The 105,885-nt window shown below is 53.2% G+C and carries 108 protein-coding genes, 2 tRNA genes and 1 pseudogene; 21 read left to right on the forward strand and 90 right to left on the reverse strand.

Translation table 11 applies throughout. The features are described 5' to 3' along the window. The first annotated feature begins 218 nt into the window (after positions 1-218). The 9 genes from WMO24_RS08135 (at position 219) to WMO24_RS08175 (ending at position 7,453) form a co-directional block, all read left to right on the forward strand. Positions 219-1,565 carry an MATE family efflux transporter gene (locus WMO24_RS08135; RefSeq protein WP_349215930.1) on the forward strand — a complete coding sequence of 449 codons (1,347 nt, stop codon included), beginning with the start codon at positions 219-221 and terminating at the stop codon, positions 1,563-1,565. A gap of 147 nt (positions 1,566-1,712) precedes the next feature. Further along, positions 1,713-2,078 (forward strand): GntR family transcriptional regulator, encoded by a 366-nt coding sequence (locus WMO24_RS08140; protein ID WP_349215931.1) that lies wholly within the window; start codon positions 1,713-1,715, stop codon positions 2,076-2,078. A gap of 13 nt (positions 2,079-2,091) precedes the next feature. Next, positions 2,092-2,988 (forward strand): ABC transporter ATP-binding protein, encoded by an 897-nt coding sequence (locus WMO24_RS08145; protein ID WP_349215932.1) that lies wholly within the window; start codon positions 2,092-2,094, stop codon positions 2,986-2,988. Next, positions 2,975-3,661, forward strand: a complete 687-nt coding sequence (locus tag WMO24_RS08150; RefSeq protein WP_349215934.1) for a hypothetical protein — start codon at positions 2,975-2,977, stop codon at positions 3,659-3,661. The genes WMO24_RS08145 and WMO24_RS08150 overlap by 14 nt, the downstream gene beginning before the upstream one ends. Before the next feature lie 76 nt (positions 3,662-3,737). Beyond that, the gene (locus WMO24_RS08155) at positions 3,738-4,424 is read left to right on the forward strand and encodes a hypothetical protein (RefSeq protein WP_349215936.1); all 687 of its coding nucleotides are present in this window, start codon (positions 3,738-3,740) and stop codon (positions 4,422-4,424) included. Between the two features lie 16 nt (positions 4,425-4,440). Further along, on the forward strand, positions 4,441-5,337 hold the full coding sequence (locus WMO24_RS08160; RefSeq protein ID WP_349215937.1) for a CPBP family intramembrane glutamic endopeptidase: 897 nt from the start codon (positions 4,441-4,443) through the stop codon (positions 5,335-5,337). Between the two features lie 158 nt (positions 5,338-5,495). Beyond that, complete coding sequence (locus WMO24_RS08165; protein WP_349215939.1) at positions 5,496-6,257, forward strand: exodeoxyribonuclease III; 762 nt, start codon at positions 5,496-5,498, stop codon at positions 6,255-6,257. Between the two features lie 19 nt (positions 6,258-6,276). Next, a complete protein-coding gene (locus WMO24_RS08170; RefSeq protein WP_349215940.1) occupies positions 6,277-6,570 on the forward strand; it encodes a DUF6506 family protein in 294 nt (97 codons plus the stop codon). A gap of 19 nt (positions 6,571-6,589) precedes the next feature. Next, positions 6,590-7,453 carry an undecaprenyl-diphosphate phosphatase gene (locus WMO24_RS08175; protein WP_349215941.1) on the forward strand — a complete coding sequence of 288 codons (864 nt, stop codon included), beginning with the start codon at positions 6,590-6,592 and terminating at the stop codon, positions 7,451-7,453. A 58-nt stretch (positions 7,454-7,511) separates the two neighbouring features. On the opposite strand, the gene WMO24_RS08180 is transcribed toward WMO24_RS08175, so the two are convergent. Continuing rightward, on the reverse strand, positions 7,512-9,800 hold the full coding sequence (locus tag WMO24_RS08180; protein ID WP_349215943.1) for a SpoIIE family protein phosphatase: 2,289 nt from the start codon (positions 9,798-9,800) through the stop codon (positions 7,512-7,514). Between the two features lie 183 nt (positions 9,801-9,983). On the opposite strand from WMO24_RS08180, the gene trpS reads away from it, so the two are divergent. Further along, positions 9,984-10,982 (forward strand): tryptophan--tRNA ligase, encoded by a 999-nt coding sequence (gene trpS / locus WMO24_RS08185; RefSeq protein WP_349215945.1) that lies wholly within the window; start codon positions 9,984-9,986, stop codon positions 10,980-10,982. Positions 10,983-11,194: 212 nt separating this feature from the next. After that, positions 11,195-11,458: an AbrB/MazE/SpoVT family DNA-binding domain-containing protein gene (locus WMO24_RS08190; RefSeq protein ID WP_349215946.1), complete on the forward strand. Its 264-nt coding sequence runs from the start codon at positions 11,195-11,197 to the stop codon at positions 11,456-11,458. A gap of 45 nt (positions 11,459-11,503) precedes the next feature. On the opposite strand, the gene WMO24_RS08195 is transcribed toward WMO24_RS08190, so the two are convergent. Genes WMO24_RS08195 through WMO24_RS08205 form a run of 3 tightly spaced genes read right to left on the reverse strand, consistent with a single transcriptional unit; the run spans position 11,504 to position 15,588 of the window. Further along, the gene (locus WMO24_RS08195) at positions 11,504-13,390 is read right to left on the reverse strand and encodes an ABC transporter ATP-binding protein (RefSeq protein WP_349215947.1); all 1,887 of its coding nucleotides are present in this window, start codon (positions 13,388-13,390) and stop codon (positions 11,504-11,506) included. Positions 13,391-13,394: 4 nt separating this feature from the next. Then, the gene (locus WMO24_RS08200; protein ID WP_349215949.1) at positions 13,395-15,143 is read right to left on the reverse strand and encodes an ABC transporter ATP-binding protein; all 1,749 of its coding nucleotides are present in this window, start codon (positions 15,141-15,143) and stop codon (positions 13,395-13,397) included. Then, complete coding sequence (locus WMO24_RS08205; RefSeq protein WP_349215951.1) at positions 15,109-15,588, reverse strand: MarR family winged helix-turn-helix transcriptional regulator; 480 nt, start codon at positions 15,586-15,588, stop codon at positions 15,109-15,111. The genes WMO24_RS08200 and WMO24_RS08205 overlap by 35 nt, the downstream gene beginning before the upstream one ends. A 143-nt stretch (positions 15,589-15,731) precedes the next feature. On the opposite strand from WMO24_RS08205, the gene WMO24_RS08210 reads away from it, so the two are divergent. The 3 genes from WMO24_RS08210 (at position 15,732) to WMO24_RS08220 (ending at position 17,806) form a co-directional block, all read left to right on the forward strand. Next, complete coding sequence (locus WMO24_RS08210) at positions 15,732-16,619, forward strand: LysR family transcriptional regulator (protein ID WP_349215999.1); 888 nt, start codon at positions 15,732-15,734, stop codon at positions 16,617-16,619. Then, entirely contained in the window at positions 16,616-17,092 is a 477-nt protein-coding gene (locus WMO24_RS08215) for a hypothetical protein (protein WP_349215952.1), read from the forward strand. Before WMO24_RS08210 ends, WMO24_RS08215 begins: the two co-directional genes overlap by 4 nt. Positions 17,093-17,182: 90 nt before the next feature. Beyond that, positions 17,183-17,806 (forward strand): class I SAM-dependent methyltransferase, encoded by a 624-nt coding sequence (locus WMO24_RS08220; RefSeq protein ID WP_349215953.1) that lies wholly within the window; start codon positions 17,183-17,185, stop codon positions 17,804-17,806. Positions 17,807-17,917: 111 nt separating this feature from the next. Here the strand turns inward: WMO24_RS08220 and WMO24_RS08225 are convergent, their stop codons facing one another. From WMO24_RS08225 to WMO24_RS08250, 6 genes are all read right to left on the reverse strand, one after another. Next, positions 17,918-19,510, reverse strand: coding sequence for a HAMP domain-containing sensor histidine kinase (locus tag WMO24_RS08225; protein ID WP_349215954.1), 1,593 nt, complete (start codon positions 19,508-19,510; stop codon positions 17,918-17,920). Beyond that, positions 19,494-20,186: a response regulator transcription factor gene (locus WMO24_RS08230; protein WP_349215955.1), complete on the reverse strand. Its 693-nt coding sequence runs from the start codon at positions 20,184-20,186 to the stop codon at positions 19,494-19,496. The genes WMO24_RS08225 and WMO24_RS08230 overlap by 17 nt, the downstream gene beginning before the upstream one ends. Before the next feature lie 75 nt (positions 20,187-20,261). Next, the gene (locus WMO24_RS08235; protein ID WP_349215957.1) at positions 20,262-21,560 is read right to left on the reverse strand and encodes an ABC transporter permease; all 1,299 of its coding nucleotides are present in this window, start codon (positions 21,558-21,560) and stop codon (positions 20,262-20,264) included. Next, entirely contained in the window at positions 21,547-22,257 is a 711-nt protein-coding gene (locus tag WMO24_RS08240) for an ABC transporter ATP-binding protein (protein WP_349215958.1), read from the reverse strand. The genes WMO24_RS08235 and WMO24_RS08240 overlap by 14 nt, the downstream gene beginning before the upstream one ends. Beyond that, a complete protein-coding gene (locus WMO24_RS08245; protein WP_349215960.1) occupies positions 22,254-23,819 on the reverse strand; it encodes an HlyD family efflux transporter periplasmic adaptor subunit in 1,566 nt (521 codons plus the stop codon). Before WMO24_RS08245 ends, WMO24_RS08240 begins: the two co-directional genes overlap by 4 nt. Positions 23,820-23,975: 156 nt before the next feature. Further along, positions 23,976-24,962 (reverse strand): bile acid:sodium symporter family protein, encoded by a 987-nt coding sequence (locus tag WMO24_RS08250; protein ID WP_349215961.1) that lies wholly within the window; start codon positions 24,960-24,962, stop codon positions 23,976-23,978. A gap of 544 nt (positions 24,963-25,506) precedes the next feature. Here WMO24_RS08250 and WMO24_RS08255 point away from each other — a divergent pair. Both WMO24_RS08255 and WMO24_RS08260 read left to right on the forward strand, forming a co-directional pair. After that, complete coding sequence (locus WMO24_RS08255; RefSeq protein WP_349216001.1) at positions 25,507-26,028, forward strand: TetR/AcrR family transcriptional regulator C-terminal domain-containing protein; 522 nt, start codon at positions 25,507-25,509, stop codon at positions 26,026-26,028. Between the two features lie 145 nt (positions 26,029-26,173). Further along, positions 26,174-27,838 (forward strand): annotated as a pseudogene (locus tag WMO24_RS08260) (ATP-dependent metallopeptidase FtsH/Yme1/Tma family protein). Between the two features lie 69 nt (positions 27,839-27,907). Here WMO24_RS08260 and WMO24_RS08265 read toward each other — a convergent pair. The 56 genes from WMO24_RS08265 to WMO24_RS08535 form a co-directional block, all read right to left on the reverse strand. Beyond that, positions 27,908-28,366, reverse strand: a complete 459-nt coding sequence (locus tag WMO24_RS08265) for a spore coat protein (RefSeq protein WP_349215962.1) — start codon at positions 28,364-28,366, stop codon at positions 27,908-27,910. 204 nt (positions 28,367-28,570) lie between these two features. Continuing rightward, complete coding sequence (locus WMO24_RS08270) at positions 28,571-30,634, reverse strand: hypothetical protein (RefSeq protein ID WP_349215964.1); 2,064 nt, start codon at positions 30,632-30,634, stop codon at positions 28,571-28,573. Beyond that, a complete protein-coding gene (locus tag WMO24_RS08275) occupies positions 30,621-31,103 on the reverse strand; it encodes a hypothetical protein (RefSeq protein ID WP_342681782.1) in 483 nt (160 codons plus the stop codon). Before WMO24_RS08275 ends, WMO24_RS08270 begins: the two co-directional genes overlap by 14 nt. 3 nt (positions 31,104-31,106) lie before the next feature. Then, a complete protein-coding gene (locus WMO24_RS08280) occupies positions 31,107-32,063 on the reverse strand; it encodes a hypothetical protein (protein ID WP_087234616.1) in 957 nt (318 codons plus the stop codon). Between the two features lie 402 nt (positions 32,064-32,465). Then, positions 32,466-34,109 (reverse strand): recombinase family protein, encoded by a 1,644-nt coding sequence (locus WMO24_RS08285; RefSeq protein ID WP_342681779.1) that lies wholly within the window; start codon positions 34,107-34,109, stop codon positions 32,466-32,468. 98 nt (positions 34,110-34,207) lie between these two features. Next, positions 34,208-34,570: a helicase C-terminal domain-containing protein gene (locus tag WMO24_RS08290; RefSeq protein ID WP_349215966.1), complete on the reverse strand. Its 363-nt coding sequence runs from the start codon at positions 34,568-34,570 to the stop codon at positions 34,208-34,210. Further along, positions 34,570-34,749 carry a hypothetical protein gene (locus WMO24_RS08295; RefSeq protein ID WP_349215967.1) on the reverse strand — a complete coding sequence of 60 codons (180 nt, stop codon included), beginning with the start codon at positions 34,747-34,749 and terminating at the stop codon, positions 34,570-34,572. The genes WMO24_RS08290 and WMO24_RS08295 overlap by 1 nt, the downstream gene beginning before the upstream one ends. 257 nt (positions 34,750-35,006) lie before the next feature. Next, entirely contained in the window at positions 35,007-35,396 is a 390-nt protein-coding gene (locus WMO24_RS08300) for a YbaN family protein (RefSeq protein WP_055141775.1), read from the reverse strand. Beyond that, positions 35,393-35,734 (reverse strand): nitrous oxide-stimulated promoter family protein, encoded by a 342-nt coding sequence (locus WMO24_RS08305; RefSeq protein ID WP_055141776.1) that lies wholly within the window; start codon positions 35,732-35,734, stop codon positions 35,393-35,395. Before WMO24_RS08305 ends, WMO24_RS08300 begins: the two co-directional genes overlap by 4 nt. Continuing rightward, on the reverse strand, positions 35,734-37,392 hold the full coding sequence (gene cydC / locus WMO24_RS08310; RefSeq protein WP_022264000.1) for a thiol reductant ABC exporter subunit CydC: 1,659 nt from the start codon (positions 37,390-37,392) through the stop codon (positions 35,734-35,736). The genes WMO24_RS08305 and cydC overlap by 1 nt, the downstream gene beginning before the upstream one ends. Continuing rightward, the gene (locus tag WMO24_RS08315) at positions 37,389-39,128 is read right to left on the reverse strand and encodes an ATP-binding cassette domain-containing protein (RefSeq protein ID WP_082409008.1); all 1,740 of its coding nucleotides are present in this window, start codon (positions 39,126-39,128) and stop codon (positions 37,389-37,391) included. The genes cydC and WMO24_RS08315 overlap by 4 nt, the downstream gene beginning before the upstream one ends. After that, positions 39,118-39,255 (reverse strand): hypothetical protein, encoded by a 138-nt coding sequence (locus WMO24_RS08320; protein ID WP_156344215.1) that lies wholly within the window; start codon positions 39,253-39,255, stop codon positions 39,118-39,120. The genes WMO24_RS08315 and WMO24_RS08320 overlap by 11 nt, the downstream gene beginning before the upstream one ends. Continuing rightward, positions 39,248-39,613, reverse strand: coding sequence for a metal-dependent transcriptional regulator (locus tag WMO24_RS08325; protein ID WP_349215968.1), 366 nt, complete (start codon positions 39,611-39,613; stop codon positions 39,248-39,250). Before WMO24_RS08325 ends, WMO24_RS08320 begins: the two co-directional genes overlap by 8 nt. Before the next feature lie 57 nt (positions 39,614-39,670). Continuing rightward, a complete protein-coding gene (locus tag WMO24_RS08330; protein WP_349215969.1) occupies positions 39,671-40,390 on the reverse strand; it encodes an ABC transporter ATP-binding protein in 720 nt (239 codons plus the stop codon). Between the two features lie 704 nt (positions 40,391-41,094). Then, complete coding sequence (locus tag WMO24_RS08335; protein ID WP_022264004.1) at positions 41,095-41,940, reverse strand: hypothetical protein; 846 nt, start codon at positions 41,938-41,940, stop codon at positions 41,095-41,097. A gap of 41 nt (positions 41,941-41,981) precedes the next feature. Then, positions 41,982-42,770: a class I SAM-dependent methyltransferase gene (locus WMO24_RS08340; RefSeq protein WP_349215970.1), complete on the reverse strand. Its 789-nt coding sequence runs from the start codon at positions 42,768-42,770 to the stop codon at positions 41,982-41,984. Positions 42,771-42,819: 49 nt separating this feature from the next. After that, complete coding sequence (locus WMO24_RS08345; RefSeq protein WP_022264006.1) at positions 42,820-43,602, reverse strand: ZIP family metal transporter; 783 nt, start codon at positions 43,600-43,602, stop codon at positions 42,820-42,822. Positions 43,603-43,618: 16 nt separating this feature from the next. After that, positions 43,619-43,876 (reverse strand): heavy-metal-associated domain-containing protein, encoded by a 258-nt coding sequence (locus tag WMO24_RS08350; RefSeq protein ID WP_055141778.1) that lies wholly within the window; start codon positions 43,874-43,876, stop codon positions 43,619-43,621. A 215-nt stretch (positions 43,877-44,091) separates the two neighbouring features. Next, complete coding sequence (locus WMO24_RS08355) at positions 44,092-45,825, reverse strand: ABC transporter ATP-binding protein (RefSeq protein WP_022264007.1); 1,734 nt, start codon at positions 45,823-45,825, stop codon at positions 44,092-44,094. Position 45,826: 1 nt separating this feature from the next. Then, positions 45,827-47,599 (reverse strand): ABC transporter ATP-binding protein, encoded by a 1,773-nt coding sequence (locus tag WMO24_RS08360; RefSeq protein WP_022264008.1) that lies wholly within the window; start codon positions 47,597-47,599, stop codon positions 45,827-45,829. 108 nt (positions 47,600-47,707) lie between these two features. Further along, positions 47,708-48,310, reverse strand: a complete 603-nt coding sequence (locus WMO24_RS08365) for a TetR/AcrR family transcriptional regulator (protein ID WP_207753203.1) — start codon at positions 48,308-48,310, stop codon at positions 47,708-47,710. Between the two features lie 162 nt (positions 48,311-48,472). Beyond that, positions 48,473-50,575 (reverse strand): heavy metal translocating P-type ATPase, encoded by a 2,103-nt coding sequence (locus tag WMO24_RS08370; RefSeq protein ID WP_022264010.1) that lies wholly within the window; start codon positions 50,573-50,575, stop codon positions 48,473-48,475. 50 nt (positions 50,576-50,625) lie between these two features. Further along, a complete protein-coding gene (locus WMO24_RS08375) occupies positions 50,626-50,901 on the reverse strand; it encodes a DUF6110 family protein (protein WP_022264011.1) in 276 nt (91 codons plus the stop codon). Positions 50,902-50,919: 18 nt separating this feature from the next. Continuing rightward, complete coding sequence (locus WMO24_RS15865) at positions 50,920-51,000, reverse strand: DUF6219 family protein (RefSeq protein ID WP_490363530.1); 81 nt, start codon at positions 50,998-51,000, stop codon at positions 50,920-50,922. Positions 51,001-51,053: 53 nt separating this feature from the next. Further along, positions 51,054-51,983: a helix-turn-helix domain-containing protein gene (locus WMO24_RS08380; RefSeq protein WP_022264012.1), complete on the reverse strand. Its 930-nt coding sequence runs from the start codon at positions 51,981-51,983 to the stop codon at positions 51,054-51,056. A 134-nt stretch (positions 51,984-52,117) separates the two neighbouring features. Beyond that, on the reverse strand, positions 52,118-53,866 hold the full coding sequence (locus WMO24_RS08385) for a peptidoglycan DD-metalloendopeptidase family protein (protein WP_349215971.1): 1,749 nt from the start codon (positions 53,864-53,866) through the stop codon (positions 52,118-52,120). A gap of 72 nt (positions 53,867-53,938) precedes the next feature. Next, a complete protein-coding gene (locus tag WMO24_RS08390; RefSeq protein ID WP_055141779.1) occupies positions 53,939-56,287 on the reverse strand; it encodes a VirB4-like conjugal transfer ATPase, CD1110 family in 2,349 nt (782 codons plus the stop codon). A gap of 30 nt (positions 56,288-56,317) precedes the next feature. After that, positions 56,318-56,716: a PrgI family protein gene (locus WMO24_RS08395; RefSeq protein ID WP_055141780.1), complete on the reverse strand. Its 399-nt coding sequence runs from the start codon at positions 56,714-56,716 to the stop codon at positions 56,318-56,320. Between the two features lie 23 nt (positions 56,717-56,739). Then, positions 56,740-57,561: a VirB6/TrbL-like conjugal transfer protein, CD1112 family gene (locus WMO24_RS08400; protein ID WP_349216002.1), complete on the reverse strand. Its 822-nt coding sequence runs from the start codon at positions 57,559-57,561 to the stop codon at positions 56,740-56,742. 82 nt (positions 57,562-57,643) lie between these two features. Then, positions 57,644-57,991, reverse strand: a complete 348-nt coding sequence (locus WMO24_RS08405; protein ID WP_082409003.1) for a glutamyl-tRNA amidotransferase — start codon at positions 57,989-57,991, stop codon at positions 57,644-57,646. A gap of 58 nt (positions 57,992-58,049) precedes the next feature. Continuing rightward, entirely contained in the window at positions 58,050-59,714 is a 1,665-nt protein-coding gene (locus WMO24_RS08410; protein ID WP_256192326.1) for a VirD4-like conjugal transfer protein, CD1115 family, read from the reverse strand. 204 nt (positions 59,715-59,918) lie between these two features. Continuing rightward, positions 59,919-60,197: a hypothetical protein gene (locus tag WMO24_RS08415; RefSeq protein WP_055141783.1), complete on the reverse strand. Its 279-nt coding sequence runs from the start codon at positions 60,195-60,197 to the stop codon at positions 59,919-59,921. 1 nt (position 60,198) lies between these two features. Then, positions 60,199-60,336, reverse strand: a complete 138-nt coding sequence (locus WMO24_RS08420; protein WP_178529120.1) for a hypothetical protein — start codon at positions 60,334-60,336, stop codon at positions 60,199-60,201. After that, a complete protein-coding gene (locus WMO24_RS08425) occupies positions 60,333-61,265 on the reverse strand; it encodes an ArdC family protein (protein WP_256192327.1) in 933 nt (310 codons plus the stop codon). The genes WMO24_RS08420 and WMO24_RS08425 overlap by 4 nt, the downstream gene beginning before the upstream one ends. A gap of 21 nt (positions 61,266-61,286) precedes the next feature. Then, positions 61,287-62,099 carry a PcfB family protein gene (locus tag WMO24_RS08430; protein WP_070100429.1) on the reverse strand — a complete coding sequence of 271 codons (813 nt, stop codon included), beginning with the start codon at positions 62,097-62,099 and terminating at the stop codon, positions 61,287-61,289. A gap of 14 nt (positions 62,100-62,113) precedes the next feature. Then, positions 62,114-62,356: a DUF4314 domain-containing protein gene (locus WMO24_RS08435; protein WP_308211535.1), complete on the reverse strand. Its 243-nt coding sequence runs from the start codon at positions 62,354-62,356 to the stop codon at positions 62,114-62,116. Between the two features lie 31 nt (positions 62,357-62,387). Next, positions 62,388-63,629: a relaxase/mobilization nuclease domain-containing protein gene (locus WMO24_RS08440; protein ID WP_372496204.1), complete on the reverse strand. Its 1,242-nt coding sequence runs from the start codon at positions 63,627-63,629 to the stop codon at positions 62,388-62,390. A 192-nt stretch (positions 63,630-63,821) separates the two neighbouring features. After that, entirely contained in the window at positions 63,822-64,130 is a 309-nt protein-coding gene (locus WMO24_RS08445) for a plasmid mobilization protein (RefSeq protein ID WP_022265448.1), read from the reverse strand. A gap of 12 nt (positions 64,131-64,142) precedes the next feature. Continuing rightward, the gene (locus WMO24_RS08450) at positions 64,143-64,952 is read right to left on the reverse strand and encodes a DUF6329 domain-containing protein (RefSeq protein WP_256191669.1); all 810 of its coding nucleotides are present in this window, start codon (positions 64,950-64,952) and stop codon (positions 64,143-64,145) included. A 123-nt stretch (positions 64,953-65,075) separates the two neighbouring features. Then, positions 65,076-65,414 (reverse strand): DUF7768 domain-containing protein, encoded by a 339-nt coding sequence (locus WMO24_RS08455; RefSeq protein ID WP_055141789.1) that lies wholly within the window; start codon positions 65,412-65,414, stop codon positions 65,076-65,078. A gap of 66 nt (positions 65,415-65,480) precedes the next feature. Further along, entirely contained in the window at positions 65,481-66,236 is a 756-nt protein-coding gene (locus tag WMO24_RS08460) for a DNA-methyltransferase (RefSeq protein ID WP_349216004.1), read from the reverse strand. 88 nt (positions 66,237-66,324) lie between these two features. Further along, complete coding sequence (locus WMO24_RS08465; protein ID WP_022265452.1) at positions 66,325-66,954, reverse strand: transferase; 630 nt, start codon at positions 66,952-66,954, stop codon at positions 66,325-66,327. Continuing rightward, positions 66,951-67,661, reverse strand: coding sequence for a hypothetical protein (locus WMO24_RS08470; protein WP_022265453.1), 711 nt, complete (start codon positions 67,659-67,661; stop codon positions 66,951-66,953). The genes WMO24_RS08465 and WMO24_RS08470 overlap by 4 nt, the downstream gene beginning before the upstream one ends. Before the next feature lie 53 nt (positions 67,662-67,714). Next, on the reverse strand, positions 67,715-68,680 hold the full coding sequence (locus WMO24_RS08475) for a DUF3991 domain-containing protein (RefSeq protein WP_055141791.1): 966 nt from the start codon (positions 68,678-68,680) through the stop codon (positions 67,715-67,717). Positions 68,681-68,699: 19 nt separating this feature from the next. Continuing rightward, positions 68,700-69,863, reverse strand: coding sequence for a methionine adenosyltransferase (gene metK, locus WMO24_RS08480; RefSeq protein WP_055141792.1), 1,164 nt, complete (start codon positions 69,861-69,863; stop codon positions 68,700-68,702). An 11-nt stretch (positions 69,864-69,874) separates the two neighbouring features. Further along, positions 69,875-70,264: a DUF3846 domain-containing protein gene (locus tag WMO24_RS08485; protein WP_256191668.1), complete on the reverse strand. Its 390-nt coding sequence runs from the start codon at positions 70,262-70,264 to the stop codon at positions 69,875-69,877. Between the two features lie 18 nt (positions 70,265-70,282). After that, entirely contained in the window at positions 70,283-70,528 is a 246-nt protein-coding gene (locus tag WMO24_RS08490; protein ID WP_055141793.1) for a hypothetical protein, read from the reverse strand. A 172-nt stretch (positions 70,529-70,700) separates the two neighbouring features. After that, positions 70,701-71,453, reverse strand: coding sequence for a class B sortase (locus tag WMO24_RS08495; RefSeq protein WP_055141794.1), 753 nt, complete (start codon positions 71,451-71,453; stop codon positions 70,701-70,703). Next, positions 71,450-75,355 carry a SpaA isopeptide-forming pilin-related protein gene (locus tag WMO24_RS08500; protein WP_349215974.1) on the reverse strand — a complete coding sequence of 1,302 codons (3,906 nt, stop codon included), beginning with the start codon at positions 75,353-75,355 and terminating at the stop codon, positions 71,450-71,452. The genes WMO24_RS08495 and WMO24_RS08500 overlap by 4 nt, the downstream gene beginning before the upstream one ends. A gap of 78 nt (positions 75,356-75,433) precedes the next feature. Then, positions 75,434-75,955 (reverse strand): gamma-glutamylcyclotransferase family protein, encoded by a 522-nt coding sequence (locus WMO24_RS08505; RefSeq protein ID WP_070100432.1) that lies wholly within the window; start codon positions 75,953-75,955, stop codon positions 75,434-75,436. Between the two features lie 3 nt (positions 75,956-75,958). Continuing rightward, entirely contained in the window at positions 75,959-76,921 is a 963-nt protein-coding gene (locus tag WMO24_RS08510; RefSeq protein ID WP_055141796.1) for an amidoligase family protein, read from the reverse strand. Beyond that, on the reverse strand, positions 76,908-78,050 hold the full coding sequence (gene dcm, locus WMO24_RS08515) for a DNA (cytosine-5-)-methyltransferase (protein ID WP_055141797.1): 1,143 nt from the start codon (positions 78,048-78,050) through the stop codon (positions 76,908-76,910). The genes WMO24_RS08510 and dcm overlap by 14 nt, the downstream gene beginning before the upstream one ends. A gap of 138 nt (positions 78,051-78,188) precedes the next feature. Beyond that, the gene (locus tag WMO24_RS08520) at positions 78,189-78,848 is read right to left on the reverse strand and encodes a hypothetical protein (protein ID WP_148485950.1); all 660 of its coding nucleotides are present in this window, start codon (positions 78,846-78,848) and stop codon (positions 78,189-78,191) included. Positions 78,849-78,992: 144 nt separating this feature from the next. After that, positions 78,993-79,250, reverse strand: a complete 258-nt coding sequence (locus WMO24_RS08525) for a plasmid segregation centromere-binding protein ParR (protein ID WP_316687181.1) — start codon at positions 79,248-79,250, stop codon at positions 78,993-78,995. Between the two features lie 14 nt (positions 79,251-79,264). After that, positions 79,265-80,197 (reverse strand): ParM/StbA family protein, encoded by a 933-nt coding sequence (locus tag WMO24_RS08530; RefSeq protein WP_349215975.1) that lies wholly within the window; start codon positions 80,195-80,197, stop codon positions 79,265-79,267. Positions 80,198-80,660: 463 nt separating this feature from the next. After that, positions 80,661-80,746 (reverse strand) — tRNA-Tyr (locus WMO24_RS08535). A 188-nt stretch (positions 80,747-80,934) separates the two neighbouring features. Between WMO24_RS08535 and WMO24_RS08540 the strand changes: the two genes are divergently transcribed. Next, the gene (locus WMO24_RS08540; RefSeq protein ID WP_349215976.1) at positions 80,935-81,768 is read left to right on the forward strand and encodes a GNAT family N-acetyltransferase; all 834 of its coding nucleotides are present in this window, start codon (positions 80,935-80,937) and stop codon (positions 81,766-81,768) included. A 29-nt stretch (positions 81,769-81,797) separates the two neighbouring features. Here the strand turns inward: WMO24_RS08540 and WMO24_RS08545 are convergent. Next, positions 81,798-81,873: transfer RNA gene (locus tag WMO24_RS08545), tRNA-Thr, on the reverse strand. Positions 81,874-82,005: 132 nt separating this feature from the next. Here WMO24_RS08545 and WMO24_RS08550 point away from each other — a divergent pair. The 3 genes from WMO24_RS08550 to WMO24_RS08560 all read left to right on the forward strand — a co-directional run bounded on the left by WMO24_RS08550 (position 82,006) and on the right by WMO24_RS08560 (position 84,778). Beyond that, positions 82,006-83,133 (forward strand): DUF362 domain-containing protein, encoded by a 1,128-nt coding sequence (locus WMO24_RS08550; RefSeq protein WP_349215977.1) that lies wholly within the window; start codon positions 82,006-82,008, stop codon positions 83,131-83,133. A gap of 128 nt (positions 83,134-83,261) precedes the next feature. Beyond that, positions 83,262-84,245, forward strand: coding sequence for a biotin--[acetyl-CoA-carboxylase] ligase (locus tag WMO24_RS08555; protein ID WP_349215978.1), 984 nt, complete (start codon positions 83,262-83,264; stop codon positions 84,243-84,245). Next, entirely contained in the window at positions 84,242-84,778 is a 537-nt protein-coding gene (locus WMO24_RS08560) for a biotin transporter BioY (RefSeq protein ID WP_349215979.1), read from the forward strand. The genes WMO24_RS08555 and WMO24_RS08560 overlap by 4 nt, the downstream gene beginning before the upstream one ends. Before the next feature lie 61 nt (positions 84,779-84,839). Here the strand turns inward: WMO24_RS08560 and WMO24_RS08565 are convergent, their stop codons facing one another. Beyond that, positions 84,840-85,688, reverse strand: a complete 849-nt coding sequence (locus WMO24_RS08565; protein WP_349215980.1) for a hypothetical protein — start codon at positions 85,686-85,688, stop codon at positions 84,840-84,842. 109 nt (positions 85,689-85,797) lie between these two features. Between WMO24_RS08565 and WMO24_RS08570 the strand changes: the two genes are divergently transcribed. Then, positions 85,798-86,229: a hypothetical protein gene (locus WMO24_RS08570; RefSeq protein ID WP_349215982.1), complete on the forward strand. Its 432-nt coding sequence runs from the start codon at positions 85,798-85,800 to the stop codon at positions 86,227-86,229. 85 nt (positions 86,230-86,314) lie between these two features. Here the strand turns inward: WMO24_RS08570 and WMO24_RS08575 are convergent, their stop codons facing one another. From WMO24_RS08575 to WMO24_RS08680, 22 genes are all read right to left on the reverse strand, one after another. Continuing rightward, complete coding sequence (locus tag WMO24_RS08575) at positions 86,315-86,806, reverse strand: HDIG domain-containing metalloprotein (RefSeq protein ID WP_349215983.1); 492 nt, start codon at positions 86,804-86,806, stop codon at positions 86,315-86,317. A gap of 112 nt (positions 86,807-86,918) precedes the next feature. After that, positions 86,919-87,605 (reverse strand): 5'-methylthioadenosine/adenosylhomocysteine nucleosidase, encoded by a 687-nt coding sequence (locus WMO24_RS08580; protein ID WP_349215984.1) that lies wholly within the window; start codon positions 87,603-87,605, stop codon positions 86,919-86,921. Positions 87,606-87,619: 14 nt separating this feature from the next. Then, positions 87,620-88,732: a redox-regulated ATPase YchF gene (ychF, locus tag WMO24_RS08585; protein ID WP_349215985.1), complete on the reverse strand. Its 1,113-nt coding sequence runs from the start codon at positions 88,730-88,732 to the stop codon at positions 87,620-87,622. A 96-nt stretch (positions 88,733-88,828) separates the two neighbouring features. Beyond that, complete coding sequence (locus WMO24_RS08590) at positions 88,829-90,070, reverse strand: tyrosine-type recombinase/integrase (protein ID WP_287399315.1); 1,242 nt, start codon at positions 90,068-90,070, stop codon at positions 88,829-88,831. 107 nt (positions 90,071-90,177) lie between these two features. Then, positions 90,178-90,384, reverse strand: a complete 207-nt coding sequence (locus tag WMO24_RS08595; protein ID WP_087289948.1) for an excisionase — start codon at positions 90,382-90,384, stop codon at positions 90,178-90,180. Positions 90,385-90,791: 407 nt separating this feature from the next. Further along, positions 90,792-90,983: a helix-turn-helix domain-containing protein gene (locus tag WMO24_RS08600; RefSeq protein ID WP_349215986.1), complete on the reverse strand. Its 192-nt coding sequence runs from the start codon at positions 90,981-90,983 to the stop codon at positions 90,792-90,794. Further along, on the reverse strand, positions 90,980-91,387 hold the full coding sequence (locus WMO24_RS08605) for an RNA polymerase sigma factor (RefSeq protein ID WP_349215987.1): 408 nt from the start codon (positions 91,385-91,387) through the stop codon (positions 90,980-90,982). Before WMO24_RS08605 ends, WMO24_RS08600 begins: the two co-directional genes overlap by 4 nt. Positions 91,388-91,670: 283 nt before the next feature. Then, positions 91,671-92,066 (reverse strand): helix-turn-helix domain-containing protein, encoded by a 396-nt coding sequence (locus WMO24_RS08610; protein ID WP_349215988.1) that lies wholly within the window; start codon positions 92,064-92,066, stop codon positions 91,671-91,673. A gap of 149 nt (positions 92,067-92,215) precedes the next feature. Continuing rightward, complete coding sequence (locus WMO24_RS08615) at positions 92,216-92,572, reverse strand: hypothetical protein (protein ID WP_349215989.1); 357 nt, start codon at positions 92,570-92,572, stop codon at positions 92,216-92,218. Between the two features lie 19 nt (positions 92,573-92,591). After that, the gene (locus tag WMO24_RS08620; RefSeq protein WP_349215990.1) at positions 92,592-93,503 is read right to left on the reverse strand and encodes a ParM/StbA family protein; all 912 of its coding nucleotides are present in this window, start codon (positions 93,501-93,503) and stop codon (positions 92,592-92,594) included. 113 nt (positions 93,504-93,616) lie between these two features. Continuing rightward, positions 93,617-94,549, reverse strand: coding sequence for a DUF3854 domain-containing protein (locus WMO24_RS08625; protein ID WP_349215991.1), 933 nt, complete (start codon positions 94,547-94,549; stop codon positions 93,617-93,619). A gap of 181 nt (positions 94,550-94,730) precedes the next feature. After that, entirely contained in the window at positions 94,731-95,459 is a 729-nt protein-coding gene (locus WMO24_RS08630) for a hypothetical protein (protein WP_349215992.1), read from the reverse strand. A 14-nt stretch (positions 95,460-95,473) separates the two neighbouring features. Next, positions 95,474-95,959, reverse strand: coding sequence for a hypothetical protein (locus WMO24_RS08635; RefSeq protein WP_087289962.1), 486 nt, complete (start codon positions 95,957-95,959; stop codon positions 95,474-95,476). Then, positions 95,943-96,275, reverse strand: a complete 333-nt coding sequence (locus WMO24_RS08640; RefSeq protein ID WP_087289964.1) for a hypothetical protein — start codon at positions 96,273-96,275, stop codon at positions 95,943-95,945. Before WMO24_RS08640 ends, WMO24_RS08635 begins: the two co-directional genes overlap by 17 nt. Beyond that, positions 96,272-98,488, reverse strand: coding sequence for an SF1B family DNA helicase RecD2 (gene recD2 / locus WMO24_RS08645; RefSeq protein WP_349215993.1), 2,217 nt, complete (start codon positions 98,486-98,488; stop codon positions 96,272-96,274). Before recD2 ends, WMO24_RS08640 begins: the two co-directional genes overlap by 4 nt. Beyond that, the gene (locus WMO24_RS08650) at positions 98,481-99,056 is read right to left on the reverse strand and encodes a hypothetical protein (protein ID WP_349215994.1); all 576 of its coding nucleotides are present in this window, start codon (positions 99,054-99,056) and stop codon (positions 98,481-98,483) included. The genes recD2 and WMO24_RS08650 overlap by 8 nt, the downstream gene beginning before the upstream one ends. A 118-nt stretch (positions 99,057-99,174) precedes the next feature. Further along, the gene (locus tag WMO24_RS08655) at positions 99,175-100,215 is read right to left on the reverse strand and encodes a YqaJ viral recombinase family nuclease (protein WP_317322179.1); all 1,041 of its coding nucleotides are present in this window, start codon (positions 100,213-100,215) and stop codon (positions 99,175-99,177) included. Further along, positions 100,215-101,357: a hypothetical protein gene (locus WMO24_RS08660; protein WP_317322181.1), complete on the reverse strand. Its 1,143-nt coding sequence runs from the start codon at positions 101,355-101,357 to the stop codon at positions 100,215-100,217. Before WMO24_RS08660 ends, WMO24_RS08655 begins: the two co-directional genes overlap by 1 nt. A gap of 258 nt (positions 101,358-101,615) precedes the next feature. Continuing rightward, positions 101,616-102,266, reverse strand: a complete 651-nt coding sequence (locus tag WMO24_RS08665; RefSeq protein WP_349215996.1) for a hypothetical protein — start codon at positions 102,264-102,266, stop codon at positions 101,616-101,618. Further along, on the reverse strand, positions 102,238-102,870 hold the full coding sequence (locus WMO24_RS08670; protein WP_349215997.1) for a DUF1281 family ferredoxin-like fold protein: 633 nt from the start codon (positions 102,868-102,870) through the stop codon (positions 102,238-102,240). The genes WMO24_RS08665 and WMO24_RS08670 overlap by 29 nt, the downstream gene beginning before the upstream one ends. A 14-nt stretch (positions 102,871-102,884) precedes the next feature. Next, positions 102,885-103,436: a hypothetical protein gene (locus WMO24_RS08675; protein ID WP_349215998.1), complete on the reverse strand. Its 552-nt coding sequence runs from the start codon at positions 103,434-103,436 to the stop codon at positions 102,885-102,887. 55 nt (positions 103,437-103,491) lie between these two features. Next, positions 103,492-105,792, reverse strand: coding sequence for a vWA domain-containing protein (locus WMO24_RS08680; RefSeq protein WP_317322196.1), 2,301 nt, complete (start codon positions 105,790-105,792; stop codon positions 103,492-103,494). Positions 105,793-105,885 lie beyond the last annotated feature (93 nt).

A 105,885-nucleotide genomic window follows, 5' to 3' on the forward strand; every position in this document is an offset into this window, starting at 1 on the left:
CCCCCCCCCCCCCCCCCCCCCCCCCCCCCCCCCCCCCGCTTCCTGCGTTTCATGCGTCAAAAATTCGGGGCACAACCGCCGTTTTCTTATGTCACCCCGGCCTTGCGCGCCGGGGGTTTTTGTACAAAAATGGTCCGCTGTAAGGCATAAGGTTCGGCGTTCTGTCCTCTGTGCAGACCGCCCCGGCCGCTGTATAATGGCATGCGGAGGGGATGGACGTGAACACGACCAAACTGGATTACTCGGTGCCGGCTCTGGCCCGCATGAGCTGGCCCGTTTTCATCGAACTGCTGCTGCAGCTGCTGGTGGGCAACATGGACCAGGTGCAGCTCAGCCATTTCAACGACACTGCCGTGGCCGCCGTGGGCAACGCCAACACGGTCATCACCGTGGTGCAGCTGACCTTTACGGTGGTCAGCATGGCGGCCACCATTCTCATCACCCAGTACCGGGGCGCGGGCCAGACCGGGCAGGTGAACCGCATCTGCACCCTGTCCGTGTGCGTCAACGGGCTGCTGGCCGCGGTGCTGGCCGCGGGCATCACCCTGTTTGCAGGCCCGCTGCTGGGCCTGATGCAGGTGCCCGCCGAGCTGATGGACGAGGCCGCGGCCTATCTGCGCATCACCGCGCTGGCGCTGCCCTTTCAGGCGCTGATGCTCACCTTTTCCGCCTTTTTGCGGGCGGGTGCTCACATGAAGGTCATCATGTGCATCACCGGGCTGGTCAACGTGTGCAACATCGCGGGCAACGCGGTGCTCATCAACGGGCTGGGGCCTTTTCCCCGGCTGGGCGCGGCCGGCGCGGCGCTGTCGTCCAGCATTTTCCGGGCCGTGGGCCTGCTTTTGATGGCCTGGGCCTTCTTTCGGGCCGAGCCGGGCGTTCGGCTGTCCCGGCGGGACGTGTGGCCCGTGCCCGGCCATCTGCTGCGCCGGCTTCTGGCCATCGGCCTGCCCGCCGGCGGGGAAAGCCTGTCCTACAATCTGTCCCAGGCCAGCTGCCTGGTGTTCGTGAACCTGATGGGCACCTATGTGGTCACCACCCGCATGTACGCGGCCATGTTCGCCAACTGCATTTATATGCTGGTCATGGCCATCAGCCAGGCCGGTCAGGTGCTGGTGGGCTACCTGGTGGGCGCCCGGGACCTGGACGGCGCACACCGGTGCACCCTGCAGGTTCTGAAACTGTCCTGCCCCATCACCGTGGGGCTGGCGGTGGTCATGGCCCTGCTGGGCGGGCCGCTGTTCAGCCTGTTCACCTCGGACCCGCGCATTCTGGCGCTGGGCCGTCAGATCCTTTGGGTCGAGGTGCTGCTGGAGGTGGGCCGCTCGGTAAACATCGTCATGGTGCGGCACCTGCAGGCCGCGGGGGACGTGCGCTTCCCCGTGGTGCTGGGCATCGTGTGCCAGTGGGCCGTGGCGGTGGGCCTGGGCTGGCTGCTGGGCGTGCACCTGGGCATGGGGCTGGTGGGCCTGTGGCTGGCCTTCGCCGCGGACGAGAACATCCGGGCCGTGCTGCTGCTGGCCCGCTGGATGCGCGGCAAATGGCGCACCATGAAAACCATCTGAAACAAGCGGTCTTTCGGGAAAACCGGAAGACCGCTTTTTTTTGCCCGCAAAAAATTTTTTCGCAAACCCCTTGACAAAGAACGGAATTAGCTCTATAGTTAATTACACAAGTAATGGACCGCTTAACCAAGGAAAGGAGACGAGGGCTTGACCGGGAACTTCAACGACGCAACGTCCATTTACCTGCAAATTGCGGCGATGTTGGAGGACGACATCCTGCGGGGCGTGCTGCTGGAGCAGGAGCGGGTGCCCAGTACCAACGAACTGGCCCGGGCATACAGCATCAACCCCGCCACCGCGGCAAAAGGCATCAACCTTCTGGTCGAGGAAGGAATTTTGTACAAAAAACGGGGGATCGGCATGTTTGTGGCCCAGGGCGCTCATGACAAGATCATCGCAAAGCGGAAAGACGCATTTTATGAGACGTATGTCACCAGCCTGGTGCGGGAAGCACGGGCGCTGGGACTGACCAAAGAAGAGCTGAAGGCCATGATCGAACGGGCCCAGCAGTGAGGAGGAACAAAACATGGAACAGACATTACAGGCCAGCCATCTGGTCAAGCGATACGGCAAAAAAGAGGTGCTGCACGATGTGTCCCTGACCATCGAGCCGGGGGTCATCTACGGGCTCATCGGCCGCAACGGCGCGGGCAAGACCACGCTGCTCAGCATCCTCACGGCGCAGAACACCCACGACGCGGGCACCGTCACCTACGGGGGCCAGCCCGTGTGGGAAAACGAAAAGGCCCTGGCGGACCTGTGCTTTTCCCGCGAGCTCAGCGGCCAGATCTTGTTCGGGCAGAATACATACAAAGTAAAGGACTACCTGCTGGCGGCGTCCATGTACTATCCCCGGTGGGACAAAGCCTATGCCGACCAGCTGGTCCAGCGCTTCGGCCTGGACGTAAAAAAGAAGATCTGCAAGCTGTCCAAGGGCATGATGAGCATGGTCACCATTGTGCTGGCGCTGGCGTCCCGGGCGCCCATCACCATTCTGGACGAACCGGTGGCCGGGCTGGACGTGGTGGCCCGGGAAGACTTCTACAAAATTCTGCTGGACGACTACACCGAGACCGGCCGCACCTTTGTCATCTCCACCCACATCATTGAAGAGGCGGCCAACGTGTTTGAAAAGGTCATCATTCTCAACAACGGGCAGATCGCCGCTGTGGAAAACACCGAGGACTTTGTGGCGTCCTTCTCCTTTGTGTCCGGCCGGGAAGAGGACGTGGACGCGGTGACCGCGGGCCACGAGGTGCTGCACACCGAGCGCATGGGCCGCCAGAAGGGCGTGGCCGTGCGCGCGGCACGGGCCGTGATGGAGCGGGCCGCCGCGGGGCGGGACGTGGACATCAGCCCCGTCAGTCTGCAGAAAGCATTTGTCTATCTCACGGGCGAGGAGGCGCACCATGAAACTGCTTAAATTCAACCGCAACGCGCTGGCGCAGCTGTTCCTGCTTCTGGTGGGCTTTCAGGTCTTTTTCAGCGTGCTGAACATGCTGGGCGACCGTTCGCAGGAATACAAAGCCAGTTACATGACCGGCGTAGGCAGCCTGTATCTGCTGCTGTTCCCCCTCATCATGATGACCAGCTTCGCGAGCATCTCCGTGCACATCAGCCTCACCATGGGCGGGCTGCGCCGCGCCCTGGGCTGGCAGCTGGCGGCGCTGAACGTCATCTGCTGCGCGGTGGTGTGCGCTTCCCAGTGGGGCAGTATGTGGGTGCTGAGCCGGATGTTCGGCTCTGATTCTCCCGTGTTCTTGGCGGGCTTCCCCCGTCTGGCCATGCTGGCCAGCGCCGGCACGCTGGTGCTGGGCGGGCTGGGCCTGTGGATGGGCCTGTGCGCCCAGCGCTGGGGCGGCAAGGCACTGGCGCTGTGCGCCCTGGCCGAGCTGGTGGTCGCAGGCGGAGTCATCACCTGGTTCGTGATCAGCTTCCTGAAGGGCGGCGCGGCCGGTGACATTCTGGCGTGGCTGCTGGCGCCCCGGGCGTCGGCTGCGTCTCTGGCGGCGGTGGCCGCCGGGTGCGCTGCGGTGGCGGCGCTGCTGCATCTTGCTTCCAATTGTTTGCTGAAAAAGGCGGTGGTTCGGGTATGAAACTGCGTTACATTCGGGGCGAACTTCGCTATGTGTTCAACGACTGGCCCATCATCCTGGGCCTGCTGGCGGGGCTGTGGCTGCTGACCGAAGCGGCACCAACATCGGCATGCTGGTGTTTGGCACCGAAAAAACGGAATGGCAGTCCGCCTCCGGCGTGGTGGCTTTGTTCGGCGTGGCGCTGGCGGTGCTCCTGGTGGCCATCGTCCAGTATTCCAGCAACTTTGAACTGGCCGTCTCCATGGGCCGCACCCGCAAGGGCTATCTGGTGTCCGCCTTTGTGGCCAACCTGGCCTTTGCGCTGGTGTTTGCCCTGGCGGCCTATCCCCTGAGCTGGGTCAGCGAGCTGATGCGCCGGGTGCTGTTCCCGGCCATGCCCCTGGCCGGCTCCTCGGCGCTGGCCTCCAACTATGGGCTGACGGTGTTCCATCACATGGCCTGGGTCATCCCCATGGGTGCGCTGACCGCCGCCGTTCTGGGCATGGTCATGGGCGCGCTGTGCCAGCGCTGGGGCCAGTACGGTTTTCTGGTCATCTGGCTGGGCGGCATTGCGCTGAGCACGCTGCTGGGCAAGGTGGCAGAGTTGTACGCCGCCGGCAGAACCGGCGTGTTCACCCCCCTGCTGGACGCTGTGGCCGCTTTCTTTTCCGCGGTGCTGGCCTGGGGCACGGGCGGGGTCGTGGCGCTGTGGCTGGCCGTGCTGGCGCTGCTGTACCTCATCGGCTACATGGCGCTGCGCAAAGCGCCGGTCAAAGGCATTTGAGAGAGGAGTTTTTGGCATGACTTATAAACAAACGGTCTCCCGGTTGGGTGTGTGCTTTCTGTTTTTGATGCTGGTCACCCAGATCCTGCAGACCGCGGCCGCGCTGGCGGCCAACCTGCTGGCCCCCGGCCTGTACGAGACCGACTGGTTCATCTGGGTGCTCAGCTACGTGCCCCTGTACGGCATCGCCGTGCCCCTGTTTCTGCTGGTGGGCCGGGCGCTGCTGCCGGACAATGTCCCGGCCCCGGCGGCCGGGCCCAAAATGACGCCCGGCCGCTGGATTTCCACCGTGGTGCTGTGCCTGGGCGTCACCTATGCGTTCAACATTCTCTCCAGCATGCTGCTCACGGGCATCGGCATGCTCAAGGGCACCCCTGCCCAGAACCCGCTGGACACCCTGGTCTCCGCCTCGGGCCTTGTGTGGAACCTGCTGTTCGGCTGCGTGGTGGCCCCGGTGGGCGAGGAGCTGATCTTCCGCAAATGGATGTACGCCAAGCTGGGCCGCTTCGGCGACAAAGCCTATGTGCTGCTGGGCGGCGCGGTGTTCGGCCTGTTCCACGGCAATTTGTCCCAGATGTTCTACGCGGCGGTGCTGGGCAGCATTTTCTGCTGGATGTACCTGCGCACCGGCTCCCTTCTGGTGACCATCTCCCTGCACATGACCGTGAACGTCATCGGCATGGCCGTCATGCCCGCGCTGGCCATGAGCGAGGCCGGCACCATGGCGGCGGGCGTTCTGGTGATCGTGTTCCTCATCGCGGGCGGCGTGCTGGCGGTGCGCGGCTGGAACCGGCTGTACTGGACAGGCGTCGAAAACGCACCTGCCCGTCCGCTGGCGGCGCTGGCCACCCCGGGTATGCTGGGCTATCTGGTCATCTGTCTGGGAATGGTGTTCATCAGCCTGCTTTCCTGAATCGTGCAAAAAAGGGACCGCCCGCAGGCGGTCCCTTTTTTCATACCGGGGGCGGGTCCTGTACGGCAAACCGTTTTTGTGGTATAATGGCCGCAAAACAGCCATTCCGCTTCATGGTATCATAAAAAGGTTGAAAAAATAAAGGAGGATTCCTCGTTTTGAAATTTGTATCCTGGAATGTCAACGGGTTCCGCGCCGTGCTGGGCAAGGGCTTTGCGGAGACCTTCGCCGCGCTGGACGCGGACGTGTTCTGCCTGCAGGAGACCAAGATGCAGCCCGGTCAGGCCACGTTTTCTCCCGAGGGGTATCATCAGTACTGGTACTCCGCCGAGCGCAAGGGCTATTCCGGCACCGCCGTGTTCACAAAGCGCGAGCCGCTGAGCGTGCAGTACGGCATCGGCGTGGAAGCCCACAGCCACGAGGGCCGGGCCATCACCCTGGAGTTTGAGGACCTGTACCTGGTCAACGTGTACACCCCCAACAGCCAGGAGGGGCTGGCCCGCATCGATTACCGCATGCAGTGGGAGGACGATCTGCGCGCCTGGCTGCTGGCGCTGGACGCCAAAAAGCCCGTGGTCTACTGCGGCGATTTGAACGTGGCCCACAACGAGATCGACTTGAAAAACCCCGGCCCCAACCGGGGCAGCGCGGGCTTTTCCGACCAGGAGCGCGCCAAGATGACCCAGCTGCTGGACGCGGGCTTTGTGGACACTTTCCGCTTTCAGCACCCGGACGCCACGGGCGCCTACTCCTGGTGGAGCTACCGGTTCAACGCCCGCAAGAACAACGCGGGGTGGCGCATCGACTACTTCATCATCAGCAGCCGGCTGGCCGCCCGCCTGCAGGACGCGCGGATCTATCCCGACATTTTCGGTTCGGACCACTGCCCGGTGGGTCTGATTCTGGATGACAACGCATAAAGTAGGGGAGGATGTGCCAATGAAAAAATACGCGTTTGTGCTCATGGGCAATTACGACCCGGCCCGGGACAAAGCCGAGTTCACCCACGGCGAAAGCCTGACCCGCATCTGCACGGTGCGCAGCTTTGCCCAGGCCGAGCAGACCGTGGAAGCACTGTGGAAAGAGGGCTTCGGCGCGGTGGAAGTGTGCGGCGCCTTCGGGCCGGACCGTGCCCGCCGCCTGGCAGAGCTGACGCAGCATCAGGTGGCCATCGGCTACGTGACCCACGACCCGGCGCTGGACGGGCTGTTCAGCGCCTTTTTCGGAGATTGAGCAAGGGGTGTGAACAAATTTGTTTGTGGACATTTTGAAAACCATTTTTCTGGGCATTGTGGAGGGCATCACCGAATGGCTGCCGGTCTCCAGCACCGGCCACCTGATTTTGGCCGATGAGTTCATCCAGCTGGGCGTGACCGACGCCTTTAAAGAGATGTTTGACGTGGTCATCCAGCTGGGCGCCATTCTGGCGGTGGTGGTCATGTTCTGGCACAAGCTCTGGCCGTTTCAAAACGACCGCAGCGCCCAGGGCCTGGCCCGCTGGTGCCGGGAAGACGTGTGGCAGATGTGGTTCCACGTGCTGGTGGCCGTGCTTCCCAGCGTGGTCATCGGCCTGCCGCTGGACGACTGGCTCACCCAGCATTTCCACAACCCGCCGGTCATTGCTCTGATGTTGATTTTATACGGTGTGTTGTTTATTTGGATGGAAAATACAATCGGTAAACAACGTCCCCGGGTGCGGCGCATCGACCAGATCAACTACCGCATCGCGCTGTTCATCGGTGCGTTTCAGGTGCTCAGCCTGATCCCGGGCACCAGCCGTTCGGGCGCCACCATTCTGGGCGCCATGATCATCGGCTGTTCCCGCACCATCGCGGCCGAGTTCACGTTCTTCCTGGCGGTGCCCACCATGTTCGGCGCCAGCCTTTTGAAGATCGTCAAATTCCTGCTGGAGAGCGAAACGGGCTTTTCCGGGCAGGAGATCGTCATTCTGCTGGTGGGCATGGTCACGGCCTTTGTGGTGTCGCTGGCGTGCATCCGGTTCCTGATGAACTTTGTGAAAAAGCACGACTACAAGGTGTTCGGCTGGTACCGCATCGTACTGGGCGTGCTGGTGCTGGGCTACTTCTTCGGGCTGAAACCGCTGCTGGCGGGCTGATGAAAACAGAAAAAACCGCGCGCTTTCAAAAGCGCGCGGTTTTTTGTGCCGCGGGTTCTCACGCCTCGTACAGGCGGATGGCCATGACCGTGATGTCGTCGGGCCGGTCGCAGCAGTTGCGGGCGGCCCGGGCCACCGCGTCCGCCAGCGCCTGGGGCGTGTCGGCGCTGTGCATCACCAGCTGGCTGTTCATCCAGGCCATGCCCCCGGCCAGGGCGCCGTCGCTCACCAGCACCAGGCAGTCCCCGGCGTTCAGCACCAGCTCGCTTTCGGAACTGAGCACCTTTTTCAAAATGCCGATGGGCACGCTGGTCTGCCCGTGGACCGAGGTCTGGTTGCCGTGAATGAGGAAGCTGGGCACCGCCCCGGCCTTGAACAGCCGCGCCGCACCGGTGTACAGGTCAATGGTCACCGCGTCCAGAGTGGTGGCGGCCTCGTCGTCGCTTTTCAGCGCCAGCGCCACGTTCACCAGCCGGGCGGCCTCGGCCTGGCCGAACCCGGCCCCCAGCAGCTGCCCGGCCAGCCGCGCCGCCAGCACGCCGTCCACCGCCGCGGCCTTGCCCGTGCCCATGCCGTCGCACAGCACCGCGTGGGCCCGGCCCGGCACCCGTTCCAGCACCTGGGTGGCGTCCGCGGATACCTGGCCGTCCGCCGGCAGGCTGCACACGCCGAACCGGGCCGCAAAGCGGGGCCGTTCCTGAAACAGCAGCAGCGTGCTGCCCGGGTTCTGGGTGCACACCGCCCGGGCGAACCGCCGCCGGCACAGCTGCGAGACCTCCCGGGTCAGGGTGCACAGCTCGTTCTGGTCAAATTCAATGCGGGACAGCGTCACCGCCGCGTGCAGCCGGCCCTCGCTGTCGGCGGCCACACTCACGTCCAGCGGGGCCAGGCCCAGGTCCTCGAACAGCTGCTCCAGCCGCCGGGCTTTGCGCCGGTCGGGCAGCTCTTCCATCACCACCTGCCCGGCCAGATCTCCCAGCGCGCAGGCCATGGCGCCGTACTGCTCGCACAGCGCTGCCCGGGTGGCGGTGCTGCGGCTGTACTGCCCCCGTCGGGTGGCCAGGGCGATGGCCTCCCGGTTCAGCGCCGCCGCCAGCCGGGCGGGCGCCAGGCAGTAGGTGGACAGGGGCGAGGGGATGTCCGCCGCCGTCACGCCCTGTTCCGAGTTCACCAGCGGCTCCAGCTTGTTGAAGCAGTCGTAGGTGTCGGCGCTGCGGGTCACCCAGCAGTCGGTGTTCCGCTCGCAGTCGTGGCAGCACCGGTCCGCCACCCGGGCGCACAGGTCCGCATAGTGCTCCTGCCGGGGCGGCAGCTTTTCGCACACCTGCTGCACCGTGCGGCCCACCGCCTGCAGCGCCCCTGCAAAGGCCGTCAGCCGTCCCGCCAGCGTGGCGCAGGCCGCCCGGCTGGCCGTGCCCTCCACGCCCTGGGCAAAGGGCTCCAGCCAGGCCGCGGGCACCAGCGTGAACGCCAGCGCACCGGCGCACAGCTCCGCCATCAGCCGAAATCCCGCCTGGGCGTCCGGTGCGCACCACACCCCCAGAAAGCCCGCGGTGCAGAACGTCAGCGCCGTCAGACCCCGGCCCCGGGGTGCCAAAAGCCCCGCCGCCAGCCCGGCCGCCGCCAGCGCCAGCCCCGCGTGCAAAGCGCCGTCCGTGACGCACAGGGCCACCGCGGCCGTGGTGGCCGTCACCGCCGCGGCTCCCGGCCCGGCTTTCCAGGCCGCCGCCAGCGTCAGAAAGGCCCCCGCCGCGTGGGCCGGCGAAAACCCGAAGGGCTGCAGCGGCGCCAGACACACCAGCCCGCCCATCAGCGCAAAGTACACCGCGCACCGGGCCTCCGGGTCGCTTTGCTGCAGGATCCGCACCGGGTGGGCAAAAAACACCGTCAGAAAATAGCCCAGCCCCAAGATCAGCAGCGCTTCGGCCGCGCCCGCCAGAATGGCCGTCAGTCCGCCGCCCGCCGCCACGCCCAGCCCGGCGTGCAGCAGGCAGTAGCACACGCCCCCGGCACACAGGGGCGCCATGGGCAGGTCCCGGTACCGGGCCGCACCGCCCAGAAGCCGCAGCAGTACCACCGCCAGCACTGCCCCCAGATAGGCCGCCGCACCCGGCGCCGAAAGCCCCAGAATGTACCCCAGCGCCGCGCCCGTGCCCGCACATACCACATAGGACGGCGGCATGGCTGCCGCCACACACAGCCCCAGCGGCAAAAGCTGCCCGAACACCGGCGCACGCGCCGCACAGAAGGCCGTCAGCGCCGCCGCGCCCTGCCACACCACCGGCCAAATCCGCATCTCGCGCAGCACAGGCCGCAGTTTGGGCGCCTGTCGCGTTTTTACAGACATTTGTCTCACCTGTCTTTCCCGTTTTCCGGGGCGTTTTGCATGCCGCCCCCCGCATGGAATGTTTTTATTATATGGTAATAATTGGAAATTTTTTGTCTGTTTGTGGGACAAGCCTTCCCGCGTTGAATTTGGCGTGCGTGTGTGCTATACTGGCAATAAACATGCAGAAACCGAGGAGACAATATGGAACAGACAAAAAAACGCATTCTGTCGGGCATTCAGCCCACGGGCACCTTCACGCTGGGCAATTACGTGGGGGCCGTGCGCAACTGGGACGCGCTGCAGGATGATTACGAATGTGTGTATATGGTGGCCAACATGCACGCCATCACCGTGCGGCAAACCCCGGCGGATCTGCGGCGGCAGACCCGTGAGGCGGCGGCGCTGCTGCTGGCCTGCGGCATCGACCCGGCCAAAAGCGTGCTGTTTGTGCAAAGCCACGTGCCCGCCCATGCGGAGCTCAGCTGGGTGCTGGGGTGCAACTGCCCCTTCGGCGATCTGACCCGCATGCACCAGTTCAAGGAGAAAAGCGCCAAACACCCCGAGGACATCAACGCCGGCCTGTTCACCTATCCGGTGCTCATGGCCGCGGACATTCTGCTTTACAACGCGGACCTGGTGCCTGTGGGCGTGGACCAGAAGCAGCATCTGGAGCTGGCCCGCAACATCGCCCAGCGGTTCAACTTCGTGTACGGCGACACCTTTGTGGTGCCCGACGGCTACATCAACAAAACCGGCGCCAAGATCATGAGCCTGCAGGAGCCGGACAAAAAAATGAGCAAAAGCGACACCAACGTCAACAGCTTTGTGCTGATGCTGGATGACCCCGATACCATCGTGCGCAAGTTCAAGCGCGCGGTCACCGACTCGGACGGCTGCGTGCGCGCGGCCCAGGAAAAACCGGGCGTCACCAACCTGATGAGCATTTACAGCGTGTTCACCGGCAAGGACTTCGCCGCCATCGAGCACGAGTTTGAGGGCCGGGGCTACGGCGAATTCAAAATGGCCGTCGCCCAAAGCGTCATCGATGTGTTCGCGCCCATTCAGGCCGAGTACAAGCGCATCCTGGCCGACAAAACCTACCTGGACGGCGTGCTCACCCAGGGCGCGCAGCAGGCCACGGCCATGGCCGAGCGCACCCTGCGCAAGGTGTACAAGAAAGTGGGCTTTTTGCAGCTGTGAACAAAAGAGGAAAGGCTTGGCCTTTCCTTTTTTTTGCGTAAAATGTGAAATTTTTCGCCACTTTTTGCACATCTCCCAAAAAAATGCCCGCAGGGTCATGCATTTTCGTAAAATACCAAAAAATCTCTTTTATTCCATATATTGACAATTAATGGAATTTTTTGTATACTAAGACACAAGATATGACATTGCTGGCAACGGAGGATCAAGCTATGAAATCGACAGGAATCGTGCGTCCGGTGGACAATCTGGGACGTGTTGTGCTGCCCATCGAGCTGCGGCACAATCTGCACATCGACAAAAACGCGTCGCTGGAAATTTATGTGGACGGAGACAGCATCGTGCTGAAAAAGTATCAGCCGGCCTGCATCTTCTGCGGAAGCGCCGAAGATGTGGTCAACTATCAGGGCCGGAACATCTGCGGGGCCTGCCGTAAAATCATCGGCCAGCTGCCCTCGGCACAGGACGGCGAATAACAACAAAAAAACCGGCATGGCTTCGGCCATGCCGGTTTTGTTTTTTTATGCCGTCTGCTCGGCGAAATTGCCGGTGTACAGCTGGTAGTAGCGGCCCTTCTGGGCAATCAGCTCGTCGTGGGTGCCCCGCTCGATGATGCGGCCGTGCTCCAGCACCATGATGCAGTCGGCGTTGCGCACGGTGCTCAGCCGGTGGGCGATCACGAAGGTGGTGCGCCCGTACATCAGCGCGTCCATGCCGGCCTGTACCAGCGCCTCGGTGCGGGTGTCGATGGAAGAGGTGGCCTCGTCCAAAATCAGCACGGGCGGGTCGGCCACCGCGGCCCGGGCAATGGCCAGCAGCTGCCGCTGGCCCTGGGAAAGGTTGGCGCCGTCGCCGGTCAAAAGGGTGTTGTAGCCGTCGGGCAGGCGCTCAATGAAGTCGTGGGCGTTGGCCAGCTTGGCCGCGGCGATGCACTCTTCGTCCGTTGCGTCCAGGTTGCCGTAGCGGATGTTGTCCATCACCGTGCCGGTGAACAGGTGCGTGTCCTGCAGCACAATGCCCAGGGTGCGGCGCAGCGCCGGCTTTTTGATTTTGGTGATGTTGATGCCGTCGTAGCGGATCTTGCCGTCCTGAATGTCGTAAAACCGGTTGATCAGGTTGGTGATGGTGGTTTTGCCCGCGCCCGTGGAGCCCACGAAGGCGATTTTCTGGCCGGGCTTTGCATACAGTTTGATGTCGTGCAGCACGATCTTTTCGTCGGTGTAGCCGAAGTCCACGCCGTCAAATACAATGCCGCCTTCCAGCTTGGTGTAGGTGACGGTGCCGTCGGCCTTGTGGGGGTGTTTCCAGGCCCACACGCCGGTGCGCTCGTCGGTGGGCACCAGGCTGCCGTCGGCCTGCTCTTTGGCGTTGACCATCTCCACATAGCCTTCGTCCTGCTCGGGGGTCTGGTCCATCGTTTCAAACACGCGCTGGGCGCCCGCGGCAGCCATCACGATGGAGTTCATCTGCTGGCTGATCTGGGTGATGGGCTGGGTGAAGCTCTTGTTCAGGCTGACGAAGGCCACAATGGTGCCCACGGTCACGCCGCCCACGCCGTTCAGTGCCAGCAGCGCGCCGATCACCGCGCACAGCACATAGCTCAGGTTGCCGATGTTGGCGTTGATGGGCATGGTGATGTTGGCGTAGGCGTTGGCCTTGTCGGCGCTGTCCCGCAGCTTGTCGTTCAGCACCCGGAACCCGTCCCGGGCCTGCTGCTCGTGGCAGAACACCTTGACCACCTTCTGGCCGTCCAGCATCTCTTCAATGTAGCCGTCCACCGCGCCCAGGTCCCGCTGCTGCAAGCCGAAATACTTGCCCGAAAGGGCCGACAGCTTGCGCGTTACAAACAGCATCACACAGGCCATGGCCAGGGTGATCAGCGACAGAGGCACGTTCAGGATCAGCATGCTCACCAGGGTCACCACCAGGGTGGCGGCCGCATGAATGGTCTGGGGCACGCTCTGGCTCAGGAACTGGCGCAGGGCGTCCACGTCGTTGGTGTACACGGACATGATGTCGCCGTGGGCATGGGTGTCAAAATAGGAAATGGGCAGGGCCTCCATGCGGGTGAACAGCTGAATGCGCAGCCGCTTCATGGTTCCCTGGCTGACGCTGACCATGATGCGGTTGTAGGCGTAGGCCGCCACAATGCCCACCGCGTACAGGGCCGCCAGCTTGGTCAGCGCTGCGGCCAGAGGCGCGAAGTCCGGGTTTTCCACGCTCAGCATGGGCAGAATGTAATCGTCCACCAGAGACTGAATGAACACCGTGCCCCGCAGCGTGGCGATGGCCGCCAGCAGAATGCACGCCACCACCACGGCAAAGGCCGCCGCGTAGTTGTGCAGCATGTACCGGACCAGCCGGCCCAGGCTTTTCATGGACGCTGCTTCCAATCGTTTTTGTTTCATGGCATCACACCTCCTTGCCGGGCTGGTCGAAATCGCCGCCGCCCTTGCTCTGGGACTCGTAGATGTCCCGGTAAATTTCGTTGGTCTTCAAAAGTTCCTCGTGGGTGCCGAAGCCGTTTACCCGGCCGCCGTCCAGCACCAGAATGCGGTCCGCATGCTGCACGCTGGAAATGCGCTGGGCAATGATCAGCTTGGTGGTACCCGGAATGTACGTCTGGAACGCCTGCCGGATGGAGGCGTCCGTGGCGGTGTCCACGGCGCTGGTGGAATCGTCCAGAATCAGCACCTTGGGCTTTTTCAAAAGGGCGCGGGCAATGCACAGCCGCTGCTTCTGCCCGCCGGACACGTTGGTGCCGCCCCGCTCGATGAAGGTGTCGTAGCCGTCGGGCATCTGGCGGATGAACTCGTCCGCACAGGCGGCGCGGCACACCTCTTCGCATTGTTCACGGGTGGCGTTTTCATCGCCCCAGCGCAGGTTTTCCAAAATGGTACCCGAGAACAGCACGTTCTTCTGCAGCACCACGGCCACCTGGTTGCGCAACGCTTCCATGTCGTATTCCCGCACGTCGCGGCCGCCCACGCGCACGCTGCCCTCGCTGGCGTCGTACAGACGGCTGATCAGGTTCACAAGGCTGGTTTTGCCGCAGCCCGTGCCGCCGATGATGCCCACCGTCTCACCCGACCGGATGTGCACGTCGATGTCCGTCAGCACGTTTTTGCCGGTGCCGTGGCGGTAAGCGAAGGACACATGGTCAAAGTCGATGCTGCCGTCGGCCAGTTCCTTCACCGGCTCGGCAGGGTTGTGCAGTTCGGGTTTTTCGCTCAGCACCTGCTCAATGCGGCGCACACTGGCGGCACTCATGGTAATCATTACAAAAATCATGCTCAGCATCATCAGGCTCATCATGATGGACATGATGTAGCTCAGCATGGAGGTCAGCTGGCCGGTGGTCATGGTGCCGCCCACAATGAACTGGGCGCCCAGCCAGGCCACTGCCAGAATGCAGCTGTAGATCACCAGCATCATGGCCGGGTTGTTGAAGGCCAGCAGCCCTTCTGCCTTGACGAACAGCCGGTACAGGTTGTCGGCCGCGCGGGTGAATTTTTCGTTTTCGTAGCCTTCGCGCACATAGGCTTTCACCACGCGGATGGCGGATACGTTTTCCTGCACGCTGGCGTTCAGATCGTCGTATTTGGCGAACACAACGTCAAACAGCTTCAGCGTGGCCCGCACGATCAGCGCCAGCACCGCCGCCAGAAACACCATGCCCGCCACAAAGGCCCAGCTCAGCCGCGGGTTGATGAGGAAGGCCATCACCATGCTGCACACCAGCATCAGCGGCGCGCGCACGGCAATGCGCAAAATCATTTGAAAAGCGTTCTGCACGTTGGTCACGTCCGTGGTCATACGGGTCACCAGGCTGGCCGTGCCGAAGTGGTCAATGTTGGAAAAAGAAAATTCCTGCACATGGTCGTACAGGCTCTGGCGCAAATTGCACGCCAGCCCCGCCGAGGCCCGGGCCGCAAACCGGCCGGCCAGTGCGCCGAACAAAAGGCTCAGCGCCGCCATCACGATCATCAGTACGCCGTAGCGCAGCACGTTGTTGATGTTGCTTTTCTGCAGGCCCTCGTCGATGATCAGGGCGGTCACAAAGGGCAAAAGCACCTCCATGACCACCTCCAGCGCGGCGAAAAGCGGCGTGAGCAGCGTCTCTTTTTTATATTGTCGTATTTGACTGAGAACGGTTCCCATCCAAGTGTTCCTCCTTGTTCAAATTCTGAAGAATGCGCATCTGAAAGCAAAGCAGCGCTTCGATTTCCTGCGGTGAAAACCCGTCGAAAATCTGCGTTTCCGTTCGGGCGGCCAGCCGGTCCAGCGTCTGCTTCAGCTCCAGGGCCCGGTCTGTGGGTTCAATCAGTTTCTGGCGCTCATCCTCGGGTGCGGTGCGCAGGGTGAGAAAGCCCTTTTCCCGCAGCTTCTTCAAAAGTTCGCTCACCGCCGCCCGCGACAGCCCCAGGCCACGGTGCAGCTCGGTGGAGCACAGCCGCTGGTGAGGCCGCGTCAGAATGTACAGCAGCAGATGCCCCTGGGCCGCAGTCAGGTCCGTGCGCAGAAAAAAACGGCTGATGGAATGTTCCATCCCCGCGTGAATGCGCCGGAAATTGTTCACCGCCGTGCGCCGGTCATCCTGTTTCACAGCATGCCCTCCTTTCCGATGATTCGGTCCGAAATCATTCGGACCCTTATCATTTTATACCGCAAATTCACTTGAAAGTGAAATACAAATCTCTTATAATCTATAAAAAAGATGAATTGATATTCATAGAATGGGTGAGCGAAATGAACACCACGCAGCTGGAATGTTTTCTCGCTGTGGCGGAATATTTAAACTTCTCCAAAGCGGCCGAGGCCGTGCGCATCAGCCAGCCGGCGGTCAGCCACCAGATCTCCGCGCTGGAGGCGGAGCTGGGCGCGCAGCTGTTTGTGCGCACCAGCCGCAATGTGGAGCTGACGGCGGCGGGCGCCCAGTTCCTGCCCTCGGCGGACCGCATTCTGCACCTGGCCGGCGCGGCCCGGGCCCGGTTGCACCAGGCGGAACAGCAGATCAGCCTGCCGCTGCGCATCGGCTGTCACAATCAGATGGAGATGGACTTTCTGCCCCAGGCCCTGCGCCGCCTGCGGGCCGAATACCCGGATTTGCAGCCGGAGGTGCGGCTGATTCCCTTTGAATCGCTTTCCAACCTGCTGGAGGACGGAAACATTCATGTGATGCTGGGCTTTCGCTCACCGTCCCGCAAAAAAAGCGGCACGCTTTTTCAGGAGCTGGTGCGCTGCCCCATTGTGTGCGTGTGCGGGCATGACCACGCCCTGGCACAGCACACCAGCCTCACCCAGGACCAGCTGCAGGGGGAGATGGTGGTCTGCGCGCCCCACAAAGGCCCCGAGGCGGTGTTCCACGCCCAGGGCGATGTGCTGCACCGTCATTCCATGACCCGGGTGCTGTTCACCGACGGGTACGAAGGCACCGTCACGCTGCTGCGGGCGGGGTTCGGCTTTGCCCTCATGCCGGACATTCCCCGGGTGCGCCTGCCGGATCTGCGCTACATCCCCGTGGAGGGCATGGAGAGCCTTTCCTTCGGCGCCCATTACAAAACCTTGCGGGGCAACGCGCCCCTGAAGCGTTTTTTGTCCATTTTACAAACCTGTGTGAAGGAGGATGCAACATGACCGAACAGGACAGGCAGCTGCGGGCGCTGCGCCATACGCCCCAATACGACCCGGAGTGCAGCTTTTTGTGGAAAACCTGCGTGCCGGACGCAGGCCAGTCGACGGTTCTGCAGGCGGAGCTTCTGCGCCGCATTGAAAAGCTGCGCTGGGAGGCGCAGGAAAACGGGAACCGGAACTGGGACGAGCAGTTTGACTTCTTCTGCGACTTTGTACAGGTGTGCCTGTGCCGCCTGCCCTATTACAGCGAAGAGGAAAAGCAGCTGTACACCCGCATCCTGGCGCACTTTCAGGACTGCGGGCGCTATGCCGCCACCTGGTACGACAACGACTGCCCGCTGGACGGGTGGGACGTGGAGCGCGTGGCCTGTGTGGAGGACGATTTGTACGACGTGCTCACCGACGCGGTGGGCCGCTTTCAAAAGCTGCACCCCGAGCCCGTTCCCTTCGAGCCGGATCCGGACCTGTACCGGTGAGGGGGCGTATGCCCCCTTGACCCGGGGTGGAAAAGCGGGTATACTGAGCCCATAGGTTAGTTACAACTAACCAAAGAAGGAGGTTCGACCATGAAAGACTACGAGGCGCTGAGCCGGGCGCATTTCAACCGGCAGGCGGCGCAGTACGACCGCAACACATCGGTGTATTATTCCGGCCCGGCCAAGCTCAGCTGCCAGGACGCGGCGGCCTTCCTGCGGGACAAACCCTACCGGCGGCTGCTGGACGTGGGGTGCGGCACCGGGCATCTGCTGCAGCTGCTGGCCCGGCAGCGCCCGGCGGAGTACGCAGGGCTGGACCTGGCCGAAAACATGGTGGCCGTGGCCCGGGCCAAGAACATTCCGGGTGCGTCGTTTGTGCAGGGCACGGCGGACCGGCTGCCTTGGGAGGACGGCTTTTTTGACGTGGTGTGCTGCATCCAGAGTTTTCATCACTATCCCTATCCGGACAAAGCCATGGCCGAGGCGCTGCGGGTACTGCGGCCGGGCGGGCTGTATCTTCTGTCGGACACGGGGGTGGGCGGCCCGGCCGCCTGGCTGGACAACCACCTGTTGTTCCGGCTGATGAACAGCGGCGACTGCCACACCGAAAGCCGCCGTGCCGTGGCCCGGCGCATGGAGAAAAACGGGTTCCGGGTGGAGGGTCACTGGAAGATCAAGGGCTTTGTGTACACCGTGGCGGGCCGCAAACCGTAACAAAAGAGGACCTCCGAAGGGAGGTCCTCTTTTTGTGTTTCAAAGAAAAAAGCAGCGCCGGGGGCAGTCGGCGCTGCTTTTAAGAAGGGGGCGGGGGGCAACCGCCCTCTGTCAGGAGGAAAGCAAAGGAAGCAGTACTTCAAATTCCGCGCCCCAGCCCGGGTGGGGCGGCTGCACCAGGCAGATGGAACCGCCGTGGGCCTCTACGATCTTGCGGCTGATGGCCAGCCCCAGCCCGGAGCCCTGCCGGGTGGTGCGGGCCTCATCCCCCACTACAAAGGGGTCGAAGATCCGCTCGGTCAGGTCCAGGGGAATGCCGGTGCCGCTGTCCGCGATCAGCAGCCGGGCCTGGCCCTCCCGCAGGGACAGGGAAAACAGCATCCGGGTGCCGGCGGGGTTGTGCTTCAGCGCGTTGCCCACCAGATTTTCCAGCACCCGCACAAAGGCGGTCTTGTCCAGCGCGCAGCGCAGCGGCTCCTCGGGAATGTCGATCTGGGGCACAAAGCCGGCCAGTTCCAGTTCGCTGTACTTGTCGGCCAGATATTCCCGCAGCACTTCGCACAGGTCCATGGGCTCTGTGTGCAGGGTGAACTGAGGGTGCTCCAGCTTGCTGTATTCGTGAAACGATTCGATCAGGTCCGTCAGGCGGTTGGCCTTCTGCTGGATGATGTCCAGATAGTCGGGCACCTTTTCCGGCGGCACCAGCCCGTCCCGCACGGCCTTTGCGTAACCCTGGATCACGGTGATGGGCGTTTTCAGATCGTGGGAGATGTCCGCCAGCAGCTTCTGGCGGTTCTGCTCCAGCGCAATGCGCTGCAATTCGCTCTCCTGCAGGCGGCTGGCCAGACGGTTGAATGCCTGGCAGATCTCCTCAAATTCCCGCGGCCCCCGGTACTGGATGGGGTGGTACGACCGCTGGTGCGCCAGCGCCGAAAGCCCGTGGCTCAGCTTGTTCAGGGGGCGGCTCACCCGGCGGCTCAGCCATTGAGTCATGCCCACCAGCACCACTGCGTACACCAGCAGAAACAGCACCAGTGTGCGCAGCCAGATGTTGCCCAGCGTCCCGCCCAAAGGCAGGGACTCCGCTTCATACAGGATCAGCCAGCGGCTTTCTCCGTCCTCGCCGGTAAAGGGGTGCTTCCAGATCAGATAGTCTTCCGGCAGGGTCTGGGTCAGGTAGCCGTAGGCCCGTCCGTCCAGCGCACCGCCCGAATACCCCGGGATGGAGCCGTAGGCGATGGTCCCGTCCGGCCGCAGGATCAGCGGCTCCTGGGACAGCAGGTAGTCGTTGGCGGACATGGCGTCGCTGGCCACCAGGGTCATCTCGCCCTGGGCGCTCTCCCAGCGGCTCACCGAGCGGTACACCCCCTGCTGGTGAAGGGGCACACAGGCCAGCTCGTCGGGGGTGAAATCGCCGCCGCCCTCCCGCTGGGTGTACAGCACCCGGCCATTTGAATCGGTCACCTGAATGTATCCGCCCTCGCCCAGCACCTTGTCCACCGGGAACCGGTCGTACCGGCCCTGGCGCAGCAGGGTGTCGTACTCAGCCAGGTCCCGCTGGGACACAAGGGTGATGGCGCTGGCGCTGTCGTGCATGGCCCAGCCAAGCAGCAGGGCTCCCGCGGCCAGAAGCAGCAGGCTGAACGCGGCGAAATAGCGCAGCAGTGTATGAAAATATCCGGAACGTTTACTCCACAGCTTCAATTTTGTATCCCAACCCTCTCACGGTAATAATGAAGCGCGGGCGGCGCGGATCGTCCTCGATCTTGTCCCGCAGCTTGGAGATGTGCACCATCATGGTGTTTTCGTCGCTTTCAAAGCAGGCACCGCTGACGGCCTCGTACAGTTGTACCTTGGTGAAAATACGCCCGGGGGCGCTCATCAGACAGGCCAGGATCTTGTACTCGGTGGGCGTCAGGGCAATGGACACACCGTTTTTGGTCACGCACAAAGCGCCCGGGTCCAGCCGCAGCGGGCCCACCACTGCGGGGGCCGGCGCCGGGCTTTGGTTCAGTTCGTAAAACCGGCGCAGGTTGGCCTTCACCCGCGCAATGATCTCCAGCGGGTTGAAGGGTTTGGTCAGGTAATCGTCCGCGCCCAGCTCCAGCCCCAGGATCTTGTCGCTGTCCGCGTTTTTTGCCGACAGGATCAAAATGGGCATGCTGCTGATGGCCCGCAGGCTGCGGGTCAGCTCGTACCCGTTCATGCGGGGCATCATGATGTCCAGCACCGCCAGGTCCACAGGGTGGGTGCGGGCCAGCTCCAGAGCGGCGGCGCCGTCGGGCGCGCACAGCACCTTGTAACCGCTGCTCTCCAGATACAGCCGCATCAGATTGGTGATGTCCTGATCGTCCTCGGCAACCAGAATGGTGTATGCCATGAAAAACCACCTCGCAGAAAAAATAGGGGGGAACGCACCTTCATTGTACACGATGCGCCCGCCCCATGAAAAGGCCTATTCGTAGCGCAGCGCCTCAATGGGGTCCAAAAGAGCCGCCCGCCGGGCCGGATAATACCCGAAGAACACGCCGATGGCCATGGAAAAGGCCACCGCCACCACCGCCGCCGGCACCGAAGGCCGCACCGGATAGTTCATCACCACGGCTCCGGCGCTGCCCACGGCCACGCCCAGCACCACGCCGATCAGCCCGCCGATGAGACAGATGATGACCGCCTCCACAATGAACTGCAGCAGGATCACCCGGCTTTTGGCGCCCAGCGCCATGCGCACGCCGATCTCCCGGGTGCGCTCGGTGACGGATACCATCATAATGTTCATCACGCCGATGCCGCCCACCAGCAGACTGATGGCCGCAATGGCGCTGATGCCCAGCTTCATGTTCTGCATCACCTTGTCCATGGACTTGACCGCCTCTTCCAGGCTGGACACCGACACGGTGAAATAGGGGTTGCGGGCGTAATAGCTGCCAAAGTAGGCCCGGGTGCGCTCCATGAAGGGCTTGCTTTCCACGCCGTCTTTGGTCTGCAGGGTCAGGGTCTGGTAGCCGGGGGTGCGCTGCAGCAGGCGCACGCCGCTGTCCACGGGCATATATACCTCGGTGGAGGTGGGTTTGCTTCGTCCCTCCTGCTTGTGCTGGTAGACGCCCACAATGTACAGCCGCAGGGGAATGCCGTTCACATCCGTGCGGAAGCTTTTTCCCAGTGCGTCGGCGGGCTTGGCCCGGCTGCCGAAATACTGGGTCACGAAGCGGTCGCTGACCACGGCCACGGCCCGGCCGTCCGCGCCGTCCCGGTCGGTGAGGAACCGCCCGGCCAGCAGCTGCAGCTTGGCCTGTACCGCCTGGTCGGGCGATACGCCCAGCAGCTGCCCTTCGGCCTTGAAGCGGCCGTTGGTGGCGGTGATGCTGCCCAGCTCTTCCCGAACCACCAGCGCCTTCAGCTGGTCGGCGAATTTTTCCCGGTAATCCTCCAGCATTTCCCCCGTCAGAAGGTCCGAGGGTTCCGGGCTGCGGTATTCAAAGTTCTCAAACAAAGCGTCCTGTTCGCCGGCGTCCAGTTCGTCAAAATTTACATTGGCAAAGGGGTCGTCTTTCTGGGTCACGCTCACGGTCACGTCCCGGGCGCCCAGACTGGCCATCTCCTGTTCCACAGACCCGGACAGGGAGTCGCCCACCGTGATGATGGCGATCACCGCCCCGATGCCGATGATGATGCCCAGCATGGTCAGCAGGGCCCGCAGTTTGTTGGCCCGCAGGCTGCCCAGCGCCAGGCGCACGTTTTCAGAAAGCGGCATGGCTGGTTCCCTCCTTGCGCTGATCTGCCAGAATGCGCCCGTCCCGCAGGGTGATCACCCGGGGGCATTCGTCGGCCAGTTCCCGGCTGTGGGTGATGAGCACAATGGTCTTTCCCTGCCGGTGCAGATCGTGAAAAATGTCCATCACGTGGCGGCTGGTCTGGGAGTCCAGCGCGCCGGTGGGCTCGTCCGCCAGCAGAATGGCCGGGTCGTTCACCAGGCTGCGGGCGATGGCCACCCGCTGCTTCTGCCCGCCGGACAGTTCGCTGGGCTGGTGAAAGCGGCGCTGCTCCATGCCCACCCGGCGCAGCAGCTGGGTGGCCCGTGCCTCCCGGTCGCGGGCGGGCACCCCGGCATACAGCATGGGCAGCTCCACATTGCGCTGGGCCGTGGTGCGGGCGATCAGGTTGAAATTCTGAAACACGAACCCGATCTTCCGATTGCGCACCTCGCTCATCTGGTCCCGCCCGGCGGTGCGCACGTCCGTGCCGTCCAGCACATAGGTGCCTTGGGTGGGCTTGTCCAGCACGCCGATGATGTTCATCAGCGTGGATTTGCCGCTGCCGCTTTCGCCCACAATGGCCACGAACTCCCCGGGCCACACCGTCAGGTCAATGCCGTGCAAAATCTCCAGTTCGTTCTCCTTGCCCACGTTGTAGGTTTTGACGATGCCCCGCATCTCGATCAGCGGCTTCATGGCGTGCCACCGCCTTCTGCGTCGGGCAGGGTGCTGGCGTCCGCCAGCACTTCCATGCCGTCGGTCAGCTGCGCGCCGCTGATCTCCACCGCGTAGTCGTTTTTCATGCCCGTCTGCACCCGCACCGGGGCAAAGCGGCCGTCCGGCTGGCGCACCTGGATCACGTCCATGCCGTCGCCGTCGGGCTGCACCGCGTCCAGCGGCACCGTGTACACGTCTTTTTTCTGGTTCAGAATGATCTCCGCCTTGGCCTTGGCCCCGATGAAAATGTTCTCCGGGTCCTGAATGGCAATGTCCGCCGAAAAGCCCGCCGAAGCATTGCCGCCCTCGCCGGAAGACCCGGCAGTGGGGGAGATGCGGGATACCTTGCCCCGCAGCGCCGTGGGCGAGGCGTCGCTGGTGATGGAGGCGGCCAGCCCCACCTGCACTTTCTGAATGGCGTATTCCGGGATGGTCACCGACACGATCAGATCGTCCGTGGCCTGGATCACCGCCACATCGCCTTTGCAGATGCTGCCCACGTTCACCTTCAGCTCCGTCACCTTGCCGTCGGTCTCCGCCCGCAGCACGGTGCTCTCCAGGCTTTTCTTCAAATCGGCCAGAGCCGCGTCGGCCACGCCGCGCTTTTCCTGCTTTTCAGCCTGCTGCAGGTCTGCGATGGCGCTGTTCACCGTCTGGTCGCAGGCGTTCAGGGCCTGGGTGCGGGCGGCAGCCGCCTGCTCCAAAGCGCTCTGGGCCTCCACCTGCCGGGCCGACGCCTCGTCGTAGGTCTGCCGGGCGCGCTCCAGCTCGCCGGCGTAGCGCTCAAACTCGTACAAAGCGCGGGCGTCGGCCAAAGCGGTGTCCGCCTGCCGCGCCTGCTCTTCCGCGGCCTGGTAGGCGGCATAGGCGTCGCCCTCGGCTGCACCGCCCGCGGCGATCCAGCTGTCATAGGCGGTCTGCCGGGCGGCGTTGGCCGCAGCGGCCGCGCTCTCGGCCGGGGCCACGGCCTTCATCATGGTGTCGTAATGGGTGCGTGCGTCGTTGTAGGCGGGCAGGGCGGCCTGGGTGGCTGCCGCGGCCTTGTCCCGCTGGGCGGTGGCCTCGTTCACGCGCACGTCCTGGGTCTGGCGCTCGGTGTCCCGGGCGCGTTTGGCGGCGGACAGCGCGTCGGCGGCCTTGGTCACCGCGTCCTTCAGCTGCTGCTTTTCGCCGCTCAGTTCCTTTTCCTTGTCCTGAATGGCCCGGCGGATGTCCGTGTCGTCCAGCGTGCAGATCACGTCGCCTTTTTTCACCACGTCGCCCACCTTCACGTTCACGGCCACCACCTTGCTGGTCAGGGATGTGGTCACCGAGGAAACCCGGGCGCTCTGCACCAGACCCGACACGTTCACCGACTCGGTCAGTTCGCCCTTGGTCAGGGTCACGGTGCGGGCATAATTCAAATCGTCGCCTGCATCGCCGCCTTTGCGGTGCAGCAGGGCAAAGGCGCCGCCGCCCGCCGCCAGCACCACGGCCAGCGCCAGTACGGCTGCGGTCAGGCGCTTGTGCCGCGCCAGAACAGGCAAAATCGTTTTTTTCATCACAGCTCTTCCTTTCTTTCGGCTCTGGGTTCAGCATAACACGCCTACCTTTACGCCGCCTTTACGTCCGCCTTAAGATTTGTAAAGGTTTGAAAAAAGAGCAAAAAAACCGGCACCCCGCGCGCAGCGCCGGGGTGCCGGTCCTTTTTCAGAGCGTTATTTCACCGCATTGGCGGCGCTTTTTTTCTCCGCGGCAGCGGCCATCAGGTTGGCCACAATGGAGCCGGAGATGTTGTGCCATACACTGAACAGCGCGCCCGGCACCGTGGCCAGCGCCAGGTCCGGGAACACCGTGCCCGCCAGGCTGGTGGCCAGACCGCTGTTCTGCATGCCCACCTCAATGGATACCGCGTTGCACTTGGCGTCGCTCATGTGCAGCAGCTTGCCCACACAGTAGCCCAGGGCGTACCCCAGCAGGTTGTGCAGCATCACCACGGTCAGAATCAGAATGCCGTTGGCGAACAGTTTTTCGGCGTTGGGCGCCACCACCGCGCCCACAATGGTCACAATGGCCACCACCGAGATCAGCGGCAGGATCTCCACCACTGCCTGGGTGAATTTGCCGAACAGCTTGTTGATGATGAAGCCCAGCGCAATGGGGATGATGACGATCTTCACAATGCTCATGAACATATCCACCATGTTCACGGTCACGGTCTCATGGGCATACAGATAGGTCAGCGCCGGGGTCAGGAAGGGCGCCAGCACCGTGGAGCAGGCGGTCATGCCCACGCTCAGGGCCACGTCGCCTTTGGCCAGGAAGGTCATCACGTTGGAGGACGTGCCGCCCGGGCAGGTGCCCACCAGGATCACGCCCACCGCCAGCTCCGGGCTGAGGGGGAACACTTTGGTCAGCAGAAAGGCCAGCAGAGGCATAATGACGAACTGCGCCGCGCAGCCCACCAGAACGTCCTTCGGGCGGGAGAACACCACTTTAAAGTCCTCCAGCTTCAGCGTCAGGCCCATGCCGAACATGACCACCATCAAAAGGTTGTTTACCGTGACAATGCGGGTAAAGGCGTTGTAATCCTTTCCCACCCAGAGAAAGCTCTCCGGCACAAAAAAGGCCAACACCGCAATGGCAAGCACAATGATCGCCATGTACCTGCCGGCGAATTTGCTTACTTTTTTCAGTACTTCCATGATTCGTTCCTCCCAAGGTATCTATTCTGAACCCGGCCCGCCGCGGGGCCGGTGCCAGCCAAAACAAAAAGGCCTTTGTCTCCTGAACCAAGAGACAAAGGCCTGAAAAGACGCTCTGCGGTACCACTCTTTTTGCCCGGTGCACACCGGACCACTCGCTCCCGCAGGGACAAACCCGACGGGGCGGCAGGATAACGGCTGCCGGCCGGCACAGCTTACTTGGCCCCGAAGGGCGGTTGAGCCTGCTGCTCGGAGGGGATGTTTCCGGCGGGCCCCGCCGCTGCCTTGCACCACCCGGCAGCTCTCTGGCGCGGAGTTTCCGACGTACTGGACCTCGTCAACGCTTTACTGTGATAAACATTACACACATTATACAGCGCAGGCGGCAAAAGTCAACGGGCAGAATTGCTTTTTTCACTTTTTGCACAGTTTTTGCGTTTCATTTTTGTAAGGTTCCACAGAACGCCCGGGCGCGGGCTTGAAGCGCCGCCCCGCGTTCTGTTACAATGAAGCACAGAGAGGAGGAGAATCCGTGCCCGTGGATATGAAGGAAAAAATCGCCGACCAGCTGAATGCGCTTTTGCGCCGCAAAAGTTTGGACAAGATCACGGTGAAAGAGCTGGTGGACGGCTGCGGCATCAGCCGGCAGACCTTTTACTATCATTTTCAGGACATTATGGACGTGGTGGAATGGCAGCAGAAAAGGGTGCTGGCCCAGGGCATTGCCCGCAGCCTGGCCGCGCCGGACCCGCAGAGCGCCATTCGTTCTCTGGTGCGGGAGGGGCTGGAAAACCAGGATTGGGTGGACCGTCTGATGGCCTCCCGGCGCCGGGCGGAGATCGAGCGCCTTCTGGTGCGCACCATGAGCGACTATCTGGCGCAGATGATGCTGCGCCGCGCGCCGGACCGCATGCTTTCTGCTGCCGATGCCGACGCAGTGCTGTGTTTTTACGCCAGCGGCGTTGTGGGCCTGATGCTGGACGGCCTGCACCGCAGGGATACGGACCCCGATGCATTGGCGGACCGCATCTATCGCCTTCTGTCTGCACAGCTCACTCTTGGATAAACAAAATTCCCGAAGTGTCACACTTTTTGACACTTCGGGTTTTCTGTTTATACACGCGGGCCAATCCGCCAGTGGAAAACACCGGGTCGTTCTGCTATAAACACAGGTAGATGCGGCATGCGGCCGCAGGTAAGGAGGACCCCGGATCAATGAAGTAAAACGACCCAAAAAACCGCTGATGTTCTATTATGGGATCATGCTGCTGATCCTGTTTTTGTTCAACCTGCTGGCGCTGCCCATGCTGACGCAGCGGCAGATCGTGGAGGTGGATTACGGCACCTTTCTCACCATGACCGAAGAAGGGCAGATCGGCCGTTTGGAGATCCAGCAGCAGAACAACCGCATTCTGTTCACCGACAAGGACGAGACCCGGGTGTATAAAACGGCCATGGTCAGCGCCCCGGACCTGACCAATCGCCTGCATGAAGCGGGCGTGCCCTTCTCCGGAGAAGAGATCCAGCAAACTTCGCCCATTCTCTCGTTCCTGCTCAGCTGGGTGCTGCCGCTGGTGGTGTTCATCGCCGTGGGGCAGCTGCTCTCCAAAAAGATGATGGACCGGGCGGGGGGCAGCAACGCCATGTCCTTCGGCCTGGGCAAGTCCAACGCGAAAATCTATGTCAAATCGTCCGAAGGCATCAAGTTTTCCGACGTGGCCGGCGAGGCCAACGTCCCGTTCTTTTCCATTTCCGGTTCAGAATTTGTGGAAATGTTCGTGGGCATGGGTGCCTCCAAAGTTCGGGACTTGTTCAAGCAGGCAAAAGAAAAAGCGCCCTGCATCGTCTTTATTGACGAAATTGACGCCATCGGCAAAAAGCGTGACGGCCAGCTGGGCGGCAACGATGAGCGCGAGCAGACCCTGAATCAGCTGCTCACGGATATGGACGGGTTCGAAGGCAACACCGGCGTCATCATTCTGGCGGCCACCAACCGTCCCGAATCGCTGGACCCGGCCCTGACCCGGCCGGGCCGGTTTGACCGCCGTGTGCCGGTGGAGCTGCCCGATTAGCAGGGGCGCGAGGCCATTCTGCGGGTCCACGCCCAAAAGGTGCGGGTGGACGCAGACGTGGACTTCAACAAAATCGCCCGCATGGCTTCGGGCGCATCCGGCGCAGAGCTGGCCAACATCGTCAACGAGGCGGCGCTGCGGGCGGTCCGCTGCGGGCGCCGCAGCGCCAGCCAGGCCGATCTGGAGGAGAGCATCGAGGTGGTCATCGCAGGCTACCAGAAGAAAAACGCCATCCTCACGGACAAGGAAAAGTGGACCGTGGCCTATCACGAAATCGGCCATGCCCTGGTGGCGGCCCGGCAGAATCATTCCGCTCCGGTGCAGAAAATCACCATCATTCCCCGCACTTCCGGCGCGCTGGGCTACACCATGCAGGTGGACGAGGGCAATCATTATCTGCTGACCAAAGAGGAGATCGAAAATAAGATCGCCACCTATACCGGCGGCCGCGCGGCCGAGGAGATCGTGTTCGGCACCGTGTCCACCGGCGCGTCCAACGACATCGAGCAGGCCACCAAGCTGGCCCGCGCCATGGTCACCCGCTACGGCATGAGCCGGGACTTTGACATGGTCGCCATGGAGACGGTGAACAACCAGTATCTGGGCGGTGATTCCTCGCTGACCTGCTCGGCGGAGACGCAGACCGAGATCGACCGGCAGGTGGTGGCGCTGGTGAAGGCACAGCACGAAAAGGCCGCCGCCATCCTCACCGAAAACCGGGAAAAACTGGACGAGCTGGCGCGCTATCTGTACGAAAAAGAGACCATCACCGGCGAGGAGTTCATGCAGATCCTGGACCGGTGAGCCCCGCAAAACAAAGAACCCCCGCCGCTTCCGGACGGAAGCGGCGGGGGTTTCCTGTTCAAAAGCCGGTCAGCAGCTCATGCCGTTGGCCTGCATATAGGCTGCCAGTTCTTTTCCGTGGCATTGCTCCTGTTGCTGAAGCGCGCTCAGCACCTGGCGTGCGGCTGGGTCGTTAAACTCGAACACGGCGGTGTTGTACACGCCGGAAACATATTTTTCCGTGGCCAGCAAATCGCTCAGCAAATAGGCGTCGCTCTGTTTTTGGGCACGGGTGGTGTTGGCTTTCAGCTGCTTTTCCGAGGGCAGGCGGCTGTTCTGCGCCTTGGCCGCCTGGGCAGGCACCTTGCCGTCCATCATCTGGGCAACGGTGTCGCAGTGGTTCTGCTCGGCCTGTTCCAGTTTGTGCAGCATCTGGCGCAGGGTGGGGTCACAGGCAGCCTCAGCGGCTTTGTGATATTTCTGTACACACAGTTTTTCCTCGTTTTGCAGATCTTTCAAAAAGTTCTTTTCCTTTTGGGTCCAGTTCATGACGGTTTCTCCTTTCAGGGTTTGCGTTTACTGTGCCCTGTCCGGAGAAAAATATGTGCGTCTGGAAAAGTTTTTCAGCCGCCAGCGGGCGGGCCGTGCTGTTCTCATCGCATCCTCTCGAAGCCACAAACAAAAACGACCGTCGGGATACGACGGTCGTTCTTGTTGGAAGGGGTGGTCACTTTAGATGCCCCTTTCAGTTACTTAATCTGACACTTCCCTTGAGCCCATTTTTTCAAATCGTTTAAATGCTTTATCTGCAATCTCCAGCTTATGATATTTATCGGTATCCAACTCATCAATAATATGAATAAGTTCATGACTATTAAGTGTTATGGCCATAATTATCTGGCTTTGGGAACTAACTTCAGATACTGACTGAATAAAGCTGTTCATATCTTCTGAAACTATACTTTGTTGAGCGGGTTCATCAAAAATAATAATTCCGGGATGATTTCCGTCTTTTTCAATCGAAACCTGTAAAAGAGCCAGTGTAAAAGCCCAAATTGTTCTGATTCCATCACTTGCAGATGAATCAAATTTCATATCAAATCCATCAATGGTTGGTAGCAAAGATTCTTCTGAGATTTCTATACCGTCAAAACTTGATAAGCTACTATAGTGGTATCTTCGCAGATTGTCAATAAAGTGAGATTTCAATAGAGCTATTTTGCTCATATCCATTTCAGAAATCCCCTTCTTCGGCAAACGACTTTTCTGCTCTAAATAATCATTCCACTTTTCCGATAAGTCATTTAGATTATCAAGAAAAGAATAAAATGCATCTTGCAAATCTGATAACTGCTCAATTTGTTTCGATATTTCTATCTTTTTTAAAATTATTGCTTCAGATGCTTCGGTATCTGTTGTGGTAAAAAGGTCTGACCGAAGGGTTTGCGCTAAACGGCGTAAAGTTAATAGTCTACTTTCATAGCTATCTTTTTCTTTTTGTAGCGCGTCACGAGTATTCTTACGGCTATTGAGAGAAAATTCCAGCATACTTTTTTGCGCCTTAAGATGCCGTATGTTTTCTTCAATACTCATAAAGCCACTACACGGATTAGCTTCTAAAAGATTATCTTGAATTTGCTGTTTGCAAGTTGGACAAATATTTGCACTTATCTGCCCATTACTAACTTCCGAACCAAATTTTTGTAATCTGGCTGCATCCTCATTATTTCTAATATCAGTACAAATAAGTTGAAGATCAGAAGTCAGCCGATGAATTGTTTCACTAATTCCAGATAATTTCTGCATTAGATGACGTACAATCTCTTCAAATTTGAGAATGGCTGCTTCTGTTTCTGAAAGCTCTGTATTTAAAGCCTCAAAATTATCAGTCACTCGTGGCTTCAATTGACGCAATGAGTCATATTCCGTTTTTAATTGATTGTTTTTTTCATCTATAGTAGTTTTCTCAACTGTTAGAATAGCAATACGCGAAAACTGTTTGTCTGAAAGCACACAGGGATGCACGGGGATATTAACAATATCGCAAGATTCGGAATAAGCACGTCGCTGTATTTCTTTGATAAGCTGTTCCCACTTATTTTCAAGGTCTGTTTTTATACCATTTAGTCGATCTCGCTCTTTTTCGTTTTTAAAGGTATCGAGACCAAGTATATATTCAACCACTCGCTTTTTCGACTCTCGAATGCCAAATACGGGCATTCCCGACAGGATATCAGACCAGCCATGTTTTTGTTCAATAAACATAGCTGAAAAAATGATTTGTAAATAAAGTTTTCGTTCACTACCATCAGATGTGCGAACTAAAGGAAGATTTAAATGTAAAAAGTCCTCTAAAAATGCATGAAATCCTCGTTGACTTGTAGCAGCATGCTGAATGTTTACATAAAAATCTTCCGACTGGTTTTTGGGATTACTAATCAAATCATATTCACTAAAATATACAGTAATAAGTCTATTGTCTTTATTTTCTGCTTTAATGCTTCTATAAACTGTTATTTCTTCGGAGCCATTACTGATTTCAAGATAGGCTCCAGATTCTGTAACATTCCATGATTTTCCATTGTCATCAATTGTATTTTTAAAAGCAGATGTTAATACCTTCCCACCAATACCTGCGACACCACCCAGTATCTGCTCAAAACCAAGGCAATAATATATAGCTGCAAGTATAGAACTTTTTCCGCAAGTGTTTTCCTTACTTGCCACAAAATTTAACCCTTTTTTAAAAGATTCATCTATTCCATACATGCCGTTTGCAGTATTAATTTCAACACGTAATCTATTAATCCTCAGCATGTCTATCCCTCCAAATTTCAGTGAGTTCCTTAATCCTTGATTCAGTAAGTCTTTTTGACAAATCTGTAAGTTCTCTAATTTCAGTCACCATTAGATCGCCAGCCAATTTAATTCGCTCTGCGAAATTTTTCCCTTGGTCTGTTAGTTTATAATTCCCGTTTTGCTGTTGTACGACAAAGCCATAAGCCACTGCGTATGTAAGTGCTCTATTTACTGCTGGATCAAACCTAACTACCACTGATTCATTTGTTTTATCAGAAAACTCTAATAGATTGTCCATGTTCTTTCGTGATAACAATGCAAAGGATATCATATGAAGTTTAATTAGCGAGCAAGACGTTCCCCATCCACATATGTACATAATAAGACACAACTGAGAAACCTTATAACTTATTCGATAGTTATAAGGTACCGCATCTGGTTTTGCATCAAAAATTATATCACCTTGTAGAGGAAACTGATTTACCATTAGTTATACACTCCTGAATTCCATAGAACAATCAGCCAACCAACTTGCGACTAAATCTTGTTTTAGTTCTACAACGGAAGCTTGTGTCAGCATTTTGGAAAAATCTTTTTCGAGTTTTTCTTGAAACTCGTTAAGGATATTATTAAATAAACTTTGATTTAATTGCCGGTCAGTATTCATCCGAGTTTTCAATGAAACTTCTCTTTTATAGCTCTGTTCTAATTTGTAGAGATCTTCATATATTTCTGGGAAATGAAGTTGTAAGTTATTCATGATTTCCAGTCCAGCTATATAATAATCAATATAAACATTAATCACATAGTTTAAATCAGGATCATCTTCGTCAACATGCATTACTGCTCCTACTTTACGACGTATATTAGCGACTTTTTGGGAATCACATTTTGACCAATCAGGCTTCTCTTGATGTTGAACAGCTAAATTAAGCTTCATATCAGTAAGGTTTGTACGAATAATTCTGCTAATTTCCGGTGAAAAATCTTCTGCAACTTTAACAAGTATTTTAAAATCATCAGAAATATAGGCAAACAAAGTAGGATTCTTCTTTTTGGCAGTTAACACTTCTTGCTGCTTCGATTGCGCATGACTAAGAATCCTCGGATCTTTATATTCAGGAATATTAAAATGCCATTCAGCAATAGGCGGAACTCCTAATTTTTTAAGGCGCTCTCCATTATTCATTAATTTTTCGATATCTGCAGTTAGCTTGTCCCTTTGATGAGTATAAAGTTCATTATCTGAATATATACGTTCTGGACAATAGCACTGATGAACTATTCCGCTATGAGTAAATCCTTCAATACCAGCATCTCCACCTTGCACTGCAGGGATAGCTGTATAATGCTCTCTTTGATATCTTAGACGATAACATTTTACACAGAGTTCTTCCCATGCGTTTCCAGTCATATATCCTTCAATAAATGTCATAATACTGCTCATTATATCCGTCCTCTTAGCTTGTTTATTCCAATTGAATTTGTGTAGTCAGGCTGGGAAGATAAAGCATGATAGTCTATACAAAATTCAGCAATGTCATTTATATAGCGAATTTTGACAAGGTGAAATGTTAAATAGGTCTTGGTAATGATTACCTCTCGATGGAATAAGAATAATCTATCTCCTACTTGTGGGGGGGGCTGAACTTTCATGCTTTCCCCCCTTTCTTCACAAATCTTTTATTTCAAAGAACAATCTACAACGTACACTTACTCATTTTCATTATAACAGAAACGCTGCAATTTTGAAAGTGATTTTTCTCTCTATATACTAAAGTTACCCACAAAAAAATAGTACCGATGCCCCCCGGATTGAGGACATCGGTGCTATTTTTTTGCAGGCAACCTATTTTTTCAATGGCAGGTTTGCGTCCTGCTCATATCCACCAACAAATCGTATTCTGATTTGGGTAGCGGATAGAACGGTCACCTGTTCAATAATTCTTCGAATAAAGTCATCGTTAAATTCAGTTAGATTCAGGTTTTCCTCGTTGTTGATATAAAGCAGGGCTTGTTGGTACTGATATTCCTGTGCCTGATCTGCCATTTTCTTTTTCTGGATTTCCTGCAGTTGGTTGGTGAGGTCCATTTTCTGTTCGGAAAGCTGCCGCAGCTTGGCGGCATAGAAGTCACTGTCACCGCCTTGAGCAATGATTTTAACTAAGGCAGACATTTCCTGCTGCAGTTTGTCTATTTGCTTTTCCAGCGATTGCGGTGTGATTTGATTCCCGGAAAACAGGATAATGTTTTCTTGAACATCACGCAGATTTTTTAGGATATCTTCTTTGTCCCCGACCACTTTTTGAATACATTGGAGGATTGCCTGATGTAAGGCTTCTTCCGATATGGTTGGTGAATGTTGGCAGTATTTTGTTCCGAATTCCAATCGGCTGATGCAGCGCCAGACTACTTTCTTCTTGCCTTTTTTTACCCAAGTGGTCCGGCGATACATGGAACCGCATTCCCCGCAAACCAGCCTTTCGGAAAGTGCATACTTGCTGCAGTATTTGCCCAGCGCACTCTTGGTTTTCTTTTGGGAAACCTTCTTTTTGCTGTTTCTTCTGGTCAGTTCAAGCTGGACATTTAGGAAATCTTCACGGGGGATGATAGCTGGGTGGTTGTCAGTGATGTAATATTGGGTGAGCTCTCCGTTGTTTTTCTTCTTTTTCTTAGTAAGAAAATCTACTGTATAGCTTTTTTGTAACAACACATCTCCCATGTATTTCTCATTCCGCAAGATATGTTCAATACTGGATAATCCCCATTCTGTATTCCCCCGTGGCGTCAGTATGTTTCGCCGTTCCAAGGCTTCCTTGATCTGGCGCAGGCTGCGGCCCAGCAGGAACAGGTTAAAAATCATTTTGATATGTTCTGCTTCTTCCGGCACAATCTCCGGCTCTCCGTCCTCTCCTTTTTTATAGCCCAGCATATTCTTATAGGGAAAGGCGAATTTTCCTTGGCTGTACCCTTTTCGTTTGCCCCATTTGACATTGTTGCTCAGAGATTCGCTTTCGCCTTGGGCGAAGGCACTGGTCCATGTGAAGAATATTTCGCTTGTTACACGGGAGGTGTCCAGCCCTTCTTTTTCAAACCGGATGATAATGCCCCGATCCTTGAGCATTCGTATGTACGAAATGCATTGGAGGGTATTTCGGGAAAATCTGGATAGCGACTTTGCCAGTATCATGTCGATTTTCCCTTTTTTGCACTGCTTTATCATTTCCATAAAACCGGGGCGGTTCTCATCTCTGGTTCCGCTGATGCCATCGTCTGAGAAAACGCCAGCATATTCCCACTCAGGATTTGAACGAATCAAATCGTCATAATAGGTGATTTGGTTTTCGATACTGGTCTGCTGTTCTTCCTGCTCTGTACTGACTCGGCAGTAAGCCGCTACCCTTAGCCTGTGATTGCGGGTTCTGGCCTGCAGCACTGGGGAGGGTTTAATCTCCCTGATGATTTTCTGCCTGATGGGGGCTTGTGGCTCCATATAAATGCTCCTTTCCGGTAGGCTATATCACTTTTCCGTTTCGCAGTTGAAGGTGAACGGAAGTATTTGGCTGAATAAGGATTTTCTCTGCTATGCTGCTAAACAGGTCGTAGTCGAAGTCGGAAATCAGGGGTTGATCGGCCAGCCGTTCCTGTATAGTCCTGCAAGGTGGGATACTGCTCCCGTTCCGCTTCACTCAATGGATCGGGAACAGGAAAGGGCAGCCGCACAATAATAAGCGATGATACCATATCGCCGGGAAAGTCCACACCTTCCCAACAGGAGCCCGCTGCGAACAGCACCGCATTCTGCGCCTGCTTGAACTGATGGATGACTTCCTGCGAATGCCGCCATACTTCCATAAGCGGAAAGGACAGTCGATCTTTCACCTGATTGTACACAGCGCCCATGAGGGAATAGGAAGTAAAAAGCACCAGAGTGTGCCCGTGCGTGGCTTCCACTAGGGAGACCAATCCACCTGTCGCTGCAGATACTGGCGTTCCTTATTAAACTGAGCCCAATCGTATGTATGCAGGCGTTGGATGGTTTCCTCATCCACACCGAGTTCTCTGAGTTTCTTTTCTTCTACTTCTTTCCAGCGGAGCCATTCTTTTTCCGCTTTGGCTTTGTTGTAAGCCATCGTTATTTCCTCCGATCAATCTGAAATTTTTTAAATTCAGATTGTCGGGGGCGGCGCTCTGCCGCTGTGAATTCTCAGCCAGAACCTACTCAATGGAAAATAAAAAAAGCGCAATTGTCCGTAGACAAAAGCGCTTACTGCACATAAATTATATATACCCGATATCTCTAAATGAAACACGGTACAACTCCCCTAATTGGAGGAGTTGTATTTTGCTTTCCTTTCTTAACCTCCTTCAGGATAAGTCATTTCATATGTTAGCGATTACCATTGGTTTGTTTAATGGTCTTTACCCGGAAAACAAAGTAAAGGATATGGAATACCCAAACACAAGCCAGAACGATCCTTCCCACCGGAACAGCATGCATCATAATAAAGCCGATCGACATTAGAACCGTCACGGTAATCATAATCCGGATTTTGGTCTTCCACGTCATGCCCTGTCCTTTTACATAGCTTTCCAGATTGTTTTTATACAGCTTTGTTCCCGTAAACCAACGGTGCAGTTTTTCAGAGCTTTTGGCAAAGCAAAACGCCGCCAAAAGCAAAAACGGAAACGCCGGAAGAAGCGGCAATACAGCCCCCACGGCTCCGAGAGCCAAACCGATACAGCCTAAAATCACATATAAAAGCTTCTTTATTTTCACCTTGATTCCTCCAGTCGTTTTTTCTCTTTTTTCGATTCGATCACATGGGAAACCGCCATCACAGGATGGGAAAACAGCATTCTGGGCCCGGAAAAACGCATGACTTCCCGGATTTTCTCCCGCATGACCGGTTTGTAGCAATGTACCTTACAGTTGGAACAGAAGGTTTTCGTCTCCATAAACGGACACTTGTCGCTTCTCATCCTGGCATAGGCTTCCAGATCTGCACATTCGGGACAAAGTCCGCCTTTGGTGTGGTGTTTTTTGCGGCAGTACAGGGCAATCATTTCCGATACCATCCGCTTTTCCCGTTCCCGCTTATCGGCTGTACTTTTCATCAGCTCATCCTCCCGTGTTCCACCGAATAGACGGTATCAGCGATGCGCATGGTAGACTGCCGGTGGGAAACCAGCACCACGGTTTTGCCCGCCCGTTCTTCCCGCAGGGATTTTAAGATCACCGCTTCGTTTAAGCTGTCCAGATTGCTGGTTGGTTCATCCAACAGCAGGAAGGGTGCGTCGTGTAAAAATGCTCTTGCGAGCCCCAGACGTTGCCGTTCGCCGCCGGAAAGAGTATCGCCGAGTTCGCCCACCGGCGTGTCGTAGCCTTTGGGAAGGGTCATAATAAAATCGTGAACGGAGGCCTTTTTGCAGGCGGTTTCAATCTCTTCGTCGGTGGCGGTCAGCTTGGCGATCCGCAGGTTGTTTTTGATGCTGTCGTGGAAGAGCTGGGTCTCCTGCGTCACAAAGCTCTCCAGATCGCGCAGATTTTTGGTGTTGATCTCTTCCACCGATCGGCCAGAAAGCTCCACGCTGCCTTCCTGCACCTTCCAGAACCGCATCAGAAGCTTTAACAGGGTGGATTTTCCGCTTCCGCTTCTGCCCACAATTCCTACTACCGCATTTTCCGGAATTGTCACCGATACATCCGAAAGAATGGTTTCATTCCCGTAAGAGAAGGAAACCTGCTCCGCTTTTGCGCCGGAGAATGTGATTTCCGGTTTCCCGGTGATTTCCTCTACTACCGGCGTTTCGTCCAGAATATCCAGTACTCGATTGCCTGCCGCAAAGGTGTTCTGCAGGGTGCTGCCCAACGCCGCCAGAGCAATCACGGGACCAAAGGAAGAAAACAGCGCCAGCGTAGGGATCAAAACGCCGTCAAAATCCACTGCGCCGCTTTGGTACAGCAAGGCCGAAGCAAATAGCATGATAAGATCAAATGTTAACACCACCGTATTGGTAACCGCTGTATTTCGCCCGGCAGTGCGTTTCATCTTTTCTTCGTCTCGGGAGAGTTCATCCGTCTTTTCATTCATTTTGGAAAGGCGCTTTTTTCCCTGTCCATACTGGAGGATTTCGGAAAGCCCCCGCAGGCTGTCCAGCACAAAGCCCGAAAGCTCACCGGATCTGGTGCGGAAACGCAGTCCGTCATCCCCGCTGCATCTGGATATCACAATTGGAATCACGATTCCCACGATCAGATAGGCCGCCAGCGCAATCACGCCCAGGATCCAGTGAAACGAGCCGATGAACAGGCACATGACAATGGTAAACAACAGCGCGATGGCAGCCGGTGAGATGGTGTGAGCATAAAACACCTCCAGCAGTTCAATATCGGAGGTGATCACCGAGATCAGATCCCCCTTGTCCCGGCCTTCCAGCTTTGCCGGGCAGAGCTTTCTCAGTGCGCGGAACACCCGGTCGCGCAAAAGTGCCAGTAATTTAAATGCGATAAAGTGGTTGCACGCCTGCTCCGCATACCGCAAAAATCCCCGGAGAAGGGCGAAGACAAGAACGGAAATAAAAACCGTTGTCAGAGTAAAAGGTACTTCAAACCGAAGGGCTGCCAGCACACCGTATCCGCCGAAAATGGTGATAAAGGCGGCGCACAAATGCCCGACGAGCCCCATCAAAACAGCCAGTGACATATAGCCGCTCAGAGGTTTTACCAGCCCGATCAGCCGTGCCATCACAGCAAATCCGCTTCGCTTTTTCATACGCTTGCACGCTCCTTTCCAAATTGCTCTAATGTCTGCTGGGCACTCCACAGCCGTTCATACAGGCCGTGGTGGGCAAGTAATTCCTCATGTGAACCGCTTTCCGCAACGATTCCGTGATCCAGCACATAAATATGGTCGGCGCCCACTACATTGGCAAGCCGGTGGGAAACGAGGATTACCGTTTTGCTTTTTGCCAGTTCATGAATTTCACGCATAATATCGTTTTCGCTCTCCACATCGATGTTGGAGGTGGCTTCATCAAAAATATAGACAGGGCTGTCATGCAAAAGCGCCCTTGCAAGCGCCAGCCGCTGGCACTGCCCGCCCGAAAGATTGGACGCTTTTTCCAAAAGCCGGGTATCCAGCCCCTGTTCCGCTTTTAAAAATTCTGCGAGGTTTACCCGGGAAAGCACTGCCCACAGTTCTTCATCGGAAGCGCCGGGTTTTCCCATAAGCAGGTTCTCCCGCACCGTGCCCTTGAACAGGTAGCTTTGGTGGCTGATATAGGTGATGTTTCGCAGAAGGCTTTCTTCCTGAATGGAGGAAAGGGGCACGCCGCCCACCGAAACGCTTCCGGTATATCCTTTGTTTCTTCCCATCAGGATCGAAGCCAGTGTGGATTTACCGCAGCCGCTTTCTCCCACCAGCGCCGTAAAGCTGCCCTGCGGGAAGGTAAGATCAACGCTATGGAGGATCTCCCGGTCCGGCTCATAGGAGAAGGAGAGACCGGAACAGCGGATGGTGTGTCCCGAAGGAAAGCTTTCGGTGATTTCCGGCTTGGTTTCTTCTAAATCCAGCAGTCGGAAAATCTTGTCGCTGGCCGCCATGCCGTTCATGGCAATATGGAAAAAGGAACCCAGCTGCCGCATGGGAATAAAGAAATCCGCCGCCAGCAGGATAATCAGCAGACATCCCTCAAGAGAAACTCCTCCGCTCTGGTACTGGGTCACCGCCATGATGACGCCCAGTGCCGCACCGCCGTACGCGATCAGGTCCATAATGGTGATGGAGTTTAACTGCATGGTCAGCACCTTCATGGTGATCTTTCGGAATTTTTCCGCCTGCTCGTTCATTTCCTGCTGTTTAAACGCATCCGCCTGATAGATTTTGAGAGTGGTGAGCCCCTGCAAATTTTCAAGGAAAGTGTCGCCCAATTCCGTATACTGTCCCCAGTATTTAGAGAGCAGTTTTTTGGCCCAGGTCTGCACCGCCGCAATGGCTACAGGGATCAGCGGCACGCAGATAAGCAGCACTACCGCCGCCGCGACATTCACAAAACACAGTACGATAAACAGTGTGAGCGGCGCCAGCATGGCATAGAAAAACTGCGGCAGATACGCGCCGAAATAGGTTTCCAGCTGATCGACGCCTTCCACCGCCACCTGCACCACTTCCGAAGTTTTCACCTGTTCGTTGTAGGAGCTTCCCAACCGCAAAAGCTTTTGATAGATCTTCTCACGCAAAGACTTTTTGACTGCTTTGGAGGAGAAGTACCCCATTTTGGCGGCCCCGATGGAGCAGAAAAACCGGACTGCCAACGCCAAAATTACAACGATTCCCGTCACTGTGAAAAGCTGCACCGAGGCCGAACCCCTGAAAAGCTCTGCAAGCATTCGGGAAATACTGAGCATCAGGGCAATGTTCGCCGTAAGGGAGCACCACTGTAGAATTACATTTCCCGCTATGTATTTTTTGCTCTCGGCAACGGTACCGATGAGCCGTTTATTGATCATCATATTTTCGTCCGCCTTTTGTTATTTTTTTCATCACTTTCTTAACGCCTGTACACAGAGCGGCAACCGCTATCACAAGCAGCACTGATGTAAAACCGTAAAAAAGGGATTGCATTGCATTATTCACAGCCGCTTGCCTTCTTTCTGTTTGTCCACCTTCTCAGCGCCTCATAACTTTTCGGACTTACGGCATGTTCCATTTGGCAGGCATCCTCCGCCGCAGTTTTCCCATCCACGCCCAGGTCTTCTAAAAGGGACTGGAAGGTCTGGTGGCGCTCATAAGTTTCTCTGGCAACGGTTTGCCCCTTATCTGTCAGATGCACTTCCCGCGCACCGTCTAAGAAAAGATAGCCTTCTTTTTCCAACTCTTTCAGCGAAACGGAAACTGTGGGACGCGACACATGAAGCTCTGCTGCAATATCCGCACCACGTACGGAGCCGTTTTGCTTTTGCAGCAAATACACGGCTTTCAGATAATCCTCCACCGTTTTTCTTTGTTTCATACGGCTTATGCCTCCTTTCCATGTATTCAGGGTTATCCCTTATACCGGGATAACAAAAGGTTTTCCATCTACCGACTGAATGGTCAGATCAACGCCGTATACCTCTTGGACAAGTTCCTTTGTAATGATTTCCTCCGGTAAACCGTGAGCAATCATCCTGCCATCTTTCATGGCGACAATTTCGTCACTGTAATACAGCGACTGGTTGATATCATGGAGAACCATAACGATGGTAATACCGTACTCCCGGTTCAGCTTCTGAATGAGTTTTAAAATCTGCAGTTGATAACGGACATCCAGATAGGTGGTCGGTTCATCGAGAAACAGTACCTTGGTGTCCTGTGCCAGCGCCATGGCAATCCACACCCGCTGTTTCTGTCCGCCGGAAAGCTCTGTTACCGGTTTATCCTTGTGCTTGCTTGTATGGGTGATCTCCAGCGCCCACTGTATTTTTTCTTCATCTTTTTGCGGATCCGATGAAAGCCCCATGGTATGATAGGGAGTTCGCCCGTAGCTCACAAGCTTTTCGACCGTAAGATCCGGCGGCGCCGTATTGTATTGATGGACAATCGCCGCTTCTCTGGCAAAATCTTTTAAACGCAAATTTGCGATATTTTCCTCTCTCAGAAACACTTCCCCCTGATCGGGCTTTAAGTTTTTCGTCATCAGGTTAAACAATGTGGATTTTCCGCATCCGTTTGCACCGATCAATGTGGTAATTCTCCCCTCGTGAAGAGAAAAGTCCAATCCGTTCAGCACCTGCTGCTTTCCGTAGGAAAAGGAAAGATTTTTTACGGTAAAAATATTACTGGCCATAGTTTAGTCACGCCCAAACTCATGACCATCATGATTGCCAGCAGCACAGCCAAACTTCGCTTAAACCATGACTGTTTTGTTGTTGTCATTGTGTCTACCTCCATTCATTTATAAAAACAATGTTTCGGTTAGCATAATCTAACCGCTTGGTGAAAAATAATGCCGTTTCTACGGCATAATAAAAAATATCGCGCACCAATCCTCCTTTTGCGATGTTCTGGTCAGGAGAACAAGTTAACACGCTTGTTTCCCTGATATAAACGGGCAGAGGCAAAAGGTTATCCGTCTGAGTTAGGTTATGCTAACTAATCCCCTAAAAAATTGCTCCTTTCGGAGTTTTTAAGAGGGGGATCGTTGTTGTCATATTGCTTTTGACTCTGCTCTCCTGTTACTCTTCTGTCCGGTCTCAAAGACCAAACAGGGCTGCGAATGATAAAATATACTGCTTTTATAATCCGCATTTTCCTTAAAGCAAATTCAGTATAGCCAGTTACCATTTTGTTGTCAATGGATTTTCTGTTGCAAAACTGCTCCAAACAGCCTGTTGAAGGGTTAAAAAAGCGTCTAAACCCCGATCATGACTGATAAACCAGCATTGTTGCAAAACTGCTCCAAAAAATTTTTCATTTCTTCTGAATCCGCCTGTTTTAATGGATGAACATGGTGAAAACAGCTGTACTCTCCGGCATATGCATATCCCCAACACTGCATTGCATTTTCAGGCATACGCTTCCATGCAGCAGGGTATCCCGGCCTTTTCCCATAGAGATAAACCGCAGTGCCGTTACCGGAAAAAATACATAACGCCCGTCAATGCCGCCGTCACGGAATTCTCCGTCATATAAGTATTGCAGCTTCTGGATGCGTCCTTCCATTTTATTTTTACTGGACATAGACTGAGCGGATACGGTTTTTGCCGCCAGATACACAAGTCCTTCATGATCCTTTACGATGACTTCACACGGATTTTCAAAACCACGGTTTGCCATGGAAAGGTTATTGTGATTTTTGATTTGTTCCCGGTAAATAATGAACGGAAAATAGTAACTGCCATCACTGAGGTAATTACAAATATCCCCGCCATGGAAGTCTCGGCGTCCGGCAAATATTTCTTTGATATGCATCCGGCTTTCCTGTTCAGCCAGCCGATCCATAAATTCATCAGAAAACCTTGCTGCCAATGCTCGAAGGGCATTCTCCTTAATCTGTGCAGGAGGGATATCCTGATACTGCATATATTTTTCTAATACCTTTCTCTGTTTCTGATACTTTTCTGCCAGTTTAACTCCCGGAACCGTCAAAACCGTTTTGCGATTCTCCAGACGTTCTACAATATTCAGCTTTTCCAGCGTATCCAGCGTACGAGTGACCACCCATTTACTCACATTCAGGCTTCTGGCTGAATCCGTTACCGTACGCTTTGACGGTTCCGCCGTCAGGTAATAAAGCAGCAGCTGAATTTGAAACGGCGTTAAGTTTTCTTTTTCCAACATTAAAATTCCCTCCGCTATTGTATTCGTATAAAGTGAAAACACTATAAATTCAAACAAATCATCTTCACCATACAGAACCGGTCAGAAACAGCCATACTGACCTTGGTGGATAGTTTTAAGCCGTTTTTGGGAATATAACGGTAGTAAGGCTCTTCTGTCATATCCATAAGTCCACCGCCAATCTTTCCAGCTAAATTCACTGCTGAATCCACATAAAAGAACATCTGCACATCGGCGTGGCCGACCTGCTTCATGTATTTCTTTTGCATCATAGCCATGCCTTTTTTATTCACAGTATCAAAGACGACTTCTATTTCTCCGAATTGTCTGAGCATACGAAACAGGGAAATAACCTTATCTTCCTCAAAATAGTGAAACAGTCCGCCTGCTGTAACAAGGATAGGGGCGTCGGGCAAATCCGTGCGAACTTGTCTGATCCAATTCTCTGTAAAAGCATCTCCAGCAAGATAGGTCTCACGCTCCGACTGCGGGAGCAGTTCCTTCCGGTAGTCAATGACGTGTGGCAAATCAACGGCATACCAGCGGGTCCTTCCGTTATCGCAGCGGTAATAGGTCGTCTCCAGACCGCAGCCGAGCTGGACAATCACACCGTCCGGTCTGCGCTTTAAAAACGACCGGATGAAACGGTCCATATTAGCAGACCGCACCGCTGAAGCCAGCAGGGTATACTGGCTCTGACTGCCGTTTTCCTGCAGGTCGGACGGCAGCTTTTCTTTTAATTCCAAAGCCTTTTTATCATATATGATCTGCGGGCAATGCTCGCTGGCATAAATCCTGCCCAGCATGGGGACAAAAAGTGTGTCCTCCACAACGCCTAAATGTGACATTCTGTGTCCTCCTTTTTCGAACAGCTTTGTATCAGCCCAACGCCACATCCAATACCATCATCAAAGTGAAACCGACTGCAAACAGAATGGTTCCCACATTGGAGTGCTTTCCGGCCGACATCTCCGGAATCAATTCCTCTACCACCACATAAATCATTGCACCAGCGGCAAAGCTCAGAGCATAGGGCAGTACCGGGACTAAAATTCCTGCCAGAAGGATGGTCAGGAGCGCACCTATCGGTTCTACCGCACCGGACAGCGTTCCATACAGAAATGAGCGGGATTTGGAGAAACCCTCCGCTTTCAGGGGCATGGATATAATAGCGCCTTCAGGGAAGTTCTGAATGGCGATACCCAGAGAAAGAGCCAGCGCCCCCGCCAGCGTGATCCCACTGTCCCCGTAGAGCCACCCGGCATAGACTGCGCCCACTGCCATCCCTTCCGGAATATTGTGCAGTGCTACTGCCAGAGTCAGCATAGTTGTTTTTCCAAGACTGCTTTTGACGCCTTCAGCCTCTGAGCTGCCACGATGCAGATGCGGGATCAGCCGATCCAATCCCAGTAAGAATAAAATACCAAGCCAGAATCCAGCTACAGCAGGGAAGAAGGACCATTGCCCCATGTCTGATGCCTGTTCCATGGCAGGAAGCAGCAGACTCCATATGGAAGCCGCCACCATAACCCCTGCCGCAAAGCCGGTAAGCGCACGCTGAACCAGTTCACTCAAATTGTTCCGCATAAAAAAGACGCAGGCTGCGCCGAGCGTCGTCCCGGCAAAAGGAATCAGCAGCCCCTGCCATAATTCAAAAGGCATGTCTTTTCACCCTCATCTATTTTCTTTTAAACAGGGAAAACCCTTGTCTTTCATAAGGTTCACAACGAATATCCAACACCTTATACCCGAATTCTTCCACAGCATGTTTCAGTAACTGTGTGTCAACGGCGTCTTGTATAAGCAGTTCCGTGATCCCTTTTCTGTGAGAAGAAGTCACTTTCTTAACAGAAAATACTTTTCTGATCGCATCGTTTATATGAGCCTCACACATTCCACAGGACATTCCATCGATTTTCATTGTTACTTTTAGCATTCTTCTATCCCCATGCGGTTAGCACCGGCTAACCAAAATAAAATAAAAATAGTTAGCTAACTCTAACTGATTGATTTTACCATACCATACATCATTTTGTCAAGATACTGTACTAAAGTGTTTCCAGATATAGACAAAGCCACACTCAAAAATAGTAATGTTTTGCGTGCGGCATTTGCCTAACATCTGGTTTATGCCCGCAACAGAAAATCACACTATGCCAGCGTCCAGTTCTGGCTTTCTGTCTGTAATTTTACCATGCGGGTATAGATACCGTCTTGCTGGAGCAGGGTATCCGGATCGCCCTCTTCCGCCACCATACCATCGGAAAGCACGACGATTTTATCCGCACCGGCTACCGTGCGCATCCGGTGTGCGATCACCAGAACAGTTTTGTCTTTGATCAGCCGTGACAGAGCTGTCTGTATCAGCGTTTCATTCTCCACATCCAGAGAGGCTGTAGCTTCGTCAAGAAGGATGATCGGCGCGTTCTTTAAGAAGGCACGGGCAATGGAAATCCGCTGGCGTTCTCCGCCGGAGAGCTCACAACCGTTTTCGCCTATGTTAGTATTCCATTTATCAGGAAGCTTCTCGGCAAATTCATCCACATTGGCAAGCCGTGCCGCAGCCAGAACCTCCTCATCTGTGGCGTCTTTGTTACCGATACGGATATTTTCCAGTATGGTGTTGTCAAACAGGGTAACATCCTGAAACACAATGGAATAAAGAGAAAGCAGCGTTTCCGGATCCACTTTTGAGACATCCATACCGCCTACCGTAATTTTTCCCCGGCTCACATCCCAAAACCGGGCTGCCAGACGGGACACTGTTGTTTTACCGCCGCCGGAGGGACCCACCAGTGCGGTCACTTCCCCCTGTTTGGCAGTAAAGCTGACATCCTTTAATACTGTTTCTCCGGTGTTGTAGGCAAACCCAACATGGTCAAAGGTAATGTCATACCCCTGATTGGAAAGGCTGGTTTTGCCCTGCTGAATGGGATGGTCAAGGATTTCATTCATACGGGCGATATTTGTCCGGGTGGAAATTACCGCCGCCAGATTCTGCAGCGCACCCTGCAAGGGATCATAGAGCCGGGAAACCACCAGCAGGAACAGGAAGAAGGTCAAAATATCCAAACTACCCTGCATCAGCAAAACGGAGCCTGCAAGCGCAACCGTGGCAATCCCAAGCTTTAACACAAGGGATGCGGATACTACAAATGCCGCCAAACCGAACTCATTGAGAATGGAGCGGTGTTCCACCGCGCGGATCTTCTTTTCCAACCCTTTGAGGTATTCTTTTTCAGCGTTGTTGGCTTTCAGATCCTGCACCGTTTCAATACACTCCTGAATTCCATCCGCGCAGGCCATTTTCGCATCCATGGATTTCTGATTAAACCCTTCCTGTACCTTTGCAGAAAAACCTACAATGGCAAACGCCACCGGCATCACCCAAAGAGCCGCCAGCGCCATACGCCAATCGTAGAAGAACAGGCTGACGGCAATCAAGACCGTAGAGATGATGGATCCGGCAAGCTCCGGGATAAAGTGGGAAAAGCTCTGCTCTAAAAAGGTGCAGTCCGCCATAATGGTGCTGGTAAGATCCGCAAGGTCTTTCTTTCCGAAGAAGGACAGGGGGATTTTCCGCAGCCGCTCCGCCAACGTAATACGGCGCACGCCGCTTTCCGTATAGGTGGCAAAATAGGTGGCGTTATACTGGAAGTAGGTTGTCAGCAAGATCAATCCCACACAGAGAATACAGCCGACAATGTAGAAGGGAAGCCGGCTTTCCGGAACACCGCCGTTCATCAGATCGCTCACCATGCAGTACAGCAATCCCACCGGGAACATGAAAGAGATATTTTGCAGGACGCAGGCAAAACAGCCCTTAATTAAATCCTTTGCGCCCTGTTCGGACAAGGCATATCGTTTTTGCAGACGTCTGATCATCTTACTGTACCTCCTTTTGTACCTTCCACTGAATGGAAGTCTGATAGTTCTGCCACATCCGGGCGAACAGACCGCCTCTTTCCATCAGCTCACGGCTGGAACCGCTCTCTGCGATCTGCCCGTCTTTTACAACGTAAATCCGATCTGCACCGGCCACCGTGGAAAGCCTGTGGGCAATCATAATGACCGTTTTGCCCTGAGACAGTTTGGAAAAAGCCGCCTGTACTCTGGTTTCATTGTCGGGATCCGCAAAAGCTGTGGCTTCATCCAGAATAATGATGGGGGTATTTTTCAGCATCACGCGGGCAATAGCAATCCGCTGCTGCTCGCCGCCGGAAAGATAGACCCCCTTGGTGCCGATCACCGTATCCATACCATCCGGCAGTTTTTCAAGGATATCGTCGCACTGGGCATTTTTTAAGGCAGCCATGACTTCCTCCCGGGTGGCTTCCGGTTTACCCAGACGCACATTCTCAAAGATGGAAGCTTTGATCAGCCGGCTGTTCTGGAACACAAAGGAAACCGTGTTCATCAGTTCTTCTTTCGGAATATCACGGACGTCTACGCCGCCCACCCTTACAGTACCGCTTTGAGGATCGAAGAAGCGGGAGATCAGATTTGCCAGCGTGGTTTTTCCGCCGCCGGACGGTCCCACAAAAGCGACTGTCTGCCCGGCAGGAATAGAAATAGATATGCCATTCAAAACATCCTTTTCTCCGTTATAGCTGAAATGTACCTGTTCAAGCTCTACAGAGCCGTCTTTCGGATGCATGGGATGAGCTGTTTCTTTCAGCGGCTCCAAATTCAGAACGCTGTCAATCCGCTGTAAAGCATCGTCCACGATCATAGCGTTTTCGCTCTGGAACATAATACGTGTGAGTGTCACGGAAATGATCGGCGTAATGATGATATAGAATACCAGATTGAGCAAAAATTCTGTCGTGACCTGATCCTGCGTAAACAGCAAGGCTCCTGCGATCAAAAAGACAAACACACCGTTAATGGCCGCGGTATAGAACATCATAGGCGTGCGCAGCTGCTTGGTGTAGGCAATCACCCACACCTTGTACCGGTCAATTGAATCCTTAAACTTCTTAAAGGAAAAGATGGTCTGGCCAAAGGTTTTTACCACCGGAATACCTCGGACATACTCTACCGCTTCATTGGACATATCATCCAGCGCATTCTGATATTCCTTCATCTTCTGCTGCATTTCCTTTCCGGTCATCGCCATCATAATGAGAAAGCCCAGAAGTACCGGCGCCAAACTCAAAAGACCCAGCCGCCAGTCAAACACAAACAGCAGAACCAGAAGACCGCAGGGAGTTGCGAGGGCGTTCGCACGGTCCGGGAGCTGGTGTGCCAGATAGGTTTCCGTAGCAGCGCTGGATTCATTGACGATTTTGCGCAGCTTACCGCTGCCAAAATGTTCCGCAAATCCCAGGGGGAGTTTTACGATATGGTTCATGGACTGCAAACGCAAATTGGTGGCAATGCGAAATGCGCCCAGATGGGAGCACATCAGCCCGGCGATGTACACCAGTACCGCAATGACCGCAAACATCACTGCCATCCAGCCGTTGTAGGTCAGATTCTGCGCACGGCTGAAATCCGGAGCGACTTCCAGCACTTCACGCATGACCTGCCAGATAAAATAATAAGGCACGAGTGCGATCAATGCGCTGATTGCGGAGAGGATCCAGGACGCATAGGTCAGATATCGGTAACTTCCCGCAATCGTGAGCAGGCGCGATAAATTAGATTGTTTTTTCAAGAGAATTCCTCCTTTACATTTCATTTATGATACAGAGGACAATGATTTGTCCTTCTTATATCTAATTTAGTTAGTTTAAGCTAACTGCAAGTCAAAAATTATAGGGCGTTATTGCCCCATAATTTTCATCCATCCTGCGGTGTAAAAGGCCCGCATTTCCTTTACATAGTTTTCCGCATCGGGAAGCGGCATTTCATGGATAACAAGTTCAAAAAACGTATGAAACATCCCGGTGATCAAAATATGCTCCAGAGTTGGGTCAAGCGGCGGGGAGGGTCTGCCTAATTCCGCCAGCACTCTTTGATAAGCGTGTGTCCCCTCCACTTCAATTTCCACCATCTCATCAATCAGCCCAGAAAAGCGGGTCCCTTCGGAACAACAAAGAATGAGCTTACATTCCTCTAAATGCTGATAGGCATAATGCAGCATATCAAACATGCATACCCCTGATATATCGCCCATCACTTCCGGCTGCTGTTCATGGGGCAGGTCGGCAAATTGCTTCTGAGCGTCCTTAAAGCGATCAATCAAGTATTGATAATGTTCGCCCACCAAAGCCTCAAAAAGTTCCTCTTTGCTTTTATAATAACCGTAAAAGGCTCCCAGTGTCTTGCCCAAAGATTTGACGATATTCCGCAGGGAAGCGTCCTTGTAGCCTTTTTGCAAAAACTCCGCTTTTGCCGCCTCATGGATTTGATCCAAAGTTGTCAGATTCTCATCTATGGTACACGCCTCCTTAAAAAATATAGCGGTGCTATATATCACTGCTATATTATAGTTGCTCTTAAGCTGAATGTCAAGTGCTTCTGCATTTTTTATGGATGAATAAAAAGAGAGAAACTACACAAAGGTTTCTCTCTTTTGGTTGTCCGGCTATATACAGCGGTCATTATCCTGTTTGGGTTCCGGCAGAGCACTCATACTACGCAGGCTGACGCCAAGCGTAGAAAGATTGTGCAGTGCGGCCGATGCTGCGGGAGGTAAAATTCCTGCCAATCCCAAGCCTATCAGCGTCCCGTTAAATCCGATGACAAACCGATAATTTGAGTGAATTCTCTCCATCAAAGCCATTGCAATACGACGCAGCTTAACAAGCTCCCAAAGGCTGTCCGCCGCAATGGTAATATCAGCAATTTCTCTGGCAATTGCTGCGCCGTCACTGATGGCAATTCCCGCATCCGCTTCTGAAAGAGCGGGAGAGTCGTTGATACCATCTCCGACCATTAAAACAATATGTCCTTTTTGGCGCAAATCGGCTACAAATTTTGCTTTATCCGCAGGAAGAACCTCAGCGCAGAATGCGTCAACCCCTAAGCGGTTTGCAACCGTAGATGCCGTCCGATAGCTGTCGCCTGTCAGCATAACTGTTTTTTGAATTCCCAAAGCACGCAGCGCAGTCAATACTTCTTTAGCTTCCCTGCGCAGCGGATCGGAAATACAAATCACTGCTGCAAGCTCTCTGCCAATCGCCAAATACAAATGAGAATATTCTTCAGGAAGACGATCAAATCGCTCCTGTTCATTTAGCGGAACAGTTACTCCCTCATCTTCAAAAATGAAGTGCGCACTTCCGATCAATACCCGTTCCTCATTTACCGTACTGGCAATACCATGAGCCACTATGTATTCTACCTTGGAATGAAATTCTTCATGGGATAACCCTCTGCACTGCGCTTCTTGTACTACGGCGTTTGCAATAGAATGGGGAAAATGTTCCTCTAAACAGGCCGCAAGGCGCAGCATATCCGACTCATTTCGTTCTCCGAAAGTGATGATCTGCGTAACCTTCGGACAAGCATGTGTCAATGTACCTGTTTTGTCAAATATGATGGTATCAGCCGCCGCCACCGCTTCTAAGAACTTGCCGCCTTTTACAGTGATATGTTCTTTTCCGGCTTCCCGCATGGCAGAAAGCACCGCCAGCGGCATGGAAAATTTTAACGCACAGGAGAAATCCACCATAAGTACCGACAAGGCCCGCAGGATATTTCGTGTCAGCAGAAAGCTCAAGATACTGCCGGCAAAGGTATACGGAACCAATTTATCTGCAAGGTTAGCCGCTTTGCTTTCAGCTGCCGATTTCATCTGTTCGGATTTTTCAATCATGGTTACAATTTGATCATATCGGCTGGAACCCATAGCTTGTTTTACTTCCAGTATGCACTCGCCTTCTTCTATGACAGTACCGGCATACACGGTGTTTCCCGGGTGTTTTACGACCGGTACAGACTCTCCAGTCAAAGAAGCCTGATTGACTGTGACTTCCCCCTCGGCTAAGATACCGTCCATAGGAATCATGCTCCCGGTACGAATCACGATTTTGTCACCTGGGCGGATATCTGATACTGCTGTCAGAATTTCTGATTCCGGTGTCTTCAGCCATACCCGATCCACATTCAGGGCCATACAGCGAGCAAGGTCTTCCATTGATTTTTTTCTGGTCCATTCTTCCAACAGTTCGCCCAGTTCCAGCAGAAACATGACGGTTCCTGCTGTTCCGAAATCTTTGCGAAATGCGGAAATTCCTATGGACAGTGCATCCAGCACATCTACCTTCAGTTTTCCTCTCCAAAGACAGTGGATACCTCTCTTCAAAAAAGGGAGCATATGCCATACAATTCGTGCGATCTGCAATGGTTTCGGCAAAAAGAGCATAGACGCTGCTTTTAGTACCACTTTTCCGACCAGCTTTTCCTGAAATTTACGGTTTAATTCACGGCTGCTGTGCAGTGGCAAAGTGATTTGTGATTGCGCTTCCTGCAAGTTAAACTCACGGATAGCCGCCAGCACTTCCTTACGTGACCCGGAGTATTGCAGAATCACACACCCGGTGCGTTCATGGACAGTTACTTGTGTGATCCATGATTTCTTTTGAAACCAATTTTCCAGCACATCTGCTTCCTGCAAAGTCATTTTTTTCTGACCGATTCGAAAACGGATACGCCCTTTGCTTTCGTGTAAAATAATTGCCTTCATTTGTCGCTTCTCCTTCATAAAAAAAGAGCCGTATCAACGGCTCTTTTCTGTTACTCTTCCTCAGAAGTTTCAAGTTGTGCGGCTGCCGCTTCTTCCGCTTCTTTTGCAGCTCTTTCTTCATTCAGATCTTTGGCAGAAGCTAAAATGTCCGATGCGTTTTCCTGCACGGTCGTTACCGTTTCCATGACATAATCTTTCATACGCAGTCCTGCGGCTGTTGCGTGAACATATGCTTTTTTAGCGTCTTTGCTGGACAGCAGTTTAATTCCAACCGATCCGAAAAGTGTGCCACCTACAAAAAGAGCCAATTTATTGTATAAACTCATATAGAATCTTCCTTTCCGTTATTTTCTTTTGTATCCTGTAATCATTACCATGAGCAGGCAGATCACGGCTCCCCATGCCCAAAAACGGTGCTGTTTCAACCAGATCCCTCCTTCATAGATTTTGTCTAATTATTATAACAACTTTAGCTAAATCATTCTTTTGGAAACAGACAAAAACCAATGGAATCAGACCTATTTCGATACTGTCTGGGTGTACAATTAAAGTGCCTTTTAAAAGCTACATTGAATTGACTTAAACTTGCGTATCCAATTGCCTGTGCAACGTCCAGTACAGTCATAGAAGAGCACCGAAGAAGTTCAGCGGCTTTTTCCATACGTTTATGTGATAGCCAAGTATATACCGGCTGACCACGAATACTGCGAAAATATTTTTTAAATGTAGTAGGAGATATATAAAATTTGTGACACAAATAATCAATCGTTATTTTTTCATCCAGATGCATCTCCATATAATTGCAAATCTCATTTATCTCTTCTCTTATTACCTTACTTATTTTAAGATTATCTTTATCTTTTGGATACAATGTTCCTGTACTTAGCAGAAATAGCAATTCTACTGACTTCCAAACGCAGTATCTGCTTTTTTGAAAGTCTTCCATTTTGACTATTTCAGAAAATGTAGAAAAAACCCAAGATGAACCATGAATAACAGCACATCCATCTTGCTTATCCATATATTTTTTTACTTCAAAAGTATTCAATTTTAAGTCTCCCATCATACGACATAGGGAATATAAACTCTCTTTTGCCGTAGTCGCATCTACGGATACCAATATTCCTGCCAAATCCGCTGTACATGCGACGGAATACAGTGAAGATACCTCAGATAGTAAAAGAATTTCCTGCTTTCTTACAACAACCACACGATTCCATTGTTGTTTGAGTACAACATGACCTGCAAAACAAAAGAAAACTTCAAAGTGAAGTGGCTGTAAGGATATCGGGATAAATGGATCCTTTGTATTGCCTTGAAGACGAAAATTGCAAACATCCACACCTGTTATTATTGTTTCCCATAAGGCTTTTTCACCTCGGATACTTTTCAAAAATTCTGTTAACACATAGTTTCTCCTCCCTTCTAATAGAAATTATGTCATGTGATAGAATGTAGTTAGCAACGACTAACTACATTCTATCACAATTTCTGTATGAAAGCAAGAACAGCGCAATTGATGTTATAAATAGAATAGCATTTTTATTCTTTCGCTTTAAAATATCCAAGCGCATCGGTACGCTCTCCGTTCTGCCATACTTCAAAGTGCAGGTGGTTTCCGGTAGAATTGCCGGTGGTACCGACATAACCGATGACTTCGCCCTGTTTCACTTCCTGCCCTACGGTCACGCAGATAGAGGAACAGTGGGCATACAGGGTGTCAAAAGTATCGTTATGGTTTATCTTGATATAGTATCCATACCCGCCGCCCCAAGTGTCGATGGCATTGGCAATGGTGACTGTGCCATCTGCCGCTGTCAGAATCGGTGTACCACCCGGAGCGCCGATATCGGTTCCGCTGTGGTAGGCAATTTCTCCAGTAAAGGGGTCCTCACGGTATCCAAACCATGAGGTAATGGTATAACTTTGCGGAAGAGGCCATTGGAAAATCCCGGTCCCTTCCCAATCAGTATTTGGATTCATGATCTGACCACCGCCGCTGTTAAAACCACCCAGCAGTTCTGCCCACAAATTCTGATTTTCTGGCTCCGACATTAAGGCAAGGTATTCGTTCTGCCTTGCATTGAAATTGTACTGCTGCGCCATTTCCTCCGCTGTTTTATGTGTTAGAGAGATTTCCAGAATGGTTTCCGTTACCGTTTCGGTGCGGGTAGTTTCTTTTCCATCCTCGTCTACTTCGGTAACTTCCACTTCATGGCTCTCGGTACGGGTGCTGGAAGACACTGCATTCATCTCCCACATAATATCCCGCATCTGCTGAACTTGAGTGTCATCCAAAGAAGCCACCTGAGTGCCATCTTCCGCACCGGTCACCTTGGCAGAAAAAACAGCGAGAACATCTTCCCAATTGATAGAAAGCACTCCGTCATTTGAAGTAAACTCCACCCGATTATGGCTATTGCTATCTTCAATTTCTTGAATGTGTGCCTGAAATTCCCCGTTTAAAGTTGTCACAGCCTGCGTAACGCTGGTGCCGGTTCCCGTAGAATCCGAACCGAAAAATAAGCCGAAACAGGAACCGACAATCAGGGCAATCAAACAAATTAACAAGATTATCACTACAGCTACCCAACCTCCGGCAGCGATGGCAGCAATCAACCCCTTTACAGCCGCAATGGTTGCTTTAACCGCTGCTATAGTTACACGGACCGCCGCTTTAACTCCTGCAATTGTTGCTTTCGCAGTAGCCTTGGCGGCCTGTGCGGCTTTTTGTGCCGCTTTTGCAGTGGCCTGCGCTGTCTTGGCTGCCTGCTGTGCAGTCTTTGCCGAGCGCTGGGCAGTTTTGATACCTTTAGCGCTATTCTTCACACCTTTCATAGAACGGCTGGCGGTTTTTACTGCTTTTTGAGGTTTTCCTTTGACCGCCTTGGCAGCGGTATTTTTGGTCCGTATTTTAGAAGCGGTATCCTTCGTGATCTCCGTTGCTTTGCTGCCAGCGTTTTTCGCTTCCGAGAGGGTACGGGAAATTTCTCTTTTTTCTTTGACTTTCCGAGCGGTGGTCTGCGCCAGTTTTTTCCCGCCCCGATAGGTAATGTTGGCACTCTTTTTTGCGGTGGTTTCGATACCGGACAGCATTTGATCTCCGGCGCTGTTAGCGGGGGCGTTGGAGGTTTCTCCCTGCTGGCTGGCAAAAGGCGTCCCCTTCAATTCCGATACGGCTTTCTCCTTGGATTTCAGCCATGCATCCTTCATTGCGGTTTTTGGGGCTTTGGCGGCACTATCCAAAAGCCTTGGTTTTCCATTTTCCGGTTTGGTCTTAACTTCTTTCAATGGCATACCTCCTAAAAAAGATACAGGGAGCCAAAGGAGGCTCCCTGCTGCGATGTTGTTTCATGTATAGGTTTACACCCCCCTCAGTGCTTCGTCCGGCTTGGTGGTCATCAGCTGGTACAGACGGGTATTGCGGGGGAAGCTGTTTTCAAACGGTACAATGTTGCCAGCACAGCGGATGAGACCGCAGCCAGCAGATACATTGGTGATGTAGCCAAGCTGGGTGTCCGAGATATGGAGCAGATTTGCCAGTTCATCCCGGTCGGTGGAGGACTGGTTCAGAAGGAGCAAAAACTCCGAGTTTGCCAGCATCAGGCGGGCAGTATCGGAACGGAGCAGCTCCTCGACATTCTGCGTGAGCCCTGTCACAAGGCCGTTATATTTTCGGATACGCTTCCACAGCTTGTAGAAAAAATCGGCGCTGTACTGGTAGCGAAACAGCAGATAAAACTCATCGGCAAATACCCATGTGGTTTTTCCTTTCTTCCAGTTTTGGATCACACGGTTGAAAATCGCATCGAGGGTGACTAACATCCCGATGGGCATGAGCTGTTCGCCCAATTCACGGATATCATAGGCGATGATGCGGGCTTTGGTGTCTACATTGGTGTGCTGGGCAAAGGTGTTGAGACTGCCGGTGATAAACAGCTCGGAGGAAAGCGCCAGCCCTCTGGCTTCCGGCTCCGGCTGCTTTAAGAGGGAATGGTACAGATCTTTCAGCGTGGGAGCTGCACCCTCATAATTGTTTGCCATATACTCCCGGTACACATCATAGGTGCAGCGGTCCAGAATAGATTTCTCTTTGGCAGACACACCGCCTGCCCCTACTAACTGCTCGAACAGCGAGAGAATGAATTCTGATTTTTCAATCAGCGGGTTGCGCTCGTCACCGTAGGCTTTGTCCATATCAAGGGCGTTCAGGTGGGTGTTGGAGGCTGCGGAAATCCGAATAATTTCCCCGCCAAGCGCTTCTACCAAGAACCCAAATTCAGACTCCGGATCCAGAATCAGGATATCATCATTGGTTGACAGCGCAATGCTCACAATTTCTTCTTTGGCACTGAAGGATTTGCCGGAACCGGAAACACCAAGGCGGAAGCTGTTCCCGTTTAAGAGCTTGCGGCGGTCGGCTACAATCATGTTTTTGGAAACAGCGTTCTGCCCATAGTAGATGCCCCCGGTCTGCATGATTTCCTGTGCTCGGAAAGGAATCAGCACAGCGGTGCTTTCGGTGGTCAGGGTACGGATGGCTTGGATTCTGCGCAAACCATAAGGAAGCACAGTATCCAGCCCATCCTTCTGCTGCCAGCGCAGGACGCTCATCTGGCACAGATGTTTTCTGGCTGTTGTAAGAATCGTTTCTGTGTCACTGTCCAATTGTTCCTTGGTATCAGCCAGATGGACCATGGTCACGAGACCGAACATCATTCTTTGATCCCTGTTGGTCAGATCGTCCAGCATTTCCTTGGTTTCTTTTCGCTGCTGTTCCATGTCGTAAGGAAGGACAGCGGAAAAGTTATTGGCTGCGTTCTGCTTTCGCTGCCAGTTTGCCGCATTCGTTTCCACGCCCAAGAGCTTGTTCTGGATTTCCCTTACTGCTTCATCGGTGGGAACAGGTAAAATGTCAATGGAGAGCATGAGGCTGCGGTCCATATCACAGAGTTCAGCAATCATGGAATCCTTGATATAGCTGGCGTACCCCTGTAAATACAAAACCCTGCCCCAGCGGTCGTTCAGACGGAAGTGATCTTTCTGGAATTCCATGCTGTCCGGGCAAAGCCAATCTTTGAAGTTGTGTCCCTTTTTCATCTGTTCCTTGAGATCAAAGGCAAAAGCGGCAGGTTCATTGCCCTTAAAGAAATCCCGGAACACCTGCAGGCGGGTTCCGGCGTCCAGTTCCCGTCCAATAGAGGAAAGCTGGGACAAATGAGTGATCAGATCCGTACCCACACGGGAGAAATAGGTGCGGGCTTCATCGATATTCCGCTTCGCTACCGTGATGGTGATGTAACGGTCCTGCACCACACTGTTGTTGGTGCCGGTTACCTTCGAGAGCAGCATCTCGTTGTACTCTTTGCGGAAATGGTTCAGCCCGTCCTCTTTCATAGGAAGCAGCAGGGATTTCTCAAATTCCGCTTTATTGATTTTCCGATTGTTGATGGTGATCTTGGCGCTGGCTCCGGAATCCAGCGCATTGAGGAGCTCTGAATAATCGAGAAACATCGCTGTCTTGTCCTCTTTTCCGGCGATTTGATAGTTAATATCGGTAAAGGAAAAGGTTTTGGAAAACCTGCTTCCTACCTGAAAAATCCCATCCGGCCAGATGCGCTGGATAGGGATGGCATCCTGTACGGACTTCGGGATGGTGAATTTTTCTTTCTCTAATTTCGTTGCTTTGACAAGCGTTTTGATAATAGGCATCCTTCCTTTCAGTGCGAAAAATGAAAAAGGTTACTGTTCTTTCCCAGCTGGTGGCTGAAACTTACGCTTTTTCCTTTTGCGTGGCGGCTTTTCGCCCTCTGCAATGGCATCTTTCAAGGCTTCGTAGTAGAGATTCTCAGACTTGAACACAAGCTTTTTCGGATACAGAAATTCTGATTTAAACCAAGCCCATGCCACTTGTTCGGCGGTCATCCCATGGTACTTAAAGAAGCCGCAGGCAGCGAATGGAGCTGCTCCAAGAATGCACATCCAACCAACTTCTTCGCTGCCAATCAGCGGGCGCAAACCAAAATACAGACCGACTGCTACCCCTACTGCAAGCAGGGAACAGATAAACTGTCGGGTGGAAAGTCCAAAAAAGATGGACTCCTGATAATCCCGGATTTCCTTTGGTACTTTTACTTCTATATTGCTTCACTCCTTTCACGGCCTTACAGACCTAACAATTCCTTGACGATCCGGTCGCTCATCCGCACAGCTCCTACTAAAACCAAAAGGTTAAAAATGAGCTCGCCTACATAACTCCATACGGCGGTTACCGCTGAGACGTTAGGATCGACCGCTGGCGGAGAAGCCGCCATAACGGAAAAGATGATACAGGCAAGGGCGATGATGGCCCCTTCCAAACATACCCCGGCATAGGAACGCAGGAAGTTCTTGCCCACATTGCTGGTTGGCTCTCCCGCAAAGCTGGAGAGAGGGATAGGCGCAAGCGCTGTGTACATATAGAGTTTAAACATACGGGAATAAACCGTTAAAATCATGATAAAGGACAGCACTGTAATAAACAGACCGCCTAAAAGGGTTACCGCCCACAAAGGGATGCTGTCCCAAAATCCTACGTTATTGATTTTATCGATGATTTCCTGCGGGAGTGTGGTGCCGCTGCTTCCTGACAAACCCGATTGGGTAATAATGGTGGAAATGATTCCTTGTACGATTTTAAATACAGCAAGCATCAAATCAAGTCCGTATGTTACAGCAGCCTTCGCCAAAGCAAAGCGGATGAACAATTTTAAAGCGTGTTCCGGGCGTTTTACATCGGTAAAAGAGCCGCAGGTTTTAACGACACCAACCGCAAAAAACAGTACCAGCAAACCATACCCAATGGCTTTCAGCGCCCCGTTAATATCCAGCATAACCTGCCAGATCCCGCCGCCCTTGAAAGTGGCGGGGTCTTGGGTAAGCAGTGTCCAGATTTCAGCCAGTTTGTCATTCCATGTACCCAGCGCTGAATTTAAGTTGTCTATGATCCAGTTTCCGGCTGGTCACCTCCTATCTGAAAAAATGAGGGAGTGCCCAATGCGGACGCTCCCTTTGCTGGAAAACAGAAAATCAGGCGGTGATAAGGTCAAGGATTTCCTTGGCGAAGGTGATTACCAGCCCACCGGCCAAGGTGAGGAAACCCTGCGAACGCTGGGAGGGATCATGGCTCTGGAAGGACAGGCCGACCTGTACGACACCCCAGCCCAGCAGGATCATACCGATGGCACGAATCAGGGAGAAAATGAATGTGGAAAGGTTGTTTACTACTCCGAGAGGATCGCCGCTGGCTGCAAAGGCAGTAGTGGAAAGGCAGCAGGCACACAATACTACAGCGGCATAGCTGGAAAATCCAAGGCGTCCCTTTTTACCAAGCGGCAGAGCATTGGTGGGTTTATTGTCCTTTTTGCGGTTCGTCAAAGAACCAATTTTTTTCAGAAACTTATTCAGAAGCGTTCCTCCAATTTCATGTAAATTATTATGGTTTGAGAAAATCCTCCGGTTCCAGCAGTTCGAAATCCTCATACTGGTCCGGGGAATAATCGAGATCGTCTGCGGCGTCCTTCGCATGTGTGTAGTCGTAGGGCGCAGCGCCGCCATCCTCTGTCAGGCGAATGTTTGGGTGATGCATCAGGTCGTATTTGTCATCCAGCATGGGCCTTTCACCCCTTACAAAAAGAATGGCTTTGCGGTTATCCAGCATTCGGACTTCATCGGGCGTTAAGAGTTCCCGGCCTGTCTGCTGGTCGTTGACACTAAAGCTGCCGCTTCTTCCACGGCTGTGACCATAGGTGTTGGTATCCAATGTTTCCTTGCCCATGAGCTCGGAAACATATTTGTGGGTTTCCTTCTCGTTGCCGCCGAGGTAGAGAAACTCATCACACAAGCCCACCAGCGATTCCCACTGTTCCTTGAACAATGCCTTGATTTGCGCCATATTCTGTGCGATGTAGCTGCAGAAGATATTGCGGCTTCGCATGGTGGAAAGCCAAGGTAGGAAGTTATCCGTAGGCAGGGCGATATTCGGCGCTTCGTCAATCAGCAGATGGACCGGCACAGGAAGCCTGCCTTTGTATTTGCGGTCGGCTACAAAATAGAGTGTCTGAATGAGCTGCCCGTAAATCATGCCCACAAGGTAGTTGAGGGATTTGTCACTGTCCGGGATACAGCAGAACAGGGCGATCTTCTTTTCGCCCATTTCTTCCAGATGGAGGTCGTCGGTGTAGGTCAGCCTTGCGATCTGTGGCAGATTAAAAGCAGAGAGGCGGACGCCGACACTGATTAAAATAGATTTCAGAGTTTTTCCGGCTCCCATCTTAAAGACATGGTATTGCTTCACGGCAATGCTCTCCGGGTCCCGCATTTCAAGCCTTGCGAAAAGGATATCCAAGGGAGACTCATATTCCTCATCTTCCTCCCGGACTTCCGCTGCCGCCAGCATTTCCATTACCATGGCGAAGTTCTGTTCCTCCGGCGGTGCTTCATGCATCAGGTACAGCACCAGCGCCTGCAAAAGCGCTGTTTCGGATTTCGTCCAGAAAGGGTCCGTGCTCTGTGCTCCGGGCGGAGTAGTCGACTGGATGAGGGTTTCGATGAGGCGAAGAACATCCTTGTCATCCCGCACATAAGCAAGGGGGTTATAGCAAAAGGAGGCGTCGGGGTTTAATAGATCAAACACTCGCACCTCATATCCGTTTGCTTTGAGCGCACCGCCTGTTTTTCGCAGGATTTCACTCTTTGGATCGCAGATAACCAGAGAACAGCTGCCGCAGTTTAAGGCATTCGGGATAGCATAAGATCGGCTTTTACCCGCGCCGGAGCCGCCGATCACAAGCACATTGGTATTGCGCTTGTGCCGATACCCATCCATCCCCATTTGGAAATGCTGTGTTAAGATGAGATTTTGTTTCGGGTTCTTTTTATCCCGGTATTTCTTGGCGATTTGGAACACATCGCCCCACTTGGCGGAACCGTGTTCTTCTCCACGGCGGCGGTTTTTCTGGTTGGAGGTCACCACAAGGGCGATCACCCCGTACCCAAGGGAAAAGAAAAACAGGCACCGAAGAGAATAATCCGTCCAATGAATGGAAAAGGGACTGTTCATCGCTGCCGAAAGCTTTCCCAGCAGATCCACAAGACTCATTCCATCTGACCAGCTTCCAGCCACTAAAAGCGCTGCCCACCAGACGATGGGCAATGGCAGAAGCCATACCCACCATGGATTCTTTCGTTTTACAATGGAGTCAAAAAATATCCTTCCTTTCTTCAGATCAAAATAAAAAAAGAAACCCCGGAGCCTATGGAAAACCATTCCCACAGGTTCCGGGGTAACGGGTAACCTTAAATCTTATCGAACCGGCACGTTTCGATATTTACTGCTCATGAGCTTTGCGAGAACACGGTCAATCCCGCCGCTGCTTCTGCCCGCAGACAGATAAGCGTTGCGCATTCCATTTAAAGACTGCGCCGCATACTGGAATTCCGTGTCGCTCAGGTACAGCTTTCCCTTTGGCGCATTGACGGTTTTATTGATAAGGCTCTGCACCTCGCCGGAGGTTTCCGATCCGGATGATTTTTGTGCGTCGCAGAGCGCCTTGACCAGAAAATTCTTTTCCAGCATTCCCATCTTAAAGAGACGTTGTTTTTCCAAGGATATCCCTGCCTTTCTCTGTATTTTCTTCAGCTTCACCATACCACAGCGGCGGACAGAAAGCTACCGCACAAAAGAAAACAAACGGAAAACTTCCGGCGGTTCGCTTTCTCATCGTTCCGTTTCCTTCTCCGATTTGGATTTGGGAGTTTTGGCAGGCTTCTGCGTTTCTACCGAAAACTCATCGGGCTGGACTGTCTGCTCCAAATCCCGAAAACTGCGCTGTATATCCCGGTTAATGGAATAAGACGCCCGTTTCACATCGCTTATGAAACCACGCTTTTCTTCCGGGGTCATTTGAGCACAGCTTTCGCATACCTTGTCAAACCGGAAGGCCGAAGTATCCAGCCCGCACCGCTGTGCGACCACATAAGCGGCACAGTAGCTCTGTGCCGCATACGCCTGACGGTAGTAACCGCTGCCGACAGTATCGAAGCTGGCATGGGCCTGTTCACGTGCGATAGCGCAGATAGTGGTGGTTTCATCCATCCCGTTGCGGACAAAAATCGTATGCTGTTTGGGAACATACTGTGCCTGTACCCCTTGAGGAAGCTGATCCGAGATGGCAAGCTGAACCGGACTCTGTTCTACCATAGCGGCAATGATTTCTTCCGGCAGATGTTTCTGCGGCGGCAGAGGCTGTGGACCTCTGGTTTGGGAGATATCATAGGCTTTGGTAATGGTATAACCATTCGCTATGGTGCCGTCCTCTTTGGTATATTCCTGATCCGCAAAGAAGGTGTATCCCTTTTCACCGGAACGGATGGAGCGCCCGGCTTCCTTCCATTTATCAAAGGTGCGGGGATGGGTGATCTCCTTGTTCTGATGATATAGGATGAGAAGGTTGCGGGTACTCTGCGGGGTACACTGAGCCATAAAACCTAAGAAGCCCTTCATGGAAGCGTCATCTTTGAACACTTCCTGTGCCTGAGCATCCACTTTTGCCCATGCGTCCTCACGTTCAGCCTGTTTCATGGAGGCATATTCTTCCTTGGTGTACTGCTGTTCCGGCTGAGGCTGAGTTTCCTGTTTTCTGCCGATCAAATTTGATAAATCGATACTGCATTACCTGCCTTTCTGTTTTTTCTTCTTTTTACGGGAATGGCCCGGAGTAGGATGCTGACGATCCTGCTGTTTGGCCTTTTCCTCTTTTTTCTTCACTTGTTCCTGCTTGATCTCCTGCAGTTCCTTTTTCACCGAAGGCTTTTGCTCCGGCTGCTCACGGTTTGTTAAGCCGGGCGAAGAGTTTTTGCTGGGCAAGGAAGGCTCGGACGGACTCTTTTCCGCTGCCGGGGGTTTTGATTCCTTCTCCCGGCCAATGGTAAAATTTTCGGCTTCACCCTGCCCGGCAGGACTGATATTGAAGTCATCTTCAAAGCCGCCCACCTCGAATTCCACAGCGCCCTGCTCGGTTTGGACAGTTTCCGTTTTGCCGGGTTGGGAAGCGGCAGGAGCTTGCTTCTCCTGTTCCACCGCTTTCTCCACAATGGCTTCTCCGGCTTCCGCTTTCACATAATCCAAGCCGAGATTGTCATAGATACGCTGAATCTTAGCGGCGTCATCCGCAAATACCACCAATTCGATGTAATCGCCTTTTTGTTTATTACGGATGGGCACATACAAAAGACCGTGTCCTTTGGCTTCCCGCACAAATTCTTTCATGTACGTTGCAGGCAGATTAAAAAACTTAAACGGGCGCTGCTCACGAAGCATTCGGACAAGCCTTGTCTTGCCATGGGTTTTCTTTTGGTCTTTCAGCACTGCATAAACAAACAGCGCAAAATTCTTCGCCGCCAGTCCCGACAGCTTGAGGGCTACTTCGGTCCCTTCAAGGGTAAATCGGACGATCTGGTCGGCAGGATCGCTTCCGTAGTTCAGTCAGCATTCTCCTTTCATCGTTCCAAGCTGCTGGAGCGTTTGTGTTTTGCTTTTTCCGGCGCAGGTTCCTTAGAAAAGGAATCCACGCCGGGAATCAGGGACAGGCTGGAACCGGTATCCCATTTCACTCCGATCTGCCCGATATCGTCTACATAGGCAACGGTGCCTTTTGTACCCGGAGGCGGAGCCTGCGAATCATCCATGTGATTTAAGATGATGCGGGTTCCGACAGGATATTGTCGGCGGATGAGTTCCACCTGTTCTCTTGTGGGAATTTTATGGATAGGATCATCTCCTTTTTTGATTTTCCCGATTTCGGGTTTGTTTGTTCTTTTCTTCCTGTGTCTGCTTTTCCTGCCGCTGCTGTTCTTCCTGCTGTGCTGCCTGCAGGCGCTGTTCCATCTCAATGGAATGGGTTTCGATATTCCGGCACAGCTTGACGGTATGCCGCAGCTTTTTGAGTTCCTCTGTGAGGACGCCAATCTGCGGGGAATCTGGCTGATAACGGTAGAGCTTCTGGCGCTCTTTTAGAAGCACTGCGATTTCATCCTCCGCTTTCTGACGGATGGCACGAAGCCGCCCGCGGTCCTCAATATGGTTTTTGAAAATGAATTCAGCCTGTTCTATCCGCTGATCCAGCTTGCGGATATCTTGCCGCACAGCAAAGCTTGGGTACCGGGGCTTTTTCGGCAGCGCCCCCATCTTGTAGAGATAGGAATAGTAGAGCGCCCGCAAGCCGGAAATTCTGCGGGGCGGCTTTTCTCCAAGAAGAATAAGGAAGCGGCTGGCAGGAGGTGTTTGTTTCCCAGCCCGGTGAGGAGGCTTAGGATACAGGATGCGGTTTTGGATAGCTTCCGGGGTGTAGTTTTTTCCCAAGGTTTTAAAACGAACGGTGCGCCCGGTACCCGGCAGGATCATGGTGGCGTACTTGCGGTCAAACCGGAAAGCATAGCCCTGTTTTTCCATCACCCGCAGGAACTGCTTCCATGTGAGGGAAGCGGCAATCGCTTCTTCGATATCTTTCTGGATGGGTGTTTTCCATGTGTAGGTACCGTTTTGCTCGGCCAGCCACAGGGCATAAGGACGGGCTACCCGTTCCGATTTCTCTGTATGGATGACGGAAAGGCGGTGCTTTACGCACAGTTCGTCCGAAATCTTCCGCACCCCAGTTACATAGGTTTTTTCATTGCTGCGGTACTTTTTCCCGTTTTCCATGGAGACAGAGTTCCACACAATATGGTTGTGGATGCATTTGGTGTTGAGATGGGTACTGACCACCGCCTGAAATTTCCCGCCGAGCAGCCGGTCCGCAAATTCCATTCCGATTTGATGCGCCAGTTCCGGGGAGATTTCTCCGGGAGCAAAACTCTGCACCAGATGGAATCCCTGCACGCCTTTTTCCTTATGCCATATCTTTTTGATCTGACACATATCCTCAAAGGCAGAGTCTATGGTACAGCCGATGGCTGACTGGAACAGATCCTGTTCTGACTGGTCTTTATTGAGAGCCTTATCGATTTCTCCTTCCAACGATTCTCTGTTTTCGGCACGGGAAGATTTTTTCTCATCGAGAGCATAGTCGATGGCGTTATCAAGGCGGTGGACGGGGATAACGCTGGTATATGCGATAGCGGTTTTCTCCTTTCTGAGTTTTCGGTGCGGGCAGCTTAGACGAATTCATATCTTGGCTATGTGCGCAAATTGCATCCAACCGCAGGTTGGTTACCAATTCTCCTTTACTTCTTTCCAAACCTGGCGGGCGATAACGGTCATTTCCTCCACGCTCTGCTGGCTGGCTTCGCCATAAGTATTCGCAACCTTGGCAAGCTGATTGGCGTTATTGCAAAGCCCTGCCACTTTGTGAAGCAGGTCCGCATGGTGATCGCAGGGTTTTGCACGCAGTTCGGCTCCCATGATGAGGGTGCGCAGAAATTCCTCACGGGGCAGACCGCTTTGTTTCACCTGTGTTTCCAGATGCGCCAGTTCCTTTTTGTTTAAATGAAGAGGGATGATGTGATTTCGTTTTCTCATAGGGACTCCTTTTTAACGCTCCGGTACTTTCCTTTTGCGGCTTTTCTTCTGCTCCGGCGCTTTAGCCGGATATTCGTAATGGACAGGGATATCCTGCAGGCGAAGCTTGCCGCAGTCCGGAGCGAAAGCTGCGTATCGGGTATAACAGTATCCTTCTGATTCTACAAGGATTCCGTCCCTGCTGTTTTCTCCTTTCACCAGTACACAGTGCCAGCAGAGACTGCCGGGATCGAACCACATCTTGTCTTGGTAATCAAACAGGAAAATCTGATCTTGCAAAAATCTGGTTTCCTGAAACTGACGATATTCTTCATCAGCCAAAACCACCACCTGTTCTACTCGAAACTCAGTCTGGCGCTCTGGTGCAGGATGTCTTAGATTTTGACCGTTGATATCGGATAGATCATGGGGACGGTGGTAAAATACAGCGTGTTCCTGATAGGCTTTTGGTTCTTCCAGCACAAGGTGTTCCATTGGTACATCCTGCAGGTTTACTTTGCGGCAGTCCTTTCCATAACCAAGGTACAGGCTGTTTCGCCCCTGTGCAATCAGCATATATTCCTGTTCTCCTTTGGTCCTAACCATCAGACAGCGGAACAGCCCGCCCGGATCGGCGCTCATCAGTTCCCGGTTATCCTTGAGGAAAGGATATTCCGGGGAGACGTCCTCTGAGAGCTTCTCAAAATCCTCTTTGCCCAAGACGATGACCTTTGTCACTTCAAAAACGCCGGGGACATAATTCACCTCGTTCCGGCGCAGGCTATCCAGTGTTTTGGCGTTTGCCGCAAATGCAGCATATTGTTTCTGATTCAGTTTTCTCACCTCTTTCTATATTCGATGGGCGGCTGGATGCCGGGGGTTTGGGGTTCTCCCCAAAATGCGTTTGGATATCCAAACGCTATGCTTGCAAAACCAGTCACCGGCTGGGAAAATACCACGCTGGAATCAGAGCCCGTCATGTTCATCTGATTCCTTGATTTTTGCCAGACCTTCCAGCGTCGTACAGATAATATTTCGCTTTTCGGCTGTACCGATTTCAGCGGACATGGAGTTGCTGATCTCATTGCCGCATACCACCAGCATTCGGCATCGGCACAGTTTCTGACGGGAAATATTTTGAAATTCCCGTTTTTCATCGGCATTTTCCATCTGCAGGTACTGGCTGTCCGAAAGTTTCGGGCAGATCGGGACATATCCCAGTTCATAAATCTTGCGGCAGTAGCGTTTTAACAGGCGGGGCGCGGCATCGGGTGCGGCGCACACATAGGCAAATGCTTTTTCCATAGTGATTTCCTTTCTTTTCATATATTGAATAAAGGGGCAGGCTATCCACGTGGATAGCCTTGGAGATTATTCGGAGGTTTCTTCTTCCGAATCGGCTTCCAATGCAAAGCGCACACGGTCGGAACCCAGCTTATAATAGGCGTCGGTGACTTCAATCCCTACGGCTTCATATCCTTCCAGCCGGGAAGCGAGAACGGTAGTTCCGGCTCCGCAGAAGGGATCGAGGATTCTCCCGCCCGGTACACAGATTTTCACAAGGTCACGCATGAGCTGCAAGGGCTTTTCCGTCACATGAATTCTGTTTTGAGGATTGGCGTAACGGAACACACCGGGCAAACAGCCAACCGGTCTATTCACCGGCATAGGACCATTGGAACCCCATACGATGTATTCACTTTGCTGGCGGAAACGTCCTTTCTGGGGGCGGCTGGTCATCTTATCCCATACCGCACAGCCACGCCAGATCCATCCAGCCCACTGCAGAGCGTCGGTAATAGAAGGATACTGCCGCCAGTCAATGAACAGACAAACCGGCGCTCCTGGTTTGCAGGCTTTTCTGGCGTCAGAAAGCCATTCAGCCATCCATCTGGTCCAGCTTCGCTGATCCTTTTGATCTCCGTCAAAATCGGGCAGGGCGTTTTCTTTGTCCATGCTGCTGTACTTTTGATTGGTGGTGCGGTTTTTCTCGGCTGGCTTCCACCCGCCCGAAGCGTAGGGCGGATCGGTAATAATGGCGTCGAACACCTGCGGCTTGAATGCCCGGATTACCTGCAGGGTATCCCCGTGCAGAATCGTCCAGCCATCCCCGCCGCTGTGTTCCATGGGCAGAATGGTTTCGTCAACAATTTGAGCCAGTTCTTTCGTTTCGTTCAGAGGCATCTTCCTTTCTAAAAAAAAATTACAGTGTTTTTTATCGTTCTTCCCCTCGGCTGCGCTTTTTAGAGGCACGAGGGTGCGGTTGATATTCGGGAGGAGGAGTAATAACAGGTGACTCACGTTTGAATTTTCGTTCCACCACAATTTCATCTGGCCGGATGTGGAGCACATCAATGGTGGGGTTATCAATTACGACTCCGGGCAGAATGACTGCGTGTTCATGAACCTCTATCTCGCCGCCAAGCTCCCCGTAAACAGAAGCTTTTTCCATGATTACAGGGGTTCCGCCGGTAACAGCATTCGCAAAGATTTTGGCATTTCCAGATATATGGACGTTTCCATGGACATAACCAGAGGTTACGATAGCATGATCTTCTATGATGGCTTCTCCACCGATTCGGCTTTTTCCGGAAATGACTGCACAACCACGAGCGCAGGAGTAATCCCACATGATGGCGTCACCGGATATATAGGATTCCTCGGCGGCGACAGCATTGTTCGCAACCCAGCACTGCCCTTCCTGACTGAGATTTTCCTCAGACTGGACGAAACCGCCAAGATCTCCCGCATGGACATCCTCACGAACATCCCGCAAGGCCCGAATACGGTGCAGCCATGGGTACTGCGGGTGAACAATGTCGGTAATCTCGTATTTCTGATTCATCTGGCGTCACCTCGTTCCTTTTCGTTTTTCGACTTCGTATGAGTTTTCTCCGATAATTCCGTTTCCACATATTCGCTAATGATATTAAGCGCTTTGTAATAATTCCCGGACTGGTAGACACGGTCACACATCTCCTTTGCCTGATCCGGCTGTCCGTTTTCCTTCAGCAGCCGGGAAGCTCTGCCGAGGATGGAAAAGATGTTTCCGTCCTGTCCCACCAATTTCATTTTTGGCCGATGAGGGGGTAACTGCTCTTTCAGGGGTTCTGCAGGCTGCATCTGCTCTACTTCAAAATAAAATGGTTCTGCTTCTCCAAAATGAACATACAGCACACCATCGTCAGTCTGGATTTCCTGCTGCTCAAAGCCTTCGCCCCAGCCATCGGAAAACTGTCCATGCAGATAATCCTGCAAATCTTCCATTTCTTCGTCAGCCAACGGTTCTTTCAGCACGACAGTTGTACAGCCCATCAATTCTCCGTTCCGAATTTCTATCGAAGGAATCGCGCTGATTACCTTTTCTTTAATTCCGGGATTGCGTTGTTTATAAAAGTAAGACATGAGGTTTCCGGTATACTGTTCTACAGCAGGGCGGATGCTTTCCTCATAGCAGACCATATCCGTACCATCAAACAGCGTGGGATAATCGGATACTCCATTGTTCCAGCCATACTCGTCTATTTCATTTTCGTGGAAATCTCCTGTCAATGGAGAGTAAAGTTTGAGTGTAATTTCTTTATCCGCTATTGCAAAACCTCCTTTTAACGGGAACAGGCTGCCCTTTGCCGGACAGCCTGTTTTTCGTATCTTTCTTTTGTCAGGTCGGCATAATCGCAGCCTTCTTTTTCCGGAAGATTCCTGACCATGCGGTACTTGCCCTGATAGGCTTTCTCAATATGATCGGCTGCCCACCTTCCCGCAAAATCGTTATTGGTACAGATTTCGATTTCTTCAATCTCCGGGTGACGGGCGAGAAAAGCGTCCAGCGCAATGGGTTTTTTCATATCCCGGCTTGTCTGTGTTCCTTCTTCAGGCGCATAAATCCCGCCAAGGGACAGCCGCCATTTATCTGTTGTCCCTTCCAGCGTTAAATGTGCGAGTGGCTCTATTGCGGCTTCATATATGGCGAGTTTTTTGCTTTCCCTTTTCGGCGGGAGACAAAAACAAAACCGCTTATCGCTGCCGGACACCTCTGCCTTGAATGGGTTTCCCCGTGTATAGGTACCACGCAGAAAAGCATACCGGGCAGTACCGGTTTCGTCCTTCCCAACAAACACAGCGTTGTGGTAGTCGGCGCTTTCGTAGAGGATTCCTGCCCGGATGCAGGCTTCGATGACCTTGCGGTCGATACCACGCTTCAAAAGATAGGCAAACACCCTGCGGTTATTTTCCGCTGCCGGCGGCAAAAGAAATTCCTTCGGCTGTTCCGGCTGGGAAACAGGCGGAACATAGCTGGGGTTTTCCCCGCATAAGGTCTGCACCGCTTCTACAAATTTCAGCCCCTCAACCTTAATAAGATAGTCAAGGGCGCTTTTGCCGCCGACATCCCGGCTTTTCCAATGCCAAAGGCTTGTGGTTTCGTTGATTTTAAAGCTGTCATGTTCTTTCAGCTGGAACTCACCCCGGCTTTCGGCTTTCACCAGTTGTCCGGGACGGTAACGCCGCAAAAACTCAATGGCGCTCATCTGTTTGGCAGCGGTGATTTGTTCTTCGGTGACTCCGGGCATGGGAATCCCCCTTTCTTACTTAAATGACAGCCGCCCGCAGGATTTTCGCCTGATCGGTGCGTTCCCACGGGAACTCCGGCCTGCCGAAATGTCCATAGGCGGCGGTCCCAGTATATCTCGGTGATAACAGATCCAGCTTTGCGATAATCTCGGCAGGCGTTAACCCAAACACCAGTTTTACCGCATCTGCCAGACAGTCATCGGCGCAGACCGTTCCGGTTTTAAAGGTATCTACTTCCACCATCACCGGTTGGGCTGCCCCAATAGCATAAGCCAGTGTAACCTGACACCGTTCGCACAAACCCGCCGCCACAAGGTTTTTAGCAATATATCGGGCCATGTATGCGCCGGAGCGATCCACTTTGGTGGCGTCCTTACCGGAAAAAGCACCGCCGCCGTGAGGCGCGAACACTCCGAAGCTGTCCACCATGAGTTTTCGTCCGGTGAGACCGGTATCTGCTTCCGGGCCGCCCAGCACAAACCTTCCGGCTGGATTGATTAAAATTTTTGTATCCTCATCCGGTGGCAGGACCTGCAAAGCAGGGGCAATCACTTTATCCGTCAGTTCGAAGCAGAGTTCATCGGCAGGGATTTCAGGGCTGTGCTGGGCAGACAGCACAACGGTATCCAGCCGGAATGGTTTTCCATCCTCATCATATTCCACGGTGACCTGTGCTTTCCCGTCCGGCCTTAGTCCTTGAATTGCACCGGATTTTCGGGCGATGGTGAGAGCGCTGGTCAGACGGTGTGCCAGCACAACCGGCAGAGGAAGCATTTGCGGGGTTTCCGAACAGGCATATCCCACCATGATTCCCTGATCGCCAGCGCCGAGCTGCAGAGAGGGACTGCTCCCATCCACATTTCTTCGCTGCTCTAACGAACAGTCCACACCTGCGGCGATATCCGGGCTTTGCTTATGGATGAGGCACTGGATGGCAAAACGGGCCGGATTGTAGCCTACTTTTCTGAGAACCGAACGGACAATCGAAGGGATAGAAGGTTCATACAGGCTGGTAATCTCCCCGGCGACAATGATCTGCCCTCTGGTAGCCATCACTTCGCAGGCCACACGGGAGAGGGCGTCATGGGAAAGGCATTCGTCCAGCACACTGTCGGCAATGAGGTCGCACAGCTTATCCGGATGCCCTTCCGTAACAGATTCGGCGGTATAAAATTGATTCATGGCATTCTCCTTTATCTTTCATGATTCGGGGGCTTTTTGGTTTTGGGTTTTGGGCTTACCACCGGGTTTATTCGGATACACAAAAGCCCTTCCGGTGTTTGGATGAATTTCTCAGGGCTTAAAAACATCTGCTGATACTTCTGCATTTGTTTTTCAGTCAGGCTGGAGAAGTTTTCTCCCTGAATACCACAGACAAAAAAAGCTCCCGCAATTATGTCATAGTTCTCCAGCACACGGTTTAGCGGCAGCCCCATATTTTTTCCTTCGTCATTGCAGACAATAGCAACCGGTTCTTCCCACGGATAAAGTGCCTGAATGGGTCCGCCTACCATTTGCTGCATTTCATGAAGGTCGTTTTTCATCTCAACAGGCCGGGCTGCTTTGCCCGGTTCTACAAGCAATACTCACATTCCGGCAGATCACCTCACTTGCAGGGAAAAGGGCTTGAGGCTTTTCCCGATTGCTTCATAGTTTTCAAAATGCACCTCGCAGCCCAACAGATAAGACACCGCTTCTTCCCATTCCTTTAAAGGGTATCTTTCCTTGTCCGGCAGGCGGTACAGATCGCCAAGCGCCGCCCATTTGAGTTCCGGCAGCAGACGCAGGTTGGAGATAAAGGTGCGGTGCTGTTCGGCTACCACATCCAAAAGTCCAAGTTTTTTCAATCAATCCCTCCAGTATGATAAAAATAGGGACGGAGCGCTCCGCAGCGCCCCGTCCGATTGGTTCTTACGCTATTTTTTCCTGCGGTTACGAATATGCAGGAACACAAGGCCGCCCAAAATGACAGCGCATAAACAGATCAAAATAATTGCTTTTGGTTCCATTGATTGATTCTCACCTCACTTCTGCGGCGATGACCACCGTGCGGGCGTTTTCCCATTCATAGGAACAGGTGACGAGCGTCAGCAGGCGGCAGTCCTCGCCGTGGATGGTTTGGGATTCGTATAATGACTGTGCGAAGAGCTCTTTCTGAAAAGACAGGAAATCCGCATGATCCGCAAATTCAGTGCGGTTAAACCGGAACTTTGTGATATCGGTTTTCAGCACAGCCGCAATTTGATATTCCCGCAGTCCATTGCTGGTCTGCAGCAGGATTTTGGAGTGTTCGTTGCGGAAGGCTTCATCAGTCATCTTTTGAAGAACAGCGAACATGGTCCCGTCATTCATGTTGTGCCCGTAGACCACGGTATTTTGACTCTCTGCGGAACAATCCCATTGAAAAAAGATGCTTCCGGCAGTGCGCCATTCTCCCTTGTAGGTACGCCGCAGATAGTATTCGGGATCGTCAGCGCTGCTTTGCAAAACCGGGTAATCCACACAGGTGCCGGGAATGGAAATCCAGCCTTTGATGTCCGGGTATTCAGTCTGCAAAGCGGGAAGGTCCACAAGGGATTCCGGTTCGAGCTGTTCTTTCCCAGCCGGTAAAACCCCGGAGCTTTCGGCTCCGGGGAGAGGCTGTGCGTATTCTTTTTTCAGGGCTTGTGCTTCTCCATTGGTCAGCCCCGGCTGTAGAACCAAAAACCAGAGAAGTCCCAATAGGCTCAGGCACAAAAGGCCGATGCAAAATCCTTTTAGAAAGATTTTCATTCTTCTGTGCCTTGATCCTCATCGGCCTGATCAGCAGATTTGCGCTTTTTACCTGTATAGCGCAGGAAAAGCAGAGCGCCGCCGGACAAAACTGCCAAGCCTGCAAGAGTGCCAAGGATGGCAGGCATCCACGGGTTATCGCCGGTCTGCGGAACAGAGGGAACCTCCGGCACCAGCTTGTTATGCATCTTTACGGTCGTTGTTTCGCCTGCCTTGATTTCTACGGTCTGATCGTCAGGCAGAATATACTTTTCGGAATCTTCGCCAGCTACTTCAGATACGGTGTATTCTCCCACACGGAGAGTGAGATTGATTTCACCGTTTTCATCCGTTTTGAATTCCTGCTCATAGGCATTGCCCATGAAGTCAGTACCGCTGATTTTGAAGGTGCGCCCTTCGACCTTATCATCGTCGGCGGTCTTTACCACCTTTAGGGAACCGGTCTGCGCTTTGTTCAGGAACCCTTCGCCAGCTTCGGTTTCGATGCGGACAATCGCTTCATTCTCAGTAATGGAGAAAGGATAATATCCGTCATCCTTTTCGAAAAATTCCGGCGCTTCCTTCTCATGCAGGAAGTAATTTCTATAAACAAGATCCTTCATCTGGTAGAGGCCCGGTTCGGTTTCTGTCATTTCACCTGCCAGCTTGTCGATATCCGCATTGAATTCACCATTATTGTCCACATCGGCATAAACTTCAAAAACAGCCCCGGACAGCTTGTGGTCCGGATAATCGGCGTCCACCTTTATGGTTTCGGCGGTACCTTTGATGATCTGGTTTTCAATGGTGATTTCGATGGTCTGTCCGTCCTCGGTGATTTCTACCGGGAAGATTTCTTCCGTCAATACGAAGGCTTCCGGAGATGCGATTTCACGCACGAGGAAGTTTCCAGCAGGCACATTATCAAACTCAAAGTACCCGATTTCATTGCTCTCGGTGACCATGAGGGCGGTTTCTTCGGTAAACTCCGTTTCGTCAAAACGGAACAGGCCGATAACAGCGCCGCCTAATTCAAAACCATCCTGATCGACCTTCCAGCCGGATACCTTGCCGCGCTTTAAGGTATTTTCAATGGCTTCTCCATCGTTCGCTTCAATTTCCACTTTCGCCACATCCTGTCCGGCATACTCAAACACCACAGGGGATTTTTTGTCGCTCAAAATGTAGTGATCGTCGGTTCCGATTTCCTGTACATACAGGGAAGCCCCGCAGGGGATGTCGGTTGTAAATACGGCATTCCCATTCTCGTCAATGCCGATTGTTTCCATCAGCCCGTCTGCCGGGATGGAGGTACCATCGGAGGCGGTCAGTTGTTCCGTAGCGAACAGTCCGAAAGTAATGTTTTTCCATTCCTCATTCATGCCGAGGGAGAAGGTTTCGTCCTGTTCCAGCAACTTCTTGAGGGAAATCTCCACTTTCTGGCGTTCATTGACGAAACCAATGCTGGCGGAGGTGATCTCTACTTCCTGACCGGCATAGGACAAAACGACTTCCTTGGGTTCAGGATCGATTACCATGCCATCCGGCGCAGTGATTTCCTTCACCTGATAGCGGCCGAGATACAAAGGTTCCGAGGTGGCGGTCCCGTCACTTCCGGTGGTCAAAGTAGCCGCCAGTTCGCCTGCTTTCAGGTGGACGGTTCCGTCCGGGGTAACGACATCTTCCAGTGCTGTGATTTCATAAACAGCGCCCGGCTGGCCCTGCACCTCATACTGAGGCTGGTACATCCCGCCGGATTCTGCAACAGACTTAAATACTTCGCCCTCTTTGGAGACTGTAATCGTTCCCTTTTGCGGGATATTGTATTTCTCCACTGTAACCACGTCCTGTGAACCGTCCACCACAAAGGGAACCGGCTCTTTGTCAAGAACATATCCCCATGGACTCTGCTGTTCATACAGCTCGTAATTTCCAAACGGAAGCGGTTCCGGCAGCATAAGGGTTCCTGTGGAGTCCGTCACAAAGGTGTCGATATCGATGGGGCTGGGGTAATTGATATGCTGTACTACCCACTCGCCGGTATCAGCGTTGCGGATTTTGACTGCTGTTCCCGCCAGAGGAATAATTTTGCCGGATTCGGCGTCTTTCTTCTCAAAGCGGATGAGCGAGGTAAAGGTGGGGTTATTGAGAATGAAATAATAGGTTTTACCGTGCTCAGAAATGAACACGGAGAAGTCTGGGACAAATTTCTGTCCTTGGGCACCTTTGGTCTGATGCACCACATACAAGCCATACGGAAGGTCCTTTGAACGGGCAAATCCATAGGAATCGGTGGTCAGCAGGTCACGCTCGGTTTCTTTTGCGTTCTCATAGCTGCCTGCGCTGGCCAGATAAATCTGGAACTGAGCGCCTTCTTCTGGCTGCTCGATCTGATCGGAATCGCTGCTCTCAGCAGGTTTGTCCGTATGCTTGGTGATAGCAATGCTGCCGAGGATAACATCCTCTGTAGCGGTCATGGGGATGCTGTTGTTTTCCAAGGTGAAATTTCCCGGTTCTGCACCTACCGGATAGATGGTTTCGTCCAGCAGGTATCCTTCGCTGGGCGTAATCTCACGAATTGTATAATCCGATCCGCAGGGGTATTCCTTGGTGGTGAATTTGCCCCCGTTTGCTGTGGTATAGGTATCCAGCAGATTTTCCCCTTTGAACATACCGTATAAAGCGCCATCCAAACTGGAATCGCCTTGTGCTTCCTCGGTTTCGGAATCCACTTTATCCAATTTAACTGTAAATTTCTTCAGAAGATTGGAAAAACTCACGCTGGAAGTCTGGCCGGGATAGATGGTTACCTGCTTGGATTCAGGCTGGACATATTTGTCCGGGGCACGTTCCGTTACGGTGTATGTTCCAGCTTGGAGATTGTCTACCCGGATGCTTCCGTCCGGTCCGGTCACCACGTCTTTTTCGATTCCATTCCCGGAAATATGAAAAGGAATGCCGGAAACCTCGCCATCTTCGGAGGTTTTCACAAGCTGCAGGGTACCCGCCTTGATCTCAAGGGAAAAATAGCACTTTACGGGTTCAGCGGAGCCTTTGACGTCAAAAGTGACTACATTCTGGTATTCATCACGCAGCCAGTATTTGGTGCCGCCTGTTACAACACCGGGGATAGAGGAAGGCAGCTCCTTTTCTGCGGTGATTGTACCGAATTCCTTTTTATCCGTAGAAACATGAAGTTTGTTCCCGCTGATGGAAAAATCCACTCCCGGATAGCTGACGGAGAAATCTTTGAGAACATTGTTTTCATCCACCAGTGTGGTTTCATTTTTTCCAGTGTCCTCATTGTATTTGAGGTCATGTGTATATGCGCCGACCGCACTGGGATTGTCGGTGGCAAAGGATGGAACGGTGTGATAAGTAACCACGTTTTCCCTCAGCTTCTGAAAGATCGTCTTTGCCGCAGGGCTGTTGGCAGTAATTTCATTCACGATCTGGTTTTCATATCCGGTGCCAAGCTGCCCGTGGGCAATCAGCCAAATGAGGATTTGGGTGGCAATGTATTCATCCATGGCGCTCCCGCCGTACTTAGTGCCGGTTTCCACGTTATATCCCAAGGTCAGAGCAGTGTTGATCATTGCTTTCTGTTCCATGGTAAGGGCGGCATAATCATCCGACTGGTCATAGCCAATCCCGGTATGGGTTGCCACGCCAAGCTGGATGCAATAGGCGGTGCGGAAAGCTGTTAAATCGTTAATTCGCAGTTCAGTAAACTTATCTGTGCTGTATCCGCCAAATGGCGCCGGAAGGCTGGAGCTAAGAGAATATCCTCTGCCGTTATAGTCGATCATGGAGATATATCCATCATACTCGTATTCAGCGGCAAAAGCATTGCTTGGTACAATACCAAAGCAAAGAAGCACTGCCATCATCATAGACAGAAGTCTTTTTAGATATTTTTTCATGAAGTTCTCCTTTCGGATAAAATAAAAAATGCCCCCGCAGGCTGAAAGAAAACTCTCAACTTACGGGGGCAAGTCAATTTATCGTTCTTCTTTGTGTTTGGGATGGCGCTGTTTTTTGTGAGGGACTACCTTCTGAGGCAGTTCCTGCTGTGTACAGCGAACCGCTTCGATTACAGTTTGGGTATCGATCCCATTTTGTCTGCATCCATTCAGAATACCTTCCAAATAGGAAACAGAGGGCATGGCGGGTTTGTCTTTATACGGGCTGTTCATAGTATAGGCCATGATTTCCCGTCTGACTCCGTCCTGATTTGTCACTGTAACAGGCTCTTTCCCATATAAAAAGGGAAATCCTTCGTAATGATCCAGATGCTGTTCGTCCCGTTCGGAAATACGCCAAAGGACGCCGTCCACATAGCTTCCTTCTTCCGGCAGAATGGTGGCAACGCCATTCCCGCCGCCATTGGTGCGGAACGCAAGGCGGTATCCCTCTAACCGGACGGATTCCACAACTTCTGCATCCGGACAGCGAAACGCCATCTGATTCAGGTTCATATTAGAACCATACGCAAAATAAAGTTTTTCTTTGGTTTTGATCATCTCCTATCGTTCATGGTTTTGGCGGTTCTGCAGGCTGGGGTATTGAGCTTTATCGTAGCGCCATGCCCTGTCGCCGGGAAGCTTTGAAAGCAGATGTTCTCGCACATTTTTGTATTCCGGTCCAATAAGACCAAGGCGCAGCAGAAAGGTGCGGAAGGTAAAGGCAGGGTTTTCGCTGATCTCGGTTTTCCGCATGACTGTCCGGCTCTGGTTAATAGCCTGTGCAGAGATCGCCAGTGCCAGCGTGATGTTTGCCCTGACTTTGCCTGCATGGAGGGTGCTTTCAAAACAGCGCCATTCCAAGGTTCCACGGTAAAACACAGAATGAAGGTTTAAGGCATAGTATCTTGTCCAGTTGTAATGCTCGTAGCTTCCGTCAGAGCCTTCATACCATTCCCGCCTTAACCGATCCATGGTAGTATTGCTTGGAAGTTTACGGATTTTCTCCAGCATGGGTTCCCGCACCTTCTGGCACCAGCGTTCCACCCGGCTCTCGTTTACATTTAAGGCTTTGAACAGGATATCCTCTTTGGAATACATAATGGAAAGGGCGTTTTTCAGGCTCTGCGGTGTATGCTTGGAAGCGTCCACATGAACGTGCATACCGCAGCTTCCATTGACAACAGCTCCTGCATGGCGCAGGGTACGGACAACTTCCTGCAGTTTTCCCATTTCGCTGTACTCCAGTTTTGGGGAATTCATCTCCACCTTGTAGTCACCATCACCGATTGGAACCTGCTGCCGCCCGGTTCGATGAGAACCATGGATACTGGAGTCGTAAACAAACCGCCATGTTTTTCCCTCGTTATCGGTCACTTCCCACGGATCATAGGTGCGGGAAGAACGGGAATGGACAGCGTTGGTTCCAAACAGGGAAGCCACGGCTTCTGCTGCCTGCTGGCGGGTGAGTCCCGTCATCTCAATTTCACAGCCGAAATATTGGTCTTTCAGATCAATCGATGGCATTCACCTCCCGATGGGCAGAAGCCAACCGTTTGCCGATGGCTTCCACCACTGTAACGGTAACGCCGTTTCCGGCCTGTTTGTAGAGCTGTGCGTCCGATTGAATAGGAAGCACTCTGTCGATCTGTTCGTCCCGCCAGCCTTGCAGCCGCAGGCATTCTTTTGGAGTCAGCCTGCGGATTCGGCCGCCGAAAAAAACACCGTGGCGGTCTTGGGCGGTGAGGGTGAACATGGGTTCTTCCGCAGATTTGATTCGCCGCCCGTTCTGACGGACAGTTTCCCTTTCCGGGGTAAGGACCGCACGGGCTTCCAAGGTTCCTTGGTCGCTGTTTGTGGTGAGGGTATGGGCGATTTTTCTGCCAACTCTGCCGCGGCGGGTATTCAGTCCGGCAAACGCCAAACTGATGCTGTCGCCGGGATACGCCATTTTATAGCCTTTTTTCGTGTTTTCCTTAATCGGAAGCCCAACTTCATACAGTCCGGTTTTCCCGCCAAATCCACCCGTTTGTGCAGCAAGGGTACAGCTTATTCCTTTTGTGGAATAGATTCTTTCTCCCTGAGCTCCGGGCAGGATTTGTACAAGAGATATTCCTGCTGTTTCGGTGAAAGGAAATATTTTTCCTCTGCATCGTTCATCAAGATATCCGATAAGATACACCCTTTTTCTGGATTGGGGGACTCCAAAATCTTTGCTGTTGAGCACCTGCCATTCCAAACCATACCCCAGTCTGTCCAGCGTATGGAGGATGGCCGCAAATGTCCTGCCCCCGTCATGATTAAGCAGTCCGGGAACATTTTCAAGCAGCAGATACGCAGGTCTTTTTGCCGCAGTCAGCCGGGCAATTTCAAAGAACAAGGTACCTCTTGGATCGGAAAATCCCCCACGGTTTCCAGCAATCGAAAAAGACTGACAGGGAAAACCTCCGCACAGGAGTTCGAAGTCGGGGATATCGCTCGGATCGGCTTTTCGGATATCTTCACAGAACCACTCTCCTTTGGTATCGAACAAGGCTTCATAGCTTTGATTGGCTTTTTTGTCGATTTCGCAGTGTCCTACACAGGTAAATCCTCCGGCACGGGTGAGTCCTTCCCGGAACCCGCCAATACCGGAGAACAGGTCAATATATCGTATGGTTTTCTATATCACGCCCCTTATCTTGTATGATACTAAAAGCTAACACACAATCAATGGACATCGCCCCTTTCCCATGGTGAAATGAAATATATATGAAAACAGCCCGCAGTTTCCTGCGGGCTGCTGCTGGCTGTGTTATGCGTAGGTTTCATCTTCATTTTCATTGGTTTCGCCGGATTCTATGGTATCGTCATCCGGCTCGGTTTCTTCTTCCTCATCCTGATTCCAGCTTTCCGGTGTAGTATCCTCATCGTCCTCGCTGGGTTCTTCCTCGCCCTCACCGGTTTCGGTGTTTTCTGCAGGTTCCCAGCTGCTCCCGGTTGTTTCTTCATCAGCACTGAGTCCCTCGGTTTCGCCATTTTCTTCGTCCCAGTCCTCTGGTTCCTCGTCATCGGATACTTCCTCGTCCTCATCGCTTTCAGCGATTTCTGCGGCTTCCCAGCCGTTTTCAGCCTGTTCCTCGTGCTCGGCTGCTCTGGCGGCTTCGAATTCTTCTTCCGCTTCTTCCAGCGCCTGTTCGATCAGCCCAATCACGAATTCTTTTTGGGTGAGGCGGCGATGATAGGCTTTCTCATAGTTTTCAAGGTATTCCTTTACCCTCTGGAACAATTCCTCGCTCACCTGAAATGCTAATGTTCTTCCTTTTTCCATAATTCTGTTAGCCCCTTTCTCATAATGCTCCCGGATGATCATTTCGATGAATTTGCTCATCGTACTTTCCGTTTCCCTGATTTCCTCGCTGATTTGGTTATGCAGATCCAGCGGGATTTTGCAGGTTACGCCCTTTGTTTCCACGCCTATCGCTCCTTTTTTCGTTCTTTCCCTTTCGGGCAACACAAGCATACTGCAACCCGCCGGATAAAGCTATTACCAAGACCAACAACCTTTCAGTCAAAGCAGGCTCGACAAACGTCACAACCAATAAAGGCTATGTGGGGGTTATTCTTCTCTCAACAGGGAACCAAGGAAGCCCATCATCTCCTTCGGAATGGCTTCTTCCTGCTGTGGTATGGGCTGGGAAGGCACAGCTTTGAGTTCTTCCCGCAGTACCCGGCGCAGAATTGTTTCCAGTTCTTCTCGCTGGGCATTTTCCAGAATCACCTGTACCAGAAAGGCGTTTTTCTGGCCTTCCGGCACAGTCTGCAGAATTTCCCATGCTCTGCGATGTTCTTCATTCTGGAGGTTGGGGCGGAACATAAATAGGGGCCTGCTCATGCCTTGCCCACACCGCCCGAAAACTGCCCCAAAATCCTCTCGAACCCTTCAGCGTTTACCTTGTCGTCTATCAGGGCAAAAACCCGACACAGGCTGTCCTGTTCGCTCACGTTGCCCTTGACTACCGATGCGCCGCCGCCCAGCATCACCACCGGGATGGCTTTCAGGTCAAACCCTGATTCCATAGCTGCCGAAAGAAGGCTCTCTTTGTAAAGCCGCCCTTGTTTCTGGATAATGTTTCGGGCGTCCTCATCCATACTGCAGGGCTTTCCTGTCAGAACACGCTCCACCTGAGCGTCGGTCACAGACAGCCCGGTATCCCGGCGGACCTGTTCTTTCGTTTCATCAATGCAGCGGATCATACCGAGTTCCAGACTTCGGCAGGTAGCCGCATTGGGAACACCATTATCCAGCCGCATCAGATCAACAGTCCAGCCGCCGATGTCCATGAGAAGAACAGAAGGCTCATTCTGGATGAGTTCCGAATGCAGAGCAATGGCGGAATAGCCTTGTGGGAACAGTTTCACATCCTCGATGGTGATTTTGTAGGCAATTCCTTCAAACTTGAAGCACACCGGCTGGGAAGAACGCAGAAGGTATTCTCGGAAGGGCTTTTTCTCCCGGCCAAATCCGGCCAAAGGCAGCCCGGCGGCAATGCGCACCGAACACTCCGTTTTTCCACCTCGCTGTTTGATTTCCTTGGCGATGGCTGCAAGAGTAAGCAGGTAGTAATTGTCGTTTTCCATTTTGTTACGCAGGATCGGCTGTCTGCCGGTTCCGCAGACATAAAACTTCCCGCCGAATTCCAGTGTGTTTTGCAAGGTGTAGGGTTCATGGGAATACTCTGCAATACCGGCTGGGAAAGAAAAATGCCGGGTTTTGATTGCGTAATAGCCATGGTCGATGCCAATGTTCATGGTTTTACTCATCCTTTCTTGTTGGTTGTTGAAAACTTGAGGTTCTTGCTGAGTTAGAGCTTAGAGTTATCTTGTTCTTTCCCAGCTGGTAAAGTATTAGGGGGGAGAGTGTGAGAGGGGGGAAAAGCGGAAAACCGCCCCGGCCATTCAGCCGGAGCGGTTCTAAAAAAGGGCGCACTACCCCCTTGTATCTTGAGGGCTTGAAATTGGCCCATTTGGGGCTTTCGTCAATCTATCTATATATCTGCCGAAAACTTTTACAGTTCCGACAACGGGAAAAAAGAGTGGTAAACGCAAAAAAGCGGAGTTCCCAGCCTGAAAAATCAGGTGAAAACTCCGCTTAGCTTTGCAGATATCTCTAAAAACGGGGATGACAGTAATGGGACACCAATCCTTTTTTGAAACGGAAAAAAGCCCGCAAACCCGCATGAATACTAAGAAAAATGTGCCTGACAGTAAAATCAGGCACATAATCTGGTGGGAGAGGATGGATTCGAACCATCGAAGCGAAGACGCAACAGATTTACAGTCTGCCCCCATTGGCCACTCGGGAACTCTCCCATATTCTTTTTTCAGGCGGCTCTCTCAAAAAGAGTGCTTAATTATAATAACAGGCGCCGGGACTTTTGTCAACCCTTTCTTGCAAAAGTTTCCCCCCTTTTTGTCCTGCCCCGGAGCACACAGGTGCATTCTGCGCGAAAGTGCGGTACCATGCTCCTTGGAATCCTTCCGGGAAGAGGTGGAAAACAATGTACCAATACCAAACTTTGGAGCACACTTCTTATGAGCAGATCGCAGAGTGCTTTCGCGCGGCGTTTTCGGACTATTATTTTTCGGCCGATTTGAGCGCGGCACAGCTGCAAAAACGTCTGGAAATGAGCGGCGTCGACCTTGCCCAGTCCTACGGCGCGTTTCAAAACGGGCGGCTGGTGGGGTTCCTTTTCAATACAAGAAGCGTTTACAACGGCCAGAACGCGGTGTTCGACGCGGGCACCGGGGTGGTGCCGGAGCACCGGGGAAAACAGGTGTTCACCCGTTTGTTTCAGTTTGCCGAACAGCAGCTGGCCCGGCAGAACGTGCAGGCCTACTATCTGGAAGTACTGCAGCAGAACCGGCGGGCCATCCGGCTGTACCAAAGGCTGGGTTTTTCCACGCGGCGGGAATACGTCGTTTTCAAAGGGGACGGGCAGGCGGCGCAGACCCTGCCGTTTCCGGTGCAGGAGCAGGAATTTTCGCAATTTGAGGTCCCGGCCGCGAACTGCCGGTGTGTGGACCCGTGCTTTGAACATACAACGCCGGTTCTGAAGCGGACGCCGCAGCTTTACCGCGTGTGGTACCGGCAGGCGCAGGACGGCATTGCCGCTTTCTGTGTCTTTGAACAGGAGAGCGGGGCGGTGGTCCAGATGGGATACAGGGACCTTTCGGCACTGGGGCAGATTTTTCAGGACCTGGTGTCAAAGTTCCCCGCGGTCATCGTCAAAAATGTGGACACTTCCTACCCGGAAGTGCTGGAATTGCTTCGTTCTCTCCGCTTTCAGGAAGTTGCCAGACAGTATGAAATGAGCAGGGAGCTGCAGGCATAAGAAAAAGCCCGGGCAAAAACCCGGGCTTTTGGAGCTGGTGGACGGATTCGAACCCCCGACCTGCTGATTACAAATCAGCTGCTCTACCAGCTGAGCTACACCAGCACCTTAACAGGACACTGTATTAGTATATCGGCTATCAGCAAAAAAATCAAGCTTTTTTTGAACCTTTCTTGAAAGCGGCGCGGGATTTCGCTATGATAGAATACAGCGGATATTTAAAAAAGGAGCACTGACATGGAAAAAGCGACTGTTTACTTTACCGATATGCGCGCCCGCCCGGGCCTGAACCTTCAGCAGAAGCTGGAAAAGCTGATGCGCCGGGCCGGCATCGAGCAGATCGATTTTCAGGACAAATTCACTGCCATCAAAATTCACTTCGGCGAGCCGGGCAACCTGTCCTACCTGCGCCCCAACTTTGCCAAAACCGTGGCCGACGTGGTGGAAAGCCTGGGCGGAAAGCCCTTCCTGACCGATTGCAACACCCTGTATGTGGGCCGGCGCAAAAACGCGCTGGATCACATGGACGCCGCGTATGAAAACGGGTTTTCGCCCTTCTCCACCGGCTGCCATGTGATCATTGCCGACGGCCTGAAGGGCACCGACGAGGTGGAGGTCCCCGTGCAGGGCGGCGAGTATGTGAAAAGCGCCAAGATCGGCCGGGCCGTGATGGACGCGGATGTGTTCATCTCGCTGGCACATTTCAAGGGCCATGAGAGCACCGGTTTCGGCGGCGCCATCAAGAACGTGGGCATGGGCTGCGGCTCCCGCGCGGGCAAGATGGAAATGCACTGCGGCGGAAAGCCCAGCGTGGACCAGGAGCTGTGCCGCGGCTGCCACATGTGCGCCCGCAACTGCGCCCATGACGCCATCTCTTTTGACGAAAACCGCAAAGCTTCCATCGACCACAACAAGTGCGTGGGCTGCGGCCGGTGCATCGGCGCATGCAACTTTGACGCCATCGCCAACAACAACTACCACGCCAACGACGAATTGAACTGCAAAATGGCCGAGTACGCCAAAGCGGTGGTGGACGGCCGCCCCGCCTTCTACGTCAACATCGTCAACCAGGTGTCGCCCAACTGCGACTGCCACGGCGAAAACGACGCGGCCATCATTCCGGACGTGGGCATGTTCGCCAGCTTCGACCCGGTGGCGCTGGACGTGGCCTGTGCCGATGCCTGCAACCGGATGCCCGTTCTGCCCGGCAGCCAGCTGTACGAAAATCTGCACCGGGAGGGCGCCTGCGATCTGCACGACCACTTCTGCAACAGCGCACCCGACACCAACTGGAAAAGTTGTGTGGAGCACGGCGAGAAAATCGGCCTGGGCACCCGCAGCTATGAGCTGGTCACCGTTCGCTGAATTTCTGCACGGTCCCTGTTTCGGGGACCGTGTTTTTTAAATTGATTGTAAACCTAAAAATATTTTATAGTTGACAATTGGCGCGCGGGCCGTATAATAAGAGAAGAATCCGCAGAGGAGAGAGGGACATGAGCACCAAAGAAGAGATTTTGAGCCTGCTGGAGACCCATCGGGAGCAGGCGTTTTCCGGTCAGGCGCTGGCCGACCGGCTGGGGATCTCCCGGGCGGCGGTGTGGAAGGCCGTCAAGGAACTGCAGAAGCAGGGGCATAGCATCGAGGCAGTGCCCAACAAGGGCTATACCATGCGCAGTACCAGCGAGGTGCTGTCGGAGCAGGGGGTGCGGCCGTATCTGACCCGGCCGGTGCCCCGGCTGGTGGTGGAGCGGGAAGTGGTCTCCACCAACCTGACCGCCAAGGAGCTGGCCGCCCAGGGCGCGCCCCACGGCACCCTGGTGGTGGCCGACGCGCAGACCGGCGGCCGCGGCCGAAGAGGGCGCAGCTTCTCCTCGCCCCCGGGCACCGGGCTGTATCTGACCATGCTGCTGCGCAGCGGGCTTCCCATGGAATGCGCGGTGCCCATCACCAGTGCGGCGGCCGTGGCGGTGTACCGGGCCATCCGGAAGGTGTGCGGCCGGGAACTGGAGATCAAATGGGTGAACGACCTGTACCGGAACGGAAAAAAATGCTGCGGCATCCTGACCGAGGCGGCCGCCGATATGGAAAGCGGCGGCGTGGACTATGTGGTGGTGGGCATCGGCCTGAACCTGCTGGAGCCGGAGGGCGGCTTTCCGCCGGAGATTCGGGACGTGGCCGGCTCCATTTTTGACCCCGGCGAGCCGGTGCAGCGCTGCCGCATCGCCGCCGAGATCGCCAACGAGTTGTGGGACATGGCCGAGCAGCTGCCGGCCACGCCGTTTATGGAAGATTACATCGCCCACAACCTGGTGCCCGGCAAGGAGATCTTTGTGATCCAGAACGGCACCCGGCGGCCGGCCCGTGCGCTGTCCATCACGCCGGACGGCCATCTTTTGATCGAAAACAGCGAAGGAAAAACCGAGGAGCTGTCCTTTGGCGAGGTCAGCATCCGCGTCAAACAGGGAGGTTCATTGTGAGAAAAAGTCAAGCGAGAAATCTGGTGCAGGCGGCGCTGCTGGCCGCGGTGACGGCGGTGCTGTCACAAATTCAGCTTTCCATCGGGCCGGTGCCCTTTAATCTGGCGGTGCTGGGCGCTTACCTGGCGGGCATGCTGATGACGCCCGGCTGGGCGGTGATCTCCCTGACCGTGTATATGGCCATGGGCCTGGTGGGTGTTCCGGTGTTTGCCGGCATGATGGCCGGCCCCGCGGCTCTGTTCGGCAAAACCGGCGGCTACGTGATCGGCTACATCGCCATTGCGGGCGTGACGGCGGCGGCGCGCCGCCTGGACAAGCCCGTGGTGACCGCGCTGGGCATGGCCGTGGGCCTTTTGCTTTGCTACGGGTTCGGCACCGCCTGGTTCATGGTGGTCACCGGCACCACGCTGGTTCAGAGCCTGGCCTGGTGTGTCACGCCCTTCATCCTGCCCGACATCTGCAAGGCGGCCTGCGCCTATGTACTGGGTCGGCTTTTGCAGCAGCGCATGGCACAGGCGGGCCTGCTGCAATAATTTCTCCGCATACAAAAAAGGAACGGTTCCGTGGCAGGAACCGTTCCTTTTGTTTTTGCGATCAGGGCCGCGTGGCACGGGCCAGCTGGTCGTTGCCCGCGTACAGCGCCGCGGCGTAACCGCCGGGCCGGGGCAGCACAATGCCCCGGAGAAGGACGCCGTCCAGCTCGGCACACAGGCAGAACCCCTGGGTGCGCCGCGTTCCGGGCAGCAGGCACCGCACAAATCCGTCCACCACCAGGCGCGTTTCCGCGGCACAATGGTCCAGCACCAGCGCGTGGCCGTTCCAGCGCGCGGTCAAAAGAGAGATCCGGCCCTCCGCGCTGCCCGCGGGGTAAGGCCGGCCCACCGGCTCAATGGATTCCACCTGCGCGGGTTCCGGCCTGGGTTCGGGCTGCGGCTCTTTCGCGGGCGCCGCGGCAGGCTCGGCCACGCCGTTTTTCAGCGCCTGCGCCACCGCGGGCGCAAAGCGCAGACCGCCGCCGGTCAGCAGCAGCACAAAAAGCACCAGCCAGACCAGCGATACCGCGCATTCCAGCGCCGCCAGCCCCACAAAGGAGAGCACGTAGTTGGAGGCGCTGGTCAAAATGGGAATGCTGTCCCGCAGGCCCATCACGCCCCACAGCAGAAGAAACAGCGACCAGACCCAGTTGCCCCGGCTGATGAGAATGCACAGCAGCCCGGCCACCACCAGTCCCAGCAGCGTGCTGGCGGCCCTGGTGTAGTCGCCCATCAAAACAATGTACATGACGGCGGTGTAAAGCACCACCCCGCAGCGCAGAAGAAATGCGGCCCAGGCAAACCGGTTGCGCTTCTGGTAAAAGCGCAGCGCGCCGGGCATCTGCTCATCCAGCGCGGCCAGAGCGCGGGCGTCCCGGTTGCGCTGGTCCGGATTGTACCGAAATTGCATGGAATCCCTCCTATTCTTTCATCATAACAATATATGGTTTCCTTCGCAAGGGATATCCGCCCGGTTTGCGGGAAGAATAAGGAAAAGTGTATGGAAAGGAGATGTTTTCATGGAAGAACAGACCATTGACCTGCTGAATCAGGTGGTGAAAAACGCGGAGGTGGGCCGCACAACAGCCCATCAGCTGCTGAGCGTGGCCAAGGAAAACCAGATGAAGGACCATCTTCACAAGGAACTGGCCACCTATGAGGACGTGGCCCGGCGGGCGCACGCCATGCTGGCGGTGGAAGGGCAGGCCGCCAAAACCCAGAGCAAGCTGACCAAGTGGGGCGCGCACATGGGCATTGCCATGAAGACCATGGCCGACCCCTCTTCGCAGAAGCTGGCGGACATGCTCATTCAGGGCGCGCAGATGGGCGTGACCGATATGACCAAAGCCATCAAATCAAACCCGGACGCAAACCCCGGTGCGGTGGCGCTGGCCCAGCGCCTGCAGCATGCGGAGAATGAATACCTTGGGGAATTAAAACAATTTTTATAACGAATAGTAAAAACGCTCCCAATACGAAGGGGCCGGCCCGGCAGAATGCCGGACCGGCCCCTTTTTGTTTTGTTGATCCGAATGTTTACGCCTGCTTCAGCAGCTCCAGATTTCTCTGTACGCCCAGCAGACGCACCAGATGCAGCATCTCCACCGTTGCGGCGGCCTTGTCGGCCAGGTTGACCATCACGCTCTCCCAACTTCGGGGCAGCGTGCGGCCCACGGGCCACATATGGCTCTGGATGATGTTCTCCTCCTTGGGGCTCAGCCCAAAGCGGCGCGCGTTGGCCAGGGCCATGTGCGGATGAAGCCACAGCCGGCGCAGCCGGTTTACGTTGGTCTGCGCCCAGTTCTGTAAGTACAGATCATGCAGCATGCCGCCCCGGGCCGCCACCCGGTAGTCCAGGCCGGTGATCCGGCACAGGCTGAACGCCAGGTACGAAACAAACAGACAATGGTCATAGCAGCTGACGCCCTGAGCGTGCTGCTGAATGGGCTCCATCTGCCTCACATAAGGGTCCGCGGCCAGCCCGTCCAGACATTGGGCGAACAGGGCGCGGTTTTCTGCCTGCCACATTGGCAACTCCGTCCTTTCCGGAAAAATCGGAGCAGGAAAATCCCCGCTCCGATTCCATCATACGACTTTTCACAAAAAAAATACAACATGAAAATGTTGGTTTTCGAGAATTTTACAGGTTCTCGATCAGCGCGGCGCAGATGTGGGCCGCCCGGTCGCAGTACTCGCCCACGTCAAACTGCTTGACCACCAGCGTCTGGAACGCGTCCTCGTCGGCGTTGTCGCTCATGGCGCGCAGAATGACGAACGGCACGTCGTTTTTGGCCGCAATGTGTGCCACGGCCGCGCCTTCCATCTCCACGCAGTCCGGGGCGCACTTGGCCGCAATGGCGTTCTTGGTAACGCTGTCGCCCACAAAGCAGTCGCCGGTGGCAATGCGGCCCACCAGGCACTTTACGCCGGCCTTGGCACAGGCGCGCTCAGCCGCCCGCACCAGGCGCGCGTCCGAATGAAATTCTTCCAGATGCGGATAGCTCTCCGCAAACATCCGGGGTTCACCGTCGTGATAGACCACCGTTCCGCCGATGACCACGTCCCCGATGCCCACCCGGGTGGACATGTTTCCGGCAATGCCCGAAAACACAATGGCCGTGGCGCCGAACACCGTCACCAGCAGCTGCACCGCGGCCGCCGCCTGGGCCTTGCCCATGCCCGCGCAGCACAGCGCCACGGGCCGCCCGTCCAGCGTGCCCTCGTAGAACGTGATGCCGCCGCACTCCCGCTGGCTGCGGTCATTCAGCCGGCGGCACAGCAGTTCGATTTCCTGGGGCATGGCGCCCAAAAGGCCGATCTTCTCCATGTTCGCGCCCTCCGTTATACGTTGAACAAAAATTCGATGATGTCGCCGTCCTGTACCACGTACTCCTTGCCCTCGGTGCGCTGCAGGCCCTTGGCCTTCACGTTGGCCATGCTGAAGTCACAGGCGGCCAGATCGTCGTACTTCACCACCGACGCCCGGATGAATCCGCGCTCGAAATCCGAGTGGATCTTGCCCGCGGCCTGGGGCGCTTTGGTGCCCCGGCGAATGGTCCAGGCGCGGCACTCCTTCTTGCCGTCGGTCAAAAAGCTGATGAGCCCCAGCAGGCTGTAGCTGGCCTTGATCAGGTTGTCCAGGCCCGTGGCCTCGATGCCCATCTCCGCCAGAAACTCTTTTTTCTCCTTGGGGGTGTAGTCGGCAATGTCCTCTTCGGTCTTGGCGCAGATGGGAATGCACTCGGCGCCCTCTTCCGCGGCCAGCTTCTTCACCGTCTGGTAGTGGGGGTTGTCCTCCATGCCGCTCATCAAATCGTCTTCGCTCATGTTGGCGGCGTAGATCACGGGCTTTGCCGTCAAAAGGCCCATCTCCCGCAGCTGCAGGGCCTGGTCGTCGTCGCTGTCGTCAAAGGCAAAGGTGCGGGCGTTTTTGCCCTGGCCCAGATGCTCGGCCAGCGCGTTCAGCCAGGCGGCGGAAGCGGCGGCCTTTTTGTCGCCGGTCTTGGCGGCTTTGGCAAAGCGGGCGGCCCGGTTCGACACCACTTCCAGGTCGCTGAGGATCAGCTCCGTGTCGATGGTCTCAATGTCCCGCAGGGGGTCCACGCTGCCCTCCACGTGCACGATGTCGGTGCCGTCAAAGCAGCGCACCACATGGACGATGGCGTCGCACTCCCGGATGTTGCCCAGGAACTTGTTGCCCAGGCCCTCGCCCTGGGACGCGCCCTTCACAAGGCCCGCAATGTCCACGAACTCCACAATGGCGGGCGTTTTTTTATTGGTATCCCAAATCTCCGCCAGCTTGTCCAGCCGGGCGTCCGGCACAGGCACAATGCCGGTGTTGGGGTCGATGGTGCAGAACGGATAGTTGGCCGCCGCCGCGTTTTTTGTGCTGGTGATGGCGTTGAACAGGGTGCTTTTGCCTACGTTTGGAAGGCCCACGATACCTAATTTCATAGTTCGATCTATCTCCTTAATTTTTGGCTTAGTTACGCGGTTTTGCGATTTTCTGGCGAGTGTTTCTACACCATTTTTACACCATTTTTCGCTTTTTTAGGCCGCGCTGTCAGGGTTTTTGCTGTTTCCATTCCTCTCACCCTGTTCTGAGGGGGTAATTGTCTGCTGACCTTGCTCAAATTGCCGGACACCTGCTACCAGGGATTCATCCGTTACATGAACATACCGATCCATGGTAGTCTTGATGCTTGCATGGCCCAAAAGTTTCTGGAGTGTCTTGGGCGGCATCCCGCGCTCGATAGCCCGGGTGGCATAGGTATGGCGAAGAGCGTGCATGCAGAATCGTTCAATTCCGTTCTCATCGCAGAGTTTATAGAGGTGGGTATCATAACTGCTGTTTTTTGAAGGTTCGCCAGTTCGATAATTCAGAAAAACCAGATCTCCCAAGAAAAATGTCATTTCCTTCCCGGTTCGCCGATCAATGTAAGTTAAAGTCTGGGATAACATCGGCGATTGCTTGCGGAAATCCCGGGTGGCATAGACGGCTTTCAGAATATCGTATGCACGGGTGGTCAAAGGGATGGTTCGATAGCTGGACACGGTTTTAGGTGGCCCGGCTCGCCAATCTTTTTGATTGTGCCTGAACTCAAGCGTTTTATTGACTGTTAGAGTCCGTTTTTCCCAGTCGATGGCGTCCCAGGTCAACCCAATCATCTCGCCTGTGCGTAGGCCAGTTTCCAGAATGAGTGCGTATTGGTAGAAATTGTGAGAGCTTCGGGCAGCGTCTAAAAATTTCTCCTGTTCTTCAACCGTAAGATAGTGGATATCATCCACGGCCCGCACGGGTTTTGTGTATCGCACTCCATCCATCGGGTGGGAATCAATCATTTGGTTCATCTTGGCCGATTTGAACATACTGCCCATGGCGATATATGCCTGCCGGATCGTGGAACCGGCATATTTTGCCTCCATGCGATTCAACACGATTTTGCAGTGCATGGGCTTTACATCGACCAGCCGCATATCACCAATGATGGGTTTGATGTTGAGTTCAAAGCGATCTCTGTAATTGCGCTTGGTATTGGGGGAAAGGCCCTGCAGGAGTTCTGCTTGCCAAAACTGAAACCACTCAGTTACCGTCATGTCCGGGGAGGTAAGCACCTTTCCGTGCTTATCTTGATAGCGGGCATCCTCCAACCAATTCCGTGCTTCTGGGAGGGTGGCGAAATAGCCATCCTGGCGTTTTCCACTCCTGTTTACAAACCTTGCGTAGTATTGACCATCCTTTCGCTGGCAAATGCCTTTTCCGCATTCTTTGCCTTTCAGATTTTTGCCCATAATATTGACCCCTTTTCCAATTGCAGAAAAAGAGCCAGTGCAACACGCTAAATTATACCACAATGAGTACTTTTTCTCAAGGTACAGCGGGCGCTCCGACTGCTCTTTTATATGGTTAGCATCTTATTCAGATACTCCTCGAATTCTTTTCTCTTGACCAGTCTTTTCGCGCCAACATAAAGCACGAACGGGCAGTTTGGCTGCCGCAGGAGTTGGTCGATTTTATTGATGCCGATGTTACTGTATTCAGCGGCTTCTCGAATGGTCAAGGTCACTTTCAGATGAATCGGTACTTTTTCACAGGAATTATCCATAGTTACACCTCTTGTATTTAGGTAAGAAACAGATCGCGTATATGAAATGATTTCAAATTTATAGCTATCCTATGATCTGTAGCTAGCAGATCCATAAACCAATGTTTCCCGCATTCTTATGCCGAGCCGGTCGATGCGGTGATGCGTCCAGACCGGAAGTACCATTATTACCTTCTGCGTCCTCGCGTTATATGGTAGCAATCCATATATCAGTGCACCAGAGCTGCTTGCCGGGCAGATGGGCCGCTATTCAGAAGGGGAAGTTATAGGAAGCTCTTTTTATTCTCTTTTCAAGGTGCTGGGGTGCCTTCACAATGTAAGAACAATCGAAAAATGCCATTTCTACTGTATCTACCAAATTTTTTTATAAAAGAAAGCCGCCCCTTGAAATGAGGCGGCCCCAGCTATCAGATTACAAACTTCTTCAAACTCATCACGATATGCAGCAGGATGTACTGCCGACAGTCATCATCAAATTTTCCGTCAATTACGCTGTATCGGTTGATCAGTGGCATGTATAGGGAAATAAGTGCCTCTATGGCAGTACGCTCACCGGAAATGGCCAGTTGAAGAAGTGCTCGAAATTCATTTGCATTCATGCATCATCACCTCTGTCCGCTATGATACGGCGCAGCGATTTGAGAGCCAAGGACCGTTGGTTATAGACATACTGAACGGAACAATTCAAGTGAGAGGCAATTTCTTGGGGTGATAGCTGCTCAACGAATAGCATCGTCAGTATCCTTCTTTTCATCAGAGGAAGTGTTCTAAAAGCTTCCGATAGTTTTTCTTCTTCAAAGTCAAAATCACGCCCGCTTTTGTATTCCGGCGGATGTTCTTCGACTAAAATATGCTCAGGAACATCCTCGATAGAAATCGTTGGGATTTCACGGGAAAGCATTTTGCAGTAATTGAAGCGCGCGTTACGGACGCAAATTTCCATGAACCGAGTAAAGCGCCCTCGCAGTTCGTCCCGCTCTTCATTTTTGTCAGTGTCCATCATTATGCCTCCTGGTCATGCCATCCCAGCAGCCTGGGTGGCACACCAAGACGGCATGCGCTTATGGTTGGTGTATAAGCACCTGTAAAGCAAACGATCCATTTCAGATGTGCACGGGTATCACCTCCTTCAGGATGAGCATAAAAAATAGCCGTACTACAGAAATTAGTAGTACGGCTATCATTTGTATTGGTAATTTGGCACCACAAATATGCCTTCGCAAAGAGTTTGGATTGTGCACACTTTTTTGACAGACTTTCAAATAAACCTGTTTTATAAGTGTGCTTCAGAATCCATGTTTATCCCTCTTTGCAGGCCACTGATGATGCTCTGAGTTTATTACTTCTCGTAGCAGCGATCGCTCAAGCAGATGCATGAAATCGTCAAGCAACTCACATGCTACTTCTTTTAGTGGTGTCGGGAATTTTCTCAATCGAGACTCTATGTCACGGAGATAAATGGTCTCGGGCCAATCCATAGATTCGATAAGGAGCTGGTCAACACTGACAGAAAGAGCATTTGCAATATTTACCGTCATTTCTAGACTCGGAATACCGCGAGCGTTTTCGATATGTCCGATGTGACTACTAGTGCAGCCGACCATTTCAGCCAATTCTTCCTGACGCAAACCTTTCTGTTTTCTGTATTTGCGGATGTTTTTTCCCAGCAATTTATAATCCATTCACCCACTCCCTTGTATTCTAATTGTATCTAAAGATCCGCAGTTCAGGAAGAAACCATAATTCCGATAGTCACACCATAATTATGATATTGCTTTTTATAGCTGAAAAAGAGCATGACAACTGCTTTGTCCATATAGGGACAAGAGTATTACTGAAAAAAATCGAGATTGTCCAGCATGGCTGCAATATCCTGCTGCAGAGAATCCGGCTTTTCTGCCGGATTCTCTGCCACAGGAAGGGGCGAACGAGATTGAAGTTGTTCCAGCACAATGGTTCGGATCATGTCCTCAAGTTGTTCTCTGCGCAGCTGGCTCTTTTCTTCGATTTTGATTCGAAGTGATTCGGTTTCCAGTTCAGGATGTTTCTCCAAATACTCTATGAGTGCCGGAACAATGAGAGCACTCTTTTTATTCCCCAGTTTTTCAAGCAGCTCACCGATGCGGATCTTGCTTTCCGTATCAGCACCAAACTGCAGGGAGAAACGATATCCACTGCCGGTTATCATATCAACACCCCAGCTTTGATCAGGTCAGCCGGCTCAGCTGCTGCGTGGCCAGCATTTCATAACCAATAGCATTTGCCTTGGGATCACTGACAAAACTCGCCTGCGCAATCAACGGAGAATGCTCCAGCAACGGGCGGAACAGGGCGCTGCCGCCGCCAATAAAGATAACCGGGTTGGTGCGCAGATCCACCTGGAGCTCGCGAAGCTGGTCGAGAATGCCGTTGGCATGCATCTGTGCACACTCACGGATCGTTTTCTTGACACAGTCGGGCAAGATGGTTTCCCGTCCAAGCAGAACAGCGCTGATATGCTCATCTTCAATTTTCATGTCATGCTCAGCACTGATCTTTCCGATGATGTCATTGTTCATGGTAATCACGCCACTCTCTAGACTTCGGCAAACCTGGAGATCTGGTTTACCATTGCGCAACAGCAACACATCGGTCGTAATGCCTCCGATATCAACCACAAACATGCGCAGTGTTTTCAGGAGCTGACTGCTCTGAGGAATAACCGCAGCATAAGCCTGCGGATACACAAACACATGCTGGATCGACACACTCATGGGATGGTCGTTATAATTGAACGACACCGGTTCTGCCCGCTTGAAATACTGAGCAAACCGGTCACGGAGCTTGTAGTGCTCAGGCGGAAGCCCGACTGCGAGATCCACTTTCTCCATCCCGCTCGTACAGCCTGCGTTCACCAGTTCTTTGGCAATGGCAAACAGGGAAAGGATGAAATGCCGATTATCGCGAGTCTTATCTCGCATGTAAGGAAGCCGTCGCCCGGAAAGAGTCCAGTAACTTCCTCCGTATTCAATCATTTCATCGGCGAGCGGCGGTTTGGTCGCGTGTTCCGAAAGCCCGGCTACAAAAGAGAACCGGGGGGTTTTGATAGCATAGTTGCCATGGTCGATTGCGATAAGCATAAAATGTACCTCCAGAATTTTTGATAATTTATTACACGGCTATAAAAACGCATTTGCAACGAAATGCGTTTTTGCAAAAAGAAAAGACGGATTTCTCCGCCTTTTCTTCTTGATCACTTTGCTGAGCCATTGCCCAGACAGTACTGCCACACATAGTCGTCGAGCCCTTTATAGGTCGGGTCCCAAATATAAGTCCCATAGCTAAACCCCATGGCCGTCAACATCTGTGTCAGGTTTTTGTATCCTCTTTCTACATGAGGATTTGATAAGAAATCCATATCAAACGCTGTCATGATTTTCTTCGTTCCACTCTGGCGCAGCTGCAACAGCATTCGCTCAAGTTGCGAAAGAGCATTGACGCCAGCGATGGCAATGATTGTTTTGCCAGTCAGCGCATGGATAATATCAGCTTTCATGGGGCCTTCTGTGAGGATAACCATTTCTTGTGGTGTCCCTGCCAGATGTGCCCAACTTTCTGCCTTACATCCATCTGGCTCCTCAACACTTGACACCCAGCGAAACTTGCGTCTGGTAACATTGTCTCTGCGGATCTGAAGCCCCTGAATCCGTCCTTGTATATCGCGAACGGGAATCAGGATACCGCGCCATTCGGAGATAAAAGTCCACTCTCCGGCTTTGCGGTAAAAACCTGGAACGCCAGTCAGATAGTGTCCATCAGCAAGCAGTTTTTTCGCAATGGTGCTCATCCCGATAACAGGGGTAGTTTTGTAGTTGAGTCGCTCGATTTCGTCTGGTGATAGTCCCCTTGACAACAGATTTGCACGATGATCCGAAGCAAGGGTCAGCTGGGACAGAAGTGCCTGATAGGTTGCGTTCCGTGAGTCTATGTCTGTAAGAGGACACTCTTCGGTGACGGGTTCTCTGTCTCTTGACGGGCGGTAATGTTCAATATCTCCGCGCACATCAAGCCGCGTCAGCAGTGCATCCCGCACGGCTGCCCTCGGTATTCCTTCATAGTGGGCATAGAGATCAAACACACCCCCCGAAAAACCACATCTCGGACAGCGAAAAACATCCTTTTTCAAGTTGATGTTCAGATGTCGCTTCCGAGGATTTTCGTCGCAACAGGGGCATGGAATGTTATAGCTGCTCCTTCCGGGTGGTGGCAATGGCACACCGATGAGCGGGAGGATGTCTTGCATGTGTATCAAGCCCATGCCGCCTCCTTTCTGGGGGGGCGGCAATTCTGCCGCCCCCGCTATTTTATTATGCGGAGGTCTCCTGCAGGGCATATTCACAGATGCGTTTTGCTGCAGCAGAAATTTCCGGGTTGCCAGTAAATTTGTTGGCAATCCAGGACAACGCTTTCGGGTCAAGAGTCTGCAGGTCACCGAGAGTTTTGCCGCTGTACTTCGTAATCGGACAGGGCTGCCGTAACGCCAATTGGAGTTTTTGTTCCTCTGTGAGTTCCGGTTCAACTTCCGGTTCCTTTTCGGAAGGCTCATCGGTAACAGGCGCAGCGGTATCATCACCATCAGAGACAGGGTCAGGAAGTTCATTCAGAACAGGTCCTTCATAATCATCTGCGGTGAGTCCGAATTGAACGCCGAACCCGGCATTGCGCAGAGCAATTCCGATGGCCGCTGTCTGTGCCCACTCACGCGGCGAGATAGAAGGTTTCGTCTGATCATATCCCCGGGATGCAGTCGCATCCGCCAGGTAACAATCAGGGCCATCGTTATAGTCTGCATAAATGCGGGCTGAGGCAACAAACCCATCCTTACAAGGGGTAATAGTTGTAGCGATCCGGCCTTTGGGATAGACCATCCGAAACCATGCGATTTGGATCAGAACCGGGATTTTCTTGCGCGATTTACCCGTGGCCATATCCGTATATTCTACGGCAAAGAGCATGGGGTCGAATCCCTCGACCTGGTTGATCGAATTAAGGCTCTCCAGAATCGCACTTTTATCACTGGGGTTGTTTTGGCTCATTTCAAGTCTCCTCCTTATTTGGTAATGGGGGTATATGTGTTACGAAGCTGCAGCCAGACGGGCAGCACAGTATTCAGCAAAGTACTGATACTGCGCTTATACATCTGTTCGTTTTCGGCCCTGAAACTGGAAAAACGCTTCCGGCAATCTGCAACTGTACTTTCGAGCGCAGCGGCAGATGTTTGTCGGCTTGCCTTCAGCTTTTCGTCGGGGGGAATCCCGATGCGCCGCTCTTTGGAAAGGCTCTGCACATAGGCATCCACCAGTTGGTAGTGCGCCACCAGACTCTTCATATCCATGGTGACCGGCGCCGTTTTGCACAGCATCTGGCAAGTCTCCAGAACATCGATACGATACAGCAGCTCCTGATACTGGAGCACTTTGCCGATTGCAACAGCCCCACCCTCAAATTCATGGGAAAGGGCTTCTTTGTACGCTTTGTAGTCATTCAGCCATGTGGCCATGTCGCCATCTCCTTTGTTATCAAGTGTCTGCCCCATAGGAATACTCCTCAAGTTTGGAGCGATTCATATTGCAGATGTCAATCATGACGAACCCGCTTGCTACACGTCGGTGCGGCGGTTCGATGACACCAAGTCCAATCAGGAGATCCAGAATTCCCTCGTTCTCCGAGTAGTTCTTGATCGCCACTTCATCTCCCGAAAGACCATTGATGTTGACCGTGGCTGTCGTCCAGGGTTCCCAACCATAGTCCGGGTCCAGATTGTAGATCTCGATGAAGCGGCGGGCAGGCTCCGCATAGAGTCCGCCGGTCAAGTTATCACCCAACGGGGTTTTCAGAATAAATTTTTTCATTTCGTCCCTTCTTTCTGTAGTTCAGCCAGAGCTTGGATGCGGTCTGCTAGATTAGTGCCGCGTCGCTCGGTATCGGTTCGGTTGATAGCGATGCAGAGTGCCCGCCGCTCACCCACGAGGATCACTCGTTCTTTTGCGCGAGTGATCGCGGTATAGATCAGCGGGCGAACCAGCATGACCGCGTGGGCGCATTGCAGGTTGATAATAACGGACTGGTATTCCGCACCCTGCGATTTGTGAATCGTAGTTGCATAGGCATGTGTGAGCATATCCAAATCGTTGTTTTCATACTCCACTACGCGCCCATCGCCAAAATCCACTGTCAGGAACGCATCGCTTCCATCCTTGCGTATCTGTACCACATAACCGATATCTCCATTACTGATATCCTCATAGTTTTTGATCTGCATGACCTTATCGCCCTTGCGGAAGCACCGTTTCCCGAATACAGCTTCAATCTTTTCGGAGCTAGGCGGATTGATTTTGTCACGCAGCCGTTCATTCAACGCGGTTACACCGGTTTCAGTTTTCTGCCGGAACGGGGTTAGCAGGGCAACATTGTCCACACCACATCGCTCAGCTTCCTCAAGGTAAATGCGTTCGATCTGGTCGGCAGAGTTTACCAAATCCGATGATTCGACAAACCGGAAATCCGAGCCATATTCAAGGCTCAGGTTCCCGTTTCGTATCAGGCTTGCATTGGTAGCGATCCTGCTGCCACGACTCTGACGGTAGATCTTCTGGAGTCGGATTACGGGAATAACGCCACATCCAATCATTTCGCTCAAAACGGCTCCCGGACCCACCGAGGGTAACTGGTCCGCATCACCGATGAAAACCAGCTGGCACCCCCTTGGAACGGCTCTCAGAAGGTGTTCTGCAAGATAGATGTCCATCATGGAAACCTCATCCACAAGTACCAGATCTGCTTCCAGAGCTTCCGGTTCACAATAGTTTCCGTCTTCACCAGCAAGCAGGCCCAAGGCTCTGTGGATGGTGGTAGCGGGCATCCCCGTTGATTCTTCCATGCGTCGTGCAGCGCGCCCAGTCGGCGCACAGCACACAACACGACCGGTCGGATGCCGTGTCCGATAGAGTGCAAGCAGAGCTCGTTCCGTCAGCGTCTTACCGGTTCCAGGGCCTCCCGTGATGATAGTGAGCGGCTCCCTTACTGCGGTTGCCACGGCAGTACGCTGTTCTTCATTTAAGCTAAGCCTCAACTTTACTTCAATGCCCTCAATTTCGCTTTCCAACACCTCAGCGTCACGGTAACGATAGTTCGTTTGCAAGCTGAAGATTCGCTCGGCCAACCGCCGTTCAGTTTCTTCTGCCCGCGGCCTGTAGACCCAACCATGGTAAGTGACTATTTTGCGGTCATGAAGCAGTCGAGCAGCTCGTGCAGCGGCCATCTGCTCGGTAAGCTCAGCAGTTTCCAACAGCTTCAAGCTCTGACGAATAAAATCGTGCTTTTCCATACACAGATTTCCGCGTGTTTCCGATTCGGTCAGTGTGAAGAGAAGCCCTTCATCGACCCGCTCAGGGGAAAGCTTGTCAAATCCCATGCTCATGGCAATCTTGTCAGCTGTGCGAAATCCGATCCCGGCCATCTCACACAACTGATACGGATGATTCCGCACGATATTCATCGTGTCATCTCCGTACTGGCGATAGAGTTTTACGGCCCGGTTTGGTGTGATGCCGTGAGGCGCCAGAAAGGCGACTACATCGCGGGCGCCACGGGATGCCAGATAGGAATCGCTGATTTTTTTCAGCTTGGCAGAACTGATTCCCGGTACTTCCAAAAGCCGTTCCGGGTCGGAGTCAAGAATCTGCAGGGTGTTTGTGCCGAACAACGAATAGATTTTTTCTGCTGTTTTAGGCCCGATCCCTTTAATCTGACCAGAGGTCAGGTATGCGATGATGCCTGCCTTGGTCGGTGCAATCACCTCATCGTAGGTATCGACTTCAAACTGTACCCCGTGCTTGGCGCTGCGGCTCCAATGACCTTTCATGTTGTATCGGAGATTCTCGGCTGTGGGCAAACAGTAGCCCACAGCCTTAAATTCCGACAAGAGATTACCGAGAGAGTCCTGGATGGCCTCACAGGGCTTATACACCGCAATCATGTAGCTGCTGTTCCCCGCAGGGATGCTGCGGGGATAAATCAGCCGTTTGAATTGGCAAAGCAATTGTTTTCCTCCCTTCTCAGGCATGGCTTACCAAAACCTTTTGAGTTTTAGGCACGAAAATAGTTTTCTCGGCCACTTCGTATGAGCGGCACAGATGGATCGCTTGAGCCACCATGCGGTCGGCAAGCTGGTCCAGAGATTGGACGAGCCGAACACGCTCACGCAATTCGGTGAGTCCCCAGTCTTCAAATTCCTCATCCATGTCGGTACCGCGAAGAGAATATGATATGACCTGCATATCCGGCCGCCGGAAATTGATACGGGTCGAATTGCCGCATCTCCCACAGACACAGTCTGTTTCTGTGGCAGGACGACAGTTTTTTTGTCCGCACTCCGTACAGAAGGACAGATAGCCACTTGGCTTCAGTTCGCCCTGGTAGAGAACCAGATAACCGCTGCTGCGGCCATTCATACCGGCCTGCCACAGATAATTATGCTGACGGTCGAATTCATCGAGCAGTGCCCGCCGTAAATCGAAAAACTCCTGGGTATCGATCATATCGAACAGCTTGCTTTCGCATTCTCCGTCCAGACCAAGTCTGTGGATTTTCAGATTGCAGGCGTAGGAAGTGGATCGATTCCAGGAGTTCATTGTGTGGTATCGAAAATGATTTTTCAGAAACCCCGTCATGTCTGCGCGGCTGCGTAGATCAACAGGGGTATAAAAGGTTCTCACAAGCAGCTCTCCTCTCTGTGCTGGTGATTTTCAGTTATACAGGCTCGACGCGAACCTTGACTTTACGGCTCTGGGTGGTTTTAAGCACGTCCGCATAAGCGGCGGGGTACTTTTCCTTGAGTTTTGCCGAGTCAGGTCGTCTGGTGGTTCGGGTGATAAAATCAATCAGGAGCTTATCGGTCGTGGTGTTCAGAATCCCATGCTCATGCTCCTTCATGATCTCTGCAATTCGCACGCTGTGTGCTTCAATCTCCTTTTCATAAGTATCGATTTCTGCTTTGCATTCGGCAACTTTCCCCTGAAGCAGGGCGATTCGCCGGAGCGGGTGTTCAAACTTGGCCGGGAACTCGATCGTGGGCAGACCAGCTTGGCTTGCACCATAGATCTTAGCGAGTGCTTCCAGCGCCAGCTTGGGCTTTGCGACCTCATCCATCTTGGGCGGTTTGTCATGTTCAAGGCTCCAGATCCAGCGATCCAGTTTCTCAAAAATGATGTCTTCCTTTACGGTATCCCGCTCAATTTCCGGAATCGCCAGGTCGGTGGCAGGATTGTTGCCCCACAAGCACGAAAAGGCGCCGTAGGTTACAGGGTCAAAGGACATATAGAACCGCAGCTGCAGCTCGTAATATCCCGGGATAGCGCCGTCCGCCCAGTCCTCTGCCTTATGGTAGGTGCAGCTCTTGCACTCCAAAATACCCGGTGCGCCGTCAACGGCTCGCGTGAAACGGCGGTCCATGTTTGCAAGCGCATACGGGTGATCGGCATGCTGATAAAGGCAGGTATCATCATAAACCGTATTGCCAGTTTTTTGAGCGTACCAATACGCGGCAATAGGCTCCAAAAGATGTCCCATCATCAGCTGGTCAGGATTGGATTTCTGCGGTGTCTTCATACGGCCTTTTTTGATCAGCCAGAGCTCCAGCGGAGTTGTCCAGGGAGATAACCCGAAGATGGTAGCAACATCACTGCCGCCCACCGTATAGGGAATATCACCTTTGGGGCCATGCGCCCGGCACTCCAGCCAGCGTTCATTGCTCATACCGGCACAATCAATCAGTGGAATCGCTCGACTCATCAGTAATCCACCGCCTTTGCCAGATCATAATCACTCCAGCGCAGAGTCAGTGCGCGAGCCAAGTTTTCCTCCACCGACAGCATTTTGCTTTCGGGAGTATTGGAGGATTTGAGGATACAGGGGATTTCCTGCAAGGCCATAAACACGTCATGCGCCGTCGCAGGACCGCCACCATATGCCATTTCGTACATGGCAATCGCCTCTACCGATGCTTTTTTCGGAAGAGCCAGCTTTTTGCACACCCGTGTCATAGCATTGATGGGGTAATCCAGGTGGATTTCCAGCAGACGCTGAAGCTGAGAAACCGAGTCTGCAAATTGAGCGAAAAGCTGATCCAATGCATCAGAGAAATCTGCGATGGTGGTTTGACGCCGGTGATCCACTGCCACGCAGCTGCCAATATGAATCGGATATTGTGCGCCCATCAGCAGAGCCGAGACTTTTGCCGAAGCGACTCCGGTATCCGATGTCAGGAACCGAATACCCGGCACCAGTTTGGCAGCCATTTTTGCGCGCCCGGTTGCAATCAGCATTTTCTCGTATGTGCCAAGGAGATCTTCCTTCTGCGCAGGCAATGTCCAGGATGCGCTGGTAAGGGCATGGTCACGATACCCGGTTTCAAATTCTGCGCCCGGGAAACGGGATTCCAATTTGCTTTCCAGCGCTTTCAAGAGCTGGTCGATCGGCAAGACAGAATAGTCAGTCGGATCTCCGGAATGGGCTGCCGAGATTTTCTCGTCACGGATCAGTATCAGTGCTTCGGACGAGAACAGTGCAAGGCAGTCGTTGAGGGTACGGGCCAATTTCTCACGGCTAAGTTTGGGAAGTACAGAACCGCTGATCTTGGCGCGTTCCAACAGGCTTTTGTAGGCGGTGCCGCGCACCGGATACATCTGGCCTTCGACAGAGATGGCCAGCCCAAGGTTTTTTGCCGTATCGGCAACGGCTTCAGAACTGGTGCCCAGGGCGAATGCGGACATATCGCTGAACAGCGGCGATTTTCGGTCCAGCGGCTCCACATGCAGGTCGCTGACCTTGCATCTTTGCCACTGGCTGTCTTTCGCCAACTGCTCATGATAGAGCTGCATTTCACCATAGGTGGTGAATGTGGTGGAGAAGTTGTCTTGACATTGGTTTTGCATAAGAATGCTCCTTTCGTTTTTTGCAGAATTCTGCGGATATAACAAAAGCCAGCACCCCCGAAGGACTGCTGGCTTATGCCTAAATTAAGTTGGCAGGAAACAAAAAAGACGCCATCTGCTTATAGCAAATGACGTCTTTGAAACATGAATCAACTGTGTTTCGGTTTCCCAAAACTCTGATACTGATACAGATATTATATCAGAGCTTTATCCAACAGTCAAATAAAACGAGAAGAGCATCTTCTGGCGGCCAGCATGTCATTTTGCTTCTGTACCGGCCAGCTTTTGGAGAAATGATTCGGTGAGATACAATGGTAGCTTTTCCAGCGAAAGCCGATAATGCGTAAAGGTATATTCGCCTTCAATCCATGCTTCGTAGTAATTGTCGTCGGACATCACAGAAAATTGTGACTCCGATTGAATGTTCATGATTAGACCGCAATCCAGTTCTTCGCGGAGCATGTCAATCATTGTGCGGCGTGCTTCTGCATAGGCACTGAACAACTTGAGCGATGAACCGAAGTCGCCGTTATTGGCCCAGTCTTCGAGCAGGACCCAGATATCCGCTTGAGGGGATGGTACGGTCTGATCGTGGAGAACCTGAATCATATCCGGTGCCATGATCACACGTTGAAGCGAGATATCCTGGAGCGTTTTTGGGGTTCCATGAAGAATTGAAAACACTTTTTCCAGTTTTTCGATCTCAGCGGGGATCACGGGTGTGTCGAAGGAACAATAGATGTCAGGTGTTTCATTTTGGGTTTCCCGGTCTTGGCCATCGCGGATCTCGACAATGGTGCCGAGCAGCCCTTGATAGGGGCTCTGATTCGTTGCCATAACTGTGGAACCGATGGCATATTTTACGCTGCCATGGGAGTACTCAGCTCCCGGATAGCGCAAGATCATCATTCTCACCCTCTTCCTCTTCCACATCGAACATGTCTTGAAACAGTTCACTGCAACGCGCATCATCAAACTCATCTATTGAAAATGCACCGTTATTACCATACATGATGCCTGCAAAAAAGCACCCGGGTTCTTCATAGTGAAGTTCAAACGCAAGTTCAGGGTAAAGCTGGATGATCTTTTCAAACCACCCCTGGGGCGGCGACCAGGCCGTAGTAAACGAAAAATCGATCGTCTCACAGCCCTCAGTCCACCCCATTTCTTCAGGGGAGATATGATCGTAGTATACGTCCCACTTTGTTCCCCAGTTCTGGATACTCCAATGATATCCATCGATTTTCTCGACGGGATGTCCCTGCCGGAGCAGGTCCCAAATGTTCTGAGGCAATTTGCCATGTGCATCATAGCCCATATCCAGGACTGCCTGCGGGGTGGGCACCAATGCGTTGAAACAAAAGAATTTTTCTGTCGGTGTGACCCGTTCGAGCCCCTTTTCCCATTCTTGGGGTGGGTAGGAAGCTGGGAGCCCCTGTGTTTCAAGCACAAATTTCTTCAATTCTTCTGCTTTTCCGGACACCTTCAAGGTGTTCCAACACCAGTTCGGCATATCTGTCACCTCCCTTAATAATGGCAATCAAAGATGACAAGTGCCCAAAGCTGGGGATTTGCCTGGATCTCTTCAAAGACCTGTTTGTTTAGGCGTGAAGTGTTCCTGTGCGTATCATAAAAGAATGAGTTGTAGAAGTAGGTTCCCTTAATCAGATCCGCAAAACAGCCCAGGTAGTAAGCGGCCATGGAAAGGCTGTGTTGGGTGCTGGGCGAGTCTTGGGCGTCTTCCATCACGGCAGCAGCCAGCTTTTTGAGATCCAGATAATCATTGTCTTCCAGATATTTCAGAGCCTGGTTCAGGGCTTCCTGCTGGAAGGACTGTGCCGTTTGCAGTTCCTTCTGAAACCGTTCCGGATTATCCGCTGCGAGAAGCACATTTTCCGGGTATTCATAGCCCCATCGCCCAGCAGTCATGGTCTCTCTCCAGTCAAATGCATGGCCTTCAAAGCATTCTGTCTGATACTTTGCATAAGACCGGATCTGCTGCTTGGTTGCACCCGGGTAATTTTTGCCCACACTGCAAATGTCGGGGATATAAACGAGGATTCTATGTAGATAATGCATAATACAATGCTCCTTTCAAAAAGAGCGGGGGCGCCGTAGCGCCCTCGCCTGATGGTTATGCCCGGATGTGCCGCTTTACGACAGCGGTCAGTTTTACGGGCAACTGATTGAGATCCGTGATGTCCAGAAAAGAATCACCATAGATCCGTTCGATGTTTTGTTTGTCGTCACCGATGGCAGCGGCAATGAAAAGGATGCCTTTGCGCCGGTATTCCTGCTTGATGCCGCGAAGATCTTCCTCAGCGGCGCTGCCGTAATAACCGTCGGCTGCGGGCTGCCCATCGGATACCAGGATGAGGATTCGAACCTCTTCCGGACGGTGACTTAGTTGTTCAGCGACAAATCGCAGCGCAGCGCCGTCGCGGTTGTTGGAGCGTGCCGAGATATCCATAAGCCGATACTTATCATCATGGTCGATGGCATCAAACTCCGCATACGAATAAAGCTCCACGCTTTCACCGCCATCTCTGGGATAACCGGTGGAGTGCCCATATACGATGACTGGGATATGAAGCGAGCAGCAGAAATCATAAAGAATAATCGCCGCTGCCCGTGCGTAAGTACACCGATCACAAGAGCACATAGACCCGGACTCGTCCAGCAATAAAGCAACCGCAAGCTGCGGAGCTTCACTTGGCAATGCGTTTTTATAGAAGACCTTTCCGTCCTGGCGATGCAATGTGTGTGAATCCAGGCGCCTACCCATCAGCAGGCCGGTCTGTTTTGCGCCCCGCTGCCGATCCTTCAGCTGCTGCAGAAGAGTTTTCTGCAACTGCCTTGAGATTGTAAGCAACGGCCCGGAAATCGCCTCATACTGTTCGATCAGCTGGTCGTCAACCTCGGCAAATCGATTCACACGGACATGAACTCCGCTGTGGATGTTACCGTAGGAAATTCCCTGTGCAGCATCGTTAAGCTCCCTGATCCGCTCATTTTCCAGAGTGGAGCAAGCGGCTTTCTCAGCCATCTTATCCAGCATCCGTTCGATGTCAGATGCAGCGCCGGAATAAGCTTCCCGGTGGTAGTCATCGTTTCGTTCAAACTCACCACCGGCAGGTTCCGAAACCCGGGAAGTCTTGCTATAAGACATCCTTCCGGTTTCGGTTTCCGAGACTGCCTGCTTTTCAGACCCGGGAAGGCTCCCGATCTCATTGGAATCATTTTCCGCATCCGTTTCCGTTGCAGCCGATCCCGCAGACTCTGACTCCTCTTTCGAGGTCTCTTCAGGTGCGTCACCGGAGGAACCATTGTCTGCCGTTTCTGCTTTTTCCGAATCCGCAGGCTCTTCTTCGCTTGCGGACTCTGCATCAGCGTGCGTGGCCATTCGATGTGTCGAACACGATGCTTCAGATGTTTCTTCCGAATCCGCAACAGGCGCTGTGGCTCCCTCTGCGGTAGAAGAACTGCCGGACAAAGCGCGCAGCGTTTCGGATAGTGTCTCTGCGGCGGAGCTGGCTCCGCCTGCGGCTGCGGCCTCTTTCTGAAGCTCTTCACAGTGCTCCAAGTAGTCTTGCCAGTAAGGCCAGCATCGAACCAGGATTTGATTTGTGACACTCCATCGGTTTTTCGCTGAGGTGTCCGTGATCGCACTGTCCAGCTCAGGAAGGAGCTCAAACACAGCCTGAATCCGCTCATCACTGAGGGGTTCATCACCATATTTGATTTGGCCAAATTTTACATACGACAGAATGGACTGCAGCACCGACATTGCAATGTGCCCGCCATCTTCCTCATACTCCTTGAGCTGTGTCAGGGTAAGACCTTCCGCCCACTGCCTCTCTCGAAGAATATCAAGACAAATACCGAGTCGCCCGGTGAACCTTGTAAGTACCCGGCTTTCAATGTATCCATCTTCCAGGATATTTTCGATATAATGTGCCAGATAACACAACATGTTGAGGTGTTCAGGCTCGGTCTTTGCGTATTCCCAAAGAGCTTGCTCATTCCGAATATCCGTCCCCGTCTTCAAAACAGGCGGTTGCGGATACCATTTGTAGACCTTCAGGAAATTCATGTAGGTTTGGGCTGTCAAAAAGTCCGTGTAGAGGCAGTGCCCCAACTCATGGGCAAACAGCCCGCAGACCAGATCGTAGCGGTCGGTCCGGACGCGACTTTTGGTGATAATCGGATGTCCGGCATTGATCTTGATGGTCAGGTTATCGGTGCGTGCGATGATGTCCTCTTTTGGTTTCCACATCAGATCCACATGAACGCGCCGATTATATTTGTAGCGGCGTGTCTGAGCTATGGCCATATCTTCAAAATGGAGCGCCAGGATTCGGGACGTAAAAAACTGCCGGTCCGTAATCTTGCTGCGCTTTTCATTGAGAAGCTGCTTGACACGCTTGTGATTCACTCTTGCCAAAGAGTAGAACCTCCTCGTATTATAAAGTAGTAGTGTTTATAGACCCTCTCCAAGGTCTATATGCTATACTGTTGGAGATACTGT

It is taken from the genome of Ruthenibacterium intestinale (assembly GCF_040096265.1).
GTDB classification, from domain to species: domain Bacteria; phylum Bacillota; class Clostridia; order Oscillospirales; family Ruminococcaceae; genus Ruthenibacterium; species Ruthenibacterium komagatae.

Excerpts from the sequence above, each read along its gene's own strand:
- WMO24_RS08455 (WP_055141789.1), bottom strand. The coding sequence starts at position 65,414 with ATGGAAAAAGCATTTGCCTATGTGTGCGCCGCACCCGATGCCGCGCCC.
- WMO24_RS08465 (WP_022265452.1), bottom strand. The coding sequence starts at position 66,954 with ATGAATCAGAAATACGAGATTACCGACATTGTTCACCCGCAGTACCCA.
- WMO24_RS08275 (WP_342681782.1), bottom strand. The coding sequence starts at position 31,103 with ATGGTAAATCAGTTTCCTCTACAAGGTGATATAATTTTTGATGCAAAA.
- WMO24_RS08415 (WP_055141783.1), bottom strand. The coding sequence starts at position 60,197 with ATGGGAATGCTGGAAAAGAATTTTCTGGTCAAGGCGCTCTGCGACGCA.
- WMO24_RS08590 (WP_287399315.1), bottom strand. The coding sequence starts at position 90,070 with ATGGGCAAAAATCTGAAAGGCAAAGAATGCGGAAAAGGCATTTGCCAG.
- WMO24_RS08565 (WP_349215980.1), bottom strand. The coding sequence starts at position 85,688 with ATGCAATTTCGGTACAATCCGGACCAGCGCAACCGGGACGCCCGCGCT.
- WMO24_RS08530 (WP_349215975.1), bottom strand. The coding sequence starts at position 80,197 with ATGAGTAAAACCATGAACATTGGCATCGACCATGGCTATTACGCAATC.
- WMO24_RS08295 (WP_349215967.1), bottom strand. The coding sequence starts at position 34,749 with ATGGCTTACAACAAAGCCAAAGCGGAAAAAGAATGGCTCCGCTGGAAA.
- WMO24_RS08375 (WP_022264011.1), bottom strand. The coding sequence starts at position 50,901 with ATGAGTTTATACAATAAATTGGCTCTTTTTGTAGGTGGCACACTTTTC.
- WMO24_RS08315 (WP_082409008.1), bottom strand. The coding sequence starts at position 39,128 with ATGATCAATAAACGGCTCATCGGTACCGTTGCCGAGAGCAAAAAATAC.
- WMO24_RS08495 (WP_055141794.1), bottom strand. The coding sequence starts at position 71,453 with ATGAAAATCTTTCTAAAAGGATTTTGCATCGGCCTTTTGTGCCTGAGC.
- WMO24_RS08500 (WP_349215974.1), bottom strand. The coding sequence starts at position 75,355 with ATGAAAAAATATCTAAAAAGACTTCTGTCTATGATGATGGCAGTGCTT.
- WMO24_RS08220 (WP_349215953.1), top strand. The coding sequence starts at position 17,183 with ATGAAAGACTACGAGGCGCTGAGCCGGGCGCATTTCAACCGGCAGGCG.
- WMO24_RS08525 (WP_316687181.1), bottom strand. The coding sequence starts at position 79,250 with ATGTTCCGCCCCAACCTCCAGAATGAAGAACATCGCAGAGCATGGGAA.
- WMO24_RS08555 (WP_349215978.1), top strand. The coding sequence starts at position 83,262 with ATGAGCACCAAAGAAGAGATTTTGAGCCTGCTGGAGACCCATCGGGAG.
- recD2 (WP_349215993.1), bottom strand. The coding sequence starts at position 98,488 with ATGCCTGAGAAGGGAGGAAAACAATTGCTTTGCCAATTCAAACGGCTG.
- WMO24_RS08510 (WP_055141796.1), bottom strand. The coding sequence starts at position 76,921 with ATGCCATCGATTGATCTGAAAGACCAATATTTCGGCTGTGAAATTGAG.
- WMO24_RS08445 (WP_022265448.1), bottom strand. The coding sequence starts at position 64,130 with ATGAGAAAACGAAATCACATCATCCCTCTTCATTTAAACAAAAAGGAA.
- WMO24_RS08240 (WP_349215958.1), bottom strand. The coding sequence starts at position 22,257 with ATGAAGCCGCTGATCGAGATGCGGGGCATCGTCAAAACCTACAACGTG.
- WMO24_RS08335 (WP_022264004.1), bottom strand. The coding sequence starts at position 41,940 with ATGTTGGAAAAAGAAAACTTAACGCCGTTTCAAATTCAGCTGCTGCTT.
- WMO24_RS08420 (WP_178529120.1), bottom strand. The coding sequence starts at position 60,336 with ATGAGAAAGCGAACCGCCGGAAGTTTTCCGTTTGTTTTCTTTTGTGCG.
- WMO24_RS08255 (WP_349216001.1), top strand. The coding sequence starts at position 25,507 with ATGAAGGAAAAAATCGCCGACCAGCTGAATGCGCTTTTGCGCCGCAAA.
- WMO24_RS08580 (WP_349215984.1), bottom strand. The coding sequence starts at position 87,605 with ATGGAGAAGATCGGCCTTTTGGGCGCCATGCCCCAGGAAATCGAACTG.
- WMO24_RS08505 (WP_070100432.1), bottom strand. The coding sequence starts at position 75,955 with ATGATCAAAACCAAAGAAAAACTTTATTTTGCGTATGGTTCTAATATG.
- WMO24_RS08600 (WP_349215986.1), bottom strand. The coding sequence starts at position 90,983 with ATGAATGCAAATGAATTTCGAGCACTTCTTCAACTGGCCATTTCCGGT.
- WMO24_RS08660 (WP_317322181.1), bottom strand. The coding sequence starts at position 101,357 with ATGCAAAACCAATGTCAAGACAACTTCTCCACCACATTCACCACCTAT.
- WMO24_RS08160 (WP_349215937.1), top strand. The coding sequence starts at position 4,441 with ATGACTTATAAACAAACGGTCTCCCGGTTGGGTGTGTGCTTTCTGTTT.
- WMO24_RS08215 (WP_349215952.1), top strand. The coding sequence starts at position 16,616 with ATGACCGAACAGGACAGGCAGCTGCGGGCGCTGCGCCATACGCCCCAA.
- WMO24_RS08620 (WP_349215990.1), bottom strand. The coding sequence starts at position 93,503 with ATGCTTATCGCAATCGACCATGGCAACTATGCTATCAAAACCCCCCGG.
- WMO24_RS08390 (WP_055141779.1), bottom strand. The coding sequence starts at position 56,287 with ATGCCTATTATCAAAACGCTTGTCAAAGCAACGAAATTAGAGAAAGAA.
- WMO24_RS08540 (WP_349215976.1), top strand. The coding sequence starts at position 80,935 with ATGTACCAATACCAAACTTTGGAGCACACTTCTTATGAGCAGATCGCA.
- WMO24_RS08675 (WP_349215998.1), bottom strand. The coding sequence starts at position 103,436 with ATGCATTATCTACATAGAATCCTCGTTTATATCCCCGACATTTGCAGT.
- WMO24_RS08145 (WP_349215932.1), top strand. The coding sequence starts at position 2,092 with ATGGAACAGACATTACAGGCCAGCCATCTGGTCAAGCGATACGGCAAA.
- WMO24_RS08200 (WP_349215949.1), bottom strand. The coding sequence starts at position 15,143 with ATGGGAACCGTTCTCAGTCAAATACGACAATATAAAAAAGAGACGCTG.
- WMO24_RS08245 (WP_349215960.1), bottom strand. The coding sequence starts at position 23,819 with ATGAAAAAAACGATTTTGCCTGTTCTGGCGCGGCACAAGCGCCTGACC.
- WMO24_RS08575 (WP_349215983.1), bottom strand. The coding sequence starts at position 86,806 with ATGTGGCAGGCAGAAAACCGCGCCCTGTTCGCCCAATGTCTGGACGGG.
- WMO24_RS08410 (WP_256192326.1), bottom strand. The coding sequence starts at position 59,714 with ATGAGTCTTGTGGATCTGCTGGGAAAGCTTTCGGCAGCGATGAACAGT.
- WMO24_RS08355 (WP_022264007.1), bottom strand. The coding sequence starts at position 45,825 with ATGATCAGACGTCTGCAAAAACGATATGCCTTGTCCGAACAGGGCGCA.
- ychF (WP_349215985.1), bottom strand. The coding sequence starts at position 88,732 with ATGAAATTAGGTATCGTGGGCCTTCCAAACGTAGGCAAAAGCACCCTG.
- WMO24_RS08190 (WP_349215946.1), top strand. The coding sequence starts at position 11,195 with ATGAAATCGACAGGAATCGTGCGTCCGGTGGACAATCTGGGACGTGTT.
- WMO24_RS08650 (WP_349215994.1), bottom strand. The coding sequence starts at position 99,056 with ATGAACTCCTGGAATCGATCCACTTCCTACGCCTGCAATCTGAAAATC.
- WMO24_RS08350 (WP_055141778.1), bottom strand. The coding sequence starts at position 43,876 with ATGCTAAAAGTAACAATGAAAATCGATGGAATGTCCTGTGGAATGTGT.
- WMO24_RS08150 (WP_349215934.1), top strand. The coding sequence starts at position 2,975 with ATGAAACTGCTTAAATTCAACCGCAACGCGCTGGCGCAGCTGTTCCTG.
- WMO24_RS08655 (WP_317322179.1), bottom strand. The coding sequence starts at position 100,215 with ATGAGTCGAGCGATTCCACTGATTGATTGTGCCGGTATGAGCAATGAA.
- WMO24_RS08665 (WP_349215996.1), bottom strand. The coding sequence starts at position 102,266 with ATGATGATCTTGCGCTATCCGGGAGCTGAGTACTCCCATGGCAGCGTA.
- WMO24_RS08210 (WP_349215999.1), top strand. The coding sequence starts at position 15,732 with ATGAACACCACGCAGCTGGAATGTTTTCTCGCTGTGGCGGAATATTTA.
- WMO24_RS08250 (WP_349215961.1), bottom strand. The coding sequence starts at position 24,962 with ATGGAAGTACTGAAAAAAGTAAGCAAATTCGCCGGCAGGTACATGGCG.
- WMO24_RS08270 (WP_349215964.1), bottom strand. The coding sequence starts at position 30,634 with ATGCTGAGGATTAATAGATTACGTGTTGAAATTAATACTGCAAACGGC.
- WMO24_RS08595 (WP_087289948.1), bottom strand. The coding sequence starts at position 90,384 with ATGGATAATTCCTGTGAAAAAGTACCGATTCATCTGAAAGTGACCTTG.
- metK (WP_055141792.1), bottom strand. The coding sequence starts at position 69,863 with ATGAATCAATTTTATACCGCCGAATCTGTTACGGAAGGGCATCCGGAT.
- WMO24_RS08630 (WP_349215992.1), bottom strand. The coding sequence starts at position 95,459 with ATGAGCCAAAACAACCCCAGTGATAAAAGTGCGATTCTGGAGAGCCTT.
- WMO24_RS08170 (WP_349215940.1), top strand. The coding sequence starts at position 6,277 with ATGAAAAAATACGCGTTTGTGCTCATGGGCAATTACGACCCGGCCCGG.
- WMO24_RS08195 (WP_349215947.1), bottom strand. The coding sequence starts at position 13,390 with ATGAAACAAAAACGATTGGAAGCAGCGTCCATGAAAAGCCTGGGCCGG.
- WMO24_RS08235 (WP_349215957.1), bottom strand. The coding sequence starts at position 21,560 with ATGCCGCTTTCTGAAAACGTGCGCCTGGCGCTGGGCAGCCTGCGGGCC.
- WMO24_RS08615 (WP_349215989.1), bottom strand. The coding sequence starts at position 92,572 with ATGATAACCGGCAGTGGATATCGTTTCTCCCTGCAGTTTGGTGCTGAT.
- WMO24_RS08305 (WP_055141776.1), bottom strand. The coding sequence starts at position 35,734 with ATGAAAAGTACAGCCGATAAGCGGGAACGGGAAAAGCGGATGGTATCG.
- WMO24_RS08605 (WP_349215987.1), bottom strand. The coding sequence starts at position 91,387 with ATGATGGACACTGACAAAAATGAAGAGCGGGACGAACTGCGAGGGCGC.
- WMO24_RS08180 (WP_349215943.1), bottom strand. The coding sequence starts at position 9,800 with ATGTCTGTAAAAACGCGACAGGCGCCCAAACTGCGGCCTGTGCTGCGC.
- WMO24_RS08230 (WP_349215955.1), bottom strand. The coding sequence starts at position 20,186 with ATGGCATACACCATTCTGGTTGCCGAGGACGATCAGGACATCACCAAT.
- WMO24_RS08475 (WP_055141791.1), bottom strand. The coding sequence starts at position 68,680 with ATGCCCGGAGTCACCGAAGAACAAATCACCGCTGCCAAACAGATGAGC.
- WMO24_RS08370 (WP_022264010.1), bottom strand. The coding sequence starts at position 50,575 with ATGAAGGCAATTATTTTACACGAAAGCAAAGGGCGTATCCGTTTTCGA.
- WMO24_RS08345 (WP_022264006.1), bottom strand. The coding sequence starts at position 43,602 with ATGCCTTTTGAATTATGGCAGGGGCTGCTGATTCCTTTTGCCGGGACG.
- trpS (WP_349215945.1), top strand. The coding sequence starts at position 9,984 with ATGGAACAGACAAAAAAACGCATTCTGTCGGGCATTCAGCCCACGGGC.
- WMO24_RS08280 (WP_087234616.1), bottom strand. The coding sequence starts at position 32,063 with ATGAGCAGTATTATGACATTTATTGAAGGATATATGACTGGAAACGCA.
- WMO24_RS08570 (WP_349215982.1), top strand. The coding sequence starts at position 85,798 with ATGGAAGAACAGACCATTGACCTGCTGAATCAGGTGGTGAAAAACGCG.
- WMO24_RS08285 (WP_342681779.1), bottom strand. The coding sequence starts at position 34,109 with ATGGAGCCACAAGCCCCCATCAGGCAGAAAATCATCAGGGAGATTAAA.
- WMO24_RS08635 (WP_087289962.1), bottom strand. The coding sequence starts at position 95,959 with ATGGGGCAGACACTTGATAACAAAGGAGATGGCGACATGGCCACATGG.
- WMO24_RS08610 (WP_349215988.1), bottom strand. The coding sequence starts at position 92,066 with ATGGATTATAAATTGCTGGGAAAAAACATCCGCAAATACAGAAAACAG.
- WMO24_RS08265 (WP_349215962.1), bottom strand. The coding sequence starts at position 28,366 with ATGAACTGGACCCAAAAGGAAAAGAACTTTTTGAAAGATCTGCAAAAC.
- cydC (WP_022264000.1), bottom strand. The coding sequence starts at position 37,392 with ATGAAAAAGCGAAGCGGATTTGCTGTGATGGCACGGCTGATCGGGCTG.
- WMO24_RS08670 (WP_349215997.1), bottom strand. The coding sequence starts at position 102,870 with ATGCCGAACTGGTGTTGGAACACCTTGAAGGTGTCCGGAAAAGCAGAA.
- WMO24_RS08640 (WP_087289964.1), bottom strand. The coding sequence starts at position 96,275 with ATGAAAAAATTTATTCTGAAAACCCCGTTGGGTGATAACTTGACCGGC.
- WMO24_RS08550 (WP_349215977.1), top strand. The coding sequence starts at position 82,006 with ATGGAAAAAGCGACTGTTTACTTTACCGATATGCGCGCCCGCCCGGGC.
- WMO24_RS08460 (WP_349216004.1), bottom strand. The coding sequence starts at position 66,236 with ATGGAACACAGCGGCGGGGATGGCTGGACGATTCTGCACGGGGATACC.